The following is a 115343-nucleotide window of genomic DNA, read 5'->3' as shown; positions in this document are numbered from 1 at the left end:
CCCTGGGAGCCTGAAATGCTCGTGGTCGCAGCGCTAGGCGGCAATGCCCTGTTGAAAAGAGGCGAGCCATTGACGGCCGAGGCGCAGCGGGAGAACGTGCAGGTGGCAACCCGATCACTGGCCGCGGTGGTTCGCGCAGGCCATCGTCTGGTCGTCACCCATGGCAATGGTCCCCAGGTCGGTCTCCTGGCGCTGCAGGGCGCTGCCTACAAGCCCAACGAGGCCTATCCGCTCGATGTTCTCGGTGCGGAAACCGAAGGCATGATCGGTTACATGATCGAGCAGGAGCTCGAGAACGCGCTTGATCACGCGCAGCCCGTCGCAACGCTGCTAACCCAGGTGGTGGTGGACGGGCGCGATCCCGCCTTCGAAAAGCCGAGCAAGTTCGTGGGGCCTGTCTATGAACGGACCGAAGCGGAGGCGCGGGCCAAGGCGGCGGGATGGACCATCGCCGCGGATGGGGACAAATGGCGCAGGGTCGTGGCATCGCCCAAGCCCGTCGAGATCCCCGACTTCAAGATCATCAGACTTCTGCTGGATCACGGCGTTATCGTCGTTTGCACCGGCGGCGGCGGTATTCCGGTAGTGCGGCGCGACGATGGCAGCCTGATCGGGATTGAAGCCGTCATCGACAAGGACGCCGCCAGCGCCGTGCTGGCGCGCCAGCTCGGTGCTGACGCCTTGTTGTTGCTGACCGATGTGGACGCGGTCTACCGCGATTTTGGCAGAGCTAACGCCGGACCGCTTGCCCATATGACGCCGGACGAGGCCCGTGCCTTTAGCGCGCCGGCAGGGTCGATGGGTCCGAAGATCGTCGCTGCCTGTGATTTTGCCGACACCGGCGGCTTCACCGGAATCGGCCGCCTGGAGGATGCCGTCGCGGTCTTGGACGGCCGCGCCGGCACGCGGATCGACAAGAACATGGGGTCGAGCTGATCCGTCGGTCTGGCGATGATCGGGACGGTGCGAAACGCTAGATACCAATTCAAGAGAAGTTCCTCAACGTAGTCGCGCTTTCTGCCGAGCCTGCGGTCTCCGGCCGACGAGCCCGTTCGCCTGCCAACATCCGCATCGATCGGTGCTGAAGCGTCGTCTAACAATCCACTATAATTCAACGCCTGAGCACACAAATGCGCCTCGATCGTCAACTCTCCCAACGAGCAAGGACGCTTCAATTCTGATCGTCTGCATTTGACATCGGCGAGAAGTGCCTCCAATTCTTCTTCCATGGATTTGAAGGGGTGAAGTCTTGATGCTGAATTCTGCTCGGCTAAAAGGCGCGTTTAGTAAATGGATGTGCGGCCGTGCTCGGCCGCGGTCTTCCAGCCCTGTGTCTGTTGATTTCCACTGAGAGCTGACCCGGCGCAGCCTGATATTTCCATTGAGAATTGGCTCTGACTCACATTTGCTGCTGTTTGGGGCGACGCTTTCGCTGATTCACCGGAGGATCAGCAATGCGACATCGGTTCCAGCGCACGAGCCTCGCGCCGCCTGGCTTTGCAGTAGACGAAGTGATGGTTGTTGGGGAATGCGTTCAAGTTCGGCTCCGATCACGCTATCCCTCAGGGTCTTGTCCGGACTGCGGACGACCAAGCCGGAGGGTGCAAAGCAGATATCTGCGACGGCCAGCTGATCTTCCCCTCTGCGGCCGGCGAGTAGAATTGACGATCGTGGCGCGTCGGTTCTGGTGCGATGCAGTTCTTTGCGGACGGCGCATCTTCTGCGAGCAGTTTGATAGCGGCGTCTTGGCTCGGTATGGCCGGCGCACCCAGCGGCTAGAGACAATTGTTCACCACCTCGGCTTGGCGCTGGGCGGAAGACCTGCTGCCGGCTTTGCCAATCGTTTGATGGTTCCGGTGAGCAACGACACGCTGCTGCGGGTGGTTCGCCGCCGCATTGCTGACCAGAACGATGAACTCACCTTCATAGGCATTGATGACTTTGCCTTCAGGCGCGGCCAGACCTATGGAACGATCGTTTGTGATCTAGAGCGGCGGAGGCCTGTCACCCTGTTGCCGGATCGTGCGCTGGATACGTCTCGGAGATGGCTTGCCGAGCATCCGTCGATATCGATCGTCGCTCGCGATCGAGGCGGCGGCTATGGTGAGGCCATAGCGAAGGCCTTGCCCAATGCCGAGCAGGTCGCCGATCGCTGGCACCTGATGGAGAATTCCAGCCGGGCCTTCCTCGATGCAGTCGGCAAGTCGATGCGCCAGATCAGGCAGGCGGTCGGCAGCAATGTCGTTGACCCGAAGCTTTTAACCTACGCTGAAAAACTGCAGTACGAGGGATATCTGCGCCGCCAGGAAACAAACGAGGCGATCCGGGAGATGTCGAAGAAGGGAACGTCAATTCGACAAATAGTCCGGCAAACCGGCCATAGTCGGAAGATTGTCCGCGACGTTCTGAGGGGCCAGCGCCTCGATGTCTTCCGGACACGGCCCAGCTCATTGGATAGCTGGCTGCCGTGGCTCAACGGCCGCTGGGACGAAGGCGTGCGGAACGCCTTGGCGCTCTGGCGGGAGATGAAAGCGAAAGGCTTTCCGGGACAGAGCGGTGTCGTCTCCCAATGGGCTCAGCGGCGCCGTCTTGCGGAGAAAGCCAACCAGAGCGGGCTTGCGCGAACGCCATCGGCCCGGGTCATCGCCCGGTTGATGACAACCGCGCGCGATGACTTGGCGAAACCTGAAGCGATCCTGGTTGCGGCTATCGAAGTGAACGTTCCGGAACTGATAGTCGCCCGTGCGGCCATCGGCGAGTTCCAATCCATGATCCGTTCGAAAACAGCGCGAAAGCTGGATGAATGGCTTGAATCTGCCAAGAACAGCCTGGTCGGATCGTTTGCCGGTGGCGTTGCGAAAGATCTCGACGCCGTGCGAAACGCAATTCTCTCACCTTGGTCGAACGGACAGACGGAAGGTCAGGTCAAACGATTGAAGCTTATCAAACGCCAAATGTATGGGCGAGCCAAACTTGATCTGCTGCAGGCCCGATTGATCGGTGCAGCGTAAGCTCCGACGCCAGCAAAAGTGCGTCAGAGCCAAATCCTGGTGAAGCTCAACAGGCATATCTTCTGCACTCGGCAATCAGGCCGACCGAAAAAGTGACCTGTGCTGCAGACCATTTTAGAATGAACAGGCAAGGCGGCAGCATCGCATTGACTTTTGTCAGCGTTGATGAATTATGTCAGCGCCCCGCCTCATGAAGGACAACCATGCCGATCCGCGCCACCGATCAAATCATCCACAAGGCCGCCTGGCTTTACTATACGCACGGCCTGCGCCAGGACGAAGTGGCCCAAAGGCTGGAAATTTCTCGTGCCTCAGTCGCAATGTATCTGCGCCGTGCGCGCGAGATGGGCATTGTCACAATTACCACCTCGTCAGAGCTTTTCTCCGATGACGTCCTCGCCCGCGAGCTGGAGGACGCGACAGGGCTGACGACGGCATGGATCGTACCGGAGGACCGGCAGGCCATGGACCCGGCCGCCGAAATGCCGGTAGTCGCCGCCTCGGTCTTCCTCGAACTCATAAACAAGGGCGAGCGGGTTGGCGTGGCCTGGGGCCGCACCGTCTACCACATTGCCGACGTCATGCCCTTCGCGGATCTGCGCGGCGTTACTGTCGTGCAGCTCTGTGGCAACCTCGGTGCACCCTATTCCTATCGCCCCGACCAATGCACGACCGAAATCGCCCGTCGCCTCAATGCGGAAGGCATCAACTTCTATGCCCCTCTCGTCCTCTCCTCGGAGCGCCTTGCCGACGAGCTACGCGGTGAACCCGTCATCCGGGAGCAACTCGCGGCCATATCCGATTGCCAGCTGGCACTCTATTCCGTCGGCGGCATTGAGGAAGACAGCCACCTCGTCAAATGCGGTGCTCTTTCAGCGCAAGGCATGCACGAAATGGGTGAAAAGGGGGCGGCCGGCGTCATTGCCGGACAGCTCATTGACCGGGACGGCCGGTGGATGGATTGCGCGCACAATCGACGCTGCATCTCTGCCGATCTCGATTCCATCCGCGCGATCAAGAAGCGGATGCTCGTCGTGCAGGAAGACAACAAATTCGAGCCGCTGATCGCGGCGCTGAAGGGTGGCTTTGCCTCGCATCTGGTCATCACCACCTCAATGGCACGGAAGGTTCTGGAACACTGGAGCCGCGAGGGGCTCGGCAAGGGCGGTTTAAGCAAGGCTTGAACCCCAAAAGATTGGGCCCGCCGATGCCGGCCGGGCCGGTTTATCGGGAGGCTGAACACGATGGAAAATCTCTGGCGCGACGACGAGGCGGAAAAGGTCGTTGCAAGTTACGCCACAAAAGGCGTCAACCGCGACCTGGCGTTGCGCACTTATACAACACGCCTGCTCGGCGGTGAGCCGAGGCTCGTGCTGCACGGCGGCGGCAATACCTCGGTCAAGACCGAGATCACCGACCTCGTCGGCGACACCCATGCCGTTCTCTGCGTCAAGGGCAGCGGCTGGGACATGGGCACGATCGAACCGGCTGGCCTGCCCGCTGTCAAAATCGGCTCGCTTCTGAAAAGCCGCAAGCTCGAAAAACTCTCCGACGAGGACATGGTGACGCTGCTGCGCGCCAGTTTGATCGACCCGGCCGCCCCAAACCCGTCCGTGGAAGCGCTGCTGCACGCCTTCCTGCCGCACAAATTCGTCGATCACACCCATTCGACCGCCATTCTCGCCATCGCCGACCAGGCGAAGAGCCGGGAGATGAGCGCCGAACTCTTCGGCGGCAAGATGGGTTTCGTGCCCTATATCATGCCCGGTTTCGCGCTGGCCAAGGCAGCGGCAGAAGTATTCGAGCAGGATCCCACGGTCGAGGGCCTGATCCTTGACAAACACGGCATCTTCACCTTCGGCGACACTGCCAAGGAAGCCTATGACCGGATGATCCACTACGTCACGGTCGCCGAGGATCACGTCAAGAACAACGGCCGTAATCCCTTCACGCCGGCCAGCCTGCGGACCGAGCTGGCAAGCGTCACCGATATCGCCCCCCTGCTGCGCGGCGCCGTCGCCGTTGCCAAGGGCGAAGGCCGCTATGACCGCATGGTGAGCGTGTTCTGCACCTCCCCGACCATCCTCGACTTCGTCAATGCGGTGGAAGTCGCCGACATGGCGGCACGCGGTGTTTCCACGCCCGACCTCTCCATCCGCATCAAGACCGGTCCCATGGTGCTGCCGGCGCCGGCCAAGGACGACCTTGCCGGTTACCGTGCCGTCATCGACGAACGGGTTGCCGCCTTCACTGCCGATTACACCGAGTACTTCCGCAGCAATGATGCCCGCGACGACGTCAAGCGCATCATGCTCGACCCCATGCCGCGACTGACGCTGGTGCCGGGCCTCGGCATGTTTGGCCATGGGCGGACTTTCAAGGATGCGACGATCGCCGTCGATGTCGGTGAAATGTGGATCGAGGCTGCGCGAGACGCCGAATCCGTCGGACGCTTCGAGCCGGTCAGCCGGCCGGATCTTTTCGACCTTGAATATTGGTCGCTGGAACAGGCGAAACTGGCTGGCGCCAAGCCGAAACCCTTCACGGGCCAAGTCGCCGTGGTCACCGGCGGTGCCGGTGCCATTGGTGCCGCCGCGGCCAAGGCCTTCGCGGCCGAGGGCGCCCATGTCGTGGCGCTTGACCTCGACGGCGAAAAGGCGGCGGCCGTCGCCAACGCGGCCGGCAACAATTCGATCGGCATCGCCTGCGACATCACCGATCCCGCCTCCGTGCGCGCCGCCTTCGACAAGACGGTCGCCACCTTCGGCGGCGTCGACATCGTCGTGTCCAACGCCGGCGCCGCCTGGGAAAGCCCGATCGCCACGATGGACGACGCGCTGCTGCGCAAGAGCTTCGAGCTGAACTTCTTCGCCCACCAAACCGTGGCGCAGAATGCGGTGCGCATCATGAAGGCGCAGAAAACCGGCGGCGTGCTGCTGTTCAATGCATCCAAACAGGCGGTCAATCCGGGCGCAAAATTCGGCGCCTACGGCCTGCCGAAGGCAGCAACGCTTTTCCTGTCGCGCCAGTACGCGCTGGAGCACGGCGCCGACAACATCCGCGTCAACGCCGTCAATGCCGACCGCATCCGCTCGGGCCTGCTCAATGACGAGATGATCGCCAACCGTGCCGCCGCCCGCGGGCTCTCCGTCAAAGAGTACATGGGCGGCAACCTACTCGGCCTCGAGGTGACGGCCGAGGATGTCGCCCGCGCCTTCGTGCATCACGCACTCGCCGAACGCACGACCGCCGACGTGACCACCGTCGACGGCGGCAATATCGCGGCAGCGCTACGCTGATCAGCAGAGCGGGGGCAGACAACTGCCCCGGTTCCTCTTCAGGACATAGGAAAGGGGCGGCCCGCTGGGCCGCCCCTTCTGCATTTCCCGCAATCGGAAATCAGGGCTTGGGCATCCATGCCGGCATGGCAACATCGGCATGGGCAAACTGCGGCAGCTTCACGCCAAGCTCTTCCATGTTCTTGATGTCCTGATCATTGAGATCCTTCTGCGTGATCAGCGTCGGCGGCACGATGATCTGCTTGCCCGGGTCTTCGCCGGCGAGCAGCATGGCGAGCGAGCGCACCGAAACCTGACCGACCACGGCCGGGTTCGTCGCAGCCGTCGCGACCCAGGCGGAACCGGGTTCGCGCATCGCGGCGATGTCGGAGGTCGAGATGTCTGCTGAATAGATCTTGACGCTGGAGGACTGGCCCGCTTCGTCAACGGCGATCTTCACACCCTTGGCGAATTCGTCGTAAGGGGCAAACATCACGGTGATATCGGGGTTGGCGGAGATCACCGAACGTGCCTGGTTGGCGACCGAATTGGCAATCGGGTTGTCCATCGTGCCGAATTGGGCGGCCTCGTTGATTCCCGAATACTTTGCCTTGAACTCCTTCCAGGTCTCGTCGCGGCGGTCGAGCGGCGCAATGCCGGCGACGTAGACGTAACCAGCCTTGAAGCTTTCGCCATTGTCCTTGACCGCCTGCTCGAGCGCCAGGCGGGCCAGGTCGCGGTCGGACTGCTCGACCTGTGGGATCTTGTCGTTCTCGACATTCACGTCGAAAGCGACGACCTTGATGCCGGCGTCCACCGCACGCTGGGCGGCTTCCTTCATCGATTCCGTCAGGCCGTGCTGAATGATGATGCCCTGTACGCCGAGCGCGATGGCCTGGTCGACCATATCGGCCTGGAGCGCCGCGTCCTGGCGGCTGTCGAGAACCTGAAGCTGGACGCCGAGCGCCTTGGCCTGCGCCTCCACGCCTGCAAGGTAGGACTGGAAAAAGTCGCCGGTCGACAGATAACGCACGAGCGCGATCTTCACGTCGCCCGGCTTGTCGAAAGGCTTCGGCATATCGGCGGCAAAGGACGGCACGGCGAATGCCGTGGCGGACATCAGCCCGAGCGTAATTTTGCCCAGGGTTCTACGCGTAAAATTCATTTCAGTCTCCTCCACTGGTGAACCTTAGTTATCCGCCGAGGACTCCCGCCTCAGCGTTTGCCTCTTTTCGAGAGTGCAAAGGTGAAAATCAGGGCGATGACAAGCACGGCGCCCTTGACGAAATCCTGTGTGTAGTAGGGCGCGTTCATCATCGTCAGACCCTGCAGCAGGATGCCGACGAACAGCGCACCGATGGCTGTGCCGAAGGCATTCGGCTTGGCGGCACCGAGCACGGCAAAGCCGATGAGGGCTGCAGCGACAGCATCGAGAAGAAGGTTGTTGCCCGAGGCGATGTCGCCGCGACCGAGACGGGCGGCAAGCAGGATGCCGCCGATCGAGGCGAAAACACCGGAGATGATATAGGCGGCGATCTTGTAGGCATTCACGGGTGCACCAGCGAGGCTGGCCGCGCGCTCGTTGGAGCCGACGGCATACATCATGCGTCCGAAGCGCGTGTATTCGAGGAAGAACCAGATGACGATCGCGAGCACGATCAGCACGACCACCGAGACCGGCACGAGGTTGGGCAGGATCAGATCGAAACGGTGGCGACCGAGCGCCAGGAAGGCCGGGCTGAAGGTGCCTGTCGCGGTCGAACCGTCGGGAAGGGTCATGCCCGCGGCGATCGAACGCCCCTCGGTCGGAATGCGCTGGAGGCCGAGCAGCAGGAACATCATGCCGAGCGTCGCCAAGAGATCCGGTACACGCATATAGACGATGATGATGCCATTGATGAGGCCGACGATCATGCCGACGGCAAGGCAGACAAGCGTCGCTGTCAACGCATCGCCGCCCATCACCACCATCACATAGGACGAGGCCATCATGGCCGTGGTGGCAACAGAGCCGATCGAAAGGTCGAAGCCGCCGACGACCAGCGTCGCGGTGACGCCGAGCGCGAGAATACCTGTTATCGACACGGATTGCAGGATGAAGACGGCACTCTGCGGCGAGGCAAAGCCCCCGGTAACGAGCGAAAAATAGAGCACCATGCCGGCAAGCAGCACAAGGAAGCCGTATTTGATCGCGGTTTCCCGGATATTCAGGGCCGCGGGCGGAACGGCGCCATTGGCCGCGGATTTGCTCTCTTCATTCATCATCATGCGCTGACCTGTTGATAGAATTGCCCGGCAATCTCGCAGAGCAGTCGCTCGACATTGATGTCGGCATTGCGGTGCTCGCCCACGATGGTCTGTTCCGACATCACGAGGATGCGGTCGGCGACCTCGAAGGCTTCGTCGAGTTCCGTCAGGAAAAGGATGGTGGAGCGCCCGGCGGCGGATGCGCGCAGCTTCTCGCCGATGTCGCGGCGGGCAGCAATGTCGACGCCCTGAAAGGGTTCGTCGAGGATGAGCAGGCGCGACGGCTCGGACAGCCAGCGGCCGACCATCACCTTCTGCTGATTGCCGCCCGACAGTGTCTGCATCTCGTCGCGTTCGCTGCGGCAAACGACACCGAGCTCGGCGATCTGCTGACGCGCCTTTGCCTTCTCCGCCCGGCGGCTGGCAATGCCAAGGGACGAGAGACGGCGCAGGAACGGCAGGCTGATATTCTCGTAGATATTGAAATCCGGCACGATGCCGCTGATCGCGCGGTCCTTGGCAACGAGAAAGACCCCTCGCGCAATTGCCTCTTTCGTCGTCTTCGGCGCATAGCGCGCGCCGTCCAGCGTCATCTCGCCGGCCGCCGGAGCGCGGGCGCCAAACAGCGTTTCAGCGAGCGCAGTCTTGCCCACACCGACAAGGCCGGTGACGGCAACGATCTCTCCATCGCCAAGTTCAAAGTCGAAGGGGCGCGTCTGCCCGGACAGCTTGAGACCACGCGCACTAAAGACCGGACGGCCCGCCGCTCTCACGGCAACCTCGCCGGCGGAGACCTTTCGGCCGAGCATGGCATTGACCGCGCCTTCATAGTCGAGTTCAGGTCCTTCGAAGCGGCCGGTGATGCGGCCATCGCGCAGGGTGAGGATGCTGTCGGCAAGGCGACGGATATCGGACATGCGGTGCGAAATGTAGAGGATGGCGACGCCGCGCACCTTCAGGCGGTCGACGAGATCGAACAGGCGATCGGCCTCCGCGCTTGACAGCGACGAGGTCGGTTCGTCGAGGATCAGCACCCTCGGCTCATGCGCCATGGCACGCGCAATCGCCACCATCTGGCGGTCGGCGAGTGTCAGGTCGTTGATGCTGGCCGAAAGATCAATCGCAAGTCCCATGCGGGACGCGACGGCGGCGGCCTCGCGACGTACCCGTCGCGGATTGAAGAACAGCGGGGCGCCGCGCCCGTTCAGCCGGTCGAGCGTGAGATTGGTCGCGACATCGAGGTCGGCGATGACACCGTCATTGATGTTCTGGTGCACGGTGACGACGCCGGCACGGATCGCCTCGGCCGGCGTCGCCGGTTCGAAGGCGCTACCGGCCAGCATAATCGTGCCGGTGTCCCGCGTGTAGACGCCGGAGAGGATGCGCACGAGCGTGGATTTGCCGGCACCATTGGCGCCCATCAAGACCGTCACTGCGCCTGCCTTAAGGTCGAGGTCCAGACCCTGCAGCACCGTTACCGGGCCAAAGGATTTGCGCACGCCCTCAATGCGAAACACTGCCTGTTCGCTCATTCTCTCCTCCCAATGACGCCACGTTAGGATAGGCTTTCATCAAATGTCAAGGTCGTTGACATTTGACAGAATGTTGCCTTAGCTTTGCGCAAAGACTGCATGGCGGCGCGCGGTGGAGGCGGCCCCATGCGCAGGAGGGGAACATCATGAACAGCCAAGTCTTCGAGGCGCTGAGCGCAGAGACATTGCCGGTTCGGCTGGGCGGAAACGTCGCCGTGAAAGAAAAGATCGGCGACGATTCGTCCCGCTGGACCATCAAGGAAGTCGGCGACGGCAACCTCAATCTGGTCTTCATCGTCACGGGCGAGACGGGAGCCGTGATCGTCAAGCAGGCGCTGCCCTATGTGCGCTTGGTGGGCGAAAGCTGGCCGCTACCGCTCAAGCGCTCATTCTTCGAGTATCACGCGCTGAAGCGCCAGGGTACGCGCGACCCCGGCATGGTACCGGAGGTCCTGTTCTTCGACCAAGCGCAGGCCATCATCGTCATGGAGTTCCTGACGCCGCATGTCATCCTGCGGCGCGCGCTGATCGACGGGTGCAAGCTGCCGAAAATCGGCCGCGACCTCGGCCTGTTTGTTGCCCGCACGCTGTTTCGCGGCTCCGACCTTTTCATGGTGACCCGTGAGAAGAAGGCGGATGTCGCGCTGTTCTCCGACAATATCGAGCTTTGCGATATTACGGAAAACCTCGTCTTTTCCGATCCCTATTTCGAAGCGCCGCTCAACCGCCACACCACGCCGCAGCTCGATCCGCTCGTCGCCGAACTGCGCGCCGACCGCGACCTCAAGGTGGAGGCACAGCGGCTCAAGCACCTCTTCTCTGCCAAGTCCGAAACGTTGTGCCACGGCGACCTGCACACCGGTTCCGTCATGGTGACCGACGACGAGACACGCGTCATCGACCCGGAATTCGCCTTTTACGGCCCGATCAGCTTCGACGTCGGCATGCTGATCGCCAATTTCTGGATGAACTATTTTTCGCAGGCCGGCCATGAGACGGCACCCGGCGCACGCGACGCGATGCGCGCCTACCTGCTCGATACGATCGATACCCTTTGGGAAACGTTCCGCGCCGAATTCGCCCATCTCTGGCGCACCGAGCGCAAGGGCATCCTCTATCAGGCAAGCCTTTTCGAGGACCGCCATGATCCGCTCGCTGCCGAGCAGGCCCTCATCAGCGTCATTGACGAAATCTGGTGCGAGATGCTGGGCTTTGCCGGCATCGAGATCCACCGCCGCATCCTCGGCCTTGCCCACAACGCCGATTTCGAAACCATCGCCGACCCCGACCGCCGTGCGCCCTGTGAAATCAAGGCGCTGAAGCTCGGGCGTCACCTCGCCGTCAACCGGCAGCGCATCCACAGCCTCCGCGACATTCGCGAGACGGTGGAGCGGCTAGAAAAGGAGATTCTCGCGTGAAAGTCGGAGAACGCCACTACCATACGATCTGGCTGAACGAGGACGGCCGCGCCGTCGACATCATCGACCAGCGCTGGTTGCCGCATGAATTCCGCGTCGTCACGCTGACGACCGTCGCCGAGGTCGCCGTCGCGATCCGCGATATGTGGGTGCGCGGCGCACCGCTGATCGGCGTCACCGCCGCCTATGGCGTCGCCATCGCCATGGCGAAGGATCCGTCCGACGCGCATCTCGACGCCGTTTGGGAAGAGCTGAACGAGACCCGCCCGACCGCCATCAACCTGCGCTGGGCGCTGAATGCGATGCGCGAGCATCTGCGTCCATTGCCGCAAGCCGCGCGCGCAGAAGCCGCCTATCGGCGTGCCGCCGGGATCGCGGAAGAGGACGTCGAACTCAACCGCGCCATTGGCGCGCATGGCCTTGAGGTGATCCGTGAAATTGCTGCCAGGAAAAAGCCGGGCGAGCCCGTGCGCATCCTTACCCATTGTAACGCCGGCTGGCTTGCCACTGTCGACTACGGAACCGCGACCGCACCGATCTACATGGCCGTTGAAGCGGGCATTCCGGTCCACGTCTATGTCGATGAAACCCGGCCGCGCAACCAGGGCGCCTATCTCACCGCCTGGGAAATGAACGGCCATGGCGTGCCCCACACGCTGATTGTCGACAATGCAGGCGGCCATCTGATGCAACGCGGCGATGTCGACATGGTGATCGTCGGCACCGACCGCACGACGGCGAACGGCGATGTCTGCAACAAGATCGGCACCTATCTGAAGGCCCTCGCCGCACGCGACAACGACGTTCCTTTCTATGTGGCACTCCCCTCGCCAACGATCGACTGGACTGTGCATGACGGTGTCAGGGAAATCCCGATCGAGGAGCGCAACGCCGACGAAGTGAGCTTCGTGCAGGGTCGCGCCGCCGACGGCTCGATTGCCAGCGTGCGCATCTCGCCGGAAGGCAGCCCTGCCGCCAACCCCGCCTTCGACGTCACGCCGGCGCGCCTGATCACCGGCCTCATTACCGAGCGCGGCATCGCCACGCCGTCGCCTGAGGGCCTGAAGGCCCTCTTCCCGGAACGGAGATGAGACGATGAGTCTGACCAACGAAAAGTCCAGCGAGGCGATCGCGCTCGGTATCCGCCGCCGCGTGTTCTTCCACACGATGAAACACAATGGAGGCTATCTCAGTCAGGCCTGCTCGGCGGCCGAGAGCCTGGCGCTGCTCTATAATGAGTTGCTGAAGCTTGGCGAACCGACGCTGCCGAAGGTGCCGCTGCCGTTCCGCAGCGTACCCTCGGCCCATAATCCGGATGCCTTCACGGGCGCTGGCTATCACGGGCCCGTCGGCCCGCAATACGATCGCTTCTTCATCTCGCCCGCCCACTATGCACTCGTCATCTATTCCGCGCTGATCGAGACCGGCCGTATGGACGAAAATGCGCTCGACCATTTCAACAAGGACGGCGGCTCGGTCGAGATGATCGGCGCCGAGCATAGCCCCGGCATGGAAGTCACGACCGGCTCGCTGGCGCAGGGTCTTTCCATGGCGTCGGGCGTCGCGTGGGCTCGGCTCAGAAAAAAGGAGCCCGGCAAGGTCTGGGTCTACATGTCCGACGGTGAGTTTCAGGAGGGGCAGACCTGGGAATGCCTTGCGGCGATGAGCTATCACAAGATCGACAATATTCGCGTCATCGTCGACGTGAACCGCCAGCAATGCGATGGCGCCATGGCCTCAGTCCTGGATCTCGGCAATCTCGCCGCGCGTGTCGCGTCCTTTGGCGTCAGCTGCCGCTCGGTGGACGGTCATGATCTCGGCGCATTGCGCGCCGCAGGCGTCAGCGCAGAGGCCGGCAAGCCGCTTGTGATCCTCGCCAATACGTCTCCCTATCAGGGTATGGACTTCCTCAAGAAGCGTTTTCCACGCCTGCACTATGTGCGCTTCAAGAGCGCGGAGGAGCGACTGGAAATGCAGGCCGCGCTTGCCGCCGAACTCGGCATCGATCTCACCGTGATGGAAGGGGCCTGAGCATGGTCGAAATCGTCAACCGCCCTTACGCCAAGGCCTTCGAGGCCTTTGCCGCGGCTCGACCCGAAGTGCTGTGCCTCTCGGCCGACCTCACCTCCTCCTGCGAGGTCGATGGTTTTCGCGATCGGTATCCTGAAAAGTTCCTGTCGCTCGGCATGGCCGAGCAGAACATGCTGTCCTTCGCCGGCGGCCTTGCCATGCAGGGGTTCCGACCGTTCATCCATACCTTCTCGGTATTCCTCTATCGCCGGCCCTACGATCAGTTGATCAATTCCATCGCCTATTCCAACCGCAAGGTCCGGCTGATGGGCTTCCTGCCCGGCATCACCACGCCAGGCGGCATCACCCACCAGGCGATCGAGGACATCGCGGTGCTGCGCGCCGTGCCCAACATGACGATCCTGGAAACGGGCGATGCGACGGAAGTCGAGACCGTGCTCGAGGTCGCCGACAGCATCGACGGCCCGGTCTATGTCCGCATTCTGCGCGGCGAAGTGCCTCGCCTCTTCGCCACACCGTTCGAGTTCAACAAGCTCAGAGTTCTTTCGGAAGGCGACGACATACTCGTCGTCTCTTCCGGCGTCTGCACGGAGGAGGCCTTGCGCGCCACGCAGCCGCTTAAGGCGCGCGGGATCGGCCTGACGCATCTGCATGCGTCGACACTGAAACCCTTCGACCGTGACGGCCTGCTGAAGGCCGCACGCGGCAAGAAGGGTATCGTCACGCTGGAGAACCACACGATTGTCGGCGGCCTCGGCTCGCTGGTGGCGGAAATTCTCGCGGAAGAAGGGCTCGGCATCCGTTTGAGGCGCCTCGGCCTCAACGACACCTTCGCCCACGGCGCTTCAAAACCCTATCTCATGAGAAAGTATGGGCTCGACGCCGGCGCGCTCGTCACCGCGATCGGTGAGCTTGTCGGTAGGCCACTGGCGATCGATGAGGATGAACTTGCGGAAGTCCGCCTCGATCATGTCCATTCCGCGCAGAAGGCGGAGGCACTCTGATGGCCCCGCGCTTCACCGTGACTTATTTCATCCGCGCAGGCGATGGGGCGGAGGCGAAAGGCCGTGCCCTCGACATCGCGCTGGAACAGACCGTCGAAATACCCCGCGACGCCGTGCCAAAGGGCTATGTCGAAGACGAGATCCTCGGCAGGCTGGAGACGCTGGAGAAGGATCCGACAGGTCGGGTGGGCTATCTCGCGGCGATCTCCTATTCGGAAGACGACGTCGGTGGTGATTTCCTGCAGTTCATCAACATCGTCTTCGGCAACAGCTCGATCAAGCCCGGTTTGAAGGTGGAGGACATCGACCTTTCGCCGGGAATTCTCGACCTCTGCAAAGGCCCTCGTCACGGCATTGCCGGGCTTCGCGCCCAAGCGGGCATAGGCGAGACCCCCCTTCTGATGTCGGCTATCAAGCCGGTGGGCCTCTCGACAGCGGAGCTCGCCCGCCTCGCCCGTGACTTCGCGCTCGGCGGCATGCACTTCGTGAAGGACGATCACGGTCTGGTCGACCAGAAGACATCGCCTTTTGAAGAGCGGCTGAGAGCCTGCGTCGAAGCCGTTGGCGAGGCGAATGCGAAGAGCGGCGGCAAGACGAGCTTCGTACCGAATATCACCGGTCCCGCGACCTCCATCATCGAGCGCGCAAAACGCGCGCAAGAAGCAGGCGCCGGCGCCGTGATGATTGCTCCGGCACTGGCCGGCTACGACGTCGTTCGCACCCTTGCCGCAGATCCGGACTTCTCGCTACCCATCGTCTCGCATCCCGCCTTTTCCGGCGCGAATGTCGTCTCACCCGATTGCGGCTTCTCGCACCGCAGCTTTTTCGGCACCCTGCACCGGCTGATGGGTGCGGACGCTGTGATCTATCCGAATTTCGGTGGGCGTTTCGGCTTTACTCGCGAAGAGTGCCTGTCGATTGCGAGGGCTTGTGCGGTCGACATTGGCGGACCCAAGGCGATCGTTGCCGCGCCGGGTGGCGGCATGACCTTCAGCCGCGTGCCCGAAATGCGAGAGGCCTATGGCAACGACGTCATGTATCTGATCGGCGGCGCGCTGCTTCAGGAGCCTAACCTGGTCGATGCCTGCCGCCGCCTCGTCGCCATCGTCCAGGCCTGACAGGTATAATCAGGCCTGATAGGAACTACCGATTGGAGCGATTTGCATCTCTGCTTGGCTCCCTTTCGAGACACTTAAGAGCGATCGCTTTTCTGTTCTAGGCGCGGGCAAGTCCGGCCATGCCACCTCCGGCGTTGAGCACCGATACCGACTTACGACCGGCTGTAGAACATGAGTGCCCGCTGCAGCTCTTGTTCGTAGAAAGCGCGTGCCGCAGTGCCCGTAGGATCGCCGTGAAATAGACCCAGCGTATCGGCCGCCGCGAAAAACCCCCTGGCGGGCAGCCCGTGACTCAACCTGCTGACGCAGAGCGCCGCGAGCAAAGGCCGGCCTGCCGCGACGTCTTCAGCCATGAGGATCTCCAGTGCCTCTGTCACGCGATGGATCGTCTGCGGCGGAGCGAGCCCGAGACGAAGCGCAAGTTGATTATAGGTAATCGTGCGCCCTGTCTGCGCCTGGTCGATCAGGAGTTCCCGCATATGACGTGTCAGCATGATACCTCTCTGACTCCGGCCGACCTGGTTCGGCGAGGGTGGATGTGCGTTATACACCCAACCGGGTCCAACGGTACCGAAGCTCGCCTGGCCACATCTGCCGCGGTCTCGCCTTCCTTGACTTCTCGCTCTGTCGCGCCCATCTTGGGCTCATGTTGACCCAATGCTTCCATACTGGTCCAAAACGGGTGTGCCTTATCGCAGGCATATGACCCCGGCCCGTTCGCGTCGCGAACAGGTCACGGGGAACAGGTAGCTTTCCGCAAGTCGGATGAAGCCGCCACGAAGCGACAATCCAACAATCATTGACGAACTTCTGCAGCACGCGCCCTGGCGCCTAGCTGAACACATGTACAGGAAACCAGCAATGGCTCCCGAGAAGAAGACACACCGCAAGCCGGCAATCATCGTTACCTTGTCCGATCACAAGAGGCTGTCACGGCTGGCCGAGGCGCATGCCGCACGTGATCCGGAGGTTTCCGGCGAACTCCTGAGCGAGCTCGACCGGGCCCGCATCGTCAAGGACGACCAGATCCGCGCCGACGTCGTCGGCATGGGCTCGACCCTCAGATTCACCAGCGATCTTGGCGAAGACCGCACCGTGACGCTCGTCTTCCCTGGCGAAGCGGATATCGCGGCCGGCAAAGTCTCCATTCTTACCCCGATCGGTGCCGCCCTGATCGGGCTCTCCGCCGGGCAGTCCATCGATTGGTCCGCCCGCGACGGCCGCGTCCATCGCCTTACCGTGGAGGCAGTCAAAGCACCGGCTGTTGGCACCGCAGCTGTCGCGGCCTCCGCGGAACATCGGACGGCATCATGACATGCCGTCTGTTGCCTTGCCGCCTCTCGCTCTATGGAGGCTGCCTCATCGCAGGATAATCACCCCTGCCCCGCCACGTGCGGGCAGGGGATCTCTCGTCCATGTTTATGTACGCGCTCCTTGCGGAGCGAAGGAGAACTGCGAAATGTCGAACGACAACTTTATCCTCACCACGAAGGATCTTACTATTCTGGAGGCGATGCGCGACAACCCTCTGGGCCGCCACGCGCCGCTCGTGCCGCTCATTCTTCACAAGATCGGAAGGGCCATCGTCGTGTTCCGAGACGATCTGCCGGATGGCATCGCCAGCATCAACAGTCGGGTCACCTTCCGCGTCAACGGCGGCGAGATCGATACGCGCGTGCTTTCGACCGGCCAGGCAACGGGACCGGTTGGCATGTTCATGCCCATCACGACCCTGCGTGGCCTGGCTCTTCTCGGTCTTGCAGAAGGCCAAGGCATCGCGTTGACCAACGCAGACGGTTTCGAAGAGCGGATCCTGTTGGAAAAGGTGGAGTACCAACCCGAGGCGTCGCTTCGCGAACGCCGGGCGCTCGGCCAGGCGACGGTTGCCAAGGGGCAAAAGCCGGTGCTGCGCATTGTGTCCGGCGCGCTTGGCCAGGCGCGCCGCCCGGCTTCCGTCACGCCGGATGGTTTCGACGATCCGGGACCGTCGGCTGCCTGAGGCACGCCCAGCCGCCAGACACGGACGCTCGCCCGATACGGCGCACGCGTCCGTGTCAGAAAACGAAGAAGTGTCCGTCGTCGAATGATTTGAGACTTTTGGGGCTCTGGAAGAATGGAGTTTCCGGCTCGGTTTGCGGATTGATTCAAGCTGCTTTGGCCTGGTGGTTCAAGCGGCGTTGTCTGATGGTTTCTCGTTTGATCCTTTCGCGTTCGAGCAGTATGGTCTGGCCGCGTCCGAAGTAGACGTCGGCCGGAGTGAGGTTGTCGAGGCTCTCGTGGTATCGGCGATGGTTGTAGTGCTCGATGAAGGCTGCGATCTGGGCTTCGAGGTCTTCTTTGAAGAAGTAGTTTCCAGCAGGATGCGGTTCTTCAACGTCTGATGCCAGCGTTCGATTTTCCCTTGTGTCTGCGGATGGCCGGGAGCGCCATGAACCTGGTTGATCTTGTATGTCTCCAGCCATTCACCGAGATCGGAAGCGACGTAACACGGGCCGTTGTCGGACAGCAGGCGCGGCCGGTGCTCGACCTTGACCTTGTCGCAGCCTGAGGCGGCCAGCGCCAAGTCGAGCGTGGCTGTGACATCGTCTACCTTCATGCTGGTGCACAGCTTCCAGGCGATGATGTATCGCGAGAAGTCATCGAGAATGGTCGACAGGTAGAACCATCCCCAGCCGATGACCTTCAGGTAGGTGAAGTCGGTTTGCCACATCTCGTTCGGCCGCGTGGTCTTGTCCTTGAACTCGTCATTGGCCTTGATGACGATATAGGCTGGCGACGTGATCAGGTCATGAGCTTTGAGCAGGCGATAGACCGAAGGCTCTGATACGAAATAGCTTTCCATGTCGGTGAACTTCACCGCCAGCTCGCGCGGCGACAGATCGGCGTGGTCCAGCGCCATGGTGACAATGCGATCCCTGATATCGTCGGGAATGCGGTTCCACACCCGTGATGGCGCAGAAGTCCGGTCTTCCAGCCCCTCGACGCCGTGGGTCTGGAACCGGTCATACCATCTTTGAAATGTTGGCCTGGAAATGCCGAGCTTGTCGAGGGTCTGCCGAACCGACAGATGTGACTGCTCGACCAGCTGGATGATCTCAAGTTTCTCAGTGGCGGGATATCTCATTCCACGTCGCCCCCATGCCCGATCATGCTTTTTTTGAGCAGGCGGTTCTCCAGGGTGAGGTCGGCCAGCGCTTCCTTCAGGTCGCGGCTCTCCTTGCGCAGGGCTTTCACCTCGTCACTCGTTGCCGAACGGGCAGTGTCGCCTGCAAGCCGCTTCTTGCCAGCTTCGAGGAATTCCTTCGACCAGCTATAATACAGGCTCTCGGCGATCCCCTCGCGGCGGCAGATCGCGGCGATGCTGTCTTCGCCACGCAGGCCTTCCAGGACGACCCGGATTTTGTCCTCGGCTGAATGGTGCTTGCGCGTGGCGCGGCGGATGTCCTTGATCGTCTTCTCGGCCGCCGACGTCTGCGGCCCGGATTTTTGTCTCATCTTCGCTTCCTTTGATAGAGCTACGATGAGCCGAAAATCCTCTCTTCTCAATTAAGCCAGTTCTGTCTCCTGGGCGCTGATGTCGGACAAGGCTAGGCTCTTTCGGTCACGGATCAATGGGCCGGCCATGGGGCTGGATGCCGACCAGTTAGTCGGTGACTCACCCTTGCGCGACGGGATTTGGGCCAGCTGAAAGCTCCAGCACTGAGCGGGCCAGCGCGTTTCGATCAAGGCCGAAATGGCGGTAAAGGTCGCCAATGGTTCCGGTCTGCCCAAAATGTTCGACACCGTGCGGCACCGTTCTTTGCCCTGCGACTGCGCCAAGCCAAGCGAGGGTGGCCGGATGGCCGTCAATCGCGGTGACGATCATGCAGTCTCGTGGCAGGCCGGCGAAAAGGGTCTCGACATGGCTGCGGGCCTTCGCGTTTCCGCGCGCGCGGGCGCGCTGTGCCGCCGTCCAGCCGGCATTCAGCCGGTCGGCCGAGGTCACAGCCAGCACGCCAACATCGCGCCGATGCTCACCGACGATGCCCGCCGCAGCAATCGCCTCGGGGGCGACGGCGCCCTGATAGGCGATGACCACGCTACAATTGGGCCCAGGCTTGCGCAGCCAATACGCACCGTCAATAGCACCCTGGCGGAAGGCGTCGTCGGCGCGCTTGCCCGGCTGTTCGATCGGGTTGGTGGTTAGCCGCAAATAGACCGAGCCACCGGTTTCATCGCGCAGCCAAGTGCGTTCATCGGGGTCGGCGTCGCCATCGCGCTGCAGATAGTCGAAGGCCCATTCCATGATCACCGCCAATTCGTCGGCAAAGGCGGGCTCAAAAGCGGCCAGTCCGTCCTGCGACATACCGGTCAGCGGCGTGCCGATGGATTGGTGCGCGCCGCCTTCGGGTGCCAGGGTGACCCCAGAAGGCGTGCCGACGATCATGAAGCGCGCGTCCTGATAGCAGGCGTAGTTCAGCGCATCCAACCCGCGGTGGACGAAGGGGTCATAGACCGTGCCAATCGGGAACAGCCGCTTGCCGAAAAGACTATGCGACAGACCAGCCGCGCCAAGAAGTAGGAACAGGTTCATCTCGGCGATGCCCAGTTCGATATGCTGGCCTTCCGGTGCGAATTCCCATTTCGCGGTCGAGGGGATGCGGTGCTCGATGAAGGCATCGGCCTGGGGTTGGCGGGCAAAGAGCTTGCGCCGGTTGACCCAGGGGCCAAGGTTCGTTGTGCCGGTCACATCAGGCGAGGTGGTGACGATGCGGGCAGCAAACGCGCTGTCGCCCTTGGAGAGATCATCAAGGATCTTGCCGAATGCGGCTTGCGTAGATATCTCGCGGTTACTGTCAAAGGCGATCCGGGGAACCGCCAACTTGGCGTCGTGAAACCGGCGTCGGCCGTTGGCAAAGAAGGGAACTCGGCTAAGGAATTTGCGCAGGGCGGCCACATCGCTGACCGCCGCAAAAGGCTCCCACTCCTGCCCCTGCGGCACGTCCATGTGCTTTTGCCAAGCCGCAAATTGCGTCGGGTTCATCAGCCCGCCATGGTTGTCTTTGTGGCCTGCGATGGGTGTGCCCCAGCCCTTGATCGTATAAGCAAGAAAACAGGTCGGACGGTCGTGATCTATGGCCGCGAAGGCCTCGGCCATGGTCTGCACGCAGTTGCCGCCCAGGTTTTCCATCAGTGCGGCCAGTTCGGCATCGCTGCGCCGGTCGATCAAGGCGGTCACATCACCTTGATCACCCAGATCGTCCATCAGCCGCTTGCGCCAGACCGCGCCCCCCATGAAGGTCAGCGCCGAATACTGTTGGTTCGGGCAGGCGTCGATCCAGTCGTGCAAGGCCGCGCCGCCGGGTTCGGCAAAGGCCGCGCGTTGCAGCGCGCCGTATTTCACACGGACCACATTCCAGCCGAAGGCGTCGAAGATCTTTTCAATTCGGCCGAAAAGCCCTTCGCGCACGATCCCGTCCAGCGACTGGCGGTTGTAGTCGATGATCCACCAACAATTGCGCAGGTCGTTCTTCCAGCCTTCCTGCAAGGCCTCATAGACATTGCCCTCGTCCAGTTCCGCATCGCCCACCAGCGCCACCATGCGGCCGAGGATCAGGTCGCGGCCCCAGTCCTTTGCGGCGATGTAATCCTGCACCAGCGAGGCAAAGGACGTGATCGCCACCCCCAGTCCCACCGAGCCGGTCGAGAAATCTACATCGTCCCCATCCTTGGTCCGACTGGGATAACTTTGCACCCCGCCGTAGCCCCGGAAATTCTCCATCTTCTCGCGGGTCTGGTTGCCCATCAGATACTGGATTGCATGGAAGATCGGCGAGGCATGGGGCTTGACCGCCACCCGGTCCTCAGGTCGCAGCGCGCAGAAGTAAAGTGCCGTCAGGATCGACACCATCGAGGCCGACGACGCCTGATGCCCGCCGATCTTGATACCGTCCACCTTGGGCCGGACATGGTTCGCGTGATGGATCATCCAGTGTGACAGCCACAGAAGGCGCTGCTCGATAGTCTTCAGATGGATGAAGTCCGCGCGTGTCATCGGCAGCTCCTTTTCGCGGGTGGTGTCAGGCATCCGAACGGGCTGAGACGATCTCGCCCGTCAGCGCGACAGGGTTGAGGATGGTCTGTGCGTTCGGGCTGTGTGCCACGGCCTTGCGGTGCAGTTCGGCCAATTGTTCGGTGGTCGCATCGGCCATCACGTGGATCTTGTAGCGGATTTCCGGAAAACCTACGGGGGAATTGCTGCCGATCCCCAAGAAGCCTCGCAGGTCCAGCGTGGCATCCAGATCAATCCGCAGGCTTTCCAACTGGATGCCCCCGGCCGTTGCCCCGGCCACGAAGGCGACCATCATGCAGGCCCCAAGTCCCGACAGCAGCAGTTCCTGCGGGTTCGGCCCGTGATTGTTGCCCATCAGTTGGCGCGGCTCGTCCACCTTCCAGGTGAAGGACCGGCTGACACGGTGCGGCCCGACGCGCATCGGCTTTGCTTCGGCACGCGAGCGGGTGCCGCTTTCCCAATCAAGAACGACGCCATAGTCCATGACAGCTTCTTCAGGGACGCTGGTAACTTCGTTGGCAAATTCGCTGAGTGCGGCGGTGGGCAGACTGTTACGCATGAGCGGCTTCCTTTGCGGGATGGATCTGGGCAAGTGCCTGTTCGAAATCGGCAATCAAATCAGCGGCGTCCTCGATGCCGACCGAGAGGCGCACGCAGCCGGGATGAATGCCGATGGCGGCCCTCTGGCGGACCGTGAAGCTGGCCTGCGAGGTGTTGAACGGAAGGCTGACAAGGCTCTCCACCCCACCAAGACTTGTGGCCTGTTTGGGGATGCGCAGCGCATTCACCAGAGCCAGCGCCGCCGCATCGCCGCCGCCGACAAAGAAGGTGACGTTGCCAGTGCCGTTTCTCAGCAGCCGTCGCGCCACGGCACGGTCCGGATGGCTTTCGAGGAGCGGATAGAAAACGCGTATCACCCCCGGGTGGCTTTCCAGATACTGCGCCAGTGCAAGCGCGCCTTCTTCGTGCGCCCGCATCCGGATGGCCAGCGTCTTGAGCCCGCGTTCGAGTAGGAAACAGGCGTGCGGATCCAGTGAGCCGCCAAAGTTCAGGAGTCTCGGCCAGATCATGTCGATCAGCTTGCGCGGGCCGGCGGCCACCCCGGCGATAAGATCACTGTGGCCGTTGAGGTATTTCGAGGCCGAATGCACGACCACATCGGCGCCATGCTCCAGCGCGCGCATCGCAATCGGCGGGGCAAAGGTCGCGTCGATTACCAAGCGCAGACCATGGCGGCGGGCAATCTCGGCTAGACGCGGAACATCCATGATCTTCAGGAGCGGATTGGTGATCGCCTCGAAATACATCAGTTGCGTCTCAGGTCGGATCGCGGCCTCAATCGCGGCGAGATCCTGCGGATCGCAAAGCGTGGCCGACATGCCGAAGGTCGGGAACTCCTGGTTGAAGAGATTGTAGGTGCCGCCATAAAGATCGGCCGAGGCCACCACATGGGCGCCCCTGTCTACCAGCGCCATTACCGTGGCGGTAATCGCCGCCATGCCCGATGAAAAGACGATGGCCGATTCCGCCCCTTCCAGGGCTGCCAGCTTTTCCTGCACTGCCCACTGCGACGGGTTACCATAGCGCGAATAGATGAAGCGGTCGCGGGCAAATCCCTGTTCGATTGAGGCGTATTGATCCGCCCCCAGAAGGAAAGTTGAGGCCTGATAGATCGGGGTGCCGACTGCCCCAGTGCGCGGATCGTCATGGGTGCCGGCATGAACGGCCGTTGTCGAGGGCCCTGCAGCGGACAGATCATGGCCGGGCAGGAAAGGCCCGGCAACCCGCTTGCGATCAAGGCAGTTCAGCCAGCCGCCTTCGGTGGGACGCGGGGCGCGGCTGGACGCATCGCCGCGGATCTGGGTATCGGACATCGTTGCCTCCAACTGTCGGGGAAATGGGGTTATGCCGCTTCGGCATTGTGCGCGGCAAGCGCTTGCATCAGATCGTCAAGAATGTCCTCCACCCCTTCCAGCCCGACCGACAGACGCACCAACCCTTCCGCGATGCCGTGGGCGGCGCGTTCCTCGGGCGTATAGGTGGAATGGGTCATGCTGGCGGGATGCTGGATCAGGCTTTCGGCGTCACCCAGGCTGACCGCGCGCTGGATCAAACGCAGTCGGTTCATCATGGCAATGCCGCCTGCCTTCCCGCCGACCACCTCGAAAGGAATCATGCCACCGAACGCCGCCATCTGGCGCCGCGCAAGCACCGCCTGAGGAAAGCTGTCGAGCCCGGGATAATGCACGCATTTCACCGCCGGATGCGCCTCAAGCGCGCGGGCGATGGTCAGTGCAGAGACAGAATGGTGACGCACCCGCAGGTCCAGCGTCTTGATCCCGCGCAGAAGGAGCATGGCACTAAAGGGCGACATAACCGCCCCCGTCATGTCTTTGATCCCGACCAGCCTGATCTGTGCCATGTCTTCGGCTCGCCCTGCCACCAGCCCCGCGATCACATCACCATGCCCGCCCAGGTATTTGGTGGCCGAATGCACCACGATATCGGCACCATGCTCGATAGGCCGCGTCAGAACCGGCGTGGCATAGGTGTTATCCACCACCACCTTCGCCCCATGCCGATGGGCGATCTCGCTGATCGCGGCAATGTCCACCAGCCGATTATTGGGATTGGCGGGCGTCTCAAAATAGACGATCCGGGTCTTCGGCCCGATCGCTGCCGCCAGATTGGCTGGATCGGATAGATCGACCGGCCGCACAGTCACGCCAAAGCGCGGCAGGCCGTGGGTCAGGAAGGCAAAGGTGCAGCCGTAGAGCGTCTTGTCCAATATCACCTCGTCGCCCGCCTGCAGAAAGGTCCAGAGAGTCGAGGTGATCGCCCCCATGCCCGAAGCCGTACATAGCCCGGCCTCCGCGCCTTCCAGATTGGCGATCCGCCGCTCCAGATGGTCCAGCGTTGGGTTCGAGATGCGGCTGTAGAAATGCCCCTCGGCCGCGCCGGCGAACATCGCCCCGCCGGCCTCGGCGGTCTCGAAGGCGAAGGTCGAGGACAGGTACACCGGAGGATTCAGCGCGCCCTGATGCTCGCGGGCGTCGTAGCCATGGTGAATGGCGCGTGTGGCAAAGCTGGGTGAGGTGTCGCGCATGGTTCCATCCTTCTGGCTTGGTTCCAGACTGCGCTTGTTGTCGTGGCATTTGGTTGCTAATATTGCCATGAAATTCATTGAAATTGGCATTTAATGCCAAGAAAGGCCAGAATGGACGAGAAAGATCGCCAGATCATACGTGCGCTTCAACGCGATGGACGGGCTACGAATCTGGAAATTGCGGCCGAAGTGAACCTGTCGCCCTCTCCATGTCTTCGGCGTATGCGCCTTCTGGAAGAAAGCGGCGCGATCCTTGGCTATCGCGCGATTGCCGACCAACGCGCCTATGGCGTGCCCGTCACGGTCTTCATCCGCATCCGCTTGGAACGCCACAGCGGCGAGACCGTGAACCACTTTGAGTCGCGGATCCGGGCGCTGGATGAGGTTCTGGAATGCCACCTGATGACCGGCCCAGCTGATTACCTACTGCGGGTCGTCGTGGCGGGGCTGGATGCCTATGAGGATTTCATCCGAAATCGCATTCACCCCATCGGAGGCATCGCTTCAATCGATTCGAGTTTCGTCTATGGGTCGGTGAAGAATTCTGGCGTGTTTCCGCTGGTCGGATGATGAGTTTGATGTGTCTTCGCGGTGATGTCTGGATCGAGGACGAACTGACGGCAGAGTTGAAGAAACAGCTCCGACCCGGACTGGATGCGATCCTTCGATGGCTCGGAGCGCCGCCCCCCGCCGAAGATGCCCGGCCGGCAACGCAGGCTGGTCCAGCCAGTAGCGCAACGCAGGCAAAGCCGGGACGCGCGCCTTCCTCCACCAGAAACCGAGGCGCGTTGCGCCTGATGGCCCCTCGTCGCAACCAGCTTGCGCGTCACGCCGACCACAACCAAACCCGATCACCCCATTTCCCGAGCCGCTGTTTGAAGCGACTGAGGATCCGGCGGGTTTCCAGGACGCGCTCGTCTATCACATGCGCCGTTTCGGCGAGAGCTACGGGCACCGTTCGCCTTCGCGATGGACCTGATGTCCTGGGGCGTGCGGGCCAGCCTTAACGCTCGGCGTTGTGACGAACCCGTGGCTGTCATCCTCTCTGGCGCGATCGTCGTCCTGCGGAGGCGAGGTCCTTAGCCAGGCGGACCCATTGTCGGCTGATTGCCGTTCAAGGGAAAGGAGCCTCTCCGCACCGCCGGGACCGAAACGGCTCGCCCCAACGCTTGACGCCCGATCATGCCGATAGCGAGTGCCTTGTCGTGCGAAGATCTCGAACGAGGGGACGAGGACTTGAGCACACAGTGTGGACATCATGGCACAGGTCGTTTCGTGATAGTCGGCTGAAATTGGAGCTTCGCCCCGGCCAGTGAAGGTATTCATCATGGAATATCGGTCGCTGAAACAGGCCAAATTGTAAGCGAATGAGACCTGGAGCCGAGCGGTCACATTGCTCGGGCGCCGACCCCGCCTGCGATGGCGCCGCGCCTGAGCCGATGTGCCGGCCCTAAGGGCCGGCGCGGTTCGTCCGGCCTTGAATCCAGCCGAAGCCGAGTTTTTCTGATATTTCGCGTGAGGCGCCGACCAGACTCTCGAGATAGGCAGTGCGGTTGCGCAGTCCGTCTTCGCGCGGCGCCACCAGACAGAGCGTGGCGATGCAAACCCCATCGGCCTGATGGATCGGGGCGGCGAAGCAATGGGTAAAGTTCTCGACCTCGCTATTGAAGGTGAAGAAGCCGTCCTTTGAAGCCTGGCGGACCTGCGCGATGAAGTCCGCCGGATCGAGACGCCGGCCACTCGGCAATACGAAGTCCTCCTGCGGGATGTAGTCGAGCACTTCTGCATCTGAGAGATGCGAGACCAGGAGGCGCCCGGACGCGGTCCACGGAAGCGGAACCAACTCGCCGACGCTCGACGAAATGCGGAAAGGCCGCAGGCCTTCCCGCATCATGGCAACGGTATATTTGTTGCCTTCGAGAAGGCACATCTGCGCCGTCTCGCGGGTCTCCTCGACGAGACGGACGAGCATGCGATCGCATTCCCTCATCAGGTCGAACTGCTCGGCATAGGCCGAGCCGAGGAAATAGAGCTTTCGACCGAGAAAGACCCGACCCTCGCCGCCCTGATAGTCGAGCATGCCGTGACGCAGCAGGAGATTCACCAGCTCATAGACGGAAGAACGCGGCGCGCCGATCTCCGACGCGATCTCGTTCGGCCGCATCGGCTGGCGCTTCTGCCGCAGGAATTCGAGGATGTCGAAAGCCCGGTCCAGACCCCGCGTGCGGCGCGATACGATGTCTTCGGCATCAGCCATGGTGTTCCTCATCTGGAAGAGACGGGCCAGACCGGCGGCCGCATCCCTCGATCAGGCGCGGTCCGCGCGATAGGCCACGCAGTCGACTTCGACCTTGCAATCGACCATCATCCGGGACTGAACGCAAGCGCGAGCCGGCGGGTTGGCGCCGAAAAACTCGGCATAGACCCCGTTGAAGCTCCAGAAGTCGCGGGGGTCGTCCAGCCAGACGCCGATGCGCACCACGTCCTCCAGCCCGTAACCTGCCTCCTTGAGGATGGCGATCATGTTCTCGATCGCCTTGCGGCTTTCGGAAACGATTCCCCCGCTGACGATCTCACCCTTTTCCATCGGCACCTGGCCGGACACATAGAGCCAGCCATTGGCTTCCACAGCACGGGCAAAGGGCAGGGGCTGCCCGCCGGCGCCGGTTTCACCGGCGCCGTAACGCTTGATAGTCATGTGACCTCACTTTTCTTCTAGTTGAAACTCGATGTCTTGAGGAACTCGGCCAGCCGCTCCGTCTTCGGTCGGACGAACATCTCCTTCGGGTCGCCCTCCTCGCAGATCATCCCCTGGTTCATGAAGATGACGCGCGTCGAAACCTCGAATGCGAAGCGCATTTCATGCGTGACCAGCAGCATGGTCATGCCGTCTGACGCCAGTCCCTTGATCACCTGCAGAACCTCGCCCACCAGCTCGGGATCGAGCGCAGACGTGACCTCGTCGAACAGCATCAGCCGCGGGTTCATGGCGATCGCCCGGGCGATCGCGACACGCTGCTGCTGGCCGCCGGAAAGCTGGCCCGGATAGTGGTCGGCTCTTTCGCCTAGGCCGACCCGGTCGAGCCAGGTCTCGGCGATCGCCCGCGCTTCCGACCGGGCCATCTTCTTCACCTTGACGAGGCCGAGCATCACATTTTGGGCCGCTGTCAGGTGCGGGAAGAGATTGAACTGCTGGAAGGCCATACCGGTCAGCGCGCGTTGGCGGGCGATTTCCTTTTCCGCCTTTCGTCGCCGTTGCGCACCCTCGACATGGTAGCCGATCTCCTCGCCGTCGAGCCTGATGGTCCCGCCCTGGAACTCCTCCAGCATGTTGATGCAGCGGAGCATGGTGGTCTTGCCCGAGCCGGAAGAACCGATGATCGAGATCACCTCCCCTTCCCTGACCGTGCAATCGACGCCCTTGAGCACTTCGAGCGTGCCGTAGGTCTTCCGCAGTCCGGAGATTTCGAGAATTGTCTTTGCCATGGGTAGGAAATCCTCAGGTCGGCACGACCGTCTTGCGCTCGACATATTTACCGAAGCGCTCGATGGCGAAATTGACGACGAAGTAGAGCAGGCCGGCGAAGAAATAGAATTGCAGGCTCATGAAGTTGCGGGAGATGACCTCCTGCGTGCGCAACAGGAGTTCGGTCACGCCGATCACCGAGAGCAGCGTCGAGGCCTTGACCATTTCCGCCGCGGTATTGACCCAGGCGGGCAGGAACTGGCGCAGGGCCTGCGGCCACAGCACATGGGCGAAGGTCTGTCCGAAGGTCAGCCCGATCGCCTTGGCGGCCTCGGTCTGGCCGACCGGGATCGCCTGAAGGCCGCCCCGCACGATCTCGCCGACATGCGAGGAGCAGAAGACGGCAAGCGCCAGGACGCCCGCCGAAAACGGACCAAGATCGATCCCGACGGCGGCGGAAACATAATAGCTCGCCAGGACGAGCACCAGCACCGGCGTGCCCCGGACGATATCGGTATAGGCCCGGACGGCGAAGCGCACCGGCCCCTTGCCATAGGCAAGCGCCAGGCCGACGAGAACGCCGAGCGCCGAACCGAAGGCGATCGCCAGAAGAGAAATCGAGACGGTGACGCCGAGGCCCTTGAGGATGACGAAGCGGGCAAGCCAGAGCTGTTCGAAGAAGGCAGGAAAATCGCTCACAACATCACCTCGCAATTGCCAGCCGGCGCTCGGCGAGACGCATCAGTGCCGCCAGCGCCATGCAGGTCGCGACATAGAGGCCGGAAGCCACGATCCAGGTTTCGATGACCCTGAAGCTCTCGACATTGATCTTGCGGGCCTCGAATGTGAGCTCCGGCACGGCGATCGCCGCGGCGAGCGACGTGTCCTTGAAAAGCGAGATGACCGTCGACGACAGGGATGGCAGGACGTTGCGCAGCATCAGCGGCATGACAATGGATGTGCGGATCTGCATCGGCGTGAGACCGATCGCCAGGCCCGCCTCCGGCAATCCCTTGGGAATGGAAAGCAGTCCTGCGCGGAACACTTCCGCCAGATAGGCGCCGGAATAGATCGACAGGACCGCGACGAAGCTCTCGATCTTTCCCAGCCTGACGCCCATCTGCGGCAGCGCGAAATAGGCAAACAGCACCAGCACCAGGATGGGCAGGTTGCGGATGATCGTGACATAGGCCGTCGCGGGCCAGGACGCGATCCTGTGCTTCGAAACGAGCGCAAACGCCACAGCGAGCCCGATCAGCACGCCGACCAGGATGGAAACGAAGGCGAGCCCGAGGCTGAGCGCCAGGCCTCCCAGAAGCTGGTCGAAGTTGCGCCAGACCGCTGCAAAGTTCAGTGTGTAACCCATGACTACCCGTCGCCCGGAAGTGATGGAACGGGAGAGGGGTCTCCCGTTCCATTGTCGCTTACTTGTATTCGACCGGGAAGCCGATCTGCGGGGGCGCAAGCTCCTTGCCGAACCAGGTCTTGTAGGACTTGGCGTAAAAATCGAATTCGACGCCGGTCATAGCTTCGTGCAGAGCGGTATTGACGAAGTTCAACCAATCCTGGTCGCCGCGCTTGACGCCGCAGGCGTAGGTCTGCGGGTTCCAGCCGTAGCCGGCATCCTTGTAGCGGCCCGGGTTCTGCGTCATGTACCAGGCCAGCGAGGACTGGTCGGTCGCGGCGGCGTCCGAGCGGCCCGATTCCAGCGCCTGGTAGATCAGGTCGACGGAATCATACTGGTCGACGGTGGCTTCCGGCAGGGCCGCATGCACCATGTCCTCGGCGTAGACGTTCTGCAGAACCGAAATCGTCACGGACGAACCGGCGGCCTTCAGCGCTTCGTAGTCTGCATACTTGCCGTCTGCCTTCAGCATGAGGCCCACGCCCTCGCGATAGTAGGGGATGGTGAAGGCCACCTGCTGTGCGCGCTCGCCCGTCACCGTCATGAACTGGCAGGTGAGGTCGACCTTGTCGGTGGTGATGTTGGGAATGCGGGCATCCGACGACTGGTTGACGTATTCGATCTTATCCGGATCGCCGAACAGGGCCTTGGCGACGATGCGGCCCATATCGACGTCGAAGCCCTGGAGCTTGTCGTCGGCGCTCTTGAAATGCCAGGGCGCGTTGGTCGACCCGGTGCCCAGCACCAGATGGCCGCGGGCGAGGACCTCATCGAGCTTGCTCGCCTGCTGGGCGGCTGCCGGCATGGAAATCAGAAAGGTGGCGGCCGCCAGCGCTACGGCGCCGGCGCGGAAGGAAATAGTCATGACGTTCCCCTTTTATTGACTGGTCGCTCCGAATGTCCAATATAACGGACATGTGTCTGTGTTATTGGATTGACGTATTCAGGGACAGCCGTCATAAATTGTCAATAGACGGCCGTGCGCCTTTTCAAGAAAAAGCTTCGGCCTCATTGTCAGCCGCTGAAACTCGTCCATTTTTCCGCTTCCAGAGGTGCCCATGCCCCTTTCCGCCGAAAGTCTCCGCCAGATCGACACGCCTTCGGTGCTCGTCGATCTCGACATTGCGAGGGCCAATATTGCGCGCTTCCAGGCCTACGCGGATTCGCACCGATTGAAGGTGAGGCCGCATATCAAGACCCACAAGCTGCCAATGATGGCCGAACTCCAGCTCGCGGCCGGCGCGGTGGGCATCACCTGCCAGAAGATTTCGGAAGCCGAGGCGATGGTGGAAGGCAGTGCGGCCATTCGCGACGTGCTGATCACCTACAACATCGTCGGCGAACAGAAGCTCCTGCGGCTCAAGGCGCTCGGGCAGAAGATCGCGCTCTCCGTGGTGGCGGACAGCACGACCGTGATCGACGGCCTGTCCTCGACATTCCGGACCGCGGGCGAGCCGCTGACCGTGCTGGTGGAGTGTAACACCGGCGCCAACCGCTGCGGTGTGGCGTCGCCGGCTGAAGCCGCGGCGCTGGCCGCCCATATCGACCAAGCGCCAGGCCTGATCTTTGGCGGGTTCATGACCTATCCGCCGGCCGGTGGCGAGGCGGCGGTCCAGGCATTCATGACCGAGGCCAAGGCACGGGTCGAGGCACGCGGCATTGCGGTGCCCGTCATCACCTCCGGCGGCACGCCGACGATGATGAAGGCCGGCGACGCACCCGTGACGACGGAATACCGCCCCGGCACCTATATCTACAACGACCGTTCGCTGGTTGAACGCGGCGCATGTGGCTGGGATGATTGCGCCCTGACGGTCCTTGCCACGGTCGTATCGGTTCCGGCGGAAAACCGCGCCATCATCGACGCCGGCTCAAAGACGCTGACCTCCGATCTGCTGGGGCTTTCAGGCTACGGCCATGTGCTGGGGCGGGACGATATCGCGATCGACCAGCTCTCCGAAGAGCACGGCCGGCTGGTAAGCGCCTTGCCGATCAACCTGAAAGTCGGTGATCGTGTGCGGATCGTGCCCAATCATGCCTGTGTCGTTACCAATATGGTGGACTGCGTCATGGTCGTGGACGGAGCGAAGCCAGGGGCCGTCCGAGTAGAGGCTCGCGGTTGTCTGGTTTAGGAAAAGAACGGGCGTTTCGAAATCCATCTGCAGGGGTGGCTAGCCAAAGCCCGCGCTGATTTTCAAGCTTAAACGTTTTGAAGTTCGAAGAGGCGTGCAAGCAGATCGTTCTGGGGCGTTGTCACGTTGTTGGGGGCAACCATCCCATCAGTTCAGAGCCCTCTTATCCTCTCCGTTGAGCCTTGGCTTATGCGCGCCAGATTGAGTGGCGGCATCCCTTCGCCGTAGGGCGGAGGGGCCATGCAGTCCTGACCATGAACGGTTCGGGCGCGCGCAATGATCAACATCGAGTACGGCGACACGCCGGCCCCGCGGGCGCGAACCGCTGTCCAAGGCGACTGGAGAGTGTCCAGGAGACCGACTGGCGGGCGCCACCCGTCATTCATGTATCTCAGCGGAAGCCGATAGCCCCGAACGGTATACCAGGGAGCCAGGTTGCCTCCGCTCGCCTTCTCACTACATTTCCATCCCGGCCTTGCGACTTTCGAGCGCAGAAACAACGCGGAAACCGATGGATCGGAACGGTTCCGGAGCGATCCAGCTTGCCGTCCCCATGCTCGTGGTCATCCGCGTATGTTCGCCGACACCAAGCATCAGTTCGGCCAGATGCCGACCCAGCATTGTTCCCTTGGTAATGCCGCTGCCGTTGCAGCCGCCCGAGGCATAGAGATCCTCGTCGAGCTTGCCCCACCACGGAGCGCCGTTCATCGTAAAAGCTGTCGTACCCGCCCAAAGATACTCGAACTGAACATCCTTGAGGCCAGGCCAGCGCCGTTCGAAGCGATCGCGAAGATTGCGGGTCGCATCACCCTCGGCCAATTCGGCTTCGTGTGCGTAAAGGCTGCGGACCATGAGCCTGTCTCGTCCGATTCGGCGAAGTGTCGTGCCAAGCCGGTGGGAGGGCAAAAGTCCCCAGCAGGCGGACTCGCCGAGTTCGTGGACCCGGTTCTCCGAAATCGGCTCGGTCACGGCTGCATAGGTATAGATGGTCGCCATGCGCGATTTAAGGTAACCGAACTTCCGGATAAAACCATTTGTAGCAAGCGCCACCTTCTTGGCTTTGACGACACCCCCGGGCGTCTCCAGTATCCAGCCATCACCTTGGTGCATCCGCGACACGTGCGTATTCTCGAACACCTCGATCCGGGACGGCAATGCCTCCAGAAGGCCGCGCATCAGTGCCGCCGGCTGAAGCAGCCACGTGTCCTGCATATGAATTCCAAAGCGATAGTAGGACGAGCCTATGCGGTGATGGATATCATCCCGGGACAGCGTCGTGTGCGCGATGCCGTTGACCCGGGCAACTTCCAGCACGTTGCGCAGCGAAGCTTCCCCGAGTTCCGTGGCGGCGCCGCGGATGGAGCCGACCTGCTGGAGATCGCATTCGATCGCGTTCTCCCGCACGATCTGCATCAGCCAATCGAACGCTTCCTTGAAGAATGCGGACTGAACCCTTGCTTTGTCCGCCATCTCGATCGACGCGTTGCGCGGCAAGACCTCGGCACCGGTGAACCCGGAATTGCGGGCAGAGGAGCCTTCGCCCACCGTGGTCGCCTCGATCACCGCGACCCGTGCATCCGGATCCAGCTCAGAAAAGCGGCGTGCGATCGCGAGCCCCGTGAAACCGGCGCCGACGACGGCGAGATCGACGGACGTGTCCTGCTGCAATGCAGGTCTCGGGCTGCGGCTTGGCAAAAGAGCGTTCCAACCGCACAGGTTGGAGTATTCCGGGTAGGTCAGCTTTGTCATATTGGCGTCCAGGGGAGTTCCGGGACCGGCGGAACTGCCGGTCCCGGGCCATTCGGATTATTCCGTGAAATGGCTTTGTTCGGTCAGAAGCGGCCCGAGGGACATCGAGCCCTTCAGTTCGAAGCCCCAGTCCAGAGTGTCTTTGCGAATCCAGACCTGGCCGGTTTCGGTTACCGGAACCCCGCAAACATCGGCGACGATGAGTTTTTGCGCTTCCTGCCACAGTTCGATCTGCTTCTTCGGATCGGCTTCGGTGCGTGCGGCCTCGATCTGCTGATCCGCAACGCTGCAATGACTGAAGTTGGTCACCTGACCCGGCGCTCCGATAGCGCTGTTGGAGTGGTAGAATTGGGTGAGGTAGGTATCGGCAACCGGGAAACGTGCTGCGCCATAGTCGACCAGCGGGCTTAGATCCTTGCGGATCATCTGGTGCCATGTGGCATGCTCGACCGGCTCGAGATTGAGCGTGATGCCGGCCTTTGCGAGTTGCGCCTGCAGAAGCTGATCGGTCGTGGCATAGCTTGGCATCTGGCTCGAGATCATCTTGATGGTCAGGCCATCAGGATAGCCAGCCTCGGCCAGTAGAGCCTTGGCCTTTTCAAGATCGTGCGGCAGCAGACCTACCTCAGCATTCAGGCCAAGGTTGTTCGAAGGGATAACGGACTTTGCCACACGCGTGAAATCGGCTCCGCGGAACTGCGCGATTTCACCGGGGTTGATTGCGTGGGCAATGGCCTGGCGAACTCGGATGTCATCGAACGGCTTCTGGTTCCGATTGAGGTGAATGACGGTAAGCTCGGCGGGATCGAAGATATCGATCTTGGCGCCCGGCATCTCCTTCATTCGCTGCAGCCAGCGCTGATCGGTCGTGCCAGCGGCCACATCGATTTCTCCTGCCGTGAAGGCGAGGTCTCGCCCTGCCGCGGCATTCAGAAAGCGATAGGTTACCTTCTCGATCTTCGGTGCGCCGCGGAAATAGTCCTTGTGAGACACCAAGTTCACAGCCACGCCCGGATCCACGGACTCAAACTGGAAGGGCCCAAAACCGACGGGATTGCGCGTGAAGCCTTCTCCGCGTTCCTCATAGGCCTTCTTGCTGATGATGAAACCACCAGAATAGTTGGTTAACAAGCCAAGCAGGCTCGGCACCGGATTGGCAAGCGTGATGCGAACCGTATGCGGGTCGACTGCTTCGACACTCTTGATGGCCTTGTAGTCCGTCGCAAAGGCGGAGCGTTTCGGATCGGCGGACTTCTGAAGGCTGAAGACGACGTCGTCGGCCGTCACCTCCCCATAGCCGTGCTGCCACTGAACACCTGGGTGGAGCTTGAAGGTCCAGACCAGATTGTCGCTGCTCGCTTCCCAGCTTTCTGCAAGATCCCCCTCGATGGAAGAGGGATCGGTCGAACCCGGGGCAAAGCGAACCAGTCCGCCATAGATCCAAGCGACGAGCGTTCGGTCCGACGTGCTGGACGCGAAGTGCGGGTCCAGATTACCGATATCGGCTGAAGCAGCGCCAACCCGCAGCTCCGTCTGGGCCGCAATCGCTGCGGCGGGAATAAGGGCGGCAGACGCTAGAAGCGCAGCCAGTAGTCGCATGCTCAGACGTGTTTGGTTCTTCATTGCAATTTCCTCCTCATTGCAGGTTAAAAGGCTCGGGCGCTGAAAGAGCATTGAACAGCGGAGCAAAACCTGCGGTCTCAAGCCCGCTGATCGCCGAGATGATGTGCTCCTGCCGCTGCCGGCTTAGGCTTTGTCTTCCAATGTTCTTGAACTTGTCTGCTATCTGGTCCCAGCTCATCGGATTGGCGACGTCGCCAAGCGGATAGTCGATGACCACTTCCTCCAAGCCCTCGCCCTGATCCATCAGGACACGGGCTGGCGTGCCCACCGGAAAGGCCGAGGTAAAATCGCTCGAGACGTCGAGCTCAATCTGGCTCGAAAGTGCCAGTATCTCCGCGTCCTTGAGGGTGTCCGGATCGACCGGCTGCAGTGCCTCTCGTCCGCGCAACGCGGCGAGCGCGCAGCTAAAATAGAAGCTGTATTGCCCCCCCTCGAGCGAGCGCGGTGCACGCTCGTTTCCAAGACGCAGCCCCTGCGGAAAGGTCTCGATCCGAAGCCTACGAATTTCCCGCCCGCTCTGCCGCAGCGTCAGAATGCCATCGATGGCGGCGTGCATGTACCGGCAGCAGGCATAGGGCTTGAGATAACATTTCTCCAGTTCCCAGCTTTCGCCCAGCCCGCCCGCAAGCAGCGTGGGCTCATAGCGCGCCGCGTCGTCAAGCAGATCGAGCGGCCCGGTCGCGCCGGCTCGGGCACGATAGGCACCGGTCAATCCCGCGACGACGGCTGGGGGAATGCCTTCCTTGACAGTACTGCCCTGAAATTTCGAAGAGCCTGTCGGGAAGACGATCGGGCCCTCGGCACCGGCAATCGCCAGGGCATGGGCTTGCTGACTGGAATTGAGCCGAAGAAGTCGACCAGCCGCCGCTGCGGCTCCATAGCTGACCCACCTGCCGCTTGCATAGGTTTCGATTGTCCTCGTCGGGCGGGAGGCGGCAACGCGAAGAGCCACGTCGTAACCAAGGGCAATCGCATCGAGGATTTCCCCGTCGGACGCGCCAATCGACTGCGCCACTGCCAACGCGGTCGGGATGACGCCCGCGCCGGCATGACCGGCTGCGCCACGGTGCCCATCATCGATATCGAGCGCGCTCGCCGCAGCGCTGTTGGCCATCGCCGCGCCTGCGACGCTCAGACGTGTTTCCGTCAACCAGACCTGCGCATTGCCGGCCCCATAAATATCTGCAGCCGCCTTGCGGGCAGATGCTGCCAGTGGTCCCATGAGCCCTGCCGCAGTGGCTCCCATCAGATCGAGCAGGAGAAGTGAGATCGCTTCACGGGTTTGCTGCGGCAGCTCGCCTCGCGGGTGGCCGCTGACGAAGTCAGCAAGTCGGGATATCATGTGCATTCAACGCTCCAGGGAGTTCAGCTTGCCTGACGAATGAAGTGACCTTCCGCCGCCATGCTCCAACGTGCGGCGGGCGGGGTGTAGCCCAATGGCTTCAATGGACTTTGCGGCGGTGCGGCATCGGCAGAACGACGCACGCGGGTTTCCCGCTGATCGGGATGGGTGATGGGGATCGCCGACAGCAGCCTCTGGGTGTAGCTATGCCCTGGACGTCCAATGACCTCGTCCCGCGGGCCGATCTCAACGATCTCACCGAAATACATAACGGCCACGCGGTTGCAGATCCGCTCGACCGCGGCCATGTCATGGCTGATGAAGAGATAGGAGACGCCGAATTCCTTCTGCAGGTCGATCATCAATTCGATAATCTGTCCCTTGATCGTGACATCGAGTGCCGAAACCGCCTCATCGGCAATAATGACCCTGGGCGACATGGCCAGAGCCCTCGCGATGCAGATCCGCTGACGCTGCCCTCCAGAGAACTCATGCGGCAGGCTGTTCGCGCGCCTGGGTTCCAACCCGACACGCTCCATCAGCCACTCCGTCTTCTGAACGGCCGCGCGTCCCGTCTCCAGTCCATGAACCTTCATTGGCTCAGCGATGGCCGAACCGATCGTCTGGCGCGCATCGAGCGAGCCGAACGGATCCTGGAAGATCATCTGCACCTGACGTCTCATGCGGGCGAGGCTGACAGCACTGCGATAGTCCACCTGCTGGCCGCCCACGGTGACGGAGCCGCCGTGAACCGGCGCAAGGTTGACGATGGCCTTGCCGATTGTCGACTTTCCCGAACCGGATTCACCTACCAGCCCGAGCGTTTCGCCCTTGCCGATGGAGAAGGAAACACCGTCGACGGCATGGACTGCGCCCTTGATTCGCCCAAGAAATCCTGCGCGATGAGGGAAGCGAACCGAGAGATCGCGCACTTCAAGCACGGCGCCCCCCGCGGCAACTTCCGGCAAATGGTCGATCGGTTGCGCGGGAACGGCATGCGCCTTCAACTTGCCGACCAGGCTGGGCACGGCGGCAATGAGGCTGCGCGTATACGCTTCCTTCGGGTTGCCAAAGACTTCGTGAACCGAGCCCTGCTCGAGGACCCGCCCGTGTCGCATGACGAGAACATCATCAGCCACTTCCGCGACCACGCCCATGTCATGGGTGATGAACAGGACCGCCGTACCGGTTTCGCACTGCAATTCCTTCAAAAGTTCGAGTGTCTGCGCCTGGACGGTCACGTCCAGCGCGGTGGTAGGCTCATCGGCGATGATCAGCGCCGGATTGCAGGCCAAAGCCATGGCAATCATCACCCTCTGGCGCATGCCGCCGGAGAACGTATGGGGATACTGGCCGATGCGCCGTTCGGGATCGGGGATTCGCACCTTTCGCAACAGGTTCAGCACCTCCTCGCGCAATGCAGCGCCCCTGAGGTTGCGATGGATCCTGAGCACCTCACCCAATTGGGCGCCGACCGTCTGGACGGGATTGAGCGATGTCATCGGCTCCTGAAAGATCATGCTGATCTGCCCACCGCGGACCCGACGCATCTCGGCTTCCGGCAGCGTCAGCAGCTCGCGCCCGCCGAGACGCACGGAACCGTCTGCCTTGGCGACATGCGAAGGAAGCAGCCGCATGATGGCCAGGGAGGTGACGCTCTTTCCCGACCCGGATTCGCCGACGAGCGCCATGGTCTTGCCAGGCCGGATCTCGAAGCTGATCCCATGGACAACGGGCGTGCGCGAGAATGAGATCCGGAGATCCGTGACTGTGAGTGCAGGGTGGTCCGTCATCTAGCTGGCATCCTTCAGGCGCGGATCGATTACGTCACGAAGGCCATCACCGATCAGGTTGAGGGCGAGAACGAGCACCAGGATCGCCAGACTTGGATAGAGAGCCAGGTGAAAGGAGCTCAGGATATTGTCAAAACCCTCCCGGACCATGCCGCCCCAGGTCGGGGTCGGCGGAGCAAGGCCCAGGCCAATAAAGGCAAGGGAGGCTTCCGTGCGAACTGCAGTCGCCATCCAAAGAGATGTCATGACCATGATCTCCGGCAAGATCGCTGGAAGAATGTGACCGAACAGAACACGCGTGTTGGAAAAACCCATTGCATGGCAGGCCTGCACATATTCACGATCGCGCTGTGTCAAGACGCCTGCACGCGCGATACGGGCAAAAGCCGGAATCGCCGTGAACGCGATCGCAATCACGATGTTTGTTAGCGTCGCGCCCATGAGAGCGACGAGTGCAAGTCCCAGGATGAGTGACGGAAATGCCAGGACCACATCCATGATCTGCATCAGGATGATATCGGTCCTGCCGCCGACATAGCCGGCGATCATTCCGATAAACGACCCGATGATCAACGCTGTCACGATCGCAAGGAAACCGATGGTCAGTGAATAGCGCGCGCCGTAAAGCAGGCGGGAAAGCACATCGCGGCCGAACTGGTCGGTGCCAAGCAGATTCTCCCAGCTCGGCGGCGACAGGTACACGATGATGTTCTGCTCATTGGGATTGTAGGGAGCGATCAGCGGCGCGAAGACCGCGCAAAGGACGAGCGCCACCACAATCGCGACCCCGAGCCAGGTCGAAATATTCAGCCGCCCGAGGACTGCCCATACGGATTGCATTCTCGGCGAAGCGGCGCCTGAAATCGGAATGGTCATTTGTACTGAACTCGCGGATCGAGGAAGCCATAGGTGAGATCGGTCAGCAGGTTCACCGCCACGACCATGAGCGTGTAGATCACGATCATCCCCTGAAGCAGCGTGTAGTCGCGCTGGGTGAGCGCGTTGAGGATGAGTTTGCCGAGCCCCGGCCGCGAGAAGACAATTTCGGTCAGCACCGAATTGCCGATCAGGATGCCCAGATAAAGGCCGACGACGGTGGTAATGGGAATCATGCAATTGCCAAGCGCATGGCGCCAAATCACAGCATGTGGGGAAGCGCCCTTGGCGCGCGCCGTACGTACGAAATCCTGATTGAGGACTTCTAGCATGGCCGAGCGAGTGACGCGGGTGATGTAGGCCATCATGATGAGAGCGAGCGAAAGCGTGGGAAGCGCCATCTGCCGCAAACGCTCGAGCAGACCGTCCCCTCCTCCGGCACTGATGACCGGAAACCATCGCAGATCGATGGCGAAGACCATCAGCAAGATAATGGCAGCCACGAAAGCCGGCAGCGACAGGCCGACCAGCGATACGAGCCTGAGAACAAAGTCGGCTGAGCGATTGCGTCGCACCGCCGCCCATACCCCTGCCGGCACACCAAGAATCAGACCCAGCAGAAGCGAGGCGATGGTGAGTTCCATTGTATAGGGAAGGACGTTCATGATCTCGGCGGCGATCGATCGGCCAGTGATCATCGAGGTGCCGAGATCGCCCCGCACAACACCGAGCATAAACTGCAAATATTGAACGATGACGGGGCGATCTAGCCCCAGTCGATGATGAAGCGCGGCAATGCTCTCCACGCTCGCCTGGTCACCAAGAATAACCAGGGCGGGGTCACCCGGCAGAACCCGCACAATCAAGAAGACAAGAGTCAGGACGCTGAACAGCGTGAAAAGCGCAAATCCCAATCGTTTTACCAGGAATGAAACCATTCGCCTCTCCTCACCAAGAGCGGATTCCAGGAGGAGCACGAGGACAAGCGTTCGCGAATGCAGCCGCGAACGACGCATCCGATCCTTGAGCACTCCTCCCTCGGCTCAGGATCACTTGACCTGACGAATGACAACAAAAAAGAACCGAGGAGTCAAACGATTCCTTTTATTGAAACGGTTTTCAGTATATGTTCTTATTATTAGAACGATGGAGAAACGCATTGACAGCCAATGCCTCGACAAACGCGGTTCGCGCGCTCGACATTCTCATTCTCCTGGGAGAAGGCGGTGCGGATGGCCTCGCGCTCGCGGACCTTGCCGAACAGATTGGTGAGGCCAAGCCCGCTGTCCATCGCAGCCTGGTATCGCTCCTACAAAAGGGTTTCGCCGAGCCCGCCGGCCGACACGGGTATTACAGGCTGGGACCAACCATACCCATGCTGGCCAGACGGCAGACCCGCATTGAACCGCTGATCCTCAAATACAGGCCCGGCATGGCGGAATTTTCGCGCAAGACGGGCCATGCGGTCTACATGATGGTGCAGGCCGGTGTGGATGCCTTGTGCGCAGAGATGGTCACGCGCTCCCCTAGCCGACAATTCTCCATGGGCGTGGGTGGCAGGGTACCGATGGGCATTGCGGCCGGTAGTGTTGCCTTGATGTCGATGATGTCGGAGGCGGAATACCTTCAGCTGCTCGAAACGAACGCACCCCGCTACCTCAATCATCCATCGGTGCAATATGTCGACAAGGCGGTCGTGCTGGGCCAGATCCTCGACGCCCAGCGCCGCGGCTTTTCAGTCAACATGGGATACTACCTGCCAGGAGAGGGCGGCCTTGGCCTGCCTGTGCGGCGATCAGGCAATTACGAAGTCGATGTCGCGATCTCCTTCACCGCCCCGCTCGAAATGATGACGGAGGACTGGTTGCCGAAAGTCATGGACGACTTGCGCGATTGCCTAGGCGACGCGATCCGATAGATGGCCCGGACCGGGCCCCAGCATCAATCAAGGAGGAGTATGGAATGAACATCGAACGTCAGGATGTAAATCATCGTCGCAGCCGCATGGTAAAGTATAATGGCATGTGTTTCCTGTCAGGTCAGTTTTCCGATTCCGATGGCGATATAACACAACAAACCCAAGAGACACTCGCCAAGATCGATGACCTCCTCGAACGGGCCGGCACGAACAAATCGCGACTGCTCACGGCTCAGATCTGGCTTCGCGACATGGCCGACTTCGCGGACATGAACAAGATCTGGGACGCGTGGATCGATCCCGAAAACCCGCCCACGCGCTGCTGTGGCCAGGTGCTCATGGCCGATCCCGACATGCGTGTCGAAATCGTTGTATCGGCGGCCGTTTGACGACAATGTAACGACTCACTCCGGTTGACGTGTAACGACTGCGGTCAACGCTTAAACAGCGGACGCGAAGAATACACGCAGCCGGTTGCTCAACCAGGTTCCGGCGACAGGATAAGCATCAGCCAGTCGGACGCTCTGAGGTGAAAGGGCGATATCCAGATGCGGAATCGCTCTCCGCATCTGGCCACGGCAGGCATCTGGCCAAATGGGCCGGGACTCGCTGTCTGCTCGAAGAGCTGTCCGACATCAGCGCCCATGAGACAGAACTGGCTTAATTGTTGATTTCCACTGAGAGCTGACCCGGCGCAGCCAGATATTTCCATTGAGAATTGGCTCTGACGCACTTTTGCTGGCGTCGGAGCTTACGCTGCACCGATCAATCGGGCCTGCAGCAGATCAAGTTTGGCTCGCCCATACATTTGGCGTTTGATAAGCTTCAATCGTGTGACCTGACCTTCCGTCTGTCCGTTCGACCAAGGTGAGAGAATTGCGTTTCGCACGGCGTCGAGATCTTTCGCAACGCCACCGGCAAACGATCCGACCAGGCTGTTCTTGGCAGCTTCAACCCATTCATCCAGCTTTCGCGCTGTTTTCGAACGGATCATGGATTGGAACTCGCCGATGGCCGCACGGGCGACTATCAGTTCCGGAACGTTCACTTCGATAGCCGCAACCAGGATCGCTTCAGGTTTCGCCAAGTCATCGCGCGCGGTTGTCATCAACCGGGCAATGACCCGGGCCGATGGCGTTCGCGCAAGCCCGCTCTGGTTGGCTTTCTCCGCAAGACGGCGCCGCTGAGCCCATTGGGAGACGACACCGCTCTGTCCCGGAAAGCCTTTCGCTTTCATCTCCCGCCAGAGCGCCAAGGCGTTCCGCACGCCTTCGTCCCAGCGGCCGTTGAGCCACGGCAGCCAGCTATCCAATGAGCTGGGCCGTGTCCGGAAGACATCGAGGCGCTGGCCCCTCAGAACGTCGCGGACAATCTTCCGACTATGGCCGGTTTGCCGGACTATTTGTCGAATTGAAGTTCCCTTCTTCGACATCTCCCGGATCGCCTCGTTTGTTTCCTGGCGGCGCAGATATCCCTCGTACTGCAGTTTTTCAGCGTAGGTTAAAAGCTTCGGGTCAACGACATTGCTGCCGACCGCCTGCCTGATCTGGCGCATCGACTTGCCGACTGCATCGAGGAAGGCCCGGCTGGAATTCTCCATCAGGTGCCAGCGATCGGCGACCTGCTCGGCATTGGGCAAGGCCTTCGCTATGGCCTCACCATAGCCACCGCCTCGATCGCGAGCGACGATCGATATCGACGGATGCTCGGCAAGCCATCTCCGAGACGTATCCAGCGCACGATCCGGCAACAGGGTGACAGGCCTCCGCCGCTCTAGATCACAAACGATCGTTCCATAGGTCTGGCCGCGCCTGAAGGCAAAGTCATCAATGCCTATGACGGTGAGTTCATCGTTCTGGTCAGCAATGCGGCGGCGAACCACCCGCAGCAGCGTGTCGTTGCTCACCGGAACCATCAAACGATTGGCAAAGCCGGCAGCAGGTCTTCCGCCCAGCGCCAAGCCGAGGTGGTGAACAATTGTCTCTAGCCGCTGGGTGCGCCGGCCATACCGAGCCAAGACGCCGCTATCAAACTGCTCGCAGAAGATGCGCCGTCCGCAAAGAACTGCATCGCACCAGAACCGACGCGCCACGATCGTCAATTCTACTCGCCGGCCGCAGAGGGGAAGATCAGCTGGCCGTCGCAGATATCTGCTTTGCACCCTCCGGCTTGGTCGTCCGCAGTCCGGACAAGACCCTGAGGGATAGCGTGATCGGAGCCGAACTTGAACGCATTCCCCAACAACCATCACTTCGTCTACTGCAAAGCCAGGCGGCGCGAGGCTCGTGCGCTGGAACCGATGTCGCATTGCTGATCCTCCGGTGAATCAGCGAAAGCGTCGCCCCAAACAGCAGCAAATGTGAGTCAGAGCCGAGAATTGACCCATGTTTCAACCGTCCCTCGCATGTTTTCAGCGGGGGCTCGGCGCACTCATTCCAGATCTCGATGATGCCGTTGAACGGCGGAGCCTACCGACGTCGGCAAGTCCAATCCTGCCGCTGCATCTGCGGTCGGCTCTGCTGGCCCGGATAGCCATCGTTGAGCGTTCCGGGCCCGAGATGCTCGAAATGCTTCGCGGCCAAATGATGGGCGCGAACAAGGCGCGGTTCAGCAGTGCAGTCGATGAGATCATAAGCAGTACCTGCCGATCAACCGCGTCATCGCAATTGCAGTTAATTTGAGAATCTTTTGGACTTACTCTCAAGTTAACTGCCAAGCCATATCGAAACGACCGCATTCTCACGGTTAAGTGCCAACCGACAGCTGTTCCGCTTGAAACTGAGCTTGCACTACAGGCGGACAAGATCGTTGGCGGGTTGCCTAAATCGGGGCGCCACCTTTGGAACGCATACGTTTGCGGAAGGCCGTCGGCTTCTCCTTGAAGCGATCGCTGAAGGCTTCATAGAAGCGCGAGACCGAGCCGAAACCGGATTCAAAGGAGACGTCGGTGATCGAGAGGTCGGTTGCGATCAGCAGCGACTGGGCCGTATCGAGGCGATGGCGGATGATCGCCTGGTTGATCGTCAGGCCGACAGCGCGTTTGAAGACGGACATCGCATAGTTGGGATGCAGGCCGGCATCTCGGCCGACGTCTTCGGCCGAGATTTCATCCAGCGCGTGCTCGGCAACATAGCGCAGCATGCGTTCGACGTTTTCCACCCGCTCGCTGTCGCTATGGCCGAGGCTGGCAATCGCCGATCCTTCCTCGCGCAGGTCGCGCCATCCGTCGCGCTCGATGCGCAACACGCGGGCCGTCAGTTCGTTGCGGACGATTTCGCTCAGGCCCTCATCGCCGGACAGAAGCTCCTCGCGCCAACGCTGGAAGATGTCGCGGTCATAGGGGCGCAGTTCGGTCGCCTCGATCATCGCGCCGCGAAACACCGCATCGCGGAAGCGGGTGAGGTTGGCAAGACCGAGGAAGAAGGACATCGGCACATAAAGGCAGACAAAGCGGGTGCCCCCTGCCCGATCGATCACCTGATGCGGGATCATACCCCAGAACAGGCAGAGGCGGCCTTTGCCGACGGTCAATTCGCGGCCGTCGAACCAGTAGGTCATATGGCCGTCCAGCACGAAATTGAGTTCGATCTGGCTGTGCATATGCGGTCCCGCCATGCGCTGGACGAGGAGGGCTTCACCGGCGCAAAAGCGATGGTCGCCGAAGATCACCAGCGGATGACGCGGGTCGTGATCGGGATGGACCGGAACAGATTCGTCCTGAACAACAGGTTGCAGAGGCATCATGCTTAGGATCCCGGAGAAGTTATATCAAAAGTCGGTAGATTATTACGGCTTTGCGCCTGATGCTCAAGATGAGCTGACATGCTTGTCCGGTGGGATCCGGATCGCACCAGCTCTGCGATATGCGATGCATACCGGTCATAGGGAGGAAAACATGACCCTTTTCAAGAGCCTGAGCGGGCTCGCGCTCTCCGTAGCGCTGTTCTCGACTGCCGCATTTGCCGGCGAAATCACCATCAATTCCGACCATTCCGATCCGGTGCCGAAAAAGGCGATGGAAGAACTGATCGCCGACTTCCAGAAGGCCAATCCGGATGTGACGGTCAAGTGGAACAATTTCGACCACGAAGGCTACAAGTCTGCTATCCGCAACTTCCTGACGGCCGACGCGCCGGATGTGGTTGCCTGGTATGCCGGCAACCGCATGGAGCCGTTCGTCAAGGCAGGCCTGTTCGACGACGTCACCGATGTCTGGACGGCCAATGGCCTCGACGAGCAGCTGAAGTCGTCGGCGCCGTCGATGATGATCGACGGCAAGAAATGGGGCATGCCCTATACCTATTACCAGTGGGGCATCTACTACCGTAAGGACATCTTCGCCGAGCAGGGCATCACCCCGCCGAAGACCTGGGCCGAGCTGCTGGCCGCTTCGGAAAAACTGAAAGCTGCCGGCATCACGCCATTCACCATCGGCACCAAGGCCCTGTGGCCGACCGGCGGCTGGTTCGATTATCTGAACCTGCGCGTCAACGGCTACGAGTTCCACATGGAGCTGACGGCAGGCAAGGTTCCCTACACCGATCCGCGCGTGAAGGCTGTGTTCGAAAAGTGGGGCGAGTTGGTCAAGGCAGACTACTTCATCGCGAACCATGCCGCGATCGACTGGCAGGATGCCGTGCCGCAACTGGTGCAGGGCAAGGCTGCCATGTATCTGATGGGCAATTTCGCTGTCGCTACCTTCAAGGAAGGCGGCCTGAAGGAAGAGCAGATCGGCTTCCTGCAGTTCCCGGAAATCACCCCAGGCATTCCAGTGGCTGAAGAGGCTCCGACCGATACGTTCCACATCCCATCGGGTGCGAAGAACAAGGAAGATGCCAGGAAATTCCTGGCCTATCTCGCGTCTCCAGCGGCTCAGACCAAGATGAATGCGACGCTCGGCCAGCTGCCGGTGAACAATACCGCCGAAAAGCCGAAGGACGTGTTCCTCGACGCCGGTTTCACCATGCTCTCCAACGCCCATGCGCTGGCACAGTTCTATGACCGTGATGCCCAGGCCGAAATGGCCAAGGCCGGCATGGAAGGCTTCCAGGAATTCATGGTCAAGCCCGACAATCTCGACCGCATTCTTGAGCGGCTCGAAAAGGTTCGCGCCCGCGTCTACAAATAAGGACCAAGGTCCTCCCGCGCCGGGTGCCGTCGACCTCGTTGTCTTCGGCATCCGGTTGCCATTCCCTTCCCGTTTCCAAAGGTGCCGCCGTGAGCAACGCCGTCTCCCCCTCATCCAGCTTCTGGAAGAAGAACCAGCAGAAGCTTGCGCCCTGGCTGTTTCTCGCGCCGGGCATGCTGATGTTCGTGATCTATGTCCTGGTGCCGATCTTCCAGTCGATCTGGATCAGCTTCCATGACTGGGACGGGCTGGGTGAACGAGTCTGGATCGGGTTCGGCAACTATGTCGAACTGCTCGACGACGACACGTTCTATGTCGCCCTGAAGAACAACCTGATCTGGCTGGTGCTCTATCTCCTGTCGATCCCGGCGGGTCTTGCGGCCGCCCTGTTTCTCAACCAGACGGTCACCGGCATCCGGCTCTACAAGTCGCTGTTCTTCTTTCCCTTCGTGATCAGCCAGGTCGTGGTCGGCCTGATGTTCACCTGGTTCTATGCGCCGGATTTCGGCCTGTTTTCCAAGCTGACGGAATGGTTGACGGGCGAGCAGATCGCCGTGCTGGCCGACGAGCGTTTCGTCACCTACGGCATCATTGTTGCCGGTCTCTGGCCACAGACAGCCTATTGCATGATCCTCTATCTAACGGGTCTCAACAATATCAATCCCGAGCAGGTGGAAGCTGCCCGCATGGACGGGGCCAAGGGCGTCAAGCTGTTGTGGAACATCATCCTGCCGCAGCTCGGACCGGCAACCTTCATCGCCATGGTGGTGACCGTGATCGGCTCGTTGCGTTCCTTCGACCTCGTCTCGGTCATGACTGCCGGCGGTCCCTACGGCTCGAGCCAGGTTCTGTCCTACTTCATGTATGAGCAGGCGCTGTCGGAATATGGTTTCCGCATGGGCTATGGTGCGGCAATCGCCGTCGTCCTGTTCCTGATCATGATGATCTTCATCTCGCTGTTCATCGTGCGCATGCTGCGCCAGGAAAGGAACGCCTGATGTTCCCGACACCCATCGAAAAAGCCTCGCGCTTCGTCCAGACCGGCTACAAGATCCTGCTGCCGGTGGCGCTCTTTCTCTGGCTGCTGCCGCTGATCGGGGTGGCGATCACCTCGGTGCGTCCGGCCGGCGATCTGGCGGCCGGCAATTATTTCGGCATTCCGTCCTCCTTTGCCGGGGTGGAGAACTATACCGCCGTGTTCCGCGATTCGCCGATCGGCTGGTACATCCTGAATTCGTTCAAGGTGACGATCCCGACGGTGATCGGGGCAGTTGCGCTATCCTGCCTCACCGGCTTTGCGCTCGCGGTTTACCGCTTCAAGAGCAATCTCGTGCTGTTCTTCCTGTTTGTCGCCGGCAATTTCATTCCGTTCCAGATCCTGATGGTGCCGGTGCGCGACATGACGTTGAGGGCTGGCCTTTACGATACGACGATGGGCCTCGTGCTGTTCCATGTCGCCTTCCAGACCGGCTTCTGCACGCTGTTCATGCGCAATTTCATCAAGGGCCTGCCGTTCGCACTGATCGAATCCGCCCGTGTTGAAGGCGTCTCGGAATGGCGGATCTTCCGCCATATCGTGCTGCCGCTGATGCGGCCGGCGATTGCTGCGCTTTCGGTGCTGGTCTTCACCTTTGTGTGGAACGACTACTTCTGGGCCACAGTGCTGGTCCAAGGCCTGCATGCGATGCCGGTGACGGCGGGTCTCTATTCTCTGAACGGCCAATGGGTTGCCGCCTGGCACCTGGTTTCCGCCGGCTCGATCGTCGCGGCGCTGCCGCCGGTCGCCATGTTCTTCCTGATGCAACGGCATTTCATTGCCGGCCTGACGCTTGGAGCGACCAAGGGATGAGTGAAATCGTAACAGTCGACTCGGGCCAGCTTTCGCTCAGTCTGCGCCTGCCGGACCTCGGCATGCCGGAAATTCTGTCCTTCGGCACGGTGCCGGTCGAGGTCGATCCGCTGTTCGACATCGAGCGCTCCAGCCGCGTCAACGGCATGGATATTGCCGTGCCGTCATCGGTCTTGCTGCCAACCGGCGGCATGGGCTTCTTCGGCTGGCCGGCGATATCAGGGCATCGGGCGGGTCGCGATTTCGTCGCGCAGTTCGGCGGCTGGTCGGTTGAACGTGACGGCAATCTCACCGTCCTGCGCGGTGCGGACACGGTTGCGAAGCTCGGCATTGCCATTACCCTGACTGCCCATGCGTCCGGCCTGATCTCGATGGCGACGGCGCTCACCAATCTGGGCGATGGTGACTACCAGCTTGATCGCTGCATGGCCGCGACCTTCCTTGCGCCTGCCGGCGACGTGCAGTTGATGAGCTTTACCGGCATCTGGGGTCGCGAGTTCCAGACGCGCCGCGAATTGCTCGGCAATGGCACCTGGATCCAGGAAAGCCGGCGTGGCCGGACCTCGCATGACCGTTTCCCGATGCTGTTTATCGAGAGCGAAACCCAGGTCTTTGGCGTGACGCTCGGCTGGAGCGGCAATCACCAGATGGTTATCGATCGCACCGACGACGGCCAGCGGCTGGTGCATCTGGGTGAATTGTTCGAGCCGGGCGAGATCGTTTTGCAGCCGGGCGAGAGCTACACGAGCCCGATTGCCTATGCGGGTGCCGACAGCCAAGACTTCCACGCCTTCGTTCGTGACGAGCTGACCCAATGGCCGGGCGGCAGGATGAGCCCGCGTCCGGTGACGCTGAACACCTGGGAAGGCAATTATTTCGACCACCAGATGGAGTCGCTCAAAGCCCAGGCGACGGCGGCCGCGGAGCTTGGAATCGAGCGTTTCGTGCTCGATGACGGCTGGTTCGGCAAGCGCGACAACGACACGACCAGTCTCGGCGACTGGGACATTGATGCGCGCAAATATCCCGATGGATTAAAGCCGCTGGTCGATCATGTGACGGGTCTCGGCATGCAGTTCGGCATCTGGTTCGAGCCAGAAATGGTCAATCCGGTGTCCGAACTCTACAAGGCGCATCCGGATTGGGCGTTGCAGATCGAGGGGCGTCCCATCCTCCAGTCGCGCACCCAGCTGGTGCTCGACCTGACGCGGCCGGAGGTGTCCGACTACCTGTTCGGCAAGATCGATGCGGTTCTGGCCCATCATGCCGTGTCCTATGTGAAATGGGACATGAACCGCGACCTGACCCATGCGGGTGGACGTGACGGCAAGGCGAAGATCGCCGCCCAGACGCGCGCCGTCTATGCGTTGATGGACCGGGTCCGCGCGGTGCATCCGGGTGTCGAAATCGAAAGCTGTGCGTCCGGTGGCGGCCGCATCGACTATGGCGCGCTGGCGCGCACCCACCGCGTCTGGACCTCGGATTGCACCGATGCGCTGGAGCGGCTGGAAATCCAGCGCGGCGCCTCGGTCTTCGTGCCGCCGGAAATTCTCGGGAGCCATATCTCGGCCTCGCCGAACCACCAGACAGGGCGGCGCCATACGCTGTCTTTCCGGGCGCTTGTCGCGATCGCCTATCATCTCGGCGTTGAACTCAATCCGCTGGAACTGACCGAAGACGAACGGTCGGAGCTCAAGGTCTATATCGAGGCCTACAAGCGGTTGCGCGGTCTGTTGCATGCGCCGGGCGCCGCGTTCCGGCTGGAGCCGATCGACGGACGTTATGTCTGGGGGGCCGCCAGTGCCGAGAAGATCGTCGTGATCGTAGCGCAGGGACCGCAGATGGTCGGCGAGCAGCCGGCACCGCTCAGGCTGCCCGACAGTATCACGGAACTCGGTGGCACGTGGCGGATCGCCAATGTGCTTCCGGCCGCACCGCAATTCATCCGTATCTCCGAGGGGCAGACGAAACTGCTGGCCGGCGAGATCAGCTTCCAGTTGTCGAGCACCGGCCTTGCCGGCCTGCCACTGCCGATGCTGATGCCGGAAAGCGCGCTGCTCCTCGAACTCATTCCTTTCAAGGGAGGCAAGACCCATGGCTGATGTGCGCCTGCGCGACGTCAAGAAACAGTTCGGCGCGCTCAGCGTCATCAAGGGCGTCGATCTCGACGTCGAGGATGGCGAGTTCTGCGTCTTTGTCGGCCCGTCCGGCTGCGGCAAGTCCACGCTGCTCAGGATGATTGCCGGCCTCGAGGACATCACCTCCGGTGCGCTGTCGATCGGCGGCCAGGACATGACCAAGGTCGGCCCGTCCGAGCGCGGCGTGGCCATGGTGTTCCAGTCCTATGCGCTCTATCCGCATATGACGGTGGCCGAGAATATCGGCTTTGGCCTGCGCATGACCGGTCACTCGAAAGAGATGATCACTGAACGGACGGCGGTTGCGGCCAAGATGCTGCAGCTCGAGCCGTTGCTGGGGCGCAAGCCCGGCCAGCTCTCGGGTGGCCAGCGCCAACGCGTGGCGATCGGCCGTGCGATCGTTCGCAATCCGGAAGTCTTCCTGTTCGACGAGCCGCTGTCCAATCTCGATGCGGCGCTGCGCGTGCAGATGCGCGGCGAGTTGTCGAAGCTGCATCAGGACCTGAAGTCGACGATGATCTATGTCACGCATGACCAGGTCGAGGCGATGACCATGGCCGACAAGATTGTCGTGCTGTCGGCCGGCAAGATCGAGCAGGTCGGCTCGCCCCTCGAGCTCTACCATCGGCCGAACAATCTCTTCGTTGCCGGTTTCATTGGTTCGCCGAAGATGAACTTCCTGAAGGTAGAGGTCAGCCCGAACGAAGGCGGCAATCTCAGCGTCGCGCTTCCGGGTGGCGTGTCCCTGGCAATGGCCGGCGAGGGAAAGCCGGCTCTTGGCGAGATGACCTTCGGTATCCGGCCCGAGCATATCGACGCGACGGGCAAGGGTGACGTGGTGCTCGAAAGCACGGTGAACCTTGCCGAATATCTCGGCTCCGAGACGCTGTTTTTCGTCACGCTGGCCGATGGATCGGAACTGTCGCTCAAGGCCGATGGCCTTGCGCGTGAAAAGCCGGGCGACAGGTTGGAAATCGGTATCAACGCCAAGGCCTGCCATCTGTTCAACAAGGATGGCATGGCCGTCATCAACGGGGACCTGACGCGATAATGCTGGGCGTATGTTATTATCCGGAGCACTGGGACGAAACACGCTGGGCCGAAGACGCCCGGCGCATGGTCGAACTTGGCATCTCCTTCGTGCGCATCGGCGAGTTCGCCTGGTCGCGGCTTGAGCCCGCGCGCGACACATTCGATTTTGGCTGGCTCGACCGGTCGATGGATATCCTGACCAAGGCCGGCCTGAAGATCGTGCTCGGCACGCCAACGGCGACACCGCCGAAATGGCTGGTCGACGAACATCCCGATATCCTGCCCTATGACGAAGACGGCAAGGTGCGTGGCTTCGGTTCGCGCCGTCACTACACGTTTTCGTCGGAGACCTGGTGGCGCGAAAGCGCGCGCATTGTCGAGATCGTGGCCGCGCGCTACGGTACTCATCCGGGACTGGTCGGCTGGCAGACGGACAATGAATATGGTTGTCATGACACGACGGTGTCCTGGGGGGCTGAAGACCTGAAGAGCTTCAAGCGCTGGCTGCGCCTGCGCTACCAGTCGACCGACCAGCTCAACGAGGCCTGGGGTTCGGTATTCTGGTCGATGGAGCTGAACAGCTTCGACGAGGTCATGCTACCGAACCTGACGGTGACGGAGCCCAATCCGGCAACGCGGCTCGATTTCTGGCGCTTCCATTCGGACCAGGTTGCGGCTTACGACAAGATGCAGTGCGAGATCATCCGCAAGCATTCGCCGGAGCGCTGGATTACCCATAATTTCATGGGCTTCGTTTCGGATTTCGACCACTTCAAGGTCGGCGACAATCTCGATCTGGCATCCTGGGACAGCTATCCGATCGGTTTCGTCGAGAAGTTTCCGTTCTCGGAAGCCGAGCGGAATCGCTGGGCGGAAACCTCGCATCCGGATATTGCGCCCTATCACCATGATCTCTACCGCGCCGTCGGCAAGGGTCGTTTCTGGGTGATGGAGCAGCAGCCGGGGCCGGTGAACTGGGCGCCGTGGAACCCGGTGCCGAAGCCCGGCATGGTGCGACTGTGGACCTTTGAAGCGCTGGCGCATGGGGCCGACGTCGTCAGCTATTTCCGCTGGCGTCAGGCGCCGTTCGCGCAGGAGCAGATGCATGCCGGTCTCAACCTCGCCGGTCTCGACGAGTTGTCGCCGGGCGGCATCGAGGCGCGGCAGGTGGCCGAAGAGTTGAAGGCGCTCGGACCTCTGCCGGTGACGGACAAGGCTTCCGTCGCCCTGGTCTTCGACTACCAGAGCTACTGGACGACGATGATCCAGCCGCAGGGCAAGGACTTCCGTTACGAGGAACTGTGTTTCCGCTGGTACGAGGGCCTGCGCCGTCTCGGTCTCGACATCGATTTCGTCCGTCCGGGCGCGTCGCTGGAGGGCTATGCGCTGGTTGTCGTTCCTTGCATGACCGAAGTCAATACGGCGACCCAGTCGGCGCTGGAAAAGGCGACCGGCTATGTGCTGATCGGCGCGCGCACGGGTTCGCGCGACCGCAATTTCGTCATTCCGGAAAACCTGCCGCCGGGTCCGCTCGGCGCGCAGACAGGCAACCGGGTCATCCAGATATCGACCTTGCGTCCGGGGCTTTCGGATGCCGTTTCCGGTGCCGTCTCGGGTGCCGGCATCCGCTGGCGGGAATATCTGGAAACGTCCGCCACGGTTCTCGCCCGCTTTGCCAATGGTGGTCCGGCGCTGACCGAAATGGACCGCATGCTTTACCTCGCTTGCTGGCCGGACGAGACCTTGTTGTCGAACGTTCTGACGCTAGCCGTGGAGAAGGCGGGGCTCACGACGCTGCCGGTGCCGGATTACATCCGTATCCGTCGTCGTGGCGACCTGACTTTCGCCTTCAACTACGGCAGCGAGGACTGGACCGTTCCAGCCGGTGCAAAACTGGCGCTCGGCAGTGCCGTGCTGATGCCACAAGCGGTTTCGGCCTGGCGCTAACTGCCGGCATTGCAAGGGTTGTTACATCCGGGGACTATAGTGCCGCTTTTCTATGCCCATGGGCCCGGACAAATGGCACCCTGATCGCCAGCGGCTTGCCTCGCCATTCGATGATCTGGTTGAGGCTGCGCACGACCCGCTCGGCAGGTGGTGAGAAGTCGACCTCGATGCCCAGTCGCTCTCGGTTGAAGTCGTCCAACACGTTCAGAAGCCTGAACTGGCAACCGTCCGCCAGGCGATCCGCCATGAAGTCCATCGACCAGACCATGTTCGGAGCGTCGGGCACCGCTAGATGTGAGGGCCAAGAGGCCAAAGCCCCAGGTGGATAGGATCGCCAGCCATTTCATGAAGTGCATGTCGGCGCTGGAGTAGACAGATACCGCGATCACGACAACAGCAAGTGCCCAAATGCCCCAGTTCGGCATATCCGGAACGTAGGCTGGCAGGTTCTGCATGAACAGATAGCAGGTGAAGGCGCATGTCAACGGCCGAGTAAAAACCGGCCACGCGGCGGCGCAATAGTCGGCCACTTGTGGCGCGCATGAGACCGCCGGGAGGCTGCTTAGCTCGACACGAAATGCTGCGATGACTCACGACACCAAAGACGCGTTATGACTCATCATCAAAAACGCTTATTGAATCATCACCTTGAACGTGTATTGACTCAACGTTAAAAACGCGCATATAAACGACATCAAAAACGTGCAATGATGCAGGCATTGCCTTATGAGACTCGGCATTGTGAGTTCGCGCAAGAACAACGAGGTCGTGAGAACCAAAATGGCTACACCAAATGAAAAGTTGGCTGACGCCCTGCAAGCCCTCAAAACATTGCAGGATGGCGGGCGTCGAATATTCAAGTCCGACGAGTTCAGCCGACTACATCGAGAGCGCCTTACACGGAGCGGATTTCTCCAAGAAGTCATCCGCGGCTGGCAAATGTCAACGGGACCCCAGTCCCAAGACGGCGACACAACCCTTTGGTACGCTTCATTCTGGGAGTTCTGCTCCCTCTACTGCAACGACCGCTTTGGACGGGAATGGCATCTATCACCAGAACAATCGATGCTACTCCACGCAGAAGCAACTGCGATTCCGCCCCAGGTGATCGTCAACAGTCCAAAGGCAACGGGCAACAATTTATCACTGCTTTTTGGCACATCCATCTACGATCTCAAGACCAAGCAAATGCCACCGCGCGAGGATCTCGTCGAGAAAAACGGATTGAGGTTCTATACTGCGGACGCCGCCCTGGTAAAAGTTGCTGGAGCGTTTTTCCAAAGATCACCTATCGAAGCCCAGATCGTGCTGAAATCCATGCGCGATGTGTCGGGTGTCCTCGGTCGATTACTCGACGGAGGGCATTCGGCCGTGGCAGGCCGTCTGGCCGGGGCATTTCGGCGCATAGGAAAAGGCGAGTTCGCCGACGATATCTTGAAAACGATGAAAGGCGCGATGTACGACGTTAGAGAGACCGACCCGTTCGATCAAAACCAGCAAGTCTCCACCTTAGCTGTCGGTGGATCTCCCATTGTGGCGCGTCTCAATGCTATATGGGAAAGCCAGCGTCAGGCGGTCCTCGATGTTTTTCCTGCTGCACCCGGACTTCCCTCGGACACCGTCGCTTTCATGAAATCGGTCGAGGACATATACAAGAACGACGCATACCATTCACTTTCGATCGAAGGGTACAGCGTTACTCCGGAACTCATTGATCGCGTGCGCGCTGGTACGTGGGATCCGGATGTGGATCAGCAGGATAGGCAAAACCGGGACGCCCTGGCAGCACGCGGTTATTGGCAGGCATTTCAGAGCGTGAAGGAATCTGTTGCGGAGATTCTCCGCGGTGCACCGGCTGGAGCCGTTATCCGTAAGCAACATAGGGATTGGTACCGCGAACTGTTCGGTCCCTCCGTAGCCGCAGGTATCCTGAAACCCAGCGCCCTCGCGGGCTATCGAAACCACCCTGTATATCTTCGCGGATCATGGCATGTACCACCGCGTTCCGAAGCGGTTCCGGATGGAATGGAGACCCTGTTCGATCTACTGGAGAAGGAAAGCGAACCAGCGGTTAGGGCCGTCCTTGGCCACTGGTTGATAGGCTATGTTCATCCCTATCCTGACGGCAACGGGCGGATGGCGCGCTTCCTAATGAACGCCATGTTCGCCTCGGGTGGGTTTCCATGGGCAGTGGTTAGGGTTGAGGATCGGTCAACTTATTTGGCCGGCCTTGAACAGGCGAGCGTCCACATGAACGTCAAACCGTTCGCGGAATTCATCGCGGAGCGCACCTCTTGGTCGATGAGTAAGGCACTCTAAAATCATCGATCGCCTTGAACCAAATCGAACTAGCAACATGCGTTCTTGAAGATTTTTACTGAAAATTCCGGCTTTTCACCTTCAGCGTATCGATGTGCAAGTCAGGTATATAAATTTCCCGCGCCTTGACGCCCATCGGCGGCCGCTCGCGGCTATCGGGGCTGCCCGGTGAACCATGCGCGAACTCGTCGCCCCGTCCTGACGGCAGCCGGAAACCATCCCGCTCGCCAAGGCTTGCCAGATCGCTGGTCAGATCGAACATCCGTTGCGCCACCAGATGCACGACCCCCCCTTCGCGCTGGATCTTGCCGTTGATCGCCATCATCGCGGATCCGAGCACGACGCGGCGCTGTTTCTCAAAGAGGCTCGGCCAGACGACAATATTGGCAATGCCTGTCTCATCCTCGATGGTCATGAACATCACGCCCTTGGCACTGCCGGGTTTTTGCCGGACAAGGACAAGGCCTGATGTCATCAACCAGCGACCATCGCGTGCCGAAGTTGCCTCGGCGCAGGTGACGATGTTTCGGCGGCTGAGATCCTCGCGCAGGAAGCTGACCGGATGGGCACGCAACGTCACGCCGGTATGGCCATAGTCCTCGACGACATTGGCGCCCTCGGTCATCTGCCGAAGCGCCACGTCCGGTTCCTGCTGTTCGGCAATCACCGCCCGCTCACGATCGGCAGCCGCGGCAAAAAGCGGAAGCGGTTCGTCGCGTAACGCCTTGATCGCCCAGAGCGCATCGCGTCTCTCAAGGTTCAATGACGGTCGGAACGCATCAGCTTCAGCAAGCTTTACGAGAGAGGCCGACGACACGCCGGCGCGCCGCCACATATCGTCGATGGAAGAGAAGGGCTCGTCGCCCAGCGCCACCGCGATCCTGGCGGCATCCTGTTCCGGCAAGCCCTTTACCAGACGCATCCCTAGCCGCACAGCATGGCTGTCGGTTCCCTCGATCTCTTCGAGCGTGCAGTCCCATCGCGAACGGTTTATGCAAACCGGCCGGATCGCAACGCCATGGGCTCGAGCGTCGGTGACGATCTGCGCCGGTGCGTAGAACCCCATGGGTTGCGCATTGATGAGGGCCGCACAGAACACATCCGGATAGTGGCATTTCATATAGGACGAGGCGTAGGCGATGAGAGCAAAGGAAGCGGCATGGCTCTCGGGAAAGCCATAGGAGCCAAAACCCTCGAGCTGCGAGAAGGTCTTTTCGGCGAATTCCTCAGTGTAGCCGTTTTTCACCATCCCCTGGACGAGCTTGTCCTTGAACTTGCTGACCCCGCCGGTGAACTTGAAGGTGGCCATGGAGCGCCTTAGTGCGTCGGCCTCGCCGGCGGTAAAACCGGCACAGACGATCGCGACTTTCATGGCACTTTCCTGAAACAACGGCACGCCCAGCGTCTTGCCGAGGACAGCCTCCAGTTCCGGCTTCGGATAGACGACCGCTTCCTTGCCCTCGCGCCGTCTCAGATAAGGATGCACCATGTCGCCCTGGATTGGACCCGGGCGAACGATCGCCACCTGGATGACCAGGTCGTAATAGGTCTGAGGTTTCAGGCGCGGCAGCATTGACATTTGTGCCCGGGATTCGATCTGGAAAGTGCCTAGCGTGTCGGCCCTGCGGATCATCGCGTAGGTCGCCGGGTCTTCCTGCTCGATGGTGGCGAGATCAAGCTTCACTCCCTTGTGCTCTTCCAGCAAGGCAAAGCCCTTGGCCATGCAGGTCAGCATTCCCAGGGCAAGCACGTCCACCTTCATGAACTTGAGCGCCTCGATGTCGTCCTTGTCCCATTCGATCGTTTGTCGATCCTCCATCCTCGCTTGCTCGATCGGAACCAACTCGTCGAGCCGGTCATTGGTCAGGACGAAGCCGCCCGGATGCTGGCCAAGATGACGCGGCGCGCCCATCAATTGCTGCGCCAGTTCCAATGTCAGCCGCAGGCGGCGGTCGGACATGTTCATGTTCAGCTCGTTGACCTGCTTTTCGCCGACGCCCTCCTTGCTCCAGCCCCAGACACCGGCTGATAGCGCCGTGATCATGTCTTCGGGCAGGCCGAGCACCTTGCCGACATCGCGAAGCGCACCCTTGGCGCGGTAGCGGGTGACGGTCGCGCAAAGGGCAGCCTTCTGCCGGCCATAGGTCTTGTAGATCCACTGGATTACCTCTTCGCGTCTGGCATGTTCGAAATCGACGTCGATGTCAGGCGGTTCGTTGCGCTCCTCCGAGATAAAGCGCTCGAACAGAAGATCGTTTGCGGCGGGATCGATCGCGGTGATCCCCAGCACATAACAGACGGCGGAATTGGCAGCACTTCCGCGACCCTGGCAGAGAATACCCTGAGATCGCGCAAAGCGGACGATGCTGTAAACCGTCAGGAAGTACGGCGCGTAGTCGAGTTTGCGGATCAGATCGAGTTCGTGATTGAGGGTTTTCACCACGTCATCCGGCACGCCCTCGGGGTAGCGATCGCTCGCACCCTCCCAGGTGAATTTCTCCAGCGACTGCTGTGCCGTCAGTCCGGGGATGATCGCTTCCTCGGGATATTGGTATGTCAGCTCGCTCATGTCGAAGCGACAGCGGTCGACAATCTCTCGTGTGCGGGCGAGCGCCTCCGGATACCGACTGAACAACCGGTGCATTTCCTCTGGCGGCTTCAAAAAACGATCGGCATGCCGTTCGCGCAGGAATCCGGCCTGATCGATGGTGGTGCGATGGCGAATGCAGGTGACGACGTCCTGCAGCTGTCGTCTGCCCGGCTCGTGAAACAGCACGTCATTGGTGACGACAGGCCGTACCTTGTGCCGGATCGCCAGAGTGTTGAGCTCGTGCAGGCGCAGTTGGTCATTCGGCCGCCGTCGCAGCGTCAGCGCCATGTAGGCGCGGTCGCCAAATATCTCCTTCACCTTGCGCAGCTGGAAGGCGCATGTGTCATCGGCCTCGTCAGGGATAAGGACGGCGAGCAGACCCTCCGCATAAACGGCCACATCCGTCAGATCGAGAATACATTTTCCTTTGCCGCCCCGCTCCTTGCCAAGGGACAGAAGCCGGCAAAGCCTCGAATACGCCGCCCGGTCCGTTGGATAGACCAGGATCGACATGCCGTCCGCCAGATCGAGCCTGCAGCCAACGACCAGCCGGACGCCGGTTTCCTTGGCCGCTTCCCAAGCGCGCACGATCCCAGCCAGGCTGTTGCGATCGACGATCCCGAGCGCCTCGATACCGAGTGCCTGGGCGGTCGCAAACAGCTCATCGCAACCTGACGCGCCACGCAGGAAGGAGAAATGACTGGTGACCTGGAGCTCGGCGTAGCGCATCAGCCATAGATCCCATGCAGGAACCATCTGGCCGTTCCGGTCGCGGGATCCACACCGTCGCCGGAGCGATAGACCCAGAAGCGATTGCCGTCCTCATCCTCTACGGAATAGTAGTCCCTCACCGCCTCCATCTCGGAGGAGCGAACCCACCACTCGCCGAATACCCGTTCCGGCCCATCGCCGCGCTTGATGCGCCGGCGCTTGCCGCGCCAGGTCATGGAGGCCGGCGGGTGGTCGGGTGTGAGCGCAATCACTTCGATCCGTTCCGGGCGCGCCAGCATCCGGCTCGGCCGGGGCCAGCGGGTCGGCCAGGCCTGACCCAGCTTTTCGGAAACGGGGGAGACGCGCCCGACATTGCGCTCGGGAACGTCGCTTTCGACAGGCGCCAGCCGGTACATGCGTTGGCCTCGATTTCCAAAACTGTCGAGCAGGGGCGTGACGTCGACGACGGTTTCCTCGACCAGTGAGGAGATAGTCTGCTTCTCTTCGAATGGCTCGATCATGGTTGCAGCAAGAGACAGTTTTTCGATACCGAAGCCGGGATCGATTTTCTCGATGCTGGAACAGAGAAGCTTTGTCAGACGCGCAATATCCCGTACCGGTTTGGCCGTACCGGCACGCAGAGACTGCAATGTGTTGTCGACGCGGTAGACAATGAGATCGGCGCGGCGAACGCCCTGCCCGCGCGTCTCCAGCGCGGCGCAAAGTTCGACCACGAGCTTGCCGATATATTTGGCGATGGTTTCAGCAGCCCCGATCGGCTCGGAAAAGGAACGCGCCACCTCGATCAGGTCCGCTGTGCGAATGGGATCGATCGGTTCAGCAAGGCGTCCGAACATCTGATCGAGCCTGCGCCCCACCTCTGGCCCGAAACGCAATGTCAAAGGCGCCCGCGGCGTTACTGAGACGTCGCCGACGGTTCGAAACCCAAGCACGGCCAAGCCGCTGACGATGTCGGAGGGCAGACGAAGGCTGGAAATCGGCAAGTTGACGACGGCCTTGGCCGTTTCTCCAACCGGCACGATGATGACCTCGCGCCGCGTGGCGCGGGCGATCGCGTGGGCGCTGCCCCAGGTGTCGGCGATGGCGCCGCGGGCCTGAAGACCACGACCTCTCAGGGCGTTGACAAGGCCAGTGAGCATCGCCAACTCGCCGCCGCGCAGATGGTCGGCGCCCTCGGTGTCCATGACGATGCCGTCGGGACTGTCCATTGCTACGACCGGCGTATATTGGCGTAGCATCCACAGCGCCAGGCGCTCAACCGCCAAGGCGTCACCGATGGGGTCGGCATCGACGAGCTGCAGGCCGGATATCATCGCCTGGGCTTTGGCGGCGGGCATGCCGATGCGGGCGCCCGCCTTGAAGGCCGCAGCGTCGATTGCCGCGATGGTGCGTTTCGATCCACTGCGCGCGACGACTACCACCGGTGTTTCAGGCAAGATTCCGGGCTCGGCGCGCCTGATCCTGTCCGTCGCGAGCGTGGGGAGAAAGACTGATACGACCCGTGGCATCGCAGGCACCTATTTCAAATTCCGCGGCTTCTCCCGCTCTTGCTCTGATCAATTCCGCCAGCCACCGCGCCCGTCCGATGCCCGGCACGGGAAGCGGTTCGGAGGGAAGGACGCTGATGCGCCACCGTGTCGTGGCGGCCGTGGGTTGGCCGAAGTCGGCGGCCTCCGTCGGGCGCCGCCATCGGCGCAGCGCAATGCCGATCGTTCCCGAAGCCTCAGCCGCCAGCTGCAGGCGTCGCGAGGCGGTCATGGGCAGGCGCACAAGCTCGGCAACCACGGCACCAAGCCCGCCAAAACGCAGACCCTCTTCGAAATTCGTGAGCACGTCCTCTTCCCGGTCGGCCTCGACATAGATCACTCGATCATGGTGGAGCCCCGCCTGAGCTAAGGCAGGGGCAAACAGATCCGGCCGTGTCAGACACCAGAGGACGTCGCCTTTCGTGCGCGCGACGATGCCGGCGACAAAGAGAGCGGCGGCAGCGCCATGCACGGCGTCGGCGCCACCACCGGCCACTTCGTGCAAGGAGCCGCAGGCCAGCCCACCACCGGGAAGCTTTGCGTCGATCTCGGTAATTCCGAACGACAACACCTCGCCTTTGCGCGCAGCTCCGCCTTCAAGCCGCCGGATGCGGTCCTGAAGCTCGGAAATGACGGGGTTGGCGGCAGTGATTGGCATCGGTTTCCTACGTCAAGAGTGCATTTGCATAGGCGAAAAAGGCTGATATGTTCCGTTTTTGTTCTTTAAACGGCGATGAGTCAACGGGCAAGAATCGGGTGGACTGCAGCCAGCATCACGAGACGGTTGTTGCTCGATCGATTCATCAAGCAGATTCAATTCGATGCTGAATGTGATGAAAATGTCGTGGATGAGAAAATAGAGATATGCCCGGCCTGCTGACGCTCAGAGATTTCAAGGGACCGGTGATTGCCGTCGAATGCAAGCCGTGCGGGCAACGGGGCGAGCTTGATCGCAAGGCGCTGGTGAAACAGTTTGGCGCCAGCATGCGTTTTGTAGATCTGCGCCGGCGCATGGCGATGGGTTGCGACAAGATGCACTGCTCTGACGGGCAGGATAGATGCGGGACGGGATTTCCCTGTTTGCTGGAGGCGGCAGTGGTTTTTGAGCTGCAAAAGCCCACGTGATCGCTGGAGCGTTCAAAGCTTGATTGCGTTCCGAAATGGCCGGAAACTTCGCCTTGAGCCGCATTGGATAGGAGGACGGGTAGTGTGTAATCTCTATAATGTGACGACCACGCGTGACGCGGTTCTGCAATTTACAAAGGCGTTCCGGGATCGAGCCGGCTGGAATGAAGCCTCGTTCGATGTTTATCCAGGCTATCAGGCGCCGATTGTCCGCGTCGCCGAGGACGGACAGCGCGAGATTGCCCGGGCGACCTGGGGAATGCCGTCGCCGCCGGCCTATGTGAAAAACTACGATCCCGGCGTCACCAATATTCGCAATGTGAGTTCGCCGCACTGGCGGCGCTGGCTCGGCCCAACCAGCCGCTGCGTCGTGCCATTCACCTCCTTTGCCGAACCTGACCCAGCCAGCAAGATTGAGGGCGGGCGTGTGCCGAACGCCTGGTTTGCCGGCAACGAAGATCGGCCGCTGATGTTCTTCGCGGGCTTCTGGACCCCATGGAAGGGTGTGCGGAAGGTCAGGGATGGGGAGCAGGAACACGAACTGTTCGGGTTTCTGACAACCTCTCCGAACGAGATCGTCTCGCCGATTCATCAAAAGGCCATGCCCGCCATCCTGACCACGCCTGAAGAAGTCGAGACCTGGCTAACAGCACCGTGGGATGAAGCCCGCCACCTACAGCGTCCGCTCCCGGGCAATATGCTGGTGATCGTGCCGCCACAGGCCAAACCGAAGCCGGACGAGGAAGGTCTGTTGCTTTGATCACCAGCACTCAGCGCGACCAGAGCAGTCAGATGCCTGTACACCAAATGCCGGCTTATCGTGTGGGAACTGACGTCATGGGGAGCGTGCAACCCGTGCGCAAAATCATCCATGTCGATATGGATGCCTTTTATGCCTCGGTCGAGCAACGTGACAATCCGGAGCTGCGTGGCCTGCCACTGGCCGTCGGTGGATCCGCGGCACGTGGCGTTGTGGCGGCCGCGAGTTACGAGGCCCGTGTCTTCGGCGTGCATTCGGCCATGCCATCGATCACCGCCAAGCGCAAATGCCCGGATTTGATTTTTGTGCCGCCGCGCTTCGACGTCTATCGGCAGGTCTCGCAGCAGATCCGCGAGATTTTTGCCGAATACACGCCGTTGATCGAGCCACTGTCGCTGGACGAAGCCTATCTCGACGTCACCGAAAACCTGAAGGGCATGGAGATCGCCACCGAGATTGCGCTTGAGATCCGTGCGAAAATCAAGGCGGTCACGGGCCTCAATGCGTCGGCTGGCATCTCCTACAACAAGTTCCTGGCCAAAATGGCGAGCGATCTGAACAAGCCGAATGGCCAGGCGGTCATTACGCCAAAGAACGGCCCGGGTTTTGTCGAGGCCCTCCCCGTCAAGAAATTCCATGGCGTGGGGCCGGCCACGGCCGAGCGAATGAAACGGCATGGCATAGAGACCGGGCTTGATCTTAAGTCGAAGTCGCTAGCGTTCCTTCAGCAGAACTTCGGGAAGTCCGGTCCTTATTTCTACGGCATTGCCCGTGGGATCGATGAACGCCGGGTGAGACCCGATCGCATTCGAAAGTCTGTTGGCGCCGAGGACACGTTCGTTGAGGACATCGACGATCTCGATCTGGCCAAAGCCGAGTTGCGGCCGTTGGCCGAGAAGGTCTGGCGCTATTGCGAGGCGCACGACATCACGGGAAAGACAATCACCGTCAAAATCAAATATTCGGATTTCAGTCAGGCGACCCGCAGCAGAACCGTGTCGGGATCAGTGTCAGACATCGACATGGTCCTGGAGAATGCAGAGACCCTGCTCGCCTCGGTGTTTCCGTTCAAACGTCCGGTGCGGCTCTTAGGGGTCACCCTTTCGTCGCTCAACATCGAAGAGAGCGGGCAAGAACCGCAGCTCGATCTGGGACTTTGATGCAGCCGGGCCCGAAAACGAAAAAGCCTGCCGCGGGAGGAGGTGCGGCAGGCTTTCCGAAAAGAACCGAACAACGGCTGGGAGGAGGAGTGCCGCTGTTCCGACAGACGTCCCTTGGGAGGAGGAGTGAGCCGTCTGAAATCGAAGCTCTGCGGGAGGAGGTGCATCGCTTCGATGAAAACCAAGATACCCATTCTCTCCGCACATTAAATAGACTTTGCTGCAGCGCAGCTATGCGGAAAATGCACAGCATCACCCTGACAAAAGGTTTCTCTAGCACAGTGCCTCGCGGCGGCCAGACACAGAAACGCCCGCGTCATCAGCGGGCGTGGTGTCATTCAGGATGGGCAGGAAAAAAGCCGCTTAGCGAGCGACCGACTGGCGAGCAACGCTGTGGATGTTGGCCCGATTGATACCGAGGTCCTGCAGTTCGCGCGAGCTCATGCGGCCAAGTTCGGTAACGGTCTGACGATACTTGCGCCAAGTGTTGAAAGAGCGTGCTACGTTCATGATGATCCCCTTTCGTGAGGTCTCTTGACGCCAGCAACCTTGCTTTGGTTCCAACGTCGCTTCTCTGATTGGAATATAGGCCCTTGGACGCCCGTCGATAAGGCACAAGGCCTCAGGTCGGCCATGCGCTCAAAGCATGGGTCCAATTAGAGATGAGCTGAACGGGCTATCAGGCCCGAAACCGGTCGAAGGCAGTGAGGCGTTTGATTGGAGGATCGGCGTCTGGATAATGGTAGATTTCGGTCCTGAGATAGTGAAGCTCATCGTCGAGGGACTCTTCCCCAACCTCGATCCACCAGGATTTCGGGCGGCCGTCGCTACCGTCAGACCAGCGATAGCCTCGCGCCTTCAGGTGATCCTTCATGTCGAAGGGGCTGTTCTCCGCAAAGATCCGGACACGCGACCTCTGGCTTGCTTCATAGAGCTCGGCGAAAGCGGTGAAAGCCGTTCCGTCCACCTCGCAATCCAGGACCTCCAGAAGTGCGAAGCAATCGTCGACCGCACGATGACCCTCATGAAAATAGCCTGCCTGCCCGATCAGGTATCCGAGCTTGGTGCCTTCATATCCCCGCGACGACCAGTCGATCTCGGAGTTTGAGCAAGCCCAGGCCTTGCCGGAAAACAGGTGAGAAAATGCCTCGCAGAATGGTCGGTCGAAACCAGCATTGTGGGCAATCAGCAGATCGGCAGGCTCAATCAACGCCTGTAACGCCGCCATGTCGATCGACTGCCTGGCGACCATATCGTCGGTAATCCCGGTGAGCCTGGTGATTTCGGGGGGAATGGAAACGCTTGGCTGCTGAAGCCCACCATAAATCCCGGTCACGTCACCAATGTGTCCTGTCGCATCGAAGGTAAAAGCGATCATGCCAATCTCGATAATCTCATCCTTGCGAGCATCGAGGCCCGTGGTCTCTGTGTCGAGAATGATGCCGTTGAGGGGGTATTCCGGACGCCGGAATGGTGCGATCGCGCGCGGCACGAGTTTCGTGAGGATGCGGTAGCGGCCCGTCTCTGACAGATGTCGCACCATATCCTCTTCACTCATGGCGACGGCATGCTGTTCGGGTTTGGTCAATTTGAAAATGTCATGCGGGACCACCCGGTCACGGGCAACCTCTTCCGAAAACATGTCAAACTGTTCTGCCATTCCTGTTGTCAAAGCCCCGCCACCAATCTTCCTACTTCAAAACACGACGCGATCGGCAGATCAACCTTGCTGGTGGGGGTGCGATTTCAGCCAACCTGGGGAGCAATGGCAACAATCACGCTGTTTCACCCAGTGACAGCGACTCGGGCCCAAGGCAGAAGCGTCCAGAACAGAAATGGGCATACCAGCTGTAGCAGGCACTGCGAAAGCCGTTCGCCTCCCGCAAGACCGGTTAAAAGGGCAGCCGCAGGAGCCTCAGCATAGATGGGCTAATCGGCTTCGTGCCCCATTCCATCCGTAGGGAGCCAGGGGCTGCACCGCACTGCCGATGATACAGTTGCCTGTCGGAACAGGCACAACCATCATGCAGAGGAGCGCAGCCATGAAACACTATGCCGGCCTTGATGTCTCGGTCAAAGAAACGAGCGTCTGTATCGTCGATGAAAGCGGGAAACTATGCCGCGAACGGAAGGTGGCATCTCACCCGGAGGACCTTGTCGCGATCCTCAGCGATCCCTCTTTCAGCTTGGAAAGGGTAGGCGTTGAGGCGGGGCCCTTGTCCCAATGGCTGTTTGAAGGACTGGCAAGAGTCGGCTTGCCCATCTTCTGCATCGAGACGCGGCACACCAAAGCTTTCCTGGATGCCCTTCAACAGAACAAGAGCGACAGGAACGATGCACGCGGCATCGCCCACATGATGCGGGTCGGCCTGTTCAAGGACGTGCATGTGAAGACGCTTACCAGCCAGAAGCGCCGCGCATTGCTGACGGCCCGATCGCTGCTGCAGGAAAAGGCGATCGACCTGGAGAACGAGATGCGTGGGCTGCTGCGCAACTTCGGACTGAAGGTTGGCCATGCCTCGGGCGGCACATTCGAGAGAAGAATACTCGAGCTCGTCGAACACGACGTTGAGCTAGCGGAAATCATGGAGCCACTGCTAGCCGGCCGACGCAAGTTGCGAGAAGGCTTGGCCAAGCTGGAGAAGCGGGTTCTATCGGAGGCCAAGCAGGATGAGGTTTGCAGGCGGCTGATGACAGTACCTGGCGTTGGCCCCATCGTCTCGCTCGCTTATGTCTCGACGATCGATATTCCCAGCAGGTTTCGTCATTCCCGCTCGGTCGGAGCGATATTGGGTCTCACTCCAGTGCTCAAACAGTCCGGCGAAATGAGCCGGGTTGGCCATGTCTCTCTACGCGGGGACGCCATGATGCGGCGACTACTCTATGAGGCCGCCCAGTCGATGATGACACGCGTGGTGAAATGGTGCTGGTTGAAGGCATGGGCCATGAACATTGCCAAGCGCCATGGCAGCAAGAAAGCCAAGGTCGCACTGGCCCGCCGCCTCGCCGTTGTCATGCATCGCATGTGGGTGGATGGCACCGAGTTCCGCTGGACAAGGGAGGACACCGTCTCAACGGTCGCGGCATGATGATCGGCTATAGAGGCGAAAGGGACATTCGAATCCAAGGTTCCGTGTAGCAACGGAAAACGTCCTTCGCGGACGATGGTGATGTGAGTTCGCGGCGTCGCTTATACCGATGATCCGTCATCAGGATGCAGCATAGATTGGACCACTTCATCTACTGGAACCCATCATGGGAGGGCTGAGTGCCGATCCCGGAGAGAAGCGCGGGCCGCGGAAAGACGTTGAACGCTGCATCAGCCGGACGCAGATAACACCTGCTCCTGTAGAGCAACGCTTTCGGCTGGAAAGCGCCGACACCGGACATTGCCACTGGCATGTCGTAAATCGCTGATAGCGTCCCCGACGGAGACATTCCGTAGCCAACGAGGACTGAATGAGTGCGACATTCAAGGAGCTAAGCGACCAAATTGGTCAAGTCGGAGAGCTCTATGCTAGAGTGCATGACATCGAGCGCAGCGCGGACTGGTATCTTTTGAAGTTGACAGAGGAGTTGGGCGAACTGACGGCCGAACATCTCCTGATGGCTGGTAGGGCGAAGCCAAATAGCGATGGTTCAGGTGGCACGCGTGAAGCACTAGAAAACGAAGCGGCTGACCTGTTCGGCCAGTTCGTTCTGTATCTGCGGGCGAACGAAATCGATATCGAAGCTGCCATTGAGCGCAAATGGCTCAGGCACCTCGACAAGTATGTCAGTCTCGATGCCGACAAGGTGGCTAGCGGCAACTGACATCTATCCCGCAATGTCGGCAATGGGCCGACTGCGGACGAACCCTTGCTTTCTTGGCTAACGGATAGACGGGATAGAGCTTGACCTCAGCCCGCCGATTAGAGAAGCGCCGGCCGAAGGCCGGGAGGCGGGACCGACAGTCCCCGGCGCGCGGGTCCACAGGAGGGCCACCCTCCCCTCACCTGCTCGGTCGCGCCAAGGATCTGGCAATATCGATTATGTCGTCACGCGCCGCCGTCGGGTCCTCCTTGTTCCAGGCGACCCCGAGCCCGATCCTGAAATCGATCCCCCGCACCTTCTTTAGCACGATGTCGCGGTCCGGAAGCTCGGCCGTCCATTCCGGGGCAAACCCGACACCGAGACCTGCCGACACCAGCGAGATCAGCGCGAAGGTGTCGTCGCAGGTGTAGGCGACATTGCCGGCCAGATCATGCTCCTCGAACTTCTCGGCAAAATACCGCTCGGTATAGGAGAGGTTCTGCCGACGAAAACCGATGATCTTCTGGTTCCGCAGATCAGAGACCGACACCTCATCGAGACCGGCCAGCGGATTGTCACGGGCCACCGCCAGCAGATAGCGCTCATGGGCAATGGAGAAAAAGCGCAGCGATCCGATATTCTCGACGGGGCGGATGAAGCCGAGGTTGATGCGGCCGCATTCCAGCTGGCGCATGATGTCGCTGGTCGAGCCATTGGAGACATGCAGGCGGATGTCGGGATATTTCCGGCCGATGCGTGAGAGAAAGGCCGGCAGCACACCGGTGGTTGCCGGATAGATCGTACCAATCCTGATCTCGCGCACCGTCTTGCCGGCAACAGATCGTGCCATCTCGGCCGAGAGTTCCAGATCGCTCAGCATCCTGACGCAGCGATCGTAGAACACCTCCCCTGCCCTGGTCAGTTCCACCCGCCGGGTCGAGCGCAACAGCAGCTGCACCCCCAGAGACTTCTCCAGCGCCTGCACCTGCGTGCTGAGCGCCGGCTGGGCGATGTTCACCCGCATGGCGGCACGACCGAAGTGCAGCTCCTCTGCGACGGCCACGAAGTAGGAAAGCTGGCGGATTTCCATGGCAGATCCTGGTGATTGTTCACGTCGCCCACATCGCATGCAACCGCGCTGCGGTTTCTGTATGTGCGTTTGTAGAGAATACTCCGTGGATGAATACTCTACAATCAGATTTCCTCGCGCTCATGGAAATTCGCGAGGTCTTTGCAAAGAATCTGCGCCTCACAAGACAGTCGAAAGGACTGTCGCAGGAAGAGCTTGCTCATCTTGCGGATATCGATCGGACATATGTGAGCTCTCTAGAACGCGGCGTGTACAGTCCGACGCTTGACGTAGTGGAGCGCCTGGCGAAGGCTCTCGACACAAATGCGGCTGAGCTCTTGAAGAGTCGGCCATAAGAGGCTGATGCCGAAACCAGAAACGGTAGATTTTCACCGGTATCGATAAGCAGCGCCGCGAACGCCATTTCCTCGATGACCGCTCCCTGGCCTGAACGCGAATGTCTCGGCCTCGCGATCCAGCGTTGCAGAATGTAAAATCCCGAAAACTAGCTGCAACGCAATCTGGCCCTAGCCCACGGACAGCATATTGGATGAGGCGTGCTGGCCACGCGCTTTTGAAGCAGATGGGTTTCCACGAACAGGCTAGCTATGCCATCCAGGGTACGCCGGAAATAGTCGCCTTGATGAGGGTACCAGCGTCAGTGTTCCGTAAGGCGCTGATTTTGATGCTTTTTCGGGGGAGCGCCCGGATCACTGCAGAATTGGAGAAACCGCGTGTTGGCAGCGGGCTTTGACAAGAAGTACAGAGCGTGTTTTTCTGTCCTTGGTCCTAGGACAAAGGACGTCAATTGGAACGTGCGATGAAAAGCCAGGACATCGTCATACTGCTCAAGCTCATCAGCCTCCAAGAGCAGGAAAAAGAGCAAGGGGGCGAACACTTGCGGCCAGCGGCGCAGGGCGATGACCCATACTCCGTCCGGAATCTGGAGGCATCTCTCGGCATAAGCAAGACCGAGGTCAATGAGTCGATCAAGAGGAGCCTAGCGTCCGGCATTGCCAGCAAAGATCGCGAACTTGGCCGACCCAAGCCGAGCCGACGGAATCTCTTCAATTTTATCGTCCATGGCTTGAAATTCACCTTTCCGGCAAAGCCCGGAGCAATGCAGCGAGGCATGCCGACTGCGTTTGCTGCTCCCATGCTTGAAGGCCTTCTAATGAGTGCCGGCAACTACATTTACGTGTGGCCGCATGCCAGCAGCCATGAAATGGGCCAGTCCGTCGATCCGTTGTTCAAAAGCGTACCGGAAGCTGCCCAAAAAGACGTCCGCCTCTACGAATATCTGGCACTCTGCGACGCGATCCGTCTCGGAAACCAAAGGGAAGTGGGTTTGGCAAGTGAGCGCCTCTCAACACGGATACTCGGCAAATGACCACTGTCCGCGGCCAACTGCTCGAAATGTTGAAAGTCGTCGCAACGGCGCTCGAACAGGATTTACGTGGTCGCCTTGTATTCGTCGGGGGCTGCACAACGGCGCTCTTCATCACAGACCCGGTTACTCTCGAAGATGTCAGGGCTACCGACGATATCGACCTTATTGTCGATCTTGCAGGGCTTGCCGAATGGGGCCAGTTATTAGAACAGCTGCGAGAAAGGGGATTCAAAGAGTCCTCAGATGACGATGTCATCTGCCGAATGCGACTCGGCCCGCTCAAAGTCGATTTCATGCCGGATGATGAAGCGATCCTTGGCTTTAGCAATCGCTGGTACGCAAGAGGTATCGAAACCGCTGAGGTTCACCAACTGACTGAAAGTCTCACCATCCGGCTCCTTACGCCCGCCCTCTTTATAGCCACGAAGCTAGAAGCATTCGCCGGCAGGGGCAGTGATGACCTTTATTCCAGCAGAGATGCTGAGGACATACTTCTCGTCGTTGATGGGAGAGAGGAACTTGATCACGAATTGGCGAATGCCGATCCCGACGTCAAGACATACATCGCTGAACAATTCCAGGCGCTACTCAAGCATCGCGACTTTGACGATTTCCTCGAGGGAAATTTGCGTGGGCAGCCCGGCCGCGCAGCCATCGTGCGCGAGCGCTATGTTGCCATCAGCCACTGCGCAGACGGTGGCACCCATGCGCATTGAAGCAAACTGGTATAGCCGGCAAGGCACCAGAACCGCAGACAATCGGGACCATGCGGGCCTTGGCATCAATACCTGCGGCGTGATGGGCATCGTAGTCGATGGCTCTACCGCGGGCGAGAACAGTGGAGAATATGCCGAAGCGATCGTGCGGGAAGTGATCGACTGGTTTAACGGTCTGCGAGGAACACTTGATGTCGATGCTTTTTCGAAACAGCTGCGCGGAATCCATCTTGATTTGCGCGCGCGTTATCCCAAAAGCTCTGCCAGTTTCGCTATTGTGCATGCCGACCCAAGAACACTAATGACAGTTATCCATGCCGGCGACTGTCTTTTCGGCCAGATTGAACGAGGCGACAGAATTCATTGGCGGACTCAACCCCACACGCTTGCCAATGCCCTTACTGACGTTGCCCTTGACGAATTATCGAAGATGCCGGCCAGACATCTCCTCACCAAGAGCTTCCGTTCCCGGGAATATATGACACCCGAAATCCTGGAAACTGACAGCTTACCTGGCGTCTATTTAGTCTCCACGGATGGCTTTTGGGCCGAACTTTCAGCACACGAGCAACTTGCCGTGATCGATGGCCGGAAAGTCGAGGTGAATGGAGAGCATGACGACTGCAGCGTTCTAGAGCTCACAATCACGGATAATACCGACCCGCAGATTATAACTCACATGGGCGGGGCTTCCCCCAATTTTTACAGTGCCCACATATAGCGGCCGCGAGATTTTCATCATCTCGCAACCTCCGATGCCAAAGGGGCAGAGGGCTATTGTCGAACCTTTACAACGTTGCGAGTTTTCACCAGCACTTGAAAGTGCGCTGCCACGCTGAGCATCGTTGCCTTGAGGGGATCCGACCAACAGCGCCGTTACCGAAAGAACTCGAGTACGGAAAAGTCCCTTAAGCGAGCCAATTACTTGGCCAAGCTCGAATGACCGATCTGGGCCGACAGCAGACTTCAGCCGTTTGTTCGTCCCGAATAATTCAACGGCAAAAGCTCATTGATGCAACTCTGCCGGTGACCGTTGACGATGGCGGTGAGCGTCGCGGTCAAATAGGCCAGCGGATCGACGGCATTGAGCTTGCAGGTCTCGATCAGCGAGGCGATTGTCGCCCAGTTCTCTGCTCCGGCATCGTGCCCCGCAAAGAGTGCGTTCTTCCGGTTCAGGGCAATCGGCCGGATGGTTCGCTCGACGCTGTTGTTGTCGATCTCGATACGACCGTCGGTCAGGAAGAGCTTCAGACCATCCCAGTATTTGGCGATGTAGGCCAATGCCTCGCCGAGCGGCGACTTCATTGCGACGCGGGCGCGGTGATGGACCAGCCAAGTCTGCAGCTCTGCCACACGCGGTGCTGATCGTTCCTGCCGTCCGGCGAGACGAGCCTCCGGACCAAGGCCCCGAAGTTCGGCTTCGATGAGGTACAGTTCGCCGATCCGCTTGACGCCATCCTCGGCGATGGGTGCGGAGCCGTTGCGGCTGACCTCCACCAGCTTGCGCCGCGCGTGGGCCCAACAATAGGCAAGCCTAATGTCTGGGCCAATTCGCTCTGGCGCGATCAGCCTGTTGTATCCGGCATAGCCATCCACCTGCAGAATGCCGGAGAAGCCCTGCAATATCCGCTCTGCATGAATGCCCCCGCGACCAGGCGCGTAGGTGAAGGCGACACTGGGCGGAGCGCCGCCGCCCCAAGGGCGGTCATCTCTCGCAAGTGCCCAGAAGTATCCGGTCTTGGTCTTGCGCGATCCGGGATCGAGAACTGGGGCATGGGTCTCGTCCATGAAGAGCTTGGTTGAGCGCTTCAGGTCGGCGATTAGCGCATCGAATACAAGACGCAACTCGAACGCTGCCCGGCCGACCCAGTCGGCGAGCGTGGAGCGGTCGAGATCAATGCCCTGGCGGCTCATGATCTGGGCCTGCCGATAAAGGGGAAGATGATCGGCATATTTGGAAACCAACACATGCGCGACTGTCGCTTCGGTCGGCAGTCCTGCGTGGATCAGGCGAGAGGGAGCCGGGGCCTGAACGACACCGTCTGTGCAGGCACGGCACGCATACTTGGGGCGACGTGTGACAATGACGCGGAACTGTGCCGGGACCACATCCAGCCGCTCGGAGACATCCTCGCCAATGCAATGCAGGCAACCTCCGCAGGCGCAGACCAGGCTTTCCGGCTCGATGACCTCTTCGACACGAGGAAGATGCTTTGGGAGGGAGCCGCGATTGATCGCGCGGGGCTTGGTGATCCTGTTCCCGGCAGGAACGTCCGCCTCATCCTCGGCGTGGATCACGGCTATGGCCGTCTCCAGGTCTTCCAGTGCCAAATCAAATTGGTCGGGATCGGTCTTCTCGGATTTGCGTCCGAAGGCTGCCTGCTTGAACGCTGCGACCAGCTTCTCAAGCCGTTCGATCCGCTCATCCTTGCGGGCGATATGCTCGTCCTTACTGGCTATCGCGACGTCCTTGGCCGCCTCGCGGGCCTGCGCCGCGATCAGCATCGCCTTCAGGGCAGCAACATCATCGGGAAGATCGGCGGCATCAAGCATGGCTGGAAGCTACCAAATCCGGAACCGATTTGCCTTTGGAGTTTGCTGCTGAGTCATCGTGCCGCAGCTATTCGACGGCCTCTGGCGTTCTCGTTTGGACGGCATGAACCCGCCGCCAATCGAGGCCTGCGAACAGCGCTTCGAACTGGGCGTGGGTGAGCGTCATCAGGCCATCCTCTATGCCGGGCCACGTGAATGTGTGCTCTTCCAGCCTTTTGTAGGCCATGACGATCCCGGAGCCATCCCAATAGATCAGCTTCAATCGGTCCGCCTTGCGTGACCGGAACACGAAGACCGTTCCGGTGAACGGGTCCTTGTGCAGTTCGTTCTTCACCAAAGCCGCCAACCCGTCATGACCCTTGCGGAAATCCACGGGTTTGGTCGCGACCATGATCCTCACGCGGTTCGACGGAAAGATCATGTCGCCGCAGCCATGGCGCGGGCGATGGAAGCGATCCGGGCAGCAGACGCCCCTTCCTCCAGACGGATTGTCACCGGACCGACGATAATCTCGGTGCGCGTGGCGGCCTTGACCGTCAGCAGCTCAGGCGACGGCGGCTCGACAACCATGGCCGCGAACTCGACCGCGTCTTCTGGCTCTGGCAACACCAGCTTGCCCTGCCGCGCCATCGTCCGCCATGTGGAAAGGCTGTTGGCTCGCAATCCATAGCGCTGCGCAACTTCATTGACTGTCGTGCCAGGCCTCAAGCTTTCCGAAACAATCTTCGCCTTGACCTCGTCCGGCCAATGTCGGTGAACCTCACGTCCAGGCTTCCTGGTTGTGAGAAACTCTAATGTAGTCTCCATGGAGAAACTCCCGTTCTTCATCCATGGAAAGGCGATCACAGATCAGACGGCGGCTGCCAATGTGGTGGCAGAACACCGGTTACCCTTAACAGTCGGATCAAATCGATGATCGCGGTTCACGAGCAGATCTATAAACATGACGCATATGCGCAGATCGATGCGGCAGACCTGACCCGAGCTGTCGTCTGCAGCGCGGTTTCGGTCCATGATGCAAAACTTCGTGTCGAATTCGATCTGCAATCAACGCCAGTCTCCGCTGACAAGGCGACAGCGCTTGCCTTGCTGGTGAACGAAGTTGTGACGAATGCCATCAAGTATGCTTACCCTAACGGTGTTGAGGGTAGCTTGTTGGTCTCGCTGACGGCGAAAGACGAGCTGGGCAAAAATCTCCTGACCATCAGCGATGAGGGTGTAGGCTTCGACGTCAGTGCGGTTACGCCGGGAACCGGCATGCGGCTTGTCGATGGGTCGGTTCGCCAATTGGATGGCACCTACGAATTCCAATCTCAAGCAGGAACGCAATTCTCAGCGACCGTGATACTGGCTTGAGAAACCGCTGCTGAAAGCGGCTATTTGTCGGCTCGTCCTTTTTTGTAACCAGCGGTCAAGCCGGCTTCTTGACGCGCTCGTCAGCCAGTCTCTGAAACCCGACGCGGTCTCTCCCCGCATCCTTTGCCTGGTAGAGCGCCAGATCGGCCCGTGCCACGAGCTCGGCTGGGTTACCCACTCTTGAATCCGGTGTGAAGACGGTGGCTCCCAGGCTGGCTGTGACAATCCCATACTCGCTGCCTTCGTGCAGCATCTCGAGGTCCCTAATCGAAGTTCTGATGTTCTCGGCGATGGCGATCGCCATGTCGCCGTCGGTCTCGGGCAGGATAACTGCAAACTCCTCGCCGCCGAAACGCGCTGTGATGTCGCCAGACCGGCGGGTCGCGCTCGCGATAGCCCCCGCAACTGATTTCAGGCAGCCGTCACCGGCGAGATGGCCATAGCGGTCGTTGAAAGCTTTGAACCTGTCGACATCTATGAGCAACACCGACAAAGGCCGACCGGTCTGCTTGGCTGCCTCGAACTCCCGCTGCAGACCTTCATCAAAAGACCGGCGATTGGCCAGTCCGGTCAGTGCATCCGTTTCAGCCAGGCCTTTCATCCGCTCTGCAAAACTCTTGAGTGAGAGCTCCGACTCCTTCATCGCAGTGATGTCGGACACCAGCGCCAGAACGTGTTGATCCTCGGTCACCCGGGTCCTCAAAGCCAGCCAGCGTCCGTCGGCCATTGGGATGACTTCATTCTTGTCGACGAAGAGAGCTTTGGCGGCCGCCTGAATGCTGTCTTCATCCAGATCTATCGGAAGATCCTGACGCTCCCCATTCCGCACAATCGCCCTGAGGATGTCGCTGATGTGTGCCCCTTCTTTCCGAGTATAGGCGGACTTCGGGAAAAGCGACTGGTACTGCTCGTTGCAGAACACGATTTTTCCATCCTGCCCGAACATAGCGAGCCCATCAGACATTTCGGTCATCGCCTGCGCCATGATGTTTCTGCTGGAACGCAGTTCCTGCTCAAGGAGCTTCTTCTCGGTAATATCGACCGTCACCCCGGCCAGACCAACCATATCGCCTTGGCGGTTTCTCAAGGGCACTTTCGATGTCGAATACCACCGCGGCGGCTTTCCCTCTTCTACGAGGAACTCCTCGAAGCGGTCTAGCGCCTGCCCGGTTCGCATAACGTCGACCTCGGCTCTCACCAGCTGCTCGGCTCGCTCCCTCGGCGCGAGATCGTAGTCCGTCAGACCTACCATCTCCGACGACCTCGCGCGTCCATTGTGACGTGCAACGTTCAAGTTCGCGACGACGAAACGATGTTGAAGGTCCTTGACGTAGTGGTAGTCTGGAGCCTGTGTCAGAGCCGCATACAGGATATCGCGCTCCAGCGTGAACCGACGGAAATAGGCAAGAAAGAAGCCAATGGCGGCCGTCGTTGCAAAGTTCAGAACGGCGATCGGCACGCCCACCTGATCGACGGCGCGCTGGAAGTCAGCTTGGGGAAGGAGCGCAAGGACCGCGATCGAAAGACAGCCCGCAAGCGCCGCGGCGCTCAGGATCGAGGGCGGATGGCTCAACGGCTTTCTGCCGGCGAAGAACCACAGCGTGCTTCCAAGGGCGAAGACAAGGGCGATTGCGGTCAAACCGGGCGCCACCCCTGCCCCGCCGAGATAAAAGCGGAAGCAGGCCGCCATGACAGCGGTGATCAATGCGGCACCCGGTCCGCCGAATACAGCAGCAGACACGATGATCGCAAGGCGGAGATCAAAAATGACGCCCACACCGAAGCGGACTGAGAGCAGCATCGAGGCGATCGCCGCCAGTCCCATGGAGACCCCAAGGCCGGTACAGCGCAGCTTCGGCGGCAACTGGTAAAAGCGATAGGAGAGGTGTGTCCAGATCGAAACGATCAGTGCGACCGCGGCAAGATTGCCAGCCAGTACTTTCCAGACATGATCCATTCTCAAGCACCGCCACGCTACGCCCCAAACACTCAACCGGAAGAGACGACGCTGCGCTTTCGACCGCCCAGATGGACGCGCGGTGACATGCCAGAACCGTCATTACAGTTCGCTCTCACTATGTGCCCGAAAGCTAAAGCAGCGGTTTATATCCAGCGATTTTTGACTAAAGTCTCATCTCATTGAGACATCGCGTTCGCCGGGATGTCCAAGACCACATCACAGGAAGCAGCTTGCTGCTCAACCGCCGAGCGGCTAGGGTCAATCTCCCACCATCAACGAGGCAAATATGGCGACTGGAACAGTGAAATTCTTTGCTCAGGACAAGGGCTTCGGCTTCATCACCCCAGATGACGGCGGTCAGGACGTCTTTGTGCACATCTCCGCGGTCGGCTTCGGCGACGCGCTGAAGGATGGCCAAAAGGTCCGCTACGAAGTGGGCCAGGACCGCAAGACGGGCAAGTCCAAGGCTGAAAACGTCTCGGTGATCTGAGGCGCTCGTATGTAGATACTCGTGCGCGGCGGATAGTCCCAAAGGCTACCGCCGTGCATGTCGATTGAGTTTGTCAGCAAGACAAACATTCAGAATACTATCCACGAAACCCCGTCCACCAGCGATTTCTAACTTTGCACGGAAGCTAAAGTAGCCAACCGACGGGTCGGTCACGTTCTCAGGGAAATCTTTGCCCCGTCAGCATTGCCACAAGCTGGTACCTGTTCCGGATGCCACTCTGATAGAGATTTATCAGAACCTTGGCACTCTCTTGCGCCGGAAGCGAGGTTTGCGAAACGCCGCGCAGTTCACATACACGCGCAAAGGCATTCTGAAGCAGTGCCAGATCTTCAGGTGTCAGAACTGTATTCAGTTTCTTGGCAACGTCGTGGATCATGAGCAAGAATTAGGCGCTCGCGCGCGCTGATCAAGTCGTTTGTTTTTGGTGAATGCTGGCAGGGCTTGCATCACATTACACTCTGTCGCCGCAGGGCAAAACGGGAACTTCCCTAGACATTCTGATGATTCAGAAAGCTGCATCGCTTGGCCATGGCTTTCAGCTCCTCCTCGCTCCGAAAACCAGACTTGAAGAGAGCCACCAGCTCCTTTGCCAGACCAAGCTCTTCATCCGCACCCGAAACATCAGCGTGATCTCGAAACAGATCTGCAAGCACCTTGCGCAGCAGTGTCAGTCCCTGGGGGCCGATCTCCTGCTCATCATCGAAATAAGTTCCACCCATCAGCGTCCCATCAACCCGCTTCATCTGATGATGATGACACTACGTTCATAAGCTTCGCAACACATTCTTGTTGATTTCCACTGAGAGCTGACCCGGCGCAGCCTGATATTTCCATTGAGAATTCTCGGTGGAAACGCCGGGTCAGCTCTCAGTGGAAACGTATGGCCCGCCCTGTTTGCAAGTTGTTTTTTGATTTCCTGTGCAGTCTGCTTCAACGTATTCGGTCTTACGGTCAGGCCGTAGCCAAGATGGATATCCGCACGCTCAGAGCCACAATAATCAACTCGGTTTCCATGAACCATTTCCACTGCTGGGCTATCCGAACGCCGATCAACTGTCAGGCCATCTCCATTCCACTCGCAAACATCGTAGGCTGCGCTCCTGGCAGCCAGTGACTCAGATTGCCGCTACGCCATAGGCCCGCTCATAGGGCTGCCCCTTGCGCAACACCGCCCAGGCGATACGCGCGAGCTTGTTTGCCAGGGCCACAATCACGACATTGCGCTGGACGCCTCGGGACAACATTGTCCGGAGCCATTGCCCGATTGGCGTGTCACTTTGACTGAGCGTGTGCATTGCCGCTCGCGCGCCGTGGACCAGCAAGGTTCGCAGATAGGTGTTACCGCGCTTTGTTATCCCAAGCAGACGTGCCTTGCCTCCGGTGGTGAACTGTCGTGGCACAAGCCCCAACCATGCTCCGAGATCTCGGGCATGCTTAAAACTACCGGCGTCACCAATTGCGGCAACAAGTGCCGTGGCGTTGAGCACGCCGATGCCGGGAATCGATGTCAGGCGGCGCATCGCGCTGTTCTGCCTGGCGAGTGCTACGAACTCTGCGTTCAACGCCTCGATCTTCTTGTCAAGCATTCGCCATTCGTCCCGCAATTCGATCACCAAGCTGCGGATGCGCGGAGACAGGATCTCATCAGCTTCGGCAAGGAGGCCGTCCAGGGCGCTCTCGAACTTCACGCGGCCTACGGCGAAGATGACACCTCTCTCCAGGAGAACCGCACGGAGCTGGTTGATCAAGGTCGTCCGTTCCGCAACCAGCCGTGAGCGAACCCGATGCAATGTCTGGATATCCAACTGTTCTTGGCTCTTCAGTTCGACAAACCGCATCGTCGGGCGAGATGCAGCCTCTGCAATGCCCTCGGCATCTCTGTCATCATTCTTCTGTGCTTTTACATATGGGTGGACATATTCCGGCGACATCAGCCGGATCTCATGACCTCTCGCGGTAAAGAACCGGCCAAGATGGTGAGCCCCACAGCAAGCCTCCATCGCGATAACGCAGGTTGGCAGCTTCTCGACGAATTCGATCAATGTCTGTCGCCGCATCGTTCGACGGACAACCACAGCGCCGCGGTCATCCACCCCAACAACGCTGCAGCTGTTCTTCCCGATGTCGATACCCAAAATGGAAATATGCATGGCTCGGCTCCTTTCCCTTCAAGAGAAGGACATCATACTCGATGTCCTCGGAAGGGCGGGCCATCCCATAATCAACAGGCCAGTCTTCTGCTGAATAAACATGGCGCGGGTGCGGATATCTTTGCCTGTGACGAGAGTTCCAAGCTTGATCTTGACGAGAACACAACCTCGCAGCTTGCTGTCGATTGCAAGATCGAACAGCGCGCGATCTCGAGGCCGTCCTCCCTGGCCTAGGAAGTAGCGGATCTGCCAGATCTGTTTTTGCTTGGGAGGTTTCTAACCCCAACCGTTCGGCCAGCTTCCAGACAGCACGCCCCAGCGCGGCGGGGATCGTATTGTGCAATACCCATTTGAGTTCTGCTTCGGCCACCATTGGCCACAAGGAAAACGTCCAGCGTACTGAAGTCGATTACTAGCAGTCCGCAGCCGACGCCATAGGGATCGTGTTCGGCTGTTGGCCTGCAGAGGCGTTCATCCGCCACAGCTATCATTGCCGTTTTCGCATTCTGCGTTGAGCAGCTGCATCGGAGCCGTTCCTGAGAGTCCCAGAGCAGCGCTTGCCTTTCGGGGCAGGAAATGCAAAAGAGAATTGCATATTCTCTTTTCGAGGCGGCACAGATGCAAGACATAGATACGCTTATGACGACAATGGACGCCTCCGCGCTCGCAGACCTTGTCCGCCAGAAGCAGGTAGCGCCAATCGATCTTCTAGAGGGGGCTCTATCACGGATAGCCCGGTTGAACCCTTTGCTGAATGCCGTTGTGTCCCTCGATGATCAGCTCGCACGCACGAGAGCAAACGCTGTCGCACAAGACGGACCGTTTCCTGGGGTCCCCACTCTCATCAAGGACGTTCTCCCCTATCCGGGATTTCCGTTGAGCATGGGCGGTGACTTCATTCCGCCGTTCAAGATGCCCGTCGGTTCACCTTACACTGATGCGCTGAACGCCTCAGGTCTTGTGGTGGTCGGCAAGAGTGCGACATCAGAGTTCGGTCTGTTAGGCACCACGGAGTCAATCTGCCGTCCTCCTGTCCGCAATCCTTGGAACCTTAGCCTATCGGCTGGCGGATCCTCGGGGGGAGCGGTTGCCGCGGTTGCTTCAGGCATGGTTCCAATAGCCCATGCATCGGACGGGGGTGGTTCGATCCGAGGACCGTCGTCTTTCTGTGGACTCTTTGGATTCAAGCCCAGCCGGGGAAGAACCGAATCGAACGGCTTGTCCGACGATACGCCGATGGCCATGCTTTTGAGCGAGCATTGTGTCACGCGTTCGGTGCGCGATAGCTTCAGCTGGTTGCAAATGACGGAACGTAGAAGTTGGCAGCTTAAGATGCCTACCCTAGACGCCGTCAGGAAAAATGGGCGAAAGCTTCGGATTGGCTTTTACACTGCCAGCAGTTCTGGTCTCTCTCCTGAGCGAGACGCGGAGGAGGCAGTTATGACGGCAGCTAAGGCATGTGAGGCTCTTGGCCACACTGTCGTTGAAATTGCTCCTCCGAGTGTGGACATGGATGCTGCGGGTGAAGCCTTCTTTGCTCTGGGAGGGGCAATGGTTTCAAACGCGTTGGACTATTTTCGGTCTACATTTGGCGACGCTTTTGCCGAAGATAGATTGGAGCGGTACACGAAGGCGCTGGCGAATCACGGCCGACGGGCGGATGAAACGTCGCTGGCTGGGTTTGCTCAGACCCTTCGGCGCGTGGCGCACGAGCTCGACGCGGCGATAGCTGAACATGATGTTCTTTTGTGCCCCACTGTCCCGTTCCCGGCATTCGAACTCGGGAAGTTCACTGGTGACAAGGACTTCGAGGAACTCAACGCCTTCGTCGTAAGCGTTGCTCGGTATACATTTCTCGCTTCTGTCGCGGGTTGGCCCGCCATGTCTCTTCCGCTATTCTGGAGCAAAGGCGGTCTACCCATCGGGTGCCATTTTGCGGCTGGCCACGGTCAAGATGACGTCCTTTTCTCACTTGCCTTCGAGCTGGAGGACGCACTTCCGTGGCAGCCACGTTTGAAGCAACTTATGGATCACCTTGATGCCGCAGCGCCTTAAAGAAGAGGTCCGAGCACGGATATTGGCCTCAGGCGCGGTCATCTTCGCTAAGAAAGGATATGAGGTCGCTACCCTCGCAGAGGTCGCCAATGCGTGCGGTATAGCGACGAGCAATATCTACAAGTATTTTCCAAACAAGAAAGCGCTGCTGGACGCCATCGTAGCACCTTCAATAGCAGCGCGCCTCCTTCGTCTGATGCGCAAAAGGGTTCGGGAACTAACGACTTTTGAAGCGTGGTCTTCAGCGCAAGACCGGCAATCGAGCTCTGCCGCAGATTTATTGTCATTTTGGATTGATTATAGATTGCAGGTTCTGATCCTTTTCAGACCTCTCGATGGAACCCGATTTTGCAATGTCCGCCCGCGATTTATATATGAGATGGAGCGGCTGGCAATCGAGCTGGTGCTGAGCACCAGAGGACCCAGCGCAGTGACGACAGAGTCCCGTTTTGTTCTCACGGCGTTGTTTGCGAACACAGCTGACGTAATCGTCGCAATACTGGATAGATTTGAAGACCCCGAGCAAATCAGAAAAGCGTTTGCAGCGTTTTGGACCTACCAGCTGGCCGGCCTCCAGGAACTGCTCGGGCCCAGATAGGCCTCAACCGGAAACTAGGACTTGCTGATCTCCGCAGTAGCAGGATGTCCGCATATGGCGCTTTGGGGAAGTGAGAAGCGAACAGTCTGCTCACCGGCGTCGGCCCGAACCGCTTCAACGTCCGGATTGGAGGCGCCAAGCGGCCGTAGCGATACGCGCCTTCGCCTTGAAAGGAATCGAACCGGCGACCTTGTGCGTTGATCGCTAGGCAAATGCCCGAGCTGCTCAACGGCGATGGGTTCTCTTTGAGCATAGCTTTCCGAACCTGCTCGACGTTTGCGTGAAGGAAATCAGAAGCTCCGGATCGCTCTCGACACTTGCTGAAGGTTGAGAAAGGCCTGGTAACGTCGTTCATGGATTGCTGCCACGTCCTGGCCAGCCGGTGTGTAATCCGCGGCAGTCTTGGAGAGGGCTTCCATGGCCTGACGAACATCCGGGTAGACGCCCGCCGCCACGCTTCCAAGGATGGCAGAACCGAGCAGGACAGGCTCTTCGGAAGCAGGCGCCACCACCGGCTTGCCGCAGGCATCCGCCAGGATCTGTCGGACCAGAGGACTTGCACCCGCCCCACCGCTGATGACTACCCGTTCAATTGATGCCCCGGACTTGGCCTGGGTTTCGATGATCTGGCGCAGGCCGTAACCGATACCGCAGAGGCCCGCGATGTAAAGCGCGACGAGATTGTCGAAGTGGCGCTCCATGCCGAGGCCTGCGATCACGGCGCGGGCGTGAGGATCGGCGAAGGGCGCGCGGTTGCCGAGGAATTCCGGAACGACATGCAGGCCGGCTGCGAGCACGACTGCCTCGGAAGCCGTCGACACCTTTTCCGAAGCAGCCTCTGCCATGTATGCCGGAAGTGACTTGCCTGTCTCACGCGCCCTAGACGTCGTCTCGCTTGCTGCCGGATGAAAGGAAAGCAACTGATCGATCGCCGCACCAGCCGCGCTCTGCCCACCCTCGTTCAGCCACATGCCGGGAACCATGGCGGAGTAGTATGGACCCCAGACGCCGGGCACGAAGACCGGCTCGACGGTCGAGGTCATGGTGCAGGACGACGTACCGAAGACGTAAGCCAGGTTCTCGGTGGGTGTGCCGCCAATTCCAACCGTGCCGATCCCGCCGGCATGGGCGTCGATCATGCCGGCTGCCACCGCCGTGCCGGGCTTCAGGCCCATGGCATGGGCTGCCTCTTCGGTCAGGCCGGTGCCCAGACGCGTTCCGGGCTCAACAATCACTGTCCCGATGCGGGCAAATCCCTCCGCCGCCAAGTGGCCAAGGCCAATCTCTTCGAAATAGCTTTCATCCCATCGCGCCTCATGGGCGAGATAGGTCCATTTGCAGGTCACCGTGCAGGTCGAGCGCGACAGATCCCCGGTCGATTTCCAGGTGAGGAAATCGGCGAGATCGAAGAACTGCCACGCGGCGGCAAAGGTGGCAGGGCGGTTTTCCTTGAGCCACAGAATTTTCGGCGTTTCCATTTCGGGCGAGATGCGCCCGCCCACATAACGCAGGACTTCATGGCCCTTGGCATTGATCCGCTCGGCCTGGTCAACAGCGCGATGATCCATCCAGACGATGATGTCGCGCTCGTTTTCCTCGGACGGCCCGACGGCGAGCGGTTGACCGCCCTCCCCCAGCACGACAAGTGAGCAGGTCGCGTCGAAACCAAGCCCAACGACATGGGCCGGTTCGACACCGGCGGACGCGACAACCTCGCGAATGATCGCGCAAACCGAGTTCCAGATTTCGGTGCTCGACTGCTCGACGATAGAGCCCGCCTCGCGGAAAAGCGTGATGTCGCGTTTGGCGACAGCCAGCATGTGACCGTCCAGATCGAAAAGGCCCGCGCGCGCACTGCCGGTCCCGACATCGACGCCGATCACGTAACGCGGGGCACCCTTGGGCAGGCTTAGTGTCTGGGTCATGGTCGCTTGCTCTGCTATCGGATTTGTATCGGCATGCCTGGAACCTGGCCGGCGTCAGAGATCGACGCTGTTCGGCAGGATCACGAGGTCACGAATGGTGACATTGCGCGGCCTGGACAGCATGAAGAGCACGGCATCGGCCACTTCCTTCGGCTGCATCAGGCTGCCATTGGCAAGCGCTTCTTCCATCTTGGCCTTCGGCCAGTCGTCGAGCAGTGCCGTGACAACCGGACCCGGCAGGACCGCACCGACACGCACGCCATGCTGTGCAACCTGACGGCGGGTCGAATGGACGAAGGCCTGGACCGCGAATTTGGACGCCGTGTAGATCGGCTCCCACACGACAGGCACGACACCGGCGATCGAGCTCGTGAACAGGATGTCGCCCGACTTCTGGGCGATCATGTGCGGCAAAACCGCATGTACCGATCGGAAAGCCGCGTTTATATTGAGGTTCAGCATCCGATCCCAGGCATCCGGATCGCCTTCCGCGACCGGACCACCGATATAGGCGCCGGCATTGGCGTGGAAGATGTCGAGACCGCCCGCCAGCTCTAGGATGCGCGGCAGCATGCCGGAAACCGCGGGACCGTCGAACAGGTCGACCACCAGCGGTTTGGCCCGCTCGCCAAGTTCCCCGCACAGTGTCTCGAGCTTGTCCTTGGCGCGGTCGATCAGCACGACCGTCGCCCCTTCGGCAATCAGCGTGCGGGCGCATTCGAGGCCGATGCCCGAGGCGGCACCGGTGATGGCGGCGACCTTGCCCTTCATCAGTTCAGTCATGTTCAAGTCTCCAGTCGTTTGATCAGGCTCGGCCGTGGCTGACACGCGAGCGGCGAGCAAGCGAGTCGACGATGACGGCGATGGCAAGGACGGCACCGGTAATCATGTAGCGCAGCGACGAGCTCAGGTTGAGAAGCGTCAGGCCGTTCGAGATCGCCTGGATGACGATGATGCCGAGCAGGGCCGAATAGGCACTGCCGCGACCGCCAAACAGGCTGGTGCCACCGATGACCGCCGCGGCGATGGCGTTGAGGTTGACGTCACCCGTACCGGCCTGTTGGCTCGACGAAGCGAGGCGTGAGGCCGACAGCGTTCCACCGAGGGCTGCCAGTGTCGAGCAGAGCATGAAGGCGCTCATATAGATCCGGCGGACATTGATGCCGGAGCGGCGGGCGGCTTCGCGATTGCCGCCGACGGCAAACATCGAGCGACCCCACTGCGTCTTGGTCAGAGCATAGTTGAGAACGACGACAAGAAAGACGAAGAGGGCAAACATCCATGGCACGCCGCGCCCGGTATTGAGGTAGAAGACGATGGCCTCCAGCACCACGGTCAATACGCTCGCCTTAACCAGCAGGCTGCTCAACGGCTGCGTGGATAGATTAACGGCCGCACGCCGCCGGCGAATGACCAACCCAGACAGAATGATGATTGCGCCCGGCACGAGTGCCAGCAGGAAGGAGAGCCAGTCCGGCATAACCAGGATCTGGCCGAACCGTACGAGCGGCGATGCATAGGGTAGATTGATGCTGCCTGTCGGACCGAGAATGTAAAGCTGCATGCCGAGCAGAGCCAGAAGGCCCGCCAGCGTCGCGACGAAGCTCGGCATGCCGAGACGGTTGTAGAGCATGGCGTACAGCGCACCGACTGCTGCGCCCGTGACCAGAGCGGCAAAGATGGCAAGCGGCAGCGAAATGCCGGAATTGACCCAGAGAACCCCAATGATCGCAGAGGCGAGGCCACTCATCGAGCCGACTGACAGGTCGATCTCGCCGAGGATCAGGACGCAGACGATACCGAGCGAGATGACGCCGACGGTCGCGCAGTCGAACAGCAGGTTCACCAGATTGTTCGGTGCGAGGAAGATCGGATTGAGGATGCTGAAGACCGTCGATATGACGATCAGGCCGATCGCAACCGGCAGCATGCCGAGATCGCCGGAGCGAACACGGGAAATGAAGGCACGGACCATGCCCGACACGCCTTCGGAATGCCTGACGCGCTCATCGCTGCGGTCGAGTGCGAGCGGTACGGGATTTCTATCATTCGACATTTGAGTGCTCATGCTGGGCTCCCACCGATTTCGGCATGCTCGACGGCCTTGCGGTCGGCGCGGCGCGAAACAGAGTTTTCCGTGGCGCCGGTGATCGAGGCCACGAGTTCGTGGTTGGAGGCGTCAGGGGTGAAGACACCGTTGTTCTTGCCGAGACGCAGAACGACGATCCGGTCGGCAACCGCCCGCACGTCTTCCATGTTGTGGCTGATGATGATGACGCCCAGGCCGCGCTCGCGCACCCGCTCGATGAGGTTCAGGACCTCCGCCGTCTGGGCGACGCCGAGGGCGGCTGTCGGCTCGTCGAGCATGATGATCTTGGGATCCAGCAGCAGGGAACGCGCGATGGCGACCGTCTGGCGCTGGCCGCCGGACAGAGAGGCAATTGGTTCGCGGACCGAGGGGATGCGGGCGGCAAGCTCGCGCAGCAGCGTCCAGGCGCGCACTTCCATCGATACTTCGTCGAGGATCCAGGGCGAGATTTCGTGACCAAGAAAGAGATTGGCGACGACATCTAGGTTTTCGCAAAGCGCCAGGTCCTGGAAGACCGTCGCAATGCCGAGCTCGAGTGCCCGGCTCGGGCTGTCGAGCGACACTTCCTGGCCGCAAAACTCGATCCGCCCGGAGGTCGGCTGATGAACGCCGGCGAGGACCTTGATCAGCGTCGATTTGCCGGCACCATTGTCGCCGACGAGAGCGACCACTTCGCCAGCCTTCACTTCCAGTTCGATGTCCGTCAGGGCGGATACCGCACCGAAGTTCTTCGAGACATTGCTCAGCTTCAAGATGGTCGTGCCCTTCGGGGGCAGACCAATGTCATTTCGTTGCATGACGAGGCGCTCTTCTTTGGGACTGGGATACGCCCGGCCGGAGCAAGCCCCGACCGAGCGCCTTGGGAGATCATTACTGGGTGATGCCGAGCTTCTTGCAACCCTCGGCATATTCACCGGTGCAGACATCTTCGGGCTTCTGGATGCCCTTGTCGAAGATCTCCGCCTTGATGTTCTCTGCGGTGACGACGGCCGGCACGAAGAGCTCGGACGGCGTGTTGTAGAGCGTCGTCTTGGCTTCGACCGTCTCGCCCTTGAGCAGCTTGACGGCAACGTTGGCCGCAGCGGCCGCCACGATTTCCGATGGCTTGGAGATCGTGTTGTACTGGTCGCCCGAGATGATCAACTGGAGGGCGGCGATCGTCGCGTCATTGCCGGTGACCGGCGGAACCGGGTTGACACCCGCTGCCTTGAAAGCGGCAATCGCGCCACCGCCCGTGCCGTCATTGGCGGCGACCACGCCCTTGATATCCGCGCCAAAGCGGGTGATCTGGCCGGCGGCCCATTCCTGCGCCTTCGGCGGAGCCCATTCCGGCGTGTCGAATTCGGCCAACGTCTTGTAGCCGGAGTCCTTCAGGCCGCGATGGATGCCGTCACGGATGAGGCCGGCAGCCGCATCGGTCGGCGAACCATTGATCTGCAGGACGCCCGAACCTTCTGGGACTCCACTCGCCTTCATGTGGTCGACAAGCGACTTGGCGATGGCATGGCCGATGCCTTCGTTGTCGAAGGAGACGTAGTAGTCGGCAGCCTTGTCCGGGATCGGGCGGTCATAAGCGATGACCTTGACGTCCTGGGACTGGGCAATCTCGACGAGAGCGGCAGCGGCAGCGGAATCAACGGGGTCGAGAACGACGACCTTGGCACCCTGGGCGATCACCGAGTTGAACTGCTGCTGCTGGAGCGCGACATCCGCATTGGCGTTCTGATAGATGACGGTGCAGGACGGGCAGAGCTTGGCCATCTCGGCCTTGAATCCCGGATAGTCGTGCTCTTCATAGCGCGTGGATGCCTGGTCGGGCATCAGGAAGGCGACGGTCGCCCCTTCCTGCGCGAGAGCGGAACCGGAAAGCATTGCGGCGAAACCGACGGTCGCCAGCAGCATGGAACGAATTTTCATGTCTCATTCTCCTCCTTGAATGGAACAGCCTGCGTCGAGAGACCACCCCCGGTATTTCGCCTGCACCCCCATCCTGCGTCGCCTGACTTCGGGACGCAGTTGATCGTCCGTCGCCGAACTCTTCGGCGCCGCAAGACATGGGCAATAGCAGAACGCCTCCCGGTCGACCCTCCACAGCCAACCTGTATCATCGATAGAGCACCCTTGCTCAATCGATGAAGCAGAATTGCCACCTTCCCCGTTTGATGTCAAGTTGGCTTTCGCAGGAGGAATTCGTGAATCAGCAACGTCCGCAGAAAAAAACAACGATCTATGATCTGGCAGAGCTTGCCGGAACGTCCGCCAGTGCCGTCAGTGCCGTGCTGAACGGCAACTGGAAGAAGCGTCGGATCAGCACCCAGCTTGCCGAAAAGATCACCCGGATCGCCGAGGAGCAGGGCTATGCCGTCAACATGCAGGCAAGCCTGCTGCGGCGAGAAAAGTCCCGCATCATCGGCATGATCGTACCGAAATACGACAACCGCTATTTCGGCTCGATCGTGGAAACGTTCGAAGTCATGGCGCGAAAGCGCGGCCTGTTTCCGATCATCACCTGCACGCTGCGCGATCCAGACCTGGAGGTGGAGGCCGCGCGCACCATGCTGTCCTATCAGGTCGAATGGTTGATCTCGACGGGCGCCACGGACCCCGACCGGATCACCGACATCTGCCATGCTGCCGGCGCGCACAGCCTCAATCTCGATCTTCCGGGAACCAAGGCCACATCGATCATCTCCGACAATTTCGCCGGCGCGCGCGAACTGACGAGGCGTACCCTTCTCAACCATCAGCGCAAGACGGGCGACATGTCGCCGCTCCTGTTCATCGGCGGGCGCGGCTCCGATCACAACACCGCAGAGCGTATCCGCGGTTTTCGGATGGCGCATGAAGACCTCGGCGTTCCCATCGAAGAACACCACATTCTCGCCTGTGGCTACGCGCCTGAGAAGGCCGGTCATGCCCTCAGTGCCATGGCAACGACGGAAGGCAGCGTGCCGCGCGGCATGTTCGTTAATTCCACCATTTCGCTGGAAGGTGTCATGCGCTGGATCAAGTCGTCGCCGCAGTTCGACGGAGCCACGCCAATCATCGGCTGCTTCGACTGGGATCCCTTCGTTGCTCTACTCGGGCACGACATCGAAATGGCCCGCCAAGATGTGCCGGGCATGCTGACGGCTGCCTTCGACATCGTCGAGAAGGGAAGCAGCGACATCGGGAAGCTAATCGAGATCCCGCCCATCTTTGCTTAAGCCTACCACGCTGGCAGGCCTTAGGTGCCAGAAAGTGCTTGATGCCGGTCTTGAGCGGGATCGAACCTACGACCTCGCAGTTGTTCCGCGTCGATCTCATCCCAACTCTTAGAGACGTCAGAGACTTAGAAATCCTCGTCCTCGGTCGCCAGTGCCTTGTCAATGACATAGGAGGGCCGTCTCGAGGCTCGAGCAGACTACTACCCTGTTGCCTCCTCACCCGGCCCAAATGATGGGACATCAACCGAATTTGAAAGTCCATACGAATTTCACGACCGCTATGGGCAAAACCGGCCGAAAGCTTCGCGCGTGCGAGAGATCAACGCGATCATGGGTCCGGCTGGGGCCAGCGCTCTAAAGCTTCACGGCCAGCGCCAGTCAAGCCGTAGACGCCTCTGTCGAGACGCTCGAACCACCCGTAAACATTGGAGAGCAATATCTTGCCTGCGTCTGGTATGGCGGTTCTGAGATCGCGAACACGCGACGGTCCGACAGAAAGAATTGCCGCGCAGGCGAGTGCCTGCTGGCGATATGCCGTCATCACAGGGATTCGGGTACTTCCACCGAGCGCAGGATCGCCACGTCTTTTCTGGTGCTCGCGCAGGAGCCGTGAACGCCGCTTCGGATTGGTCCGCGGCATGGGTGATACGGATCCGACAATTACGCTGACTTCGCCGTCACCGGAAACGCCGAGCATGCCGATCCCGAGCCGGCGACAGAGGTCGCGATAGCGCTTGTCCGCTTCCCGTCCCTTGCCTTTGGCAGAGAACTTCGCCGCAATCCAAACCTCATCGGAAATGGCGGCCCGGTCGACCGCCTGAAGAACGAGTTCCAGATTGAAGCTCATCTTGAGTTCACAGATGATAACGACGGGCGGTTCGCCTTCGCTCAGTCCAACGAGATCGCAGCCGCCGACCTCACCTTTAACGACATAGCCAAATGTCTCGAGAAAGGCTTTAACCGGCAGATAAAGGGATGTTTCCATAAATTTGCGCATCGCAGTCGAGAATCGTTCTGCAAGCATACAACGATGTTTCGTGGAGAGCAGTTTATCCTGACTGTCGCTGCGACATGGTGCGGCTCCGCAGTTATCGCTGACACCGGTTTTCCTACGTGCTCGGAAGGCTCGGATTAGAGGACCGAAGAAATTCAACCACGCTAGAACGGACTGGCGTTCAGGCCAGCTTTGGGCCGAAAGGCGATCTTCACTTCCATGCGCCAAGGTCACCAACACCGCACCGAAGGCAGCTGCCCTCGGCGCGGCATGACACCCGCTACGCCGACTTCAGCCGCTGCATCTCCTCGGCGAGCGTCCAGAGCGCCCGGTTCAATCCAACATTCTGGTCGATCCCCTTGATCGGCCGGGTACGGCTGCGCCGAACCTGCCCATCGGCCGTCTGACGCCGGTCCGGCAATCCGCCGCGAATGAGGTTCTCCTGGATGACGTTGAAGCTCGTCCACAGGCTTTGGCCGACATCTTCCTTCCGCCGCGGCGTGACGATCTGATCGGCGCGAAGCGGGCTCTTCTCCTCGCCATAGCGGGCAATCAGGCTGGCCGTCGCCAGAACCGTCTGCTCGTCCTTCGAGAGCCTGGTTTCCTTCATCTCCTCGGCGGCGTCGATCAGCCGCGGAAAGTCCTTGGCCACCGTATGGACGCCCTCGATGCGCGGGTCCTCGATACCGCCCTTGTGCGACACGCGCACCTCCTCGAACCGGTCGCCGGCAATCATGCTGTTGGTGCAGACGAAACGTAGCATTCCGGCAAACATCTGATAGGCGCTGGTGCCGTCATGGCTGTTGACGATGATCACCTCGGCCTCGGCCTCAGCCTCAGCCTCAGCCTCAGCCGCCTCCGGCTTATCCATCCCGTCGTCCCGCCGCAGCCGCAGCATATGCTTGGCATGACCAAGACGGCCCCCGTCGGGGGAGCACGGCCTGCACGGCAAAGAAGGGAAACCATCCTTCCCTCCTCAATTGCTCGACGATGTCGATCGCCGGCACATAGACATAGCGCTCGGAGCGGCTGTCATGCAGCTCACGGGCAAAGATCGAGGGCACGTGACGAAAGAGCGCCTCATTGTCGAGCGCCTCGCGGCCGCTGATCTGGTGGGCGGAGCGGGCAAAGCGGGTGGCCAATTGATAGGTCATGCTGTTCATCCTCCGTGGGGACTGGGTTGGAGCGCTACGCTGCGCTGCAGCCCTGGCCGTCGCCGAGACCGGGGGGTGCAAGGGCGGAAGGGCCGGAGGGGGATCGCCCGGCCTGCACGAACCGAAGGAGAGGAAGGTCGGGGATACCGGCTCCTTCGAGAGCCAAGCGATCCCTTGGCACCGCGCCGTGGGGAGTCCCCCAAGCCCTGCCCGGCAAAAAGACGGGCAAAGACAAAGCCGGCAGCCTTGCTGCCGTCCAAGCCGGAAGGTCACCATCAAGGTGACCGTTGTCAGCAAACAGGAAAATGGGCATACCAGCTGCAGCGGGCCAGGCCCGCGAAAGCCGTTCGCCACCCGCAAGACCGGTTAAAAGGGTTGCCGCAGGAGCCTCAGCATAGCGCCGGCCGAAGGCCGGGAGGCGGGACCGACAGCCCCCGGCGCGCGGGACCATATGAGGTCCCGTCAGGGACCGCCCTCCCCCATCCAGGCTCGGCCTCACCTTCCCGGCCGCGCAAGCGATCGTGCGATGTCAATGATGTCGTCACGCGCCGCCGTCGGATCCTCCTTGTTCCACGCAACCCCAAGCCCGATCTTGAAATCGATCCCGCGCACCTTCTTCAGCACGATATCGCGATCGGGAAGCTCGGCCGTCCATTCCGGGGCAAAGCCGACACCGAGACCGGCCGACACCAGCGAGATCAGCGCGAAGGTGTCGTCGCAGGTGTAAGCGACATTGCCCGCCAGATCATGTTCCTCGAACTTCTCGGCAAAGTACCGCTCCGTATAGGAGAGGTTCTGCCGCCGGAAACCGATGATCTTCTGGTCGCGCAGATCTGGTACCGACACCTCGTCGAGATCAGCCAGCGGATTGTCACGGGCCACCGCCAGCAGATAGCGCTCATGGGCAATGGAGAAAAAGCGCAGCGATCCGATATTCTCGACGGGGCGGATGAAGCCGAGGTTGATGCGGCCGCATTCCAGCTGGCGCATGATGTCGCTGGTCGAGCCATTGGAGACATGCAGGCGGATGTCGGGATATTTCCGGCCGATGCGTGAGAGAAAGGCCGGCAGCACACCGGTGGTTGCCGGATAGATCGTACCAATCCTGATCTCGCGCACCGTCTTGCCGGCAACAGATCGTGCCATCTCGGCCGAGAGTTCCAGATCACTCAGCATCCTGACGCAGCGATCGTAGAACACCTCCCCTGCCCTGGTCAGTTCCACCCGCCTCGTCGAGCGCAACAGCAGTTGCACGCCCAGAGACTTCTCCAGCGCCTGGACCTGGGTGCTGAGCGCTGGCTGGGCGATGTTCACCCGCATGGCGGCACGTCCGAAGTGCAGCTCCTCGGCGACGGCCACGAAGTAGGAAAGCTGGCGGATTTCCATGGCCCCTCGGTCGCCCTTTTCCAAAAACGGGCGCGGCTGAAGACAAAGCTTTACGGGGAAATTAATAGCATATCTGTATAGAATAGCCAGTTATTTAATTCGCGAAGCATTGGTCAATATGCGGGAATGACACCTCGCGATCTGTTGGCTTGGAACGTAAGAAAACTGAGGGTCGAGCGCGGCCTTTCTCAGGAGCGCCTTGCTTTGGAAGCACAATTGGAGCGAGTCTCCGTCTCTCAAATCGAGCGCAAACAGGTGAACCTAGGAATTGATTCCCTAGGGAAAATTGCGACAGCGCTGGCGTGCTCAATCACAGACTTGTTTCAGGTGCCAACCGCCGGTGAAGAAATGCCGCCGAACCTGCGCCCCGGACGCAAACCCTGAGGGTGCTGTGCGGGATATTTGCCATTCAAAAAGAGACCCGAACATAGGTGCTTGGTCGCCTTGATGGGAATAGAGCCTATAACCCGTGGCCTATTAACGTATCTATCTGATTCTTTGGAGAAATCGCCTATCACGCCGCGCCATGTGTCGCAGCTGCCTGTGAATAGCGAGCCGTCAACAGCTAGGTTCGCTCAGCCGGGCGTATCAGATCAATTGCCAAAATATATCCCCGCTATATCGACTAACTTCGTATTGAGCGGGGGCAATGCCAGTTTAGATGATGATGAACACCGATAATGTTCTCCAAATTGCATCTGATCGACTCCCACTTTCAAGATTTTCAGTACTTAGAAACTGCTGGAATCGCCTCTCAAAGGCCTAATCATTTCGCGATAGGCATATTCGATTAGATCTCGAACAAGTTCGAGCAGCCCGTTCCATGGCAGACCGTCAAATGGATCTCCATGCGCAAGCCCATTGCGAATGCTGGCCAATGTCGTTTGCTCCGGCCTGCCGTACTTCTTTCGATCTTCACGGGCCTCATCGCCTTCGAACAGTATGGTCTTCACAGATCCACCATACAATCGCGTAAACGGCAGAGCGTCATCGGTAAGATGGTCTTCCTTGACGAGGTAGCGCAGCAACGCATCTAGCATCGGGCGTTTGCTCGACAGCCGGCCGGCATAACGGTCCTTTAATGCCAGCTCTAGCGCCGTAATCGCGACCATCTCGCCTGCTTTGATGAGGTCGAAGTCGAGCCAGCTCAAAGCGTAAAGCCGTTGAGCGCGGCTATATTTCGCAGAAACGATCTGAGGCACGTGCGGATCAAGGCTCCGCTCCTCAAGAAACGAAAGCCAGGCATTCGGCGAGCCAAACTCAAGAAGCGCGGCTGGCGTCTGTTTCGTTGCCCATGGAACGACGAAAGGCGTCGACCGTCTCACGCTGGCTAAGATGTCTGGCTCGATCATCGCGTGTTTGCTCCGTATTTCGGCCCACCGGTCGAACTGCCGCTCACACTTACGCTCTCGACCATTGCCGGATCCTCTTGGAAACGATGTCGAATGGCAATATCGCTAAAAGCGAACCTTGTTCCATCGGTGACTAGCTCTGTGGGCCGGCTGGTAATTCGGCCTCGAAATGCAATGAATTCTTCCCCTGCTCTCCCATTGGGTTCCTAAGTAGGTGTAATCCTGGCAATACCAGAAGATCAGGGCTTCCGCATCGCCCACATATTTTCAATCGACCCCGCTATGGTCCGCCGGATGACTTTCTCGAATATTTGGCAATCATCACGGCGAATGATCGCAACCGAGCCTCTACAATCATGCTCTACCTGTCGCCAAACGGGCGACGAATCGCCCGTCATCCTTCGGAGCCAATTCTTAGGCTGGCGGATCACCTGCCCGCTTTGCGGAGGGACATTACAGACGATTGGCGGCCGTGACGGCCCCACTCCCTTCGCCGGCTATCACCATGCAGCTCTGATGGGGGAAGAAACGCTAGAAAGCGAGGCTGAGCATGGTGTCCAAAACTGGGTATCGCCGAGTGAGATTGCCCGTCTCCTAGTAATGCGGCGCGTTCCAAAGTCGCTGCCCGGTTACGAACCGTCCGGATATAGGGTACTCGGTGTCATTATCCCTGATCTCGATGAAGTTATGCAGATGGAAAACAGCAAACTTCCGAGTCCGGCAAGTCCGATCGTACCCATGTATTTGCGCCCTGCCCTCTTGGCAGGTGTGGCCATTGCCCAGAATGCCGGCCCGAAATGCTTCGCATGCTGAGTGGCCATATGATGGGTGAGAATAAAGCCCGCTTCGACCGCGCTATAGAAGAGATATCAAACTGTTCGCGTCAGTCACTTGGTTCGTCACAGTTGCACTTCATCTGAGATTCCCCGCCGATCGAATCTCAAATTAAGTTCCAAACGGAAAACAACTGCGGCAATCTTTACGGTTAACTACCAAACGACAACAATCTCCTATTGGACAGCGGATTTGGGATTTTCGAACGGAACTTCGCCACTTAAGGTTAGGTGTTTCGCAAGGGGAAAAGCGTTCGCCAGTCTGGATGGTAAACGCAAGATCCCGCGGGAAGCGGCGCATTCACGGGATTAAATCCCAAGTAACAATTGTATAGATTTTTCGAAGCGAGCCCGTCTGGATCGACTTCCGTATCACAGGTGCAAGCCATGCCGACATTAGCCGGATCCAATATACCATCACCCAAGTCCTGGGACGAATTCGAGGATATCGCCCTGTCGGCGGCAAAGCTGAGGTGGAAGTCCTCGAACTTCTTCAGGCACGGCCGAGGCGGCCAGCGGCAGGATGGCGTTGATGTCTACGGCACTTTGCCCGACGGCAAGCAAATTGGCCTTCAGGGAAAGAACACGATCAGCGGAGTGAGCCAGAAAACGGTATCGGCGGAAGTTTTGGCGGCGGAGTCCTTTCAGCCGCCATTAGACGAACTTTACATCGTAACGACAGCCAAACGCGACGCTCCCACTCAAAAGGCTGTCCGAATGCTATCAGCCGCGCGTGCAAAGGTCGGCAAATTCACCGTCGACATTCTCTTCTGGGACGACATCGTCCAAGACCTCCTACTTGATCTTGCCATTTTCCGAAAACACTACCCGGAGCTGGTCCCTGTGCGGGACAGCGTCAAAGAGCATGATCAGGCGCTCGCTGAAGAACTTTTGGCGCTCCTGCCGTCCAATGGCATTATCAATTTCCTGGACCAGAATAACATGGCGGGGTTCGCCTTCCCTTATGCGAAGTTCGATCCTCTGCGAGATTTCGCCTATGATTGGGACAAGCCTGAAAAGGAATTCATCGATCCCGAGCTTGAGGAGGCCAAATCAGCCCTCCGCAAGAAGATCGACGAATATGTCGGAATGCTTTCGCTTGAGACCTATCCGACAGAGAGAAACGTTGATTTTCACACGGTGCCGCCCGAATGGGAGATAGATCAGCCAGAACGCTTCTGGAAGGTGGTGAACCGGTTTCATGACTTGGCCGGAGAAGTCGTAGAACAGCACCGCGTCTTCGTCCGCACGGTGAAGAGGGTCCTTATCGGAACACCAAAGGCAAGAAGCAAAGCTCCAGGGAAAAACCGGAAACCGGAAAAATAATATCGGAAGCGTGAAAGTCATCAGTCGCGCTCGAAGAGCAGGTTTCTTTGCTGTCCGGGGCGGACTTTTGGACGACTGTTGCCATCGAACGTCTTGCCGGGCAAAAAAATAAGGTCACTGACGGATCAAATGGGGCTCGTGGTGGTGGGTCCTTCGTTGGCGGCGTCAAATCTGCATGCTTCCCAGCCGCTATCGGACTTGGCGCCACATGGAACCCGGATCTTGTCAGGCAGATGTGCGTAGCGTTGGCCGACGAGGCCAAGAGTAAGGGCGCGCGCGTTCTCGACCGACAAGGAAGCCAAGGAACGAATTGGAGCCACCGGGTACGGCAAATCGCGCCCGCGCAGCCGGCCACTCATGAATTCCTAGATAACCGGGTCACCCTCGAGACCGATCCCACCTCCGACCACGTGGTGGGAGCAACCTGCGGGTAAACTGGCTCAAAAAGGTTGTCAGGCGCACTACTACGATTTGGCGAATTGGCAGCGGAGATCATTCCTCATAGTCTTCTTCTTCGAAAACATCTACGTCGCCGAGGTCGATCTCCTCGTAGTCGAATTCGAACTCGCAGTCCGCCAATTCAACTTCAGGCTCTTCAGATCCGAGACCGTGAAGCCGAATGGAAAGAACGGCTCTCGCGTCAATGTCCCGCTCGACCTCAACAGACCTCCCGCCCATTCCGACCGCTTCTCTATCGACGCTATCCCAGACCGAGAACGAGAGCTCGATCGGCACCTTGACAGTCAGAAGCATTGGAAAGCTCAGAGTCACCGGCGTGATACCGTTTTCCTCATCGCCGAGTTCAATGATGTCGATCTCGTCTCGATCCGGCCAAATCACTTCCTTCAGTTCGCCGGCGTAGGCGTCCGCTTCCATCTCCCCGGAGGTTGCGTTTCCGGTGACGGAGAAATCGACGCGCTCGATCTCATTCGACAGGAAGCCTCGCACCTCCCCCCGGCCATCCTGCCCTTCCTCCAACCAGGTCTGAACTGTTTCCTTCAGAACAACCGGCGGCGCGTTGATTAGATCAAGCGCCCGCTCGAGTTCCGGAAGGAGATGCAGACGCTCGGATCGCTCGCATGACTTTCGCCAGTCGCCATCCTTGGAAACCACCAAGAAGTGCGTATTTCGCCGTTCAGCTTCGACTTCGAGCGCCGACAGCGCAATCGCGTCTGGAAATTCGTTTTTCTTGGCACCTGAACCAAACGGTGGATTGCCGGCGAAATAATCGTCGAATACTTTCCGCATATTGGCGAGCGCTGGATCGTCAACGATTTCGCATCCCGTCTCAGCCACGTATTCCGCGAAGCGGCGGGTTGCGGCCGCCACCGCCGTCTGTCCTCCCGATACAATATGGAGCAGTTCGTCGCGGCCCGGTTTCTTTGTATCGAAAGCCGCCAGCGCGTCACCAAGCGCCTTGCGGGTTGCCACAAGTGCTTTTTCCGCGTCTTTCACAAGATGATCGGTGAATTCCTTTGCGACAGTTTCCGAAAGCAAAAAGCGGAACTTTCGATGCTTCAGTTTCCCAACCGCCTGCAGAGCAGGAGCTGATAGCTGGCCACCTTTTTCGTCAAAGATATTCGTGTCAAAAGACATCGCGGTTATCACACCGTCCGCGAGAAGCTTCGACAGAACTTCGTCTTCTGTAATCGGCATGTTCTTGGGTCCAATCGAGGCCTTCTACGAACATTACCCGAGAGCCCTAGTCAACTCAGATGCCCATGAAACTTCACGGAACATCTTAACATTAATCGGCGGAGCCCGCGGTACAGGCTTCGTTGGGGGCGGCCGGCAGATCCCGACGAAGCTAGGGTGCATGTTTCGCCTCTTTCAACCTGCCGCGGTGCTGTCGTGCTAGAGCGAAGTTCGCGGAGCACGTGTCGGCTACGGCATCTGAAACTAGCTGACTAGTAAGCGCACAAGAGGAACTTAGAGGCACTCGACACACATGTTTCTATGTGCTTAAGTCATTAAATCATGTGCAAACGCATGGGATCCACATGTCGTATGACGATTTTTTAGCGGAGCTGGGAAAAGCCGGGCTAAGTGTCCGCGGCTTTGCTGAGTTATTAGGTATGCGTCCGAACTCGATCTCTAACAATAAGAAGCAGGGCGAAGTACCCGGTCATTTAGCGGTGATAGCTGCTCTTCTTGCCGAAATGCGGTTCCGTGACATGGATTACGAGCCCGTTTTCGCGCGCGTAAGTCTAAGCAAGAAGAAATCCCGCGGCGCGGCGGGGCCGGGAAAATTTGCCGGTGACAAGCAAGGCATACTGGAGTTGGGCTCGTGAGGGTTGAAGCAATTGCCTCGCTTGAACTAACAAGCCAACGACTGGGCTGGCCTACCCCCGACGCTGTAACCCATCCACAAGGAGCCGGGGCGTCGGTATTTGCATCGCTCGTCCGGGGGAAAATTGGACGTTCTCTTGCACAGATGCCGGATGCCGAAGGAGTCAAGCTTGGGGTCCTAATGGCGGACCATGAAGCAGCGACTTCGGAGCCACCGTTGGCAATTGTCGCCCAATTTGACAAAGGTGTAAGCGAGAAAACACTCCGTGAGCTGCACAGACTTTCGTGGAACTTCTCCCATGCGCCGACCCTCGTGACTATTGAACCGGCCCTCATACGGGTTTGGAGTTGCTGCGAGGCCCCTGATCCCGATCAGAGCATTGATAGCTACGTTGTGAAGAGCCTAACCGTCCGTCAATTAGAAAGCGGAGATGCGAACGACCTCGATGGGCGCGCTGCGCGTGCTCTACACTGGATAAACCTCGTCTCAGGTCAGTTCTTCGTCGATCACTCTGAGAGGTTTGACAGAGATGGGCGCGCTGACCAGATGCTACTCGGCAACCTGCGGCACATTCGCGATATCCTCGCGAAAGAAGGTCTAGTTGATGATGACATTTGCCACGATCTTTTAGCTCGGGTTATCTTTGTACAGTTTCTTTTTGATAGGAAGGATCAAGACGGAAATCCCGCGCTCACCCCGGCGAAATTACACCGTTTGCAGAAGGACGGAGTTCTCACGAAGGCCCACAGTTCGTTCGAGACAATTCTTTTAGACTATGATGAGACCTATCGGCTCTTTGACTGGCTTAATACAAAGTTTAACGGCGATCTTTTTCCGGGCAAAGGAGACTCGGTCGATGCTCGAGCTCAAGGCTGGGCCAGGGAGATGCAAGTCGTCACGCCGACGCACCTATCTTTGCTCGCTGAGTTCATTCGCGGGGATCTCGACCTTGCGACACGCCAAATGTGTCTCTGGCCCCAGTATGCCTTTGACGTCATCCCCCTTGAGTTCATTAGCAGTATTTACGAAACATTCGTAACAGAGCGCGCATCACATGACGGAATTTTTTATACCCCCCCGTACCTTGTAGACTTCATATTGGACCGAGTGCTGCCATGGGAAGGCATTCAGTGGGATTTGAAAATTCTAGACCCTGCATGCGGTTCCGGCATCTTCCTCGTGAAGGCGTTTCAGCGCCTAGTGCACCGATGGAAACTTGCTAATCCCGGCGAGCCGGTTCGCGCCGAAACGCTACGCCGTCTTCTGGAAAAAAACATTTTTGGGGTAGACAAAGATCCTCATGCCGTTCGAGTGGCTTGCTTTAGCTTGTATCTGGCAATGTGCGACGAGATTGAACCAAGGCATTATTGGACACAAGTTACTTTCCCTTCGATGCGTCAGCGACGTTTGGTGTGTTCGGATTTCTTCTGCGAGGATCAAAGAGGGTTCAATACCAAAGATGATTTTAAATCTTATGATCTCGTGATCGGAAACGCTCCATGGGGAGACGGCGTCATCACGGACGCTGCCACGCTGTGGGCGAACGATAAGGAACACAAATGGACCGTTCCGAATAATGACATTGGTGGTTTGTTCTTAGCTAAGGGCGCTCAGCTTGTAGCCCACTCCGGCTGCGTTGCGCTGATCCAATCGGCCAATTCCCTGCTTTTCAATATCAGCGGGACCGCATCTGATTTCCGGAATGAACTCTTTTCACGACATCGCGTGGAGACAATCTATAATCTATCGGCTTTGCGTTTCCGTGTATTCAAGCGAAAGACCCACACGACCAAAACCTCAGCAGCGCCGGCCTGCATTATTATACTGAGGCAGGACCAACCATCCGACCACGACACTATCCCTTACATCAGCCCGAAACATGTCCGCCCACTCGTGGACGAATTCACCATCGTCATCGAACCGTTCGATGTGAAATCACTCACCGCGCGAGAAGCTGCCACGGATCCGCTCGTCTGGTCGAAACTGATGTGGGGGAACCCGCGCGATCTCCAATTGATCAGAAAGCTACAGAGCTTTCCAAGTTTAAGCAGCCTCCAGACTGATCACAAAATCAATTACCAGCAAGGCATTACTTTCGGGGATCGAAAGAAGCCTGCACCACAACTGGATGGTAAGCGGCTCTTTGATGCACCAATGTTCCCGTCAGGCAAAATTCTGGAAATCGATGCGGACGCATTCGAAGTGGTCCAAGGGCTAAAAATTCATTCCAAAGCCTCCACAGGCTTGGCAGCATTTTCTTGGCCCCAAATTATCATAAAGCATAGCTGGAATAGGGCGACTGGCCGATTTCATGCGCGCATAAATTCCTCAACTCGGCAAGAGGGGCTCCTTTGCAATCAAAGTTACTTCTCTGTACATGCCGATGCCAAAATCTTGGAAGCTGCGTGTATCTCTCACAATAGCAAAATTGCCGTGTACTTCCATTTTTTGACAAGTGGTCGATTTGGCGCCTACAGACCGAAACTCTCGAAGGACGAAATATTAGGATTGCCAATCCCAAGTCCGGCGACAGGTCTTTTGGATGGAATCGAGGACTACGCTTCACTTGACGAGCGGATATTTGAGCTGTTCGTTCTTAAGGACTCTGAACGCGTACTGGTCGAAGATGCCGTCGATTATACGCTTGATGGTTTCTTGGGAGGGGACGAGCCTCGGGGTGAGCAACGGACCTCACATTACAATGGCGAAAGGGACGAGAACCACCTGAGGGCATACTGTCAATACTTCGTTCGCGTATTGAAAGCTGGGTTTGGCAACGGAAAGTCAGTTTCGGCAACCATATATCAGACGACTTCGGAGTCTATGCCCTATCGCCTCATTGCTTTTGAACTTGGAGCGAATGCCCAAAGCACGATTCAGGTCAGAGAGATCCCCCCCGGCGCGTTGTTGGAGCAGTTCCTCCAACTCGACTTGAAGGACAAAGGCTCGGGCGGTGGTATATTCAACCAGAGGATCGCGCGTATCTACGACGCAAGTACCGGCGTTCCGACCGTTTTCATAATCAAGCCCGACCAGAAGCGGTTCTGGACTCGGAGCATGGGACTTCGAGACGGGGATGACGTCGCTTTGGATCTCTTCACCTGGCAACAGCAATCAATCTCGGACAGGTCAGGAGCGGCACAATAATGGCGTTCGATGAAGCTAATTCCGCCCGTGCTTCAATCGACCCTGCCTTCATAGTCCTGGCACGCTCTTGGATAGACCAGCCGACAAGTCAGTTCATTAGTTTGGTCTGGTCAGCATATGATAATATGCGTGCCGCGTCGCCGCATGTGGATGGTCGCGACCTTGAAAGAAGCATCACCCAGCTCTTAGAGCCGCGAATTCGGGATGCAATGTCCGGCGACGAGCCATTTTATATCCAGCACAGCCCTTTTGAACGTGAAACTATGAAGGCTGCACCGGCGCAGCCGCCCGCGTACGACCTGGCTTTCGTATTGCGAGCAGACGAGCGGATCATGTGGCCGCTCGAGGCAAAAGTCCTTGAGACACCAAAAAACATATCGAAATACATTCAAGACGTCCAAAATGAGTTTCTTACCTGCAGATATGCACCCTTCTCCAATTCAGGGGCGATGCTTGGTTACTTATTGACTGGGAGCACAGAAGACGCTTTCAGGGAGATTTCCAAAAAACTGGGGTGCGTTCTTGACGCGCTACCCGAGCATGCAACAAAGCCAAACCGTCGGTCACATCACTCTCGGAGCGTGCCGCCCGAAAAATCTTACCCAGCTGAGTTTAGATGTTATCATCTCATTCTCGAATATCCTGATCTAAGGCGATCGACAAAAATGGATAATTTGGGCGGAAACTGCTAGCAATGGATTATCACAGAGATCTTGGCTTTTCTAAACGGGCCGCTTTTTCCATTTAGGACTAAGTTCGTAGACCACTAATTTGCAGACCGAGCTAAGATCGAAAAAGTGTGCTGCCTGCGCCTTGACTGCCTATTCTCGCGATCCCGACGAGGGATGTTGGCGTGGCGACAATGCGCCGACCTTTGAATGCTGATCTAAAACGCTCTTACGATCTCGGTCCCCTTGCCGGTCAGGAGATCGAAATCTTGGCCGTACATGTCAGGGCCTAGCATGGTCAGGCTGTCTGTCGACACCGCCAGTTCGAAGCCGGCCGGATCGATCCAGCGTAGGCCATCGGCAACCCGGATAGGGATGACGGAGTATTTTCCGTTTGCGCCGGTAGTGCCGGACAGACCGGCTTGCAGCGATCGGGTTACCACTCGGTCGGTCGGGCTTTTTCGCCTGCTGCGCGACCACTCGAGGAAATTCCGCGGATCGATCAGATCCTCGTCGTCCGCCGCTGGCTCATGGCGATCATCCATCCAGTCCAAGAACTCCTGTCTCAGCGGGATGGCATCATCGCGGGAGCGAGCGATGCCCTGCGACAAGGCGAACGCCACGAACGGATCGAGTGTCCCCCAGCGCAGCAATTCCTTTGCCCAGAATGCGAACCACGGGAGATCGGCCGTCTCTTTCCAAGTGTTGAGGGCCGGGGTGGCGAAAGGATCGGGGTTTTCTTCAGTCCAGCGCTGGGCAATGGCGGCGCCGATGGCAACCGCAAGACGGAATTCTAGATTATCCGCGACGAAGGTCTGCCACGCGCGAAGATCGTCGGTTGGCGGCTGTGGAGCATCGTTAGCAGACATCCACCATGCCAGAACCTCGTGCCATCGGGCGTAAAGCGCGCGACCGATCACCGTGTCGCGCACGGCAAAGCCAAAACCCCGGTCATCGGCGATGACGTCGCCCATCTGCCGGAACAAGGCCAGGCGATCGTCGTCCTGCATGCCGCCATAGCCATCGGCATAGTGTAATATGTCCAGCAACTTTTCTGCCGCGGGGCGAAAGCGCCGGCCAATGCAAGGTGTATAGCCGAAGCTGTAGAGCACCCTTCGCTCCGATGCGTCGGGATAAACCGTCGCGACTAGACCTCTGCCCCTCTGGATGAAGGCTACTTCCATCCAGTTCTCATAGGCCGAGGCCACCCTGGCGAAGGTGTTCTGCCAAACCTTGGCTAAAGCCGCCTCGATCTGCACTTGTGTCAACTGGACCGGGTCGATTGCCTGCAGCTCTTCGATCGCGGACAGGATGATGCCATCCAGCTCGTCGATGCTATCTGCTAGTCGAGCTGTCGCGGAAGGCGAGGCGGTCCCGGCCTCGCCGGACAGTTCCTCCGGCACAGCACCTTCCAGCCAGTTCAAAAAGTTGGCAGAAGTCACGAGGCCGAGCTGCAACGATCGCTGCCATATCGAACGCATCAGCACCGCGAGCGGACTGTGATGTTCGCCGCCGCCTGCAGCGTCCGCAATCAAACCTCCAAGGAGATTATCGTATTCCGCCCGACGCGCGCCGATCTGATTACGCTGCGTCTGGCGCTGACCTGGAGCCGTGGTTGCTTCCGCCACAGGAAGCGCAACGAGTGTCATGCCTTCCATTCCTTTGGCGGCGCCAGGGCGGCCGGCGCGGCCGGCGAGATTGCGAAACTCCGCCGTTGACATCGGATGTTCGGTTCGCGTTCGCGTGGCGACATCGAAGGAGCTTCTCATCACCGACGGCAAGAAGATCAGATCAAAAGGCAGGTTGACGCCTTCGGTCAAAGTGGCCGTTGCCACGGTTATCCGGCAGATCGAACGCTCGATCAGGGCAACCATCATGCGCCTGAGGCGCTGCGGCATCTGACCGTGGTTGGTCGCTATCCCCCTCTCAAGTAACTTCAACTCGTGGGAATCCTGGCCGCAATAGTCGGCGCAGACCATTCTTGCCGACTTAAACAGCTCAACGTCCGAGCCTTCCGCCGGCGGCACGAAAGCGGGCGCCGCGTCCCACCCCTTTAATGCAAAAGCGTCTGCATACCATTTGATAGTGTCCTCTGGGCTTTGTGACACAGAGACGAGGATACGCCGGTCACTATCGGTCAGGTGAAGCGCCGTCCACAAGACCGCCAATTGCGTATTGTGGTTGAGGCTACCCCTGACCACCGCCGGTGCCTGTGGCATCGGCGCAATTCGAAGTCGCATATAGACATTCGCATCTCTGCCTCTCACCGCGAGAACGCGGTCATTGAGCATGTCGAAGAGGATTTCCGGGGCAGCGCCCGGGCGAACTTCGAATGTTCCGATCGCCTGCCTCGTGCTGCGATAATAGGACCCGACTGCCTCAGCGGTCGAATTCCCTTCGATCCATCGAGCGACCGGGCCCGCTGCCCCGCCCGCGACGGCCGTTAGGGCAATCCTGACCACATCTGGCTTGCGGGCCAAAAGCCTGGAAATGAAGGCCTCGAGCCGTGCCGCGCGGCTGGTATGTCCCGCCAGTGCTTCCTGGGCATAAACCGTATTTTCAATGACGACTTGGTGGGCCTCATCCACCAAGAGGAGCTTCAACCGCGCAAGTAGCATGGGTCCAAGATAGCGCATCAGCGCATCGGCTTTTTCGACGGTGGCAATAAGCACGGTCGGCGTATCGGCTGTGAGCCATGCGTCGGTGATGCCCCAGTCGGCGCCACCGTAGAGCCCAGTGACGATGAATTCCCGGCCAAGTTCGCCAGTGAGTTTTGACTCGACCTCGCCAGCAAGCGCGCGAGAGGGAACGATATAGAGGGCAAGCGGCGCCAGATGGCCGTCGCCCTGCAAAAGTAGCTCTTTTACGATTGCCAGATTTGCGACGAGCGTTTTTCCCGATCCGGTTGGCGTGCACAGGGCGAAGGAGGAGTTTTGTAGCAGCCGCTCGATGCCCTGATGTTGTGATTGCCAGAGCACCCCGCGTCCTCTGGCATATTGCCGCCTGGCAAAACCGTCCAAATAGTTTAAATGCCCCGGACGCATCGCGGCCAACCGCCGAAGAGGCTGATAGATCGTCGCCTTGGCATAACGCTCGCAGGCGGACCGGATGAAGAAAGCCAGCGTCGCGACATCTTCGGGGGCGAGGCGCACTAGAAAGCGCTCGACCTGGCGAAGGTGCGTCATTGCAGCTTCCAGCCTGTCGAACTGGCCCCGGCGCAGGCTGTCAGCCGCGAGGCCGACCGACCTGATCAGCTCGAGCGTCGTCAACCACGCGAGATCGGAGTCTATATCTTCCTTGAAAAACGCGTTGGACGCGTCCGGCACGGTCGCTTGAGGATTGGCGTTCCAGAAGGCGGCAACCCTTTCAAGCACGCGGTCGAAATCGGCACTCAGGAAGTCGGCGAAGAGGAGAATGCCGTCGTCATTCGACTTTACCTGCCGTAAAAGACCCGCTGCCATCGCAGGCAACCCGCCCAGCTGGTAGGATCCCGCCGCAAACAGTGCCAGCGGCACGACTTCAGCTAGGCTATCGTTCGAACGGGCCAGCCATTCGAACAGCTCGCCGGCCCGGCGGAAAGCAAGGCTCGCGTCCATCTGGTTTCCGCCCACGACCGACTGAAGCACCCCGCCGGCATGGATGAGCCTGTAGGCCTCCGCCAAGGTTTCTGCGGAATCGCTTTGCGACCAATGGATGGTCTCGACATCCCATGTGGTCTGTATCGCCCTGACGAAAGCCCTCGCCTGCCTCGGTGTCAGGAGCTGATCTTGGCCGATGGCGTTCCGAGTCCGTGTTGCGATTGCTATGCGTTCTGGATCGGTGATCGGCATGAATGTCCCTCAGGTCCACAGACTGTCATAAAGCGCGTCGATCAGTGCATCGCCGTCGGACAAGATGATTTCTACGACTTGAAGGTCTCTGTTCTTCTGGTGCTGGACGGGTTTGTTTCCCCGTTCTAGCAGCGGTTGTCCCGCGCTACGCCCGGCGGCGCTGCCCCCAACCAGGAGAATAAGATCGGTACGCTGGGATGGCGCCGGATTTTCCAACTGCTGGATCCTGTCCAGGGAGAGTATAACGTCGGCGTATTCATCGGGCGCCAACTCCTGGAGGATGTCCTGCAGCTGTTTGACGCCAATCGGCACATCGAGGGCGCGGTTGATCTCGAACCAGACACCCTTGCCGTCATGGACAAGGTTACCGGACTTTTTCGGCACCTCGACCTTCTTGCCAAGCATGACCTCGTCGAGAACGGACGGGATCCATTGCTTGCGCCATTTGGCTTCGCCGGCAATGAAACGGCTGACCGAGCCGTCGTCGTTGACGACAATGCCGATGAAGTCATCGCCCTTGCGGCCGAGAATCTCTCTTGTGCGAAGGGGGTCACGCGACAGAACATAGATATACTGCCTTGCGTCTTCCTGGTTGCGGAAGAGAAAGACCGGGACGACCCACTGGTGATGGCCGACGAAGTCCAGCGCCTCGGTCATCAGCCCCGACATCACCTCTCCGAACACGCCTCGCCTTGCCTTCGGGGGAAGGCAGTTTGGATATTTCGCGTTGAATCCCGGAGCACCGGCATCCGGATGGAGGCTCATCCCCGCATAGCCATGAAAGTACTCACGCGCATCCGAATGTGCAGACTCAAAATAAGGACGCAACCCCTCCCGTATCGTTGCGTCGCCCGGAACGATTTGTTCCAGCAGGATGTGACCGTAACCCTTTGTCGACGCGGGATAGCTGATGAGCCATTTGTTCAATGTCGCGTTTGGCGGTGCTTGTTTATGCATGATATCTCGACAGGAAGTTGCAACTCTGGAGTTACACGAGAACAGCTACAAACTCCACAACTACGCCCACCTGAAAAAGGCCGGAGCGTTTATCGCATTTGGTCGTTACAACACCCCCCACGCCCGAAACCTCCCCCTGCCCGTCATCTCCCGCAAACCCAGCTCCTCGACAATGCGCAGCGCCGCCCGCGGCGTGACGGCAAGTTCCTTGGCGATCATCCCGGCCGACACCAGCGGCCGCGAGATCACCAGCTCGATCAGTTCCGGCAGTTTTGACGATGTGCGTTTCCCGACCAGTCGGCGCTCCATCATTTTTCTTGCAAGCAGCAGACGGTCATGTTCCTTGAGGCCGTGCTCTGCGGCGGTGATGATGCCGCCGAGAATGGCCAGCAGCCGGGTTTCGCGGTCGCGATGCCGGCGCCGATCGACGGGGACAGTTTTCAGGCCGAGGTTGATCGCCGCGAGATGCGCGCCGGTGGTGATGCCGGCCTGACGCAGGATGGATGCGGAAAATAGCCGGCCAAGCCAGGGGGCGTGCTGTAGCACGGATAAATCATTCCAGGCATCGAGGGCGACCAACGCCTGCAGCAATGGCGGCAGATTTTGTGCCTGGCGCAACACGCCGCGCCATTCTTCCAGCCGCTCGTCCTCGTCCCAGTCGAGATCATAGACCAGCGGATCTCTTTCGCGCGCGCCAGCCGCACTAGGCTGCTTTGCATTTTCGATGGCCGCCTCCGATCGCGCGAGCACCGCATCGATGGCAGCAAACTCGGCGTCAAGCGCGCTTGCGTCGTCATCGCCGGTCTCCCCCTCCCCTGCTCCGTCCGCGTCGACATTCGGCTCGGCAGTCCCGATCGCAACGGAGCCGTCGTCACCATGAGATGGTGCAGGCCACGGCTGCCCGCGCACGCTGCGAAGACCGTCCGGCGACAGCGCCCAACCGGGTGTCTGCGCGGCGATGCGCCGGCGAGTTTTCAAAACGTCGCGAGCGATTGTCAGCTCGTGGGTCGGCGTGCGAATATCCTTCGTCGCGTCGTGGAGGACGAGGTCTTCTAGGTGGACGAGTTCGCCATCGATCCACAGCGAAGCGCAGGCATCGGTGAAGTGCGAGCGTTCGACAAAACCCTCGCCGACCGGCGAACGCGCGATCCGCTCGTCTAGACGGGTCAACGCCGAGCCCGCGTCCGAAATTGGCCGCAACAGCGCTGAAATGGGCAATTTGGTGAGATCATAAGACATTGAAATCATGGTAAATGATTTGCTAAACGGACACCAGTCGATAGTTTGTGTCCGTCACTACGTGGTTCTGTAGGTTGCGGTCATAACCATCGATAAGTATTGCTTATCGGAAGCGATTGATCTGACGCGGTGCTGACACTAGAATGTAGGCAAATCACCCCCAGAGGGGCGGCGAGCACCCACGCCACGCTGAGAAGCAATGACTGGACACCGATACAGGTTACTCGTTGCGAGCCGTGGCCTGATGGCGCTGGCCTCTCGCCAGATCCACAAATCGCCGCTTCACTTCGTCAAACAGTGCTGGCGGCAAGGGACCATAGTAGCCGGTATCGCTGTCGACAGGCCGGACGTCCGGTCCCGGCCAGACAAAACGGTTACTCTCGGTCAGAACAATCCAGGATCGATCGTTATCCAGGCCAAGCCGCCGCTTCGTGGCAACTGGAATCTCGATCGCTTCGTTCGGATCGGATGGCGGCGAATGGGTAATGGGCAGAACGCGTACCGCGGGTGTGCCGTCATCCAGCGTAGCGACAATCGCAAGCACCAGCGCGGGACGATCCTTATCGCCCTCTTCTCGCCCTTCCAGATGCTGCCAGTGCCACAGGTAGGAGTAACGAAAGACCCAGCCGACCCTCGGTTCAGTCGGCAGCATGCTTGTCCTTTAGCAACTCGGCATTGAGATGATCAAAACCGGGCTCCATCTGCGAAGCTGCAATCGCCGCAAGCTCGTCATCCCCGAGTTGGGTCGTCAAATCTACCCGACGGTCGCGCTTGGCAAGCCGCAGGTAATCCTCATAGGCGATCAGGACCGTGCGCGGACGGCCGTTCTTGGTGATGATCACCGGTTCGCGAACCGCCGCATCCTGATAGGCGCCGAAATTCTTCGACACGGCTGCTGCTGTCACTATCGATGTCATGGCAGAACTCCTTTTTACGGAATATACGGGTTTTCCGTAACTTTTGCAAATACCCTTTCACGACAGGATGGACGGCATGACGGGAAGGTCCACAAACAGATACTCAAGCGCCAAGAGCATATCGCGACGGGCCGCGCAGCTCGACACGATCGCCGCCGTGTTGCCAATAGACCGACGTGACGAACTGGCCGAACTGCTGACGGACCAGGACATCGACACCCTGCGACATCTGGTCAACGAGGGCATGGGGCCGAACACGCTGCGCGCGCTTACCTCCGATCTGTCCTATCTGCAGGCATGGTCGCTGGCATCCACAGGCAAGAGCCTCCCCTGGCCTGCTCCCGAAGCCTTGGCGTTGAAGTTCGTCGCCCATCATCTCTGGGATCCGGAGAAGCGGCTGGCGGAGCCCCAGCATGGCATGCCCGCCGAGGTCGAGAACAGACTTAAAACGCAGGGTTTTCTGAGATCGGCCGGTCCGCATGCACCCGATACCGTCCGCCGGCGCCTTGCCAGCTGGTCGACGCTGACCAAATGGCGCGGATTGGAAGGTGCTTTCTCGTCTCCTGCCGTGAAATCGGCTATCCGGCTTGCAGTTCGTGCCACGCCGCGCCCGCGCAAGCGCAAGAGCGCCAAAGCTGTCACCGGGGATGTCCTGCTTCGGCTGCTCGCGACCTGCAAGAGCGACAGTCTGCGCGATATCCGCGACCGCGCGATCCTGATGGTGGCCTTTGCCTCCGGCGGTCGTCGGCGCAGTGAGATAGCGGGCTTGAGAAAAGAGCAATTGACTGTCGAAGCACCGATTGCAGTGGACGACGGCCCTCCCCTCTCCTCGCTGTCCATCCATCTTGGACGCACCAAGACAAGTGGTGCCGAGAACGATGAGGTCGTCTATGTGACCGGCCGGCCCGTCGATGCGCTGAATGCCTGGCTCGCCGCAGCGAAGATCGACAGTGGCAGCGTGTTTCGGGCGATCGACCGATGGGGCAATGTTTCGCGCCGCGCGCTGGATCCGAAAGCCGTCAACGACATTGTCAAGCACCGGGCGGCGCTCGCCGGGTTTGAGGCTGGAGAGTTTTCCGCGCACGGATTGCGATCCGGATATCTGACCGAGGCCGCCAATCGTGGGGTCCCCCTCCCCGAAGCAATGGAGCAGTCGCGACACCGCTCGGTGCAACAGGCATCCAGCTACTACAACCATGCCACAAGGCGAACAGGACGGGCTGCGCGCCTTGTGCCATAATTGATTATCCTCATTGGGAAACGAGGCGAGCCTATGTAATGCTGCCAAACCATTTCTAGGGCGAGCGATCCAAAGGATCGCGCGTACGCACAACTTGACGCGCCAGCCGAACCTATTGAACGAACCTCAATTTGGTAGCTCGGGATTACTGCCCTGCCCTGTAGAACAAAGCCCGCCCGGAAGGGATCAACTGCAGAAGGTAATCAAAGTCGCTGACGTTGGCTGTAAGGACCGTAAATCCCATTTTCTGAGCCTGCAAAAAGAGAACACAGTCGTGAAGTGCCCGCAAGCGTGCATCTTTTTCATAGCCCTGAAGGCGGCACAGCATGCCGGAAAGGAGCGCTGAGCGCCCCAGCACGTCAGGATCGGGCGCAAAAATACGGTGCGGCTTCATGTCCGTGATTGTCACGCCAATCTGGCGCACCGCTCCCTTGGTGCCAGCGTGCTTAGGATCCAGGACGCCAACAGTGTGCATCAACTCCTGAATAGCCACGGTCGAATGATTGCTCACTCTGATATCCAGCAGATCGGCGACGACCTCGGGCGCACGTCCCTGGAGGCCGTCGATATAGACACACGTATCGAGAAGAAGCTCCTGGCCACTGTCCGCCCGATCACTGACGAACGGGAGTTCATCGTCCTCACGTCGAGCAAGAGTTCGGTAGGGATCAAAGCGAGCCCAGCGGGCTGCTGCATCAAAATCAAAGTCTGACAACTTAGAAACCCAGTTTCAGATCGGGGTCTACAGTGCCTTGCGTCTTCCGGAACGTGGCTCCAAAACTATCATCCAGGGCTACATTCGCCAATGCAAATTCGATCAGATCCGTGTCTGTCTCAATACCCGTATGTTTTTTCGCCTGCTCGATGAGAGCAGGACTGATACGGCCGCCGATCCGCCTGCTCTTTTCACCCAGCAAGCCGGAATGCTCAGCGGCTTTCATCACGGCCTCGAACCGGGCCTTGCTAACCGTTACGAATTGCTCGGCTTTAGCGGACCGGGCGGCCGTTGTGAGAAGGCCGCCCGGCGACGATGATGTGATGTTTTTTTCGCGGCTCTGTTTTGTCATCGACGTCTCCATAAAACGATAGATGTTAGACGTTCTTAGATTTTGTCTGACACTACCCGGTTTGCACCGGGTGTGCAAGCTGCGGAGCAATGAACCAAAAATCTGATCGTTATCTCTCCGAACCCTCCCTCTCGTTCTGGTTCTGCCGCTGCTGATCCGCGTCCTTGAGAACGCGTTAACGTTGCCCCTCCTGGCTAGCCTTTTCTGAAGCCGACTGTTCGCGGGAGCTTGTCGCAAATTTTCGTGGTTAACGGTATGTTGACCACGGGAAGAGAAATAGTGGCCCCGAAAGTTGTCCGGGTTCGTGCATTGCTCTCAAGAACACGCGCTGCGCTCGGGTGACTTCGCTTGAAGCCTGCACAAAACGGCACCCACCGGTCGATCCTCCGCCGCCCGCCTATGCCGTCCAGGGCAAACGCATATGGAAATTTGGGATTCCAATCTTTCGTCGCAAGACATTTCTCGATTCCAAAATTGGGTCTCGGATGCACCTGGGATTCGATCCTTGCGCAAAAAGAGAAAATTCGAGCCAGATGCCATTGCCCTGCTATGCCGTCCTCTGCCCCTTGACACTATTTGCCCGCATCAACGCCATCAGCATGGGCCCGAGCGAGAACTCGCCACGTTCCGCCTTTCGCGTCAGATCGCGCAGGTATCCGCCGGCGGAGTTGATATGCCCTGCCCTTTCGAGGATACAGGCAACCGCAACCGCTGCATTTTCTGGCCCCATCGCATCGCAGGCATCCTGATAAGCCGATGGGCTCACGCCGAGCATAGATCGAACCACGACCGCGGCCGCCATCAGATCCCGCCAGTTTTCGATCTGGCCCCCGGGCCCGTAATCGGCGATGTCGGGGCTCGCCTTCAACACCATCGCCAACGGAAAAGCCTTAAGCGGCTCACGCGTCTGCCGTTTGGCCGGGCTCGGGCTTTCGCCCTGCTCTTTTCCAGAGCTAGGTTCAAGTTCATGGATGGATTCGGTATTTGAATTCTGTATGTGGCGTTCAAAACGGACATCATTGGCGTCTGTTTTTTGTGATTTCATCTGGGATTCCAGAAGATTGACGATCTCGTCGCGCAGCATACCCATTTCTTCGAGGATGGGGGCGAGCGTTTCGATCGTCGGTGTGCGCGGAATCCGCCGCACAAGACCCAGATACTGTTCCTCGATCACGGCCCAATTGCCAGCAGCACCTTCTTCCATGGCCGCCGAGATCAACTTTCGGACATCCCGCCGGCAGATGGAAAGGGCTTCCTTGGTGATCTGGAACCGCTTGCGCGCGGCAGCGGTCTGCTGAGCCAGGTCGGCCAGCTCCTCGACGCGCACCAGAAGCGGGGCTAGGCTGAACCCATAGGCCTGTTCGATATCGCCTGAGCGATCCTTGTGCGCGTAACGCTTGCCGTTGGGACTGTCCTTGCGGGAAATCAGGCCAGCATCCACCAGGGCCGCCAGGTGCCGTCGAAGGGTCGTCCCAGTGATCCCATGCGCGCGGATCGACAATTGCGCATTCGAGGGGAATACGACGAGACCTCGATCCTCCGACAATTCGTTTTGCGGATAAAAGCTCAGCAGTGCGTCGAGAACGGTGAGCGCGCGATCCTGGACGCCCAGGAGCGCCCTTGCCTCGCACACATCACGAAACACTTTCCACTTGTCCGCGGTCTTGCCCGCCTTGATATCTGCGCTCTCGAGCTGCCTTCCCACAAGGGCAAGCGTCATCGACCGCCGCCCAAAAGGCGTCGTCACACCATGCGTCTGCATCTTTCTTCACCTTCTGCAAGGCAAAAGAAATCCACTCACCCAAAACGGTGCCAAAGACTCTTGACTATGATTCCTGGAGATGCGATTCTCAAACTGCTAGGATATGAGGAAGGCTTCCGGGACGGCGACGTTTGGGGGGCCTTTTTCTTTTGCGGTCAGTCTCCTTGAGATTTCATCGTCTGTTTGAACTCTTCGTGTAGTCTCTCCAAATTCTCGGAGATGAACCGGCCGAAACTCGCGGCATCTTTGGCCTTAAGGGCGATCGAGTAGCTCTTTCCCGCGCCCTTGAACTCAGCAGTTACGCCTGCATCCTTGGACTGCCAGCTGCCGGCTGCCTTGGTCCGTTTTTGCGGCTTGCGCGCCTTCCTGATCTCTAAGACCAGAAGGTCGAAACGTTCCTCCGACTGCAGCTTGGAAAAGCGCTCGTCACCAACAAGCCGGTTGGCAGCAGCCAGAGCGTCCGGATGTTCGATCAGCTGGGCAACATCGAGCCAGCGATCGCGACCGATCCCCTTTGCCGCGCCGATCGCCCGAATGAGCGCCTCGGGCACGCGGCTGGTCACCGACAACATGCGGGTGAGGAGAGGGGCATCCACAGACAGGGCCAACTGGATCGTGCGTCGCTCGTGGCCCATCTCCTGAAGGTGGTGGGCAAAGGCGGCACGCTCGATGAAGGAGAGGTTTTCCCGGGCAGAGTTTTCCTGGCCCTGGGCAATCACATGGTCGATGTCGGAGACAGGCTTGACGACTGCTTTGACATTGCGGCCAAGGAGCCTCGCCACCCGGACCCGCCGGTGACCGAATACGATCTGGTAACGCCCCTCGCTGGTCGGGTGCGGGCGCACCAGGACAGGCGTGTCCTGTCCCCGCTCCCGGATCGCATCGACCAGTTCCTTGAAAGCGGCATCGTCCTCGCCCATGCGGTCCGAGATGAAGGAATCATCAACCTGGGCCGGATCGATATCCAAGACTGCTTCGCCTACCAATGCCTGGTCGGCCATGGCCGCCTTTTCCGCAAGCTCGCTCAGCGAATTGATCATGGAGCGCGATGCACCGCGATTGGCATAGCCAGGGGTGGCCTTGCGTTCCGGCCTGGTGGTCTCGTTCGCCGTGATGTTGGCGAAGATGTCCTTACGCGCCATGCCGGAAACCTCCCAGGCAGATCAAACTCATGTAATCTTTCAACAAAATGCGGGTTTGTACGGCTGACAACGGCTCAGTCATTGCGGCGCCCCCAGGCGGCCTGCAGCAGCTCGATCACTTCGCCGTTTACCAGATCCATGGCCTCGCGCGCGCGGTCATAGGTCGAGGAGGTAAATTGTGACCGTTCAACCTCGTAGAGCGTCTGTTTCGTCAAGCCGGCGTCCGAGACGGCGGTGGTCTTGACCATGTGGTTCTTCATCATCTGCTGGGCAAACATGGACTGCATGAACCCGACCATTTGCTGCTGCGGCACGTCCATCGGCTCGAACCGGGTGATCAGGTAGCGGAACCAGTCGAGACTGACGTTCACGCCTGCGCCCTCGACACTCTTCAAGATGCTCCCGAGCATCAGCAGAAACTGGGACATCGACATGATGTCGAGCATTTGCGGATGAACCGTGATCAGAACGGAGGTGGCGGCGGTCAGGGCCGTCAAGGTCAGATAGCCAAGCTGGGGAGGGCAGTCGATGACAACGACGTCATAACGGTCATCGACTTCCGCCAGCGCGGAACCAATACGGGTGTAGAAGAGCTTGCCTTGCATCGAGTCCTTCCGCTGCATGGCAAGCGGCGTCTCGTATTCATATTCCTGGAGCTCCAGGTTTGCCGGCACGATGTCGAGATTCGGGAAATTGGTAGACTGGATGATCTCGTCGATCGATCGGCGGCCTTCGTCATACCGTATCGCTTCATAGAAGGACGGCTTCTCGTCGAGCTCGGGCTGGATGCCATAAAGAGCGGTCAGTGAGGCCTGGGGGTCGAGGTCGATCGCCAGGACCCGGTAACCGCTCAAGGCCAGGAACTGCGCCAGGTGGGCTGCCGTCGTTGTCTTGCCAGAACCGCCCTTGAAATTGACAACGGCGATGACTTGCAGCTTGTCACCGGGTTTGCGATGGGGGACGCGATCGAGAAGGGTGCGAAGCTCGTTCATCTGGGCGGCTGTATAGTAGCGCCTGCCGGTCGAAGTGACACTCGGCTCGACACCCTTGCCCTGGAGATGCAATTTCTTCAGATAGCTCTGCGAGACGCCCACGAACTGGGCGACTTCTGCCAGCGAAAACATGCGAAGGGTTTTTTGCGCATTCGGCGGAAACTTCTCCATGCGCAGCATGTCGAGTTTCGACGAAATCTCGCTACCCTGTTCGAGAATGATATCGGCGAAGCTCGATACCGAGTCCAACATCGCCTTTTTCACGTTCAT

At 59.7% G+C, this 115343-nt stretch carries 97 protein-coding genes and 4 pseudogenes (1 of these 101 running past the window's edge); 45 read left to right on the top strand and 56 right to left on the bottom strand.

Going from position 1 to position 115343, the window contains the following annotated elements:
- The 5 genes from AC07Y0_RS24770 to AC07Y0_RS24750 form a co-directional block, all read left to right on the top strand.
- Positions 1–14: the end of an ornithine carbamoyltransferase gene (locus tag AC07Y0_RS24770; protein ID WP_498680428.1), read on the top strand. 988 nt of this gene lie to the left of the window's left edge; only the last 14 of its 1002 coding nucleotides appear in the window; its start codon lies beyond the left edge, outside the window; it ends in the stop codon at positions 12–14.
- 1 nt (position 15) lies between these two features.
- Entirely contained in the window at positions 16–936 is a 921-nt protein-coding gene (gene arcC, locus AC07Y0_RS24765) for a carbamate kinase (RefSeq protein WP_498680427.1), read from the top strand.
- Positions 937–1454: 518 nt separating this feature from the next.
- On the top strand, positions 1455–3011 hold the full coding sequence (locus AC07Y0_RS24760; protein WP_498680426.1) for an ISL3 family transposase: 1557 nt from the start codon (positions 1455–1457) through the stop codon (positions 3009–3011).
- A gap of 203 nt (positions 3012–3214) precedes the next feature.
- On the top strand, positions 3215–4195 hold the full coding sequence (locus AC07Y0_RS24755) for a sugar-binding transcriptional regulator (RefSeq protein ID WP_498680425.1): 981 nt from the start codon (positions 3215–3217) through the stop codon (positions 4193–4195).
- 60 nt (positions 4196–4255) lie between these two features.
- Positions 4256–6310, top strand: coding sequence for a bifunctional aldolase/short-chain dehydrogenase (locus AC07Y0_RS24750; protein ID WP_498680424.1), 2055 nt, complete (start codon positions 4256–4258; stop codon positions 6308–6310).
- A gap of 100 nt (positions 6311–6410) precedes the next feature.
- Here the strand turns inward: AC07Y0_RS24750 and AC07Y0_RS24745 are convergent, their stop codons facing one another.
- From AC07Y0_RS24745 to AC07Y0_RS24735, 3 genes are read right to left on the bottom strand one after another with little or no spacing between them, the layout of a single operon-like run.
- On the bottom strand, positions 6411–7454 hold the full coding sequence (locus tag AC07Y0_RS24745) for a substrate-binding domain-containing protein (RefSeq protein ID WP_498680423.1): 1044 nt from the start codon (positions 7452–7454) through the stop codon (positions 6411–6413).
- A gap of 50 nt (positions 7455–7504) precedes the next feature.
- Positions 7505–8554, bottom strand: a complete 1050-nt coding sequence (locus AC07Y0_RS24740; protein WP_028737756.1) for an ABC transporter permease — start codon at positions 8552–8554, stop codon at positions 7505–7507.
- Positions 8554–10068, bottom strand: a complete 1515-nt coding sequence (locus AC07Y0_RS24735; RefSeq protein ID WP_498680422.1) for a sugar ABC transporter ATP-binding protein — start codon at positions 10066–10068, stop codon at positions 8554–8556. Before AC07Y0_RS24735 ends, AC07Y0_RS24740 begins: the two co-directional genes overlap by 1 nt.
- A 146-nt stretch (positions 10069–10214) precedes the next feature.
- On the opposite strand from AC07Y0_RS24735, the gene mtnK reads away from it, so the two are divergent.
- From mtnK to AC07Y0_RS24710, 5 genes are read left to right on the top strand one after another with little or no spacing between them, the layout of a single operon-like run.
- Positions 10215–11486, top strand: coding sequence for an S-methyl-5-thioribose kinase (gene mtnK / locus AC07Y0_RS24730; protein WP_498680421.1), 1272 nt, complete (start codon positions 10215–10217; stop codon positions 11484–11486).
- Positions 11483–12577 (top strand): S-methyl-5-thioribose-1-phosphate isomerase, encoded by a 1095-nt coding sequence (gene mtnA, locus AC07Y0_RS24725; RefSeq protein ID WP_498680420.1) that lies wholly within the window; start codon positions 11483–11485, stop codon positions 12575–12577. Before mtnK ends, mtnA begins: the two co-directional genes overlap by 4 nt.
- A gap of 4 nt (positions 12578–12581) precedes the next feature.
- On the top strand, positions 12582–13517 hold the full coding sequence (locus AC07Y0_RS24720) for a transketolase (RefSeq protein WP_498680419.1): 936 nt from the start codon (positions 12582–12584) through the stop codon (positions 13515–13517).
- A gap of 2 nt (positions 13518–13519) precedes the next feature.
- Positions 13520–14521, top strand: coding sequence for a transketolase family protein (locus AC07Y0_RS24715; RefSeq protein ID WP_498680418.1), 1002 nt, complete (start codon positions 13520–13522; stop codon positions 14519–14521).
- Positions 14521–15639, top strand: coding sequence for a RuBisCO large subunit C-terminal-like domain-containing protein (locus AC07Y0_RS24710; protein ID WP_498680417.1), 1119 nt, complete (start codon positions 14521–14523; stop codon positions 15637–15639). Before AC07Y0_RS24715 ends, AC07Y0_RS24710 begins: the two co-directional genes overlap by 1 nt.
- 152 nt (positions 15640–15791) lie before the next feature.
- On the opposite strand, the gene AC07Y0_RS24705 is transcribed toward AC07Y0_RS24710, so the two are convergent.
- Complete coding sequence (locus AC07Y0_RS24705) at positions 15792–16133, bottom strand: hypothetical protein (protein ID WP_498680416.1); 342 nt, start codon at positions 16131–16133, stop codon at positions 15792–15794.
- 367 nt (positions 16134–16500) lie between these two features.
- Between AC07Y0_RS24705 and rnk the strand changes: the two genes are divergently transcribed.
- Complete coding sequence (gene rnk / locus AC07Y0_RS24700) at positions 16501–16953, top strand: nucleoside diphosphate kinase regulator (protein WP_498680415.1); 453 nt, start codon at positions 16501–16503, stop codon at positions 16951–16953.
- Between the two features lie 145 nt (positions 16954–17098).
- The gene (locus tag AC07Y0_RS24695) at positions 17099–17638 is read left to right on the top strand and encodes a GreA/GreB family elongation factor (RefSeq protein ID WP_498680414.1); all 540 of its coding nucleotides are present in this window, start codon (positions 17099–17101) and stop codon (positions 17636–17638) included.
- Positions 17639–17783: 145 nt separating this feature from the next.
- Here AC07Y0_RS24695 and AC07Y0_RS24690 read toward each other — a convergent pair.
- The 5 genes and pseudogenes from AC07Y0_RS24690 to AC07Y0_RS24670 form a co-directional block, all read right to left on the bottom strand.
- Positions 17784–19134, bottom strand: a pseudogene (locus AC07Y0_RS24690) (IS3 family transposase).
- Positions 19135–19294: 160 nt separating this feature from the next.
- Positions 19295–21673: a thiamine pyrophosphate-binding protein gene (locus AC07Y0_RS24685; RefSeq protein ID WP_498680413.1), complete on the bottom strand. Its 2379-nt coding sequence runs from the start codon at positions 21671–21673 to the stop codon at positions 19295–19297.
- A gap of 25 nt (positions 21674–21698) precedes the next feature.
- Positions 21699–22250 carry an OsmC family protein gene (locus tag AC07Y0_RS24680; protein WP_498680412.1) on the bottom strand — a complete coding sequence of 184 codons (552 nt, stop codon included), beginning with the start codon at positions 22248–22250 and terminating at the stop codon, positions 21699–21701.
- Positions 22243–23565 carry a trans-sulfuration enzyme family protein gene (locus tag AC07Y0_RS24675; protein WP_498680411.1) on the bottom strand — a complete coding sequence of 441 codons (1323 nt, stop codon included), beginning with the start codon at positions 23563–23565 and terminating at the stop codon, positions 22243–22245. The genes AC07Y0_RS24680 and AC07Y0_RS24675 overlap by 8 nt, the downstream gene beginning before the upstream one ends.
- A gap of 29 nt (positions 23566–23594) precedes the next feature.
- The gene (locus tag AC07Y0_RS24670) at positions 23595–24797 is read right to left on the bottom strand and encodes a methionine gamma-lyase (protein WP_498680410.1); all 1203 of its coding nucleotides are present in this window, start codon (positions 24795–24797) and stop codon (positions 23595–23597) included.
- Between the two features lie 111 nt (positions 24798–24908).
- On the opposite strand from AC07Y0_RS24670, the gene AC07Y0_RS24665 reads away from it, so the two are divergent.
- Entirely contained in the window at positions 24909–25367 is a 459-nt protein-coding gene (locus AC07Y0_RS24665; RefSeq protein ID WP_498680409.1) for an Lrp/AsnC family transcriptional regulator, read from the top strand.
- 880 nt (positions 25368–26247) lie between these two features.
- Here AC07Y0_RS24665 and AC07Y0_RS24660 read toward each other — a convergent pair.
- From AC07Y0_RS24660 to AC07Y0_RS24635, 6 genes are read right to left on the bottom strand one after another with little or no spacing between them, the layout of a single operon-like run.
- Positions 26248–27054, bottom strand: coding sequence for an IclR family transcriptional regulator (locus AC07Y0_RS24660; protein WP_498680408.1), 807 nt, complete (start codon positions 27052–27054; stop codon positions 26248–26250).
- 51 nt (positions 27055–27105) lie between these two features.
- Positions 27106–27495 carry a RidA family protein gene (locus AC07Y0_RS24655; protein WP_498680407.1) on the bottom strand — a complete coding sequence of 130 codons (390 nt, stop codon included), beginning with the start codon at positions 27493–27495 and terminating at the stop codon, positions 27106–27108.
- A 17-nt stretch (positions 27496–27512) separates the two neighbouring features.
- Entirely contained in the window at positions 27513–28283 is a 771-nt protein-coding gene (locus AC07Y0_RS24650; RefSeq protein WP_498680406.1) for an amino acid ABC transporter ATP-binding protein, read from the bottom strand.
- A 13-nt stretch (positions 28284–28296) separates the two neighbouring features.
- The gene (locus AC07Y0_RS24645) at positions 28297–28962 is read right to left on the bottom strand and encodes an amino acid ABC transporter permease (RefSeq protein WP_498680405.1); all 666 of its coding nucleotides are present in this window, start codon (positions 28960–28962) and stop codon (positions 28297–28299) included.
- A gap of 4 nt (positions 28963–28966) precedes the next feature.
- Positions 28967–29629 (bottom strand): amino acid ABC transporter permease, encoded by a 663-nt coding sequence (locus AC07Y0_RS24640; protein ID WP_498680404.1) that lies wholly within the window; start codon positions 29627–29629, stop codon positions 28967–28969.
- A 58-nt stretch (positions 29630–29687) separates the two neighbouring features.
- Positions 29688–30533 (bottom strand): transporter substrate-binding protein, encoded by an 846-nt coding sequence (locus AC07Y0_RS24635; RefSeq protein WP_498680403.1) that lies wholly within the window; start codon positions 30531–30533, stop codon positions 29688–29690.
- Between the two features lie 193 nt (positions 30534–30726).
- Here AC07Y0_RS24635 and AC07Y0_RS24630 point away from each other — a divergent pair, with 193 nt between their 5' ends.
- A complete protein-coding gene (locus tag AC07Y0_RS24630; RefSeq protein WP_498680402.1) occupies positions 30727–31800 on the top strand; it encodes a D-TA family PLP-dependent enzyme in 1074 nt (357 codons plus the stop codon).
- Positions 31801–32256: 456 nt separating this feature from the next.
- Here the strand turns inward: AC07Y0_RS24630 and AC07Y0_RS24625 are convergent, their stop codons facing one another.
- Genes AC07Y0_RS24625 through AC07Y0_RS24600 form a run of 6 tightly spaced genes read right to left on the bottom strand, consistent with a single transcriptional unit; the run spans position 32257 to position 40121 of the window.
- Complete coding sequence (locus AC07Y0_RS24625) at positions 32257–33549, bottom strand: NAD(P)/FAD-dependent oxidoreductase (RefSeq protein ID WP_498680401.1); 1293 nt, start codon at positions 33547–33549, stop codon at positions 32257–32259.
- 57 nt (positions 33550–33606) lie between these two features.
- Positions 33607–35172, bottom strand: coding sequence for an ABC transporter substrate-binding protein (locus tag AC07Y0_RS24620; protein ID WP_498680400.1), 1566 nt, complete (start codon positions 35170–35172; stop codon positions 33607–33609).
- 13 nt (positions 35173–35185) lie between these two features.
- Positions 35186–36520 carry an MmgE/PrpD family protein gene (locus AC07Y0_RS24615; RefSeq protein WP_498680399.1) on the bottom strand — a complete coding sequence of 445 codons (1335 nt, stop codon included), beginning with the start codon at positions 36518–36520 and terminating at the stop codon, positions 35186–35188.
- Between the two features lie 17 nt (positions 36521–36537).
- Positions 36538–38307: an ABC transporter ATP-binding protein gene (locus AC07Y0_RS24610; RefSeq protein ID WP_498680398.1), complete on the bottom strand. Its 1770-nt coding sequence runs from the start codon at positions 38305–38307 to the stop codon at positions 36538–36540.
- Positions 38308–39183 carry an ABC transporter permease gene (locus AC07Y0_RS24605; protein WP_498680397.1) on the bottom strand — a complete coding sequence of 292 codons (876 nt, stop codon included), beginning with the start codon at positions 39181–39183 and terminating at the stop codon, positions 38308–38310. It lies immediately after the preceding gene.
- On the bottom strand, positions 39180–40121 hold the full coding sequence (locus AC07Y0_RS24600) for an ABC transporter permease (RefSeq protein WP_498680396.1): 942 nt from the start codon (positions 40119–40121) through the stop codon (positions 39180–39182). Before AC07Y0_RS24600 ends, AC07Y0_RS24605 begins: the two co-directional genes overlap by 4 nt.
- Positions 40122–40342: 221 nt before the next feature.
- Between AC07Y0_RS24600 and AC07Y0_RS24595 the strand changes: the two genes are divergently transcribed.
- The gene (locus AC07Y0_RS24595; RefSeq protein ID WP_498680395.1) at positions 40343–41101 is read left to right on the top strand and encodes an IclR family transcriptional regulator; all 759 of its coding nucleotides are present in this window, start codon (positions 40343–40345) and stop codon (positions 41099–41101) included.
- A 44-nt stretch (positions 41102–41145) separates the two neighbouring features.
- On the top strand, positions 41146–41490 hold the full coding sequence (locus AC07Y0_RS24590; protein ID WP_498680394.1) for a RidA family protein: 345 nt from the start codon (positions 41146–41148) through the stop codon (positions 41488–41490).
- A 362-nt stretch (positions 41491–41852) separates the two neighbouring features.
- Here the strand turns inward: AC07Y0_RS24590 and AC07Y0_RS24585 are convergent, their stop codons facing one another.
- On the bottom strand, positions 41853–43409 hold the full coding sequence (locus AC07Y0_RS24585) for an ISL3 family transposase (RefSeq protein WP_498678269.1): 1557 nt from the start codon (positions 43407–43409) through the stop codon (positions 41853–41855).
- Positions 43410–43485: 76 nt separating this feature from the next.
- Between AC07Y0_RS24585 and AC07Y0_RS24580 the strand changes: the two genes are divergently transcribed.
- Positions 43486–43782 (top strand): hypothetical protein, encoded by a 297-nt coding sequence (locus AC07Y0_RS24580; RefSeq protein WP_498680393.1) that lies wholly within the window; start codon positions 43486–43488, stop codon positions 43780–43782.
- Between the two features lie 139 nt (positions 43783–43921).
- Here AC07Y0_RS24580 and AC07Y0_RS24575 read toward each other — a convergent pair whose 3' ends face one another.
- Positions 43922–44845, bottom strand: a complete 924-nt coding sequence (locus AC07Y0_RS24575; RefSeq protein ID WP_498680392.1) for a helix-turn-helix domain-containing protein — start codon at positions 44843–44845, stop codon at positions 43922–43924.
- A 151-nt stretch (positions 44846–44996) separates the two neighbouring features.
- Between AC07Y0_RS24575 and AC07Y0_RS24570 the strand changes: the two genes are divergently transcribed.
- The 6 genes from AC07Y0_RS24570 (at position 44997) to AC07Y0_RS24545 (ending at position 53195) form a co-directional block, all read left to right on the top strand.
- Positions 44997–46229, top strand: a complete 1233-nt coding sequence (locus tag AC07Y0_RS24570; RefSeq protein ID WP_498680391.1) for an ABC transporter substrate-binding protein — start codon at positions 44997–44999, stop codon at positions 46227–46229.
- An 89-nt stretch (positions 46230–46318) separates the two neighbouring features.
- On the top strand, positions 46319–47227 hold the full coding sequence (locus AC07Y0_RS24565; protein WP_498680390.1) for a carbohydrate ABC transporter permease: 909 nt from the start codon (positions 46319–46321) through the stop codon (positions 47225–47227).
- Positions 47227–48078: a carbohydrate ABC transporter permease gene (locus tag AC07Y0_RS24560; RefSeq protein ID WP_498680389.1), complete on the top strand. Its 852-nt coding sequence runs from the start codon at positions 47227–47229 to the stop codon at positions 48076–48078. Before AC07Y0_RS24565 ends, AC07Y0_RS24560 begins: the two co-directional genes overlap by 1 nt.
- Positions 48075–50180 carry an alpha-galactosidase gene (locus AC07Y0_RS24555; protein WP_498680388.1) on the top strand — a complete coding sequence of 702 codons (2106 nt, stop codon included), beginning with the start codon at positions 48075–48077 and terminating at the stop codon, positions 50178–50180. The genes AC07Y0_RS24560 and AC07Y0_RS24555 overlap by 4 nt, the downstream gene beginning before the upstream one ends.
- The gene (locus AC07Y0_RS24550) at positions 50173–51267 is read left to right on the top strand and encodes an ABC transporter ATP-binding protein (RefSeq protein ID WP_498680387.1); all 1095 of its coding nucleotides are present in this window, start codon (positions 50173–50175) and stop codon (positions 51265–51267) included. Before AC07Y0_RS24555 ends, AC07Y0_RS24550 begins: the two co-directional genes overlap by 8 nt.
- A complete protein-coding gene (locus tag AC07Y0_RS24545) occupies positions 51267–53195 on the top strand; it encodes a beta-galactosidase (RefSeq protein ID WP_498680386.1) in 1929 nt (642 codons plus the stop codon). Before AC07Y0_RS24550 ends, AC07Y0_RS24545 begins: the two co-directional genes overlap by 1 nt.
- A gap of 79 nt (positions 53196–53274) precedes the next feature.
- Here AC07Y0_RS24545 and AC07Y0_RS24540 read toward each other — a convergent pair.
- Positions 53275–53496: pseudogene (locus AC07Y0_RS24540) on the bottom strand (DDE-type integrase/transposase/recombinase); the annotation flags it as partial.
- A gap of 479 nt (positions 53497–53975) precedes the next feature.
- Between AC07Y0_RS24540 and AC07Y0_RS24535 the strand changes: the two are divergent.
- Positions 53976–55514, top strand: coding sequence for a Fic family protein (locus AC07Y0_RS24535; RefSeq protein WP_498680385.1), 1539 nt, complete (start codon positions 53976–53978; stop codon positions 55512–55514).
- A 55-nt stretch (positions 55515–55569) separates the two neighbouring features.
- Here AC07Y0_RS24535 and AC07Y0_RS24530 read toward each other — a convergent pair whose 3' ends face one another.
- The 3 genes from AC07Y0_RS24530 to AC07Y0_RS24520 are packed head-to-tail and all read right to left on the bottom strand — an operon-like array spanning position 55570 to position 61020.
- Entirely contained in the window at positions 55570–58833 is a 3264-nt protein-coding gene (locus AC07Y0_RS24530) for an error-prone DNA polymerase (RefSeq protein WP_498680541.1), read from the bottom strand.
- Positions 58833–60344: a Y-family DNA polymerase gene (locus AC07Y0_RS24525; RefSeq protein ID WP_498680384.1), complete on the bottom strand. Its 1512-nt coding sequence runs from the start codon at positions 60342–60344 to the stop codon at positions 58833–58835. The genes AC07Y0_RS24530 and AC07Y0_RS24525 overlap by 1 nt, the downstream gene beginning before the upstream one ends.
- A complete protein-coding gene (locus AC07Y0_RS24520; RefSeq protein WP_498680383.1) occupies positions 60265–61020 on the bottom strand; it encodes an ImuA family protein in 756 nt (251 codons plus the stop codon). The genes AC07Y0_RS24525 and AC07Y0_RS24520 overlap by 80 nt, the downstream gene beginning before the upstream one ends.
- 206 nt (positions 61021–61226) lie before the next feature.
- Between AC07Y0_RS24520 and AC07Y0_RS24515 the strand changes: the two genes are divergently transcribed.
- From AC07Y0_RS24515 to dinB, 3 genes are all read left to right on the top strand, one after another.
- Complete coding sequence (locus AC07Y0_RS24515) at positions 61227–61487, top strand: hypothetical protein (protein WP_498680382.1); 261 nt, start codon at positions 61227–61229, stop codon at positions 61485–61487.
- An 82-nt stretch (positions 61488–61569) separates the two neighbouring features.
- Complete coding sequence (locus AC07Y0_RS24510; RefSeq protein WP_498680381.1) at positions 61570–62247, top strand: SOS response-associated peptidase; 678 nt, start codon at positions 61570–61572, stop codon at positions 62245–62247.
- A 77-nt stretch (positions 62248–62324) separates the two neighbouring features.
- The gene (gene dinB / locus AC07Y0_RS24505; protein WP_498680540.1) at positions 62325–63407 is read left to right on the top strand and encodes a DNA polymerase IV; all 1083 of its coding nucleotides are present in this window, start codon (positions 62325–62327) and stop codon (positions 63405–63407) included.
- Positions 63408–63770: 363 nt separating this feature from the next.
- Here dinB and AC07Y0_RS24500 read toward each other — a convergent pair whose 3' ends face one another.
- Both AC07Y0_RS24500 and AC07Y0_RS24495 read right to left on the bottom strand, forming a co-directional pair.
- Entirely contained in the window at positions 63771–63917 is a 147-nt protein-coding gene (locus tag AC07Y0_RS24500; RefSeq protein WP_498680380.1) for a DUF1127 domain-containing protein, read from the bottom strand.
- Between the two features lie 169 nt (positions 63918–64086).
- Positions 64087–65067: a 3'-5' exonuclease gene (locus tag AC07Y0_RS24495; protein ID WP_498680379.1), complete on the bottom strand. Its 981-nt coding sequence runs from the start codon at positions 65065–65067 to the stop codon at positions 64087–64089.
- Between the two features lie 382 nt (positions 65068–65449).
- Between AC07Y0_RS24495 and AC07Y0_RS24490 the strand changes: the two genes are divergently transcribed.
- Together AC07Y0_RS24490 and AC07Y0_RS24485 are read left to right on the top strand one after the other, a co-directional pair.
- Positions 65450–66496, top strand: a complete 1047-nt coding sequence (locus AC07Y0_RS24490; RefSeq protein WP_498680378.1) for an IS110 family RNA-guided transposase — start codon at positions 65450–65452, stop codon at positions 66494–66496.
- A 370-nt stretch (positions 66497–66866) separates the two neighbouring features.
- Positions 66867–67220, top strand: a complete 354-nt coding sequence (locus AC07Y0_RS24485) for a phosphoribosyl-ATP pyrophosphohydrolase (RefSeq protein WP_498680377.1) — start codon at positions 66867–66869, stop codon at positions 67218–67220.
- A 178-nt stretch (positions 67221–67398) separates the two neighbouring features.
- Here AC07Y0_RS24485 and AC07Y0_RS24480 read toward each other — a convergent pair whose 3' ends face one another.
- Complete coding sequence (locus AC07Y0_RS24480) at positions 67399–68289, bottom strand: LysR family transcriptional regulator (RefSeq protein WP_498680376.1); 891 nt, start codon at positions 68287–68289, stop codon at positions 67399–67401.
- Between the two features lie 122 nt (positions 68290–68411).
- Between AC07Y0_RS24480 and AC07Y0_RS24475 the strand changes: the two genes are divergently transcribed.
- The 4 genes from AC07Y0_RS24475 to AC07Y0_RS24460 all read left to right on the top strand — a co-directional run bounded on the left by AC07Y0_RS24475 (position 68412) and on the right by AC07Y0_RS24460 (position 71095).
- Positions 68412–68624, top strand: a complete 213-nt coding sequence (locus AC07Y0_RS24475) for a helix-turn-helix domain-containing protein (protein ID WP_498680539.1) — start codon at positions 68412–68414, stop codon at positions 68622–68624.
- 464 nt (positions 68625–69088) lie between these two features.
- Positions 69089–69658 (top strand): hypothetical protein, encoded by a 570-nt coding sequence (locus AC07Y0_RS24470; protein ID WP_498680375.1) that lies wholly within the window; start codon positions 69089–69091, stop codon positions 69656–69658.
- Positions 69655–70374, top strand: coding sequence for a hypothetical protein (locus AC07Y0_RS24465; RefSeq protein WP_498680374.1), 720 nt, complete (start codon positions 69655–69657; stop codon positions 70372–70374). Before AC07Y0_RS24470 ends, AC07Y0_RS24465 begins: the two co-directional genes overlap by 4 nt.
- Positions 70364–71095, top strand: coding sequence for a hypothetical protein (locus tag AC07Y0_RS24460; protein ID WP_498680373.1), 732 nt, complete (start codon positions 70364–70366; stop codon positions 71093–71095). The genes AC07Y0_RS24465 and AC07Y0_RS24460 overlap by 11 nt, the downstream gene beginning before the upstream one ends.
- Positions 71096–71340: 245 nt before the next feature.
- Here the strand turns inward: AC07Y0_RS24460 and tnpC are convergent, their stop codons facing one another.
- The 3 genes from tnpC to tnpA all read right to left on the bottom strand — a co-directional run bounded on the left by tnpC (position 71341) and on the right by tnpA (position 73734).
- Positions 71341–72927 (bottom strand): IS66 family transposase, encoded by a 1587-nt coding sequence (tnpC, locus tag AC07Y0_RS24455; RefSeq protein ID WP_498680372.1) that lies wholly within the window; start codon positions 72925–72927, stop codon positions 71341–71343.
- A 67-nt stretch (positions 72928–72994) separates the two neighbouring features.
- On the bottom strand, positions 72995–73348 hold the full coding sequence (gene tnpB / locus AC07Y0_RS24450) for an IS66 family insertion sequence element accessory protein TnpB (protein WP_498680371.1): 354 nt from the start codon (positions 73346–73348) through the stop codon (positions 72995–72997).
- The gene (gene tnpA, locus AC07Y0_RS24445) at positions 73345–73734 is read right to left on the bottom strand and encodes an IS66-like element accessory protein TnpA (protein WP_498680370.1); all 390 of its coding nucleotides are present in this window, start codon (positions 73732–73734) and stop codon (positions 73345–73347) included. The genes tnpB and tnpA overlap by 4 nt, the downstream gene beginning before the upstream one ends.
- Positions 73735–73839: 105 nt before the next feature.
- Here tnpA and AC07Y0_RS24440 point away from each other — a divergent pair, with 105 nt between their 5' ends.
- On the top strand, positions 73840–74283 hold the full coding sequence (locus tag AC07Y0_RS24440; RefSeq protein ID WP_498680369.1) for a sensor histidine kinase: 444 nt from the start codon (positions 73840–73842) through the stop codon (positions 74281–74283).
- A 55-nt stretch (positions 74284–74338) separates the two neighbouring features.
- On the opposite strand, the gene AC07Y0_RS24435 is transcribed toward AC07Y0_RS24440, so the two are convergent.
- Complete coding sequence (locus tag AC07Y0_RS24435) at positions 74339–76240, bottom strand: diguanylate cyclase (RefSeq protein ID WP_498680368.1); 1902 nt, start codon at positions 76238–76240, stop codon at positions 74339–74341.
- A 289-nt stretch (positions 76241–76529) separates the two neighbouring features.
- Between AC07Y0_RS24435 and AC07Y0_RS24430 the strand changes: the two genes are divergently transcribed.
- Positions 76530–76733, top strand: a complete 204-nt coding sequence (locus AC07Y0_RS24430; RefSeq protein WP_434730487.1) for a cold-shock protein — start codon at positions 76530–76532, stop codon at positions 76731–76733.
- Between the two features lie 509 nt (positions 76734–77242).
- Here the strand turns inward: AC07Y0_RS24430 and AC07Y0_RS24425 are convergent.
- Both AC07Y0_RS24425 and AC07Y0_RS24420 read right to left on the bottom strand, forming a co-directional pair.
- Positions 77243–77497, bottom strand: a complete 255-nt coding sequence (locus tag AC07Y0_RS24425) for a hypothetical protein (protein ID WP_498680367.1) — start codon at positions 77495–77497, stop codon at positions 77243–77245.
- A 372-nt stretch (positions 77498–77869) separates the two neighbouring features.
- Positions 77870–78904: an IS110 family RNA-guided transposase gene (locus AC07Y0_RS24420; RefSeq protein WP_498680366.1), complete on the bottom strand. Its 1035-nt coding sequence runs from the start codon at positions 78902–78904 to the stop codon at positions 77870–77872.
- A gap of 576 nt (positions 78905–79480) precedes the next feature.
- Between AC07Y0_RS24420 and AC07Y0_RS24415 the strand changes: the two genes are divergently transcribed.
- On the top strand, positions 79481–80959 hold the full coding sequence (locus AC07Y0_RS24415) for an amidase (protein WP_498680365.1): 1479 nt from the start codon (positions 79481–79483) through the stop codon (positions 80957–80959).
- On the top strand, positions 80943–81557 hold the full coding sequence (locus tag AC07Y0_RS24410; protein WP_498680364.1) for a TetR/AcrR family transcriptional regulator: 615 nt from the start codon (positions 80943–80945) through the stop codon (positions 81555–81557). The genes AC07Y0_RS24415 and AC07Y0_RS24410 overlap by 17 nt, the downstream gene beginning before the upstream one ends.
- A 290-nt stretch (positions 81558–81847) precedes the next feature.
- On the opposite strand, the gene AC07Y0_RS24405 is transcribed toward AC07Y0_RS24410, so the two are convergent.
- The 5 genes from AC07Y0_RS24405 to AC07Y0_RS24385 form a co-directional block, all read right to left on the bottom strand.
- Positions 81848–83482, bottom strand: coding sequence for an FGGY-family carbohydrate kinase (locus tag AC07Y0_RS24405; RefSeq protein WP_498680363.1), 1635 nt, complete (start codon positions 83480–83482; stop codon positions 81848–81850).
- 54 nt (positions 83483–83536) lie between these two features.
- Positions 83537–84265 carry an SDR family oxidoreductase gene (locus AC07Y0_RS24400; protein WP_498680362.1) on the bottom strand — a complete coding sequence of 243 codons (729 nt, stop codon included), beginning with the start codon at positions 84263–84265 and terminating at the stop codon, positions 83537–83539.
- Positions 84266–84287: 22 nt separating this feature from the next.
- Positions 84288–85538: a sugar ABC transporter permease gene (locus AC07Y0_RS24395; RefSeq protein ID WP_498680361.1), complete on the bottom strand. Its 1251-nt coding sequence runs from the start codon at positions 85536–85538 to the stop codon at positions 84288–84290.
- An 8-nt stretch (positions 85539–85546) separates the two neighbouring features.
- Positions 85547–86368 carry an ATP-binding cassette domain-containing protein gene (locus AC07Y0_RS24390; protein ID WP_498680360.1) on the bottom strand — a complete coding sequence of 274 codons (822 nt, stop codon included), beginning with the start codon at positions 86366–86368 and terminating at the stop codon, positions 85547–85549.
- 73 nt (positions 86369–86441) lie between these two features.
- Positions 86442–87488, bottom strand: a complete 1047-nt coding sequence (locus tag AC07Y0_RS24385; RefSeq protein ID WP_498680359.1) for an ABC transporter substrate-binding protein — start codon at positions 87486–87488, stop codon at positions 86442–86444.
- Positions 87489–87763: 275 nt separating this feature from the next.
- On the opposite strand from AC07Y0_RS24385, the gene AC07Y0_RS24380 reads away from it, so the two are divergent.
- Positions 87764–88777, top strand: coding sequence for a LacI family DNA-binding transcriptional regulator (locus AC07Y0_RS24380; RefSeq protein WP_498680358.1), 1014 nt, complete (start codon positions 87764–87766; stop codon positions 88775–88777).
- Positions 88778–89105: 328 nt separating this feature from the next.
- On the opposite strand, the gene AC07Y0_RS24375 is transcribed toward AC07Y0_RS24380, so the two are convergent.
- The 3 genes and pseudogenes from AC07Y0_RS24375 to AC07Y0_RS24365 all read right to left on the bottom strand — a co-directional run bounded on the left by AC07Y0_RS24375 (position 89106) and on the right by AC07Y0_RS24365 (position 92311).
- Complete coding sequence (locus tag AC07Y0_RS24375) at positions 89106–89762, bottom strand: DUF2161 domain-containing phosphodiesterase (RefSeq protein WP_498680538.1); 657 nt, start codon at positions 89760–89762, stop codon at positions 89106–89108.
- Positions 89763–90051: 289 nt separating this feature from the next.
- Positions 90052–90925 (bottom strand): annotated as a pseudogene (locus AC07Y0_RS24370) (DUF932 domain-containing protein).
- Between the two features lie 495 nt (positions 90926–91420).
- Positions 91421–92311, bottom strand: coding sequence for a LysR family transcriptional regulator (locus AC07Y0_RS24365; RefSeq protein ID WP_498680357.1), 891 nt, complete (start codon positions 92309–92311; stop codon positions 91421–91423).
- Between the two features lie 126 nt (positions 92312–92437).
- On the opposite strand from AC07Y0_RS24365, the gene AC07Y0_RS24360 reads away from it, so the two are divergent.
- Positions 92438–92695 carry a helix-turn-helix domain-containing protein gene (locus AC07Y0_RS24360; RefSeq protein WP_498680356.1) on the top strand — a complete coding sequence of 86 codons (258 nt, stop codon included), beginning with the start codon at positions 92438–92440 and terminating at the stop codon, positions 92693–92695.
- A 347-nt stretch (positions 92696–93042) separates the two neighbouring features.
- Here the strand turns inward: AC07Y0_RS24360 and AC07Y0_RS24355 are convergent, their stop codons facing one another.
- Positions 93043–93663, bottom strand: a complete 621-nt coding sequence (locus AC07Y0_RS24355) for a hypothetical protein (RefSeq protein ID WP_498680355.1) — start codon at positions 93661–93663, stop codon at positions 93043–93045.
- A 1220-nt stretch (positions 93664–94883) separates the two neighbouring features.
- Here AC07Y0_RS24355 and AC07Y0_RS24350 point away from each other — a divergent pair.
- Positions 94884–95822 (top strand): hypothetical protein, encoded by a 939-nt coding sequence (locus AC07Y0_RS24350; protein WP_498680354.1) that lies wholly within the window; start codon positions 94884–94886, stop codon positions 95820–95822.
- A 47-nt stretch (positions 95823–95869) separates the two neighbouring features.
- Positions 95870–96136: pseudogene (locus AC07Y0_RS24345) on the top strand (beta-glucosidase); the annotation flags it as partial.
- 178 nt (positions 96137–96314) lie between these two features.
- Here AC07Y0_RS24345 and AC07Y0_RS24340 read toward each other — a convergent pair.
- The gene (locus AC07Y0_RS24340) at positions 96315–97478 is read right to left on the bottom strand and encodes a PIN domain-containing protein (RefSeq protein ID WP_498680353.1); all 1164 of its coding nucleotides are present in this window, start codon (positions 97476–97478) and stop codon (positions 96315–96317) included.
- Between the two features lie 344 nt (positions 97479–97822).
- Between AC07Y0_RS24340 and AC07Y0_RS24335 the strand changes: the two genes are divergently transcribed.
- From AC07Y0_RS24335 to AC07Y0_RS24325, 3 genes are read left to right on the top strand one after another with little or no spacing between them, the layout of a single operon-like run.
- Positions 97823–98113 carry an XRE family transcriptional regulator gene (locus tag AC07Y0_RS24335; protein WP_498680352.1) on the top strand — a complete coding sequence of 97 codons (291 nt, stop codon included), beginning with the start codon at positions 97823–97825 and terminating at the stop codon, positions 98111–98113.
- Positions 98110–101259 carry an HsdM family class I SAM-dependent methyltransferase gene (locus AC07Y0_RS24330; RefSeq protein WP_498680351.1) on the top strand — a complete coding sequence of 1050 codons (3150 nt, stop codon included), beginning with the start codon at positions 98110–98112 and terminating at the stop codon, positions 101257–101259. Before AC07Y0_RS24335 ends, AC07Y0_RS24330 begins: the two co-directional genes overlap by 4 nt.
- The gene (locus AC07Y0_RS24325) at positions 101259–101951 is read left to right on the top strand and encodes a hypothetical protein (protein ID WP_498680350.1); all 693 of its coding nucleotides are present in this window, start codon (positions 101259–101261) and stop codon (positions 101949–101951) included. The genes AC07Y0_RS24330 and AC07Y0_RS24325 overlap by 1 nt, the downstream gene beginning before the upstream one ends.
- A gap of 194 nt (positions 101952–102145) precedes the next feature.
- On the opposite strand, the gene AC07Y0_RS24320 is transcribed toward AC07Y0_RS24325, so the two are convergent.
- The 5 genes from AC07Y0_RS24320 to AC07Y0_RS24300 form a co-directional block, all read right to left on the bottom strand.
- Positions 102146–105757 (bottom strand): DEAD/DEAH box helicase, encoded by a 3612-nt coding sequence (locus AC07Y0_RS24320; RefSeq protein ID WP_498680349.1) that lies wholly within the window; start codon positions 105755–105757, stop codon positions 102146–102148.
- A 9-nt stretch (positions 105758–105766) separates the two neighbouring features.
- Entirely contained in the window at positions 105767–106714 is a 948-nt protein-coding gene (locus AC07Y0_RS24315) for an aminotransferase (protein WP_498680348.1), read from the bottom strand.
- 105 nt (positions 106715–106819) lie between these two features.
- A complete protein-coding gene (locus AC07Y0_RS24310) occupies positions 106820–107962 on the bottom strand; it encodes an RHE_PE00001 family protein (protein ID WP_498680347.1) in 1143 nt (380 codons plus the stop codon).
- A 211-nt stretch (positions 107963–108173) separates the two neighbouring features.
- Positions 108174–108605: a plasmid maintenance toxin (PemK-like) gene (locus tag AC07Y0_RS24305; protein WP_498680346.1), complete on the bottom strand. Its 432-nt coding sequence runs from the start codon at positions 108603–108605 to the stop codon at positions 108174–108176.
- Entirely contained in the window at positions 108592–108870 is a 279-nt protein-coding gene (locus tag AC07Y0_RS24300; protein WP_498680345.1) for a type II toxin-antitoxin system Phd/YefM family antitoxin, read from the bottom strand. Before AC07Y0_RS24300 ends, AC07Y0_RS24305 begins: the two co-directional genes overlap by 14 nt.
- Positions 108871–108946: 76 nt before the next feature.
- Here AC07Y0_RS24300 and AC07Y0_RS24295 point away from each other — a divergent pair, with 76 nt between their 5' ends.
- Complete coding sequence (locus tag AC07Y0_RS24295) at positions 108947–110110, top strand: site-specific integrase (protein ID WP_498680344.1); 1164 nt, start codon at positions 108947–108949, stop codon at positions 110108–110110.
- Between the two features lie 145 nt (positions 110111–110255).
- Here the strand turns inward: AC07Y0_RS24295 and AC07Y0_RS24290 are convergent, their stop codons facing one another.
- The 5 genes from AC07Y0_RS24290 to repA form a co-directional block, all read right to left on the bottom strand.
- Complete coding sequence (locus AC07Y0_RS24290; protein WP_498680343.1) at positions 110256–110825, bottom strand: type II toxin-antitoxin system VapC family toxin; 570 nt, start codon at positions 110823–110825, stop codon at positions 110256–110258.
- A gap of 1 nt (position 110826) precedes the next feature.
- On the bottom strand, positions 110827–111177 hold the full coding sequence (locus AC07Y0_RS24285) for a hypothetical protein (protein ID WP_498680342.1): 351 nt from the start codon (positions 111175–111177) through the stop codon (positions 110827–110829).
- Between the two features lie 547 nt (positions 111178–111724).
- Positions 111725–112939 (bottom strand): plasmid replication protein RepC, encoded by a 1215-nt coding sequence (repC, locus tag AC07Y0_RS24280; protein WP_498680341.1) that lies wholly within the window; start codon positions 112937–112939, stop codon positions 111725–111727.
- Between the two features lie 155 nt (positions 112940–113094).
- Positions 113095–114081 carry a plasmid partitioning protein RepB gene (gene repB, locus AC07Y0_RS24275; protein WP_498680340.1) on the bottom strand — a complete coding sequence of 329 codons (987 nt, stop codon included), beginning with the start codon at positions 114079–114081 and terminating at the stop codon, positions 113095–113097.
- 74 nt (positions 114082–114155) lie between these two features.
- Entirely contained in the window at positions 114156–115343 is a 1188-nt protein-coding gene (repA, locus tag AC07Y0_RS24270; RefSeq protein WP_498680339.1) for a plasmid partitioning protein RepA, read from the bottom strand.

The sequence above is a fragment of the Allorhizobium sp. GW101-3B10 genome (genome assembly GCF_059424725.1).
The sequence above is the reverse complement of the archived record's forward strand: the minus strand, read 5'-3'. Positions and strand labels throughout refer to the sequence as shown.

What these genes read in the sequence shown, in the direction of transcription:
- arcC (WP_498680427.1), top strand. Translation starts at nt 16, where the DNA reads ATGCTCGTGGTCGCAGCGCTAGGCGGCAATGCCCTGTTGAAAAGAGGC.
- AC07Y0_RS24760 (WP_498680426.1), top strand. Translation starts at nt 1,455, where the DNA reads ATGCGACATCGGTTCCAGCGCACGAGCCTCGCGCCGCCTGGCTTTGCA.
- AC07Y0_RS24755 (WP_498680425.1), top strand. Translation starts at nt 3,215, where the DNA reads ATGCCGATCCGCGCCACCGATCAAATCATCCACAAGGCCGCCTGGCTT.
- AC07Y0_RS24750 (WP_498680424.1), top strand. Translation starts at nt 4,256, where the DNA reads ATGGAAAATCTCTGGCGCGACGACGAGGCGGAAAAGGTCGTTGCAAGT.
- AC07Y0_RS24745 (WP_498680423.1), bottom strand. Translation starts at nt 7,454, where the DNA reads ATGAATTTTACGCGTAGAACCCTGGGCAAAATTACGCTCGGGCTGATG.
- AC07Y0_RS24740 (WP_028737756.1), bottom strand. Translation starts at nt 8,554, where the DNA reads ATGATGAATGAAGAGAGCAAATCCGCGGCCAATGGCGCCGTTCCGCCC.
- AC07Y0_RS24735 (WP_498680422.1), bottom strand. Translation starts at nt 10,068, where the DNA reads ATGAGCGAACAGGCAGTGTTTCGCATTGAGGGCGTGCGCAAATCCTTT.
- mtnK (WP_498680421.1), top strand. Translation starts at nt 10,215, where the DNA reads ATGAACAGCCAAGTCTTCGAGGCGCTGAGCGCAGAGACATTGCCGGTT.
- AC07Y0_RS24720 (WP_498680419.1), top strand. Translation starts at nt 12,582, where the DNA reads ATGAGTCTGACCAACGAAAAGTCCAGCGAGGCGATCGCGCTCGGTATC.
- AC07Y0_RS24715 (WP_498680418.1), top strand. Translation starts at nt 13,520, where the DNA reads ATGGTCGAAATCGTCAACCGCCCTTACGCCAAGGCCTTCGAGGCCTTT.
- AC07Y0_RS24710 (WP_498680417.1), top strand. Translation starts at nt 14,521, where the DNA reads ATGGCCCCGCGCTTCACCGTGACTTATTTCATCCGCGCAGGCGATGGG.
- AC07Y0_RS24705 (WP_498680416.1), bottom strand. Translation starts at nt 16,133, where the DNA reads ATGCTGACACGTCATATGCGGGAACTCCTGATCGACCAGGCGCAGACA.
- rnk (WP_498680415.1), top strand. Translation starts at nt 16,501, where the DNA reads ATGGCTCCCGAGAAGAAGACACACCGCAAGCCGGCAATCATCGTTACC.
- AC07Y0_RS24695 (WP_498680414.1), top strand. Translation starts at nt 17,099, where the DNA reads ATGTCGAACGACAACTTTATCCTCACCACGAAGGATCTTACTATTCTG.
- AC07Y0_RS24685 (WP_498680413.1), bottom strand. Translation starts at nt 21,673, where the DNA reads ATGACACGCGCGGACTTCATCCATCTGAAGACTATCGAGCAGCGCCTT.
- AC07Y0_RS24680 (WP_498680412.1), bottom strand. Translation starts at nt 22,250, where the DNA reads ATGCGTAACAGTCTGCCCACCGCCGCACTCAGCGAATTTGCCAACGAA.
- AC07Y0_RS24675 (WP_498680411.1), bottom strand. Translation starts at nt 23,565, where the DNA reads ATGTCCGATACCCAGATCCGCGGCGATGCGTCCAGCCGCGCCCCGCGT.
- AC07Y0_RS24670 (WP_498680410.1), bottom strand. Translation starts at nt 24,797, where the DNA reads ATGCGCGACACCTCACCCAGCTTTGCCACACGCGCCATTCACCATGGC.
- AC07Y0_RS24665 (WP_498680409.1), top strand. Translation starts at nt 24,909, where the DNA reads ATGGACGAGAAAGATCGCCAGATCATACGTGCGCTTCAACGCGATGGA.
- AC07Y0_RS24660 (WP_498680408.1), bottom strand. Translation starts at nt 27,054, where the DNA reads ATGGCTGATGCCGAAGACATCGTATCGCGCCGCACGCGGGGTCTGGAC.
- AC07Y0_RS24655 (WP_498680407.1), bottom strand. Translation starts at nt 27,495, where the DNA reads ATGACTATCAAGCGTTACGGCGCCGGTGAAACCGGCGCCGGCGGGCAG.
- AC07Y0_RS24650 (WP_498680406.1), bottom strand. Translation starts at nt 28,283, where the DNA reads ATGGCAAAGACAATTCTCGAAATCTCCGGACTGCGGAAGACCTACGGC.
- AC07Y0_RS24640 (WP_498680404.1), bottom strand. Translation starts at nt 29,629, where the DNA reads ATGGGTTACACACTGAACTTTGCAGCGGTCTGGCGCAACTTCGACCAG.
- AC07Y0_RS24635 (WP_498680403.1), bottom strand. Translation starts at nt 30,533, where the DNA reads ATGACTATTTCCTTCCGCGCCGGCGCCGTAGCGCTGGCGGCCGCCACC.
- AC07Y0_RS24630 (WP_498680402.1), top strand. Translation starts at nt 30,727, where the DNA reads ATGCCCCTTTCCGCCGAAAGTCTCCGCCAGATCGACACGCCTTCGGTG.
- AC07Y0_RS24625 (WP_498680401.1), bottom strand. Translation starts at nt 33,549, where the DNA reads ATGACAAAGCTGACCTACCCGGAATACTCCAACCTGTGCGGTTGGAAC.
- AC07Y0_RS24620 (WP_498680400.1), bottom strand. Translation starts at nt 35,172, where the DNA reads ATGAAGAACCAAACACGTCTGAGCATGCGACTACTGGCTGCGCTTCTA.
- AC07Y0_RS24615 (WP_498680399.1), bottom strand. Translation starts at nt 36,520, where the DNA reads ATGCACATGATATCCCGACTTGCTGACTTCGTCAGCGGCCACCCGCGA.
- AC07Y0_RS24610 (WP_498680398.1), bottom strand. Translation starts at nt 38,307, where the DNA reads ATGACGGACCACCCTGCACTCACAGTCACGGATCTCCGGATCTCATTC.
- AC07Y0_RS24605 (WP_498680397.1), bottom strand. Translation starts at nt 39,183, where the DNA reads ATGACCATTCCGATTTCAGGCGCCGCTTCGCCGAGAATGCAATCCGTA.
- AC07Y0_RS24600 (WP_498680396.1), bottom strand. Translation starts at nt 40,121, where the DNA reads ATGGTTTCATTCCTGGTAAAACGATTGGGATTTGCGCTTTTCACGCTG.
- AC07Y0_RS24590 (WP_498680394.1), top strand. Translation starts at nt 41,146, where the DNA reads ATGAACATCGAACGTCAGGATGTAAATCATCGTCGCAGCCGCATGGTA.
- AC07Y0_RS24585 (WP_498678269.1), bottom strand. Translation starts at nt 43,409, where the DNA reads ATGCGACATCGGTTCCAGCGCACGAGCCTCGCGCCGCCTGGCTTTGCA.
- AC07Y0_RS24580 (WP_498680393.1), top strand. Translation starts at nt 43,486, where the DNA reads ATGTTTCAACCGTCCCTCGCATGTTTTCAGCGGGGGCTCGGCGCACTC.
- AC07Y0_RS24575 (WP_498680392.1), bottom strand. Translation starts at nt 44,845, where the DNA reads ATGATGCCTCTGCAACCTGTTGTTCAGGACGAATCTGTTCCGGTCCAT.
- AC07Y0_RS24570 (WP_498680391.1), top strand. Translation starts at nt 44,997, where the DNA reads ATGACCCTTTTCAAGAGCCTGAGCGGGCTCGCGCTCTCCGTAGCGCTG.
- AC07Y0_RS24560 (WP_498680389.1), top strand. Translation starts at nt 47,227, where the DNA reads ATGTTCCCGACACCCATCGAAAAAGCCTCGCGCTTCGTCCAGACCGGC.
- AC07Y0_RS24555 (WP_498680388.1), top strand. Translation starts at nt 48,075, where the DNA reads ATGAGTGAAATCGTAACAGTCGACTCGGGCCAGCTTTCGCTCAGTCTG.
- AC07Y0_RS24550 (WP_498680387.1), top strand. Translation starts at nt 50,173, where the DNA reads ATGGCTGATGTGCGCCTGCGCGACGTCAAGAAACAGTTCGGCGCGCTC.
- AC07Y0_RS24545 (WP_498680386.1), top strand. Translation starts at nt 51,267, where the DNA reads ATGCTGGGCGTATGTTATTATCCGGAGCACTGGGACGAAACACGCTGG.
- AC07Y0_RS24535 (WP_498680385.1), top strand. Translation starts at nt 53,976, where the DNA reads ATGGCTACACCAAATGAAAAGTTGGCTGACGCCCTGCAAGCCCTCAAA.
- AC07Y0_RS24530 (WP_498680541.1), bottom strand. Translation starts at nt 58,833, where the DNA reads ATGCGCTACGCCGAGCTCCAGGTCACCAGTCATTTCTCCTTCCTGCGT.
- AC07Y0_RS24525 (WP_498680384.1), bottom strand. Translation starts at nt 60,344, where the DNA reads ATGCCACGGGTCGTATCAGTCTTTCTCCCCACGCTCGCGACGGACAGG.
- AC07Y0_RS24520 (WP_498680383.1), bottom strand. Translation starts at nt 61,020, where the DNA reads ATGCCAATCACTGCCGCCAACCCCGTCATTTCCGAGCTTCAGGACCGC.
- AC07Y0_RS24515 (WP_498680382.1), top strand. Translation starts at nt 61,227, where the DNA reads ATGCCCGGCCTGCTGACGCTCAGAGATTTCAAGGGACCGGTGATTGCC.
- dinB (WP_498680540.1), top strand. Translation starts at nt 62,325, where the DNA reads ATGGGGAGCGTGCAACCCGTGCGCAAAATCATCCATGTCGATATGGAT.
- AC07Y0_RS24500 (WP_498680380.1), bottom strand. Translation starts at nt 63,917, where the DNA reads ATGAACGTAGCACGCTCTTTCAACACTTGGCGCAAGTATCGTCAGACC.
- AC07Y0_RS24495 (WP_498680379.1), bottom strand. Translation starts at nt 65,067, where the DNA reads ATGGCAGAACAGTTTGACATGTTTTCGGAAGAGGTTGCCCGTGACCGG.
- AC07Y0_RS24490 (WP_498680378.1), top strand. Translation starts at nt 65,450, where the DNA reads ATGAAACACTATGCCGGCCTTGATGTCTCGGTCAAAGAAACGAGCGTC.
- AC07Y0_RS24485 (WP_498680377.1), top strand. Translation starts at nt 66,867, where the DNA reads ATGAGTGCGACATTCAAGGAGCTAAGCGACCAAATTGGTCAAGTCGGA.
- AC07Y0_RS24480 (WP_498680376.1), bottom strand. Translation starts at nt 68,289, where the DNA reads ATGGAAATCCGCCAGCTTTCCTACTTCGTGGCCGTCGCAGAGGAGCTG.
- AC07Y0_RS24475 (WP_498680539.1), top strand. Translation starts at nt 68,412, where the DNA reads ATGGAAATTCGCGAGGTCTTTGCAAAGAATCTGCGCCTCACAAGACAG.
- AC07Y0_RS24470 (WP_498680375.1), top strand. Translation starts at nt 69,089, where the DNA reads ATGAAAAGCCAGGACATCGTCATACTGCTCAAGCTCATCAGCCTCCAA.
- AC07Y0_RS24465 (WP_498680374.1), top strand. Translation starts at nt 69,655, where the DNA reads ATGACCACTGTCCGCGGCCAACTGCTCGAAATGTTGAAAGTCGTCGCA.
- AC07Y0_RS24460 (WP_498680373.1), top strand. Translation starts at nt 70,364, where the DNA reads ATGCGCATTGAAGCAAACTGGTATAGCCGGCAAGGCACCAGAACCGCA.
- tnpC (WP_498680372.1), bottom strand. Translation starts at nt 72,927, where the DNA reads ATGCTTGATGCCGCCGATCTTCCCGATGATGTTGCTGCCCTGAAGGCG.
- tnpB (WP_498680371.1), bottom strand. Translation starts at nt 73,348, where the DNA reads ATGATCTTTCCGTCGAACCGCGTGAGGATCATGGTCGCGACCAAACCC.
- tnpA (WP_498680370.1), bottom strand. Translation starts at nt 73,734, where the DNA reads ATGGAGACTACATTAGAGTTTCTCACAACCAGGAAGCCTGGACGTGAG.
- AC07Y0_RS24440 (WP_498680369.1), top strand. Translation starts at nt 73,840, where the DNA reads ATGATCGCGGTTCACGAGCAGATCTATAAACATGACGCATATGCGCAG.
- AC07Y0_RS24435 (WP_498680368.1), bottom strand. Translation starts at nt 76,240, where the DNA reads ATGGATCATGTCTGGAAAGTACTGGCTGGCAATCTTGCCGCGGTCGCA.
- AC07Y0_RS24430 (WP_434730487.1), top strand. Translation starts at nt 76,530, where the DNA reads ATGGCGACTGGAACAGTGAAATTCTTTGCTCAGGACAAGGGCTTCGGC.
- AC07Y0_RS24425 (WP_498680367.1), bottom strand. Translation starts at nt 77,497, where the DNA reads ATGAAGCGGGTTGATGGGACGCTGATGGGTGGAACTTATTTCGATGAT.
- AC07Y0_RS24420 (WP_498680366.1), bottom strand. Translation starts at nt 78,904, where the DNA reads ATGCATATTTCCATTTTGGGTATCGACATCGGGAAGAACAGCTGCAGC.
- AC07Y0_RS24415 (WP_498680365.1), top strand. Translation starts at nt 79,481, where the DNA reads ATGCAAAAGAGAATTGCATATTCTCTTTTCGAGGCGGCACAGATGCAA.
- AC07Y0_RS24410 (WP_498680364.1), top strand. Translation starts at nt 80,943, where the DNA reads ATGCCGCAGCGCCTTAAAGAAGAGGTCCGAGCACGGATATTGGCCTCA.
- AC07Y0_RS24405 (WP_498680363.1), bottom strand. Translation starts at nt 83,482, where the DNA reads ATGACCCAGACACTAAGCCTGCCCAAGGGTGCCCCGCGTTACGTGATC.
- AC07Y0_RS24400 (WP_498680362.1), bottom strand. Translation starts at nt 84,265, where the DNA reads ATGACTGAACTGATGAAGGGCAAGGTCGCCGCCATCACCGGTGCCGCC.
- AC07Y0_RS24395 (WP_498680361.1), bottom strand. Translation starts at nt 85,538, where the DNA reads ATGTCGAATGATAGAAATCCCGTACCGCTCGCACTCGACCGCAGCGAT.
- AC07Y0_RS24390 (WP_498680360.1), bottom strand. Translation starts at nt 86,368, where the DNA reads ATGCAACGAAATGACATTGGTCTGCCCCCGAAGGGCACGACCATCTTG.
- AC07Y0_RS24385 (WP_498680359.1), bottom strand. Translation starts at nt 87,488, where the DNA reads ATGAAAATTCGTTCCATGCTGCTGGCGACCGTCGGTTTCGCCGCAATG.
- AC07Y0_RS24375 (WP_498680538.1), bottom strand. Translation starts at nt 89,762, where the DNA reads ATGGAAACATCCCTTTATCTGCCGGTTAAAGCCTTTCTCGAGACATTT.
- AC07Y0_RS24365 (WP_498680357.1), bottom strand. Translation starts at nt 92,311, where the DNA reads ATGGAAATCCGCCAGCTTTCCTACTTCGTGGCCGTCGCCGAGGAGCTG.
- AC07Y0_RS24360 (WP_498680356.1), top strand. Translation starts at nt 92,438, where the DNA reads ATGACACCTCGCGATCTGTTGGCTTGGAACGTAAGAAAACTGAGGGTC.
- AC07Y0_RS24355 (WP_498680355.1), bottom strand. Translation starts at nt 93,663, where the DNA reads ATGATCGAGCCAGACATCTTAGCCAGCGTGAGACGGTCGACGCCTTTC.
- AC07Y0_RS24350 (WP_498680354.1), top strand. Translation starts at nt 94,884, where the DNA reads ATGCCGACATTAGCCGGATCCAATATACCATCACCCAAGTCCTGGGAC.
- AC07Y0_RS24340 (WP_498680353.1), bottom strand. Translation starts at nt 97,478, where the DNA reads ATGCCGATTACAGAAGACGAAGTTCTGTCGAAGCTTCTCGCGGACGGT.
- AC07Y0_RS24335 (WP_498680352.1), top strand. Translation starts at nt 97,823, where the DNA reads ATGTCGTATGACGATTTTTTAGCGGAGCTGGGAAAAGCCGGGCTAAGT.
- AC07Y0_RS24325 (WP_498680350.1), top strand. Translation starts at nt 101,259, where the DNA reads ATGGCGTTCGATGAAGCTAATTCCGCCCGTGCTTCAATCGACCCTGCC.
- AC07Y0_RS24320 (WP_498680349.1), bottom strand. Translation starts at nt 105,757, where the DNA reads ATGCCGATCACCGATCCAGAACGCATAGCAATCGCAACACGGACTCGG.
- AC07Y0_RS24315 (WP_498680348.1), bottom strand. Translation starts at nt 106,714, where the DNA reads ATGCATAAACAAGCACCGCCAAACGCGACATTGAACAAATGGCTCATC.
- AC07Y0_RS24310 (WP_498680347.1), bottom strand. Translation starts at nt 107,962, where the DNA reads ATGATTTCAATGTCTTATGATCTCACCAAATTGCCCATTTCAGCGCTG.
- AC07Y0_RS24305 (WP_498680346.1), bottom strand. Translation starts at nt 108,605, where the DNA reads ATGCTGCCGACTGAACCGAGGGTCGGCTGGGTCTTTCGTTACTCCTAC.
- AC07Y0_RS24300 (WP_498680345.1), bottom strand. Translation starts at nt 108,870, where the DNA reads ATGACATCGATAGTGACAGCAGCAGCCGTGTCGAAGAATTTCGGCGCC.
- AC07Y0_RS24295 (WP_498680344.1), top strand. Translation starts at nt 108,947, where the DNA reads ATGACGGGAAGGTCCACAAACAGATACTCAAGCGCCAAGAGCATATCG.
- AC07Y0_RS24285 (WP_498680342.1), bottom strand. Translation starts at nt 111,177, where the DNA reads ATGACAAAACAGAGCCGCGAAAAAAACATCACATCATCGTCGCCGGGC.
- repC (WP_498680341.1), bottom strand. Translation starts at nt 112,939, where the DNA reads ATGCAGACGCATGGTGTGACGACGCCTTTTGGGCGGCGGTCGATGACG.
- repB (WP_498680340.1), bottom strand. Translation starts at nt 114,081, where the DNA reads ATGGCGCGTAAGGACATCTTCGCCAACATCACGGCGAACGAGACCACC.
- repA (WP_498680339.1), bottom strand. Translation starts at nt 115,343, where the DNA reads ATGAACGTGAAAAAGGCGATGTTGGACTCGGTATCGAGCTTCGCCGAT.